Below are 115,343 nucleotides of genomic sequence, written 5' to 3' on the forward strand. Positions count from 1 at the left end.
ATCGGCACGCTGATCGGCCCCATCGTCGGTGCCGCCTTCGTCGTCGCCCTCCAGAACTATCTCGCAACATCCGACTTCCCAGTCACAATCGTCACAGGCCTCATCTTCATGGCATGTGTCATCCTCTTCCGTAAAGGTATCGTCGGAGAGTTCTATGCCTGGTTTGAACGGAGGAAGTGAGAATGAGCGGCCCTTTATTCATCTATAGAACGTCCGTCTCATCAAATTGGATCGACTATAACGGGCATATGGGGGACTATGCCTATGGCATTGTCTTTTCGGATGCCGCGACTGCCTATATGGATCGAATTGGCATCGACGCTACTTATCGCGAGGCAAATAATGCCACGCTGTATACGCTCGATAGCCGTATTGGTTATCTGAAAGAGTGTCATGTCGGTGAAGCGTTGAGTGTGGACTTGACTGTTCTGGATGCAGATCGCAAGCGTATGCACTTATTCATGCGTATACTGAATGAGGGCGGGCAGGACGTTGCTCTCTGCGAACAGGTGTTGATGCATGTCAGCCGCACGAGTGGAGCGCCGCGTGCATCCGATATGCCGGAACTGTCGCAAGAAAGGCTATTTGCCGACCTTGAACTTTCTCGAGCTGCCATAAAGCCAGATTGGCTGACGCGCCAGTTAGGCTTAAAAACAAAGTGATAGTTGGTCCACATACGGCATAATTTCATGCCGTATGTGGATATGCGGGTATAATATCAACTAGTGCCGTCTACCGGTTTATGGTTGTTTGGGCGCACCATCCTGCGGCATCGGGTAGTCGTCAGAATTGAGGACCCAGCCGGGCTTCAGCGAAAAATCCATGCGTGGCGGACAGAAAATATCTACGAGATCATTGCGATCTTCACTGGTTGCCCGTGTTGTGTGAATAACCGGCGGTGGAATGACGAGAGCTGATGGAGATTTGACCTCTATAGACTGATCAGGTTTCCAGTCACTCATATCCGTCGTCCAAGCCCAACGCAGATGGTGAGTAAAACTCCCAGCCAATGCCAGTGAACATTGTTCAAAATCATCATGATGATGTGGCGACATCTTGGCAGGGTCGCGCGGGCCATTTTGGGCCGGGAGAGCATTGATCATGAAGGTGGTGCAGCGGAAAATTCGGCCAAAGCGTCCCGGCTCGTCGGGAACCGCCAGCGAATAAGAGCGCACCTTCCACCCGCCAACGGGCTGGGGCCACGACTGGAAGGGCGGTATATGTTTGCGAGACTTGTCGTAGGCGTGGGCATTTGGCGCCATTTCTACGAGGTCTTTGGATGCGACTGTGAAGAGTCGGACTACGTTTGCGCCATTTGGAAAGGTAATAAGGCTGTCACCCGGCGGAATAAATGTGACCGAGTTGCCTGCTACCTCAGTTGTCACGCCGCCCCATTCGACCGTGGCGATGTGGTTCTGGTCTGCGAGATAAAGAACATATTCGTCGGCTTGGGTTTTGCGTTCCAATACCGTTCCCGGTTCAAGCTCCGAATAGGCGAGAATGAAATTGCATCCTCGCAAGAACCAAGTGCGCTCGCCGGGAGCCGTGTGATCAGGAGCTGAGGCATAAAACTCTGCCAGCTGTTCTTCGGCGATGAGACCCGTGGGGTTCGGCTTGGATGCGGCAGCAAAGAGGTCTGCTCGTGGATCCTTGTCCTTAAACATTGGGTTTCCTTTCATTCCCTGGCTGTTGCCAGCATTTGCGCTGCTGATTTGCGCAACAGCGCCTGATCTGATCCGCACACGAAGACGGTGACGCCAAGCTTGTGCCAGCGCGGAACATCAGCGGCATTACCGACAAATAGTCCGACAGCAACGCCGGCTTTCTTGCCAGCGTCGATAACCTTTTCGATGGCTGTATCAAGTTCCGTCGACGGAAAACCCACCCCCATGGATTGAGAGAGATCGGCTGGGCCGACGAAGAGCACGTCGACATCCGGTTCTTGTGCGATTTCATCCAGTCGAGCGAGCGCTGCTTGATCTTCGATTTGCGCCATCACTACGTTTTGCGCATCACAATGGGTTCGATATTCGGCAATGCCATAACTGCCGTAGTTGCCTGCGCGCGGCGAAGGAGAAAGGCCGCGTTTGCCCCGGGAAAAGCGGACAGCATCACAGACAGCGGCGGCCTGCGCCGCATCCATGACATGAGGAACCATGACACCTTCAAGACCGAGATCGAGTAGGGGGGCAATCCAGTCGGTGGAGTTACCCCACCGACGAGAGAGAAGCGGTAGACCTGCTGCACGTCCGGCTAACGCCAGAATATCCATCTGCGCAATGCTGATCGGGGCATGTTCCTGATCGACGACTGCAAAATCGAGGCCCGCAAAGCCGAGAATCTCAACGATATGCGGTGCGGGCGTCTTGATGAAACTGCCGATCAGCAGTTCACCGTTCCGGATACGGGACCGTAAGCTTGGTTGTGTTTTATCTGAAGGCTGTTTCACCTGACACATCCTCAAATTGTTTGTGTTCCGGAGGCGTCGCCGACAGTGCTGTCTTCTTTTCCAGCAATTGGCTGGTCATCCTCGAAGCTGAGATCGCGACCGTTGGTTTCGGGAAGAAGTGCAACGGCCACAAGGACGAAGATGTAGGCCAGCATGGCGCACAGAGCCATTGCATCGCGCAGCGGCAGGAAACTGCCGGTCGCCATCATGCCGACAATTGCGGGGCCGAAAGCACCCGCAGCGCGGCCAAAATTATAGCAGAATGCCTGACCGTTACCGCGGATCGTGTTGGGGAAAAGCTCCGTGAAGTAGGGTCCAAGAGCGGCATAGATTCCGAGCAGCGAGAAGCCGAGCATGAAGTTAATGACGAGGGAGAGTGCACCCATCGGCGGGGTATAAAGAAAGATCGGAATGATAATCCAGTTCAGCACTGTGAACAGGAAGAAATTGCGACGTCGTCCAATCAGATCGCAAAGATAGGCAGCAACGATATAGCCGACGAACGAGCCGAAGGTCATGACAAAGACGTAGTAACCAACAGTGACCGATGAAATCTGGTAATGCGACTTGAGGAAGGTTGGTAGCCAGATCAGGATTGAAAAACCTCCGCCCTGAATGCCAAGCGCCAGCAATGAACACAGGATTGTTGTCTTCAGATAGCGCGGGTGGAAAATCACAAAAGGACTGATCTTCTCTCCACGGTCAGCAAGCGCCTTGCGGGTCTTGAGAAAAACTTCGGGTTCCTCGACGCCACGCAATCCCCAGAACACCCAGAATGCCGGGAGCGCGCCGATCCAGAACATCCAGCGCCAGGCATTTTCAGGTGGCATGGTAGCAAACAGGACTGACGACAACAATGCGGCAAAGCCATAGCCCACAGCGTAGGCGCTTTGCACATTGCCAACCGCTTTGCCGCGATAGGCAGGTCGGATCACTTCGCCCATCAGTACCGCGCCAGCTGCCCACTCACCGCCGAAGCCAATGCCTGACAGAATGCGGGCGACAAGCAATTGTTCGTAGGAATTGGCGAAGCCACTGGCAATCGTAAAAACAGTGAACCAGGCAATAGCGATCTTCATGACGGTGACGCGGCCGATACGGTCGCACATGATACCGGCGATCCATCCACCGATTGACGAGGAAATCAGAGCCGATGTTCCAAGCCAGCCGGCTTCACTGTTGGTAATTGCCCATAAGGCTACCAGTGTCGGGATCAAGAAGCTGAAGAGCTGTGTGTCGAGCGCATCCGTTGCCCAGCCGACATAGCAAGCGTGAAAGGTCTTTCGTTCGGGAGCGTTGAGCTCGCGATACCATTGAAACATGTTGTCCTCCCAAAGTCGGGTCTCATTGCACCCGGCTGTTCCCAAAGGCGATTATTGTCCCTGATCCTCTTTGTCAGGGTGGGCCGGAGCAATCGATTGCTCAGCCGTTCAGTCCGAGAACATCGGCGGCGTTTTGCGCCACCATGTCGTGAATGTCTCCATCGCGGTAGCCAAGCTCAAGGCAGGTCGTGACGCCGCGACGGAAGCCTTCCAGGGGGCTATAGGTTCCAACCTGCCCAAGGTCCGAGCAAAGAATGGTGCGAGACGTACCGACGGCATCGATATGCGCCCGGAAATCCTGCCTATCGCGTGTCTGAAATTTCGAGCCGTCGAGGAAGAAGGCCAGAGAATGTTCGACATAGGCACCCATGTCGGCAATCTCGCGGGCATCCTCAGGTGTTGCGCCAACGATGTCTTCAGGATGGGTAAAGACCAGGCGTTTGACGCCACGCTTCAACGCTTCTGCGAAAACGGTTCTGGTTTCCGACACATGAATATGGCCGCTTGCAAGCACCATGTCGTTGGCCGCAATAACATCAAGGACATCGAGAAGTTCGGGAAGCATTCTACCGTCGGCATCGAAAAGCGGAACGGCCGTTGCCGGGCGCATTTTCTGGGTGGAGGCAGGGTGCGCCCAGCCGGATGTCTTTTCCCAGCGGAGATGATTTTCAGCGGCCAGCGTGGGAAGCCACACGATTTTCCCGCCTAGCGCTGCGGTATGCTCGACCGCATAGGGGTTAAGCCCGCCAACAACATTGTTGAGCACAATGCTCGAATAAATCTTCGTCGTGAGTTCCGGGTGGTGCTTTCGGATCAGCTGCGCCGCTACGACGCCGGAATAATCGTGATCCTTGGTGACAGCTGCTATGAAACCAGCCTCTGACAACTGGCGCGCCAGTTCGAGATGATCCAGAGCTCTTGGGGCAATTGACGGACCGCTATGGACATGCGGATCAACGCCGCCGCGCAGAATATCATTGATTTGATGATGAAGCTCATCGGCAGAAGTTGTGTCAGCGGTCGTCATTCCATCCTCCTCAATCACAATGTTCCGTTCAGCGGAACTTTGTTCTGATTTTTATCAAGCAATCGACTATCGGTGTCAAGTGGTATGATTGGGCGCTCGTTTCCTTGGCGGCGGAGGGGGAGGGTAAGACATTGAATGCGCGGGAGCGCTAAGGTTGCTTGGGTCGTCTGTCCGGTTGTTTTCATAGTGAGAATCGCTCTGTATAAACGTGCAAAGAATATCGATTGAGGATCTGGCATGGTCGATGACGATGAAAAAGACGGTGGCAGCCTTCAGTCTGTCGTTCTAACAATGCAGGTATTGGAACAGGTCGTGCGCACCGCAAAGGGCGTCGGCGTGACCAGCCTTGCTAAAGCATTAGGCACCAGCAAAAGCCGTATTCATCGACATCTGCAGACGCTCGTGCGCCAGGGCTATGTGTTTCAACACGAGGATTCCGAGCGCTACGAGGTCGGTCACAGGCTGGTTTCATTGGTGCAGTCGGTGTCTGACAATGCGGGCATGGTGCACGCCGCTTATGATCCGCTGCTTGCACTGCGGGATGCGCTTGGACATTCCGCTGTCGCTTCCCAGCTCACGCCGGACGGGATGCTTGTCATTGCGACGGTTCCCGGGCGCTCGCCAATTGAAATTGGCGTGCGCGTAGGGTCGCTTTTATCGTTTCATAGCTCTGCGCAGGGCAAGGTTGCCGCGGCGTTTTCGTCAGCAGGATTTCAATCCCGTGTGCTCACGGGGCAGCTCGAAGCCTTCACCCCCTCCACGATCATTGAACCCGCTGTGCTGGAGAAGGAGTTTGCCGAAATCAGACGACATGGCTGGGCGGTCGCGCCGCATGAGACGGCTCTCGGATTGAACACGCTTGCAAGCCCGGTATTCGACGCATCGGGGATGGTGTGCGGGGCGACAGGCATTGTCGACATGGTTCAATCGGTCGGTGAAGTGCCAACGGACGAACAGATCGCGCGCACCGTCGAAGCCGCACGCAAAATCTCGGAACGTCTCGGCTATAAGGCGTAGATGTCAGGAATTTTCGCCTGAAAGAGTGATTTTTCAAAGGCTTCGGGAGTGTTGTCGACGCACGCCACCCGGCGGCATACGAAGTATAGAATTGGCCGCTCTACAACGGTTGATAGCGACTATTCTTAAATGAGTAATAGCTTGAATAATAATCTTGCCAATGCGGTTTATCACAATTAAGCTGGTAATTATTATCGAACATAGTTTTTCCTGGCCGAGTCGTCAGGTCTCTATGGTCGATACTGGGGCATTCCAAGATCAGTTTCTAGTTTTCAGACATCGGACTGCGACTCTGCACGCGTGACCGCGGCGTGCGGAGGTTGAGGGGCAGCAGCGGGACCGGGTGGGACCGTCATGAAAAACAGGAAGCGTGCGCGTGGGCATCAGTCGTCGGCGGGTTTGCCGGTGCAGTTTGCGGTTATGGCAGGTATCTACCTCGCGGTTGGTAGTTCCACAGTTTTTGCTGCTGACCCGCCGCCTGCACCGTCGAAGACATCGGTGCCTGGTCAAACGGTAACAAATCCACTGACTGGGGAGGAGACCACCGTCACTGCATTGGTCGTTGACCCCGCGGGGACGGCGACAGCTGGAACGACTGCATTTGTTCAGACCCAGGATGGCTATACGTTCCTGGTAAAATCCGCTGGCGAAGTTTTCTATAACGGCGACGCGCCGCCTGTCGCTTTTGCGGTCGCCTCTATTACCGGCGGTCAGGCTGTGGTCACCAGTGCCACTGCATCTGGGAGTGTAGAGATCCCACTTGGTCAGGAGACCACAGATTTTGAAGCCAATTTCAGTGGTTCTGACACTCAAGGAACGCTCACTCCGCCGGTCGATGTGAATGGACCCAATGGCGTAAAGCAAGTCAACTACGGCAAAAATGGCAGCAATGGTCGGGCCGGGGCGCTGTTCGTTCCGCCATCCTCAGGTGGGGATGGCGCGACCGGACCAACCAACGAGAAAACCTTAGCGACAAATGTCAACGCGACTTCCAATGTGGGTTGGGAAATCGGCAGCGTCGGCGGAAATGGCGGTAAAGGCGGTAATTCTTATGCCAGTTTCTGGAGCGGTCGCGATGGTGGTGATGGCGGCGCTGGCGGAACTGTTCTTGCGACGCAGGCTGCATCAAGCACGATTCAGACAAGCGGCGATAATCATTATGGCATATTTGCTTATAGCCGGAGCGGCGAAGCCGGAGACGGCGGCAGTGGTTATGCTGCACCTGGCGGCGGCACTGGCGGTCATTCCTCCAATGGCGGGCAGGTTACGGTCAACCAATACGGTGCGATATCCACCAACGGAACGAATGCCCACGGCATCTATGCTCTGAGCGTCAGCAATAATGGCGGTCAAGGTGGCGATCAGTGGGGGCTTGTCGGTACTGCGGGCGACGGTGGTTATGGCGGGAATGGCGGGCAGGTTGACGTCAAAACCTTCGCCGGTGCGACCATCCTGACAGAGAAAGACTTCTCAAACGGCATCTTTGCACAATCCATCGGTGGTACCGGGGGATCTGCAGGGGCGAGTAGCAACCTGTTGGTTTCGCTCATAGGCAGTGCCGACAATGGCGGTAGCGGCGGCGAGGTTAACGTCACGAATGGCGGCACCATTGAAACGCATGGTTTGGCTTCACGCGGGATCATGGCGCAGTCGATTGGCGGTGGCGGCGGTGCTGGTGGTACGGCGGCAGGTCTGGTTGCGTTGGCACTTGGGGGCGTGGGCTCCAACGGCGGATCCGGTGGTGAAGTCAGTGTGACGAATGCGGGAACCGGATCGATCTATACGAAAGGCGATCTCGCCGATGGCATTATGGCACAATCCATTGGCGGCTCCGGCGGTCAGGGGACAAACGCCTACGGTCTGGTGAGCATTGGCGGAAACGGTTCGAAGGGCGGTAGCGGGTCGGCCGTTTCTGTTAGCAATCTTGGTCGTATCGTTACCGAAGGTGACGGCGCTCGCGGGATTATCGCGCAGTCGATTGGCGGCGGTGGTGGTGATGGTGGTTCGACCGGAGGTATGGTCGCGGTTGGCGGCAGCGGCAGCGGCGGCGGGGACGGGGCAGCGGTTAGCGTGACCAATGACGGCGTCATCACGACCGGCGGCCAGGATGCAATGGGCATCCTAGCCCAATCGATTGGCGGCGGCGGCGGTAATGGCGGCTCGTCTGGTGCAGTAGGGGCCTTTGTTGGCGTTGCGGTCGGCGGCGCAGGCGGTACGGGTGGTGCTGGCGGTCAGGTCAATGTGACGCTTTCCGACACAGATGCCAGCCAGCCTTCCCGGATTGTAACGACCGGAGACCGGTCAACCGGCGTATTCGCGCAGTCCATTGGCGGCGGTGGCGGTAATGGCGGCGGCGCTGTCAGCGTGGCAGTCGGTGCTTTCGGTGCTGCTTCTGTTTCCGTGGGCGGATCGGGTGGTGTCGGTGGCGACGGCGGAACTGCTATATTGGCCGGTAGTGGTGATGCCGCTATCCAGACCGGTGGTGCGGATGCGGCAGGCATCATACTGCAATCCGTCGGCGGCGGCGGCGGTAATGGCGGTTACGCGGTTTCAGTCGCAGCGGCTGGGGGCCCGGTTTCGGGTTCTTTGGCTGTCGGCGTTGGCGGATCAGGCGCCGCAGGTGGTAAGGGCGGTGAAGTCCTTGTCGGCACCGTCGATGGAAGCGGCAATCTGGTCGCGCCGGGCTTCTCCGGTAGTGTTGTGACCACGGGCGAGCGCTCCGCCGGTATGATTTTTCAATCGGTTGGTGGTGGCGGCGGTAACGGTGGTCTCGCGGTGGCTGCAACGGGCGGCGGGTCTCTCCTCTTTTCCGGTAATCTGTCCGTAGGCATTGGTGGCTCAGCAGGCGCTGGCGGCAGTGGCGGATTGGTGCGTGTTTACACGGATTCCGATATTACGACACGCGGCAACAGCTCGTCTGCTCTGATTGCTCAATCGATTGGCGGCGGCGGCGGTAACGGCGGCGGTAGCATTGCAGCCGGTGTTGCGGGCAGCGCAGGCGTTGCGGCAAATATTAGTGTCGGCGTAGGTGGAAGTGGTGCGGGCGGCGGTACCGGTGGCGCGGTCGACCTTATCGCCGGTGGCGACCTGATCCGCACGACCGGTCAGTTTTCGACTGCGGTTGTTGCCCAGTCAATCGGCGGTGGTGGCGGTAACGGTGGTTATTCAATCGCAGCGGGGCTTGCGGGTGGTGGCGCCGGTGCCGGGACAGTCAGCGTTGGCGTTGGCGGTTCGGCTGATGGCGGTGGCAACGGCGGCGCGGTGAATGCTCAGGTGGATGCCGTTGTTACGACGGAGGCAGACGACTCCGGCGCAATTTTGATCCAGTCGATTGGCGGCGGCGGCGGCAATGGCGGGTTCTCTGTTGCAGCTGGTGGTGCTGGCGCGGGTGCCGGTGCAGGCGCGGTGTCCGTTGGACTTGGTGGTTCAGCTGGTGCTGGCGGTAAGGGCGGCGCGGTGACCGCCCATATCAATAACGATGTTGGAACTGAAGGCGAACGCGCCGCGGGCGTCGTGATGCAATCGATCGGCGGCGGTGGTGGTAATGGAGGTTTCTCCGTATCGGGAACCTTGTCTGGAGCGGGTGCTGGAAGCGGTTCGGTTTCGGTCGGACTTGGCGGTTCGGGCGGTAGCGGCGGCGACGGTTCCACGGTCACGGCAACGGTCGACGGAAACGTAACGACGGAAGGTAAAGACTCCACCGCCATTCTGGCGCAATCTGTCGGCGGCGGTGGCGGCAATGGCGGGTTTAATGTTTCCGGTGCTGTGAGCGGATCGGGTGTCGGCAGCGGTGCGGTCAGCGTCGGATTGGGCGGTAGTGGTGGCACGGGCGCTAAGGGCGATACAGTCACGCTTACCAGCAACGGCTATGTCTGGACGCAAGGGGATCGTTCGTCAGGCGTTGTCGCGCAGTCCATCGGCGGCGGCGGCGGTAACGGTGGTTTCGATGTCTCCGGATCGATTGCCGGTGCCGGAACTGGAACCGGAACGGTCAGCGTGGGCCTCGGTGGCCATGGTGCGGGTGGCGGCAACGGTGGCGCGGTCAACGCGACATCGAACGGAGAGATTCTGACGGAGGGCTTTGCGTCATCTGGCTTCGTTGCACAGTCAATTGGCGGCGGCGGTGGCAATGGTGGCTTCAATGTCAGTGCCGGGCTGTCCGTTGCAGGTGTTGGTGCAGGTTCGGTCGGCGTCGGACTTGGTGGTAGTGGTTCTGGCGGCGGTAATGGTTCAACGGTAACCGCCCACACGACGGCGAATATTGAAACGCGCGGCAATGCTTCAACAGGTGTCCTGGCGCAGTCGGTTGGCGGCGGTGGCGGTAATGGCGGTTTCAATATCACGCCAACGGTATCCGGTGCAGGTACGGGAGCAGGTGCGATCTCGGTCGGTCTAGGCGGTAGCGGCGCTGGCGGCGGTAACGGTGGCACGGTCAACCTGACGGTTGAAAATGATGTGCTGACTCATGGTGCCCAATCGTCGGCTGTTGTCGCACAATCGATTGGCGGCGGCGGTGGTAATGGCGGCTTCAATGTCTCGGCAGCCGGTACCGGTGCGGGAACCGGATCGGGTGCAGTCGGTGTCGGTCTCGGCGGTAGCGCGGGAGCAGGCGGCACAGGTGGTACAGTTGGCAGCAAGGTCACAGGCAATCTCACCACAATCGGCGACAACTCGACGGCCCTGCTCGTTCAGTCACTTGGTGGCGGCGGCGGTAATGGCGGCATGAATGTTTCGGCGACGGTTGCAGTCGCAGGAACCGGGGCCGGCGGTGCGTCTGTCGGCATCGGCGGTTCAGGTGGCGCTGGCGGCGCTTCGGGCAATGCCACATCGGTTCTCACCGGCGATGTTATTACGGAAGGTAACGGCTCTGGCGGCGTGGTCGTCCAGTCACTTGGCGGCGGCGGCGGCAACGGCGGTCTCAATGTATCGGGAACAGTGACAGCAGCCGGTACAGGCGCTGGCGGTGTTGCCGTTGGACTGGGTGGCAGTGGTGGCGATGGCGGCAACGCCGCCGCAGCAGACAGCACGATCAACGGCAATGTCCAAACGTCGGGCGATGATGCGAGCGGTGTGGTCGTCCAGTCCGCCGGTGGCGGTGGTGGCAATGGCGCAATCAATATCGCCGGTGTCGTCAGCCTTTCAGGCAATGGATCGGGTGCGGCCAGCATCGGCATTGGCGGCTCGGGCGGTGGTGGCGGCGATGCTGGGACCGCTGCTGGAAAAATGACCGGAAATGTCGTCACCCAGGGGGATCGTTCCGCTGGTGTAGTGGTGCAATCGCTTGGCGGCGGCGGCGGTAATGGCGGGATCAATGTTTCCGGTGCCGTTAGTCTGGCTGCGCAGAACAGCGGTGCTGTCGGCATTGGCATCGGAGGCTTTGGCGGTGACGGTGGTCACGCAGATACCGCGACCAATGATTTTACCGGTGATGTGGTCACGCTTGGCGTGGATTCGACCGGCGTGCTGGTTCAGTCTGTTGGTGGTGGCGGTGGCAATGGCGGTATCAACATTAGCGGTGCGGTCAGTATTGCGGGCAACGGTTCAGGTGTTGCAGCTGTCGGTATTGGCGGTTTCGGCGGTTCTGGCGGCTATGCTGGCGATGTCACCGGCAGCTATTCAGGCAATGTCTTCACGTTCGGCGACCGTTCGTCGGGTATCGTCGCACAAAGCCTTGGCGGCGGCGGCGGTAATGGTGGCATCAATATCTCCGGCGGTCTTTCGGTCGCGCCGCAATTTTCCGGATCTCTTGGATTGGGTATCGGCGGCTTTGGCGGCGATGGCGGTGTTGCAGGGTCCGTTGATCAGACGGTTATCGGCTACGTTCAAACACTGGGCGACGACTCTATCGGTATTCTCAGCCAAAGCCTCGGCGGCGGCGGTGGCAATGGCGGTCTCAATGTCAGTGGAGCCGTATCTTTGTCGCGTCAGACAAGTGCGGCTGTCGGGCTTGGTCTGGGTGGATTTGGTGGTGCGGGTGCTGATGCAGGGGCTCTGACGGCGTCGGATGTGACCGGCGGCGTCCTCACCATCGGCGACAGAAGCTCGGCCATTGTGACGCAAAGCCTTGGCGGCGGCGGCGGCAATGGGGGGATGAATGTCTCCGGCACGGTCAACCTCACGCAACAAAGTGGCGGCGCAGCATCACTCGGCTTGGGCGGTTTCGGCGGCGGTGGCGGCAATGCGGGCGACGTAACAAGTAAAGTCCGTGTAACGGCTGACCATGACAACATCACCACCATTGGTGATCAGAGCATAGGCGTGATGGCACAGTCGGTTGGCGGTGGTGGCGGTACGGGCGGCCTGAATGTTTCAGGCGCAGTCAGCGTCACGGGTCAATCGGGCGCGGCGGTATCGCTTGGTCTGGGCGGGTTTGGCGGCGCGGGTGGCAATGCCGGGTCTGTTGATCTCGATGTGATCGGAACAGTCAATACATTCGGCGACCGTTCTACCGGTCTGATGGCTCAAAGCCTTGGCGGCGGTGGCGGTGTCGGCGGTACCAATATTTCAGGTTCTTTGGCTTTGACTAAGCCATCCGGATCAAGCACGATCTTTTCCGTTTCCGCTGGTGTCGGCGGCTTTGGCGGCGGTGGCGGCGATGCAGGAGCTGTCAGCCTTTCCTATACAGGCGCGCTGACCGCGCTGCCACGCACCATCAACAGCGATGGCAGCGTCACGCTCAATGAAACGCAAGGCGCGGATGGTCTGGTTGCGCAATCCATCGGCGGCGGCGGCGGTGATGGCGGCCTGAATGTCAGCGGTGGCGTCGCAATCAGCAGCAAGCCCGGTGAAGGCCAATCCGATAACAGCAAGTCCTACGGCGTGCTGATCGGCGTTGGTGGCTTTGGCGGTGTCGGTGGCGATGCGGGTACGGTCGATGTTAATGTCGGGGATGGTAGCACCATCCTTGCCCATGGTACGGGACGTTCGGGCATCCTCGCACAGTCCATTGGCGGCGGTGGCGGCAATGGTGGCATGAATGTTTCTGGCGGGATCGTTTCGGATACATCGCTGATCGTCGGTGTTGGCGGTATGGGCGGCAATGCGGGCCGCGCGGACAATGTCACCGTTACTGCGCGCGCCGACATTCAGGTCACGACGGATCCCAGCGATTTCGGAAAACCGACCGACCAGAGCTTTGAAACAAAACTGCGCGATGTGTTGGGTAACTCGGTGGTCGACACCACAACAGGATTGGTCGATTCATTCGGTCTCAAGTCGCTCTTCGTCGACCTCGGATTGTTTAATAGCGATGACAAACTACCTGACACAGAAGGTTCGGCTGGTATTCTGGCGCAATCCATCGGCGGTGGCGGTGGCAATGGTGGGCTGAACGTCTCAGGCGGTATAGCCCTCAGCAAAGACGGCAAGATCCCATCAGTTACATTTGGTGTTGGCGGCTCGGGCGGTGCAGGCAACGTATCGGGCGATGTCAGCGTTGACCACGAAGGCACCATTGCGGTCGAGGGTAACTGGAAGCACGGCATTCTGGCGCAATCTATCGGTGGCGGCGGCGGTAATGGCGCGCTCAATGTCAGCGGACAGTTGAACTGGGGCAGTTCCAACAGTTCCGGCGGTGCAACCGATCTCAGTATCGTTGCAGGGCTTGGTGGCTATGGCGGTGTGGGTGCCGATGCTGGCAACGTCGATGTTGTTTCAAACGGTGACATCTCAACGAACGGCTATCACTCCCGCGGTATCCTTGCGCAGTCGGTCGGCGGTGGCGGCGGTACTGGTGGTATCAATGTAACAGCAGTCGCGACCAAGGACAGCACGCCGGTCGGTATCGGCATTGGTGGTACAGGCACCAGCGGCGGCAATGCAGGCAATGTCACTGTCACACGAGGAACTTCGCTTCAGTCGGCGGGACTGATCCTGACCGACGGCGTTGGTGCGCATGGTATCGAAGCAAGCAGTATTGGCGGTGGCGGTGGTGATGCCGGGATCAACGCAGTTCTCGGTATAAGCAAAACCACTGGCTCCGGTAGCGATAGCGGTTCTGCTGGCGACCGCAAGGAAACCGTCAATAACGGTGTGGATTCGTCAGCGGTTACCGGCATTACGGACACGCTTGATAAGGCCGAAACCTCGACCGGTGGGGGCGGCAGCGGGAGCAATAAAACTGTCAATTCCGCAATCATCGCGGTCGGTGGTTCTGCGGGCAATGCGGGCAATGGCGGTCAGGTGGATATCAGCCATTTTGGCGATATTGTTACCCTTCAGGACGGAAGCTACGGCGTCTTCGCACAATCGCTTGGCGGCGGCGGCGGTAACGCTGCATTTAATGCCGGGCTGGTCTTTGAAACGGGAGATGCTTCCAAGAACAAGGGTTTCGGCATGGCTATCGGCGGCGGTACGGGCGCTGGCGGCACAGGAGGTAATGTCACGGTTGATAATACCGGCATCGTTGATACGTTTGGTGATGACGCGCACGGCATTTTCGCGCAATCGGTTGGCGGCGGCGGCGGTAATGCCGGCTATAACGTGCTCTCCACAGGTGGCGAAGATGGCAATATCGGCATCACCATTGGCCGTGTTGGCGGTACTGGCGGTTCCGCTGGCGACGTCACGGTGAGAAGCGACAGTCTGATACGTACACAAGGCGACCGATCGCATGCTCTGTTTGCGCAGTCGATCGGCAACGGTGGCGGCAATTCCTCGGCAACATCAGTCTCCTTGACGACACCGAAAGATGGCGACAAGACCGGCAGCAGTTTCTCGGTCAGCGTTGGTCTGGAAGGCGGTCAAGGCGGCACTTCAGGCAATGTGTCGGTCGAAGCCGATGGCTTGTTGTATACGCTTGGCGACGACTCGCATGGCATCTTCGCGCAATCTGTTGGCGGCGGCGGCGGCAATGGCGGCGGTGCAACCGGCTCGGCCGGGAAGGCGACGTCCTATTCGTTGAATATTGGCGGCACGGGCGGAAGTGGTGGCACGTCAGGCGATGTCGATGTGGCGAGCACTGCGCGCATTGCAACTGAGGGCAGCGGCTCGATTGGTATTCTGGCCCAGTCCGTTGGTGGTGCCGGTGGTACAGGTGGCTATGCAAAAGCGGGTACATCTCCGCTTGGTATTATCAAGAACCTGGTTAAAGGCACCGAAATCGGCACAACGACTTCGATTAATATCGGCGGGTCTGGCGGCGATGGCATGTCTTCCGGAGATGTCACCGTCGCAAATGGCGGCGTTCTCACCACCCTTGGAGATGGCGCTCATGGCATCATGGCGCAATCTGTTGGCGGCGGCGGCGGCAAAGGCGGCTTGGTCGAGAATACGATTGTCAATCTTCGCTCGACCATTGCCAGCACGTCGACGCTTGCAATTGGCGGCACAGGGGGCACGGGTGCTGTTTCCGGCAATGTCAGCGTGACGAACACTAGCGATATCGGTACGCAGGGCAAGCAGGCGGCAGGCATTTTTGCCCAGGCTGTTGGCGGCGGCGGGGGTGACGCTCAGCATGTTCGCAACATCATTGCTGGTAGTGATGCCGATAACAGCACACGCAATGCGCTGTTGATCGGTGGGGCTGGTGGTACTGGCGGTGCCGGTGGCACTGTGGACGTTTTCAACGCCTTTGACGCTAGAATTATAACCGATGGCGACGAAGGCCACGGTATCTTCGCCCAATCAATTGGCGGCGGCGGCGGTAATGGCGGTGAGGTTCTTTCCGTTACGGTCACCAAACCTGCCAGCACGGCCAATACGGAGCAGGGCTTGCAGCTCGGTATCGGCGGGGCTGGTGGCACGGGCGGTACCGGCGGTGCGGTCAATGTCGTCAATGACGGCCTCATTGTTACCCGTGGCGACAAGGCGCATGGTATCCTGGCTCAGTCCATTGGCGGCGGCGGCGGCAATGGTGGTTACTCGATAACCGGTAGTCTGGCCCTGCAGAAGGGAACGGAAGCCAATCCGACCATGGCGCTGAATATCGGCGGTTCCGGTGGCAGCGGTAATGCGGCTGGCGATGTCACAGTTACCAACACTGGCGAAATCAGCGTATCGGGTGCACAGTCTTATGGCGTGCTGGCCCAATCCATTGGCGGTGGCGGCGGCAATGGCGGCATGGCGGTTGCATTGTCGTTGAATGATCTGGTCAATCAGGCGAGAGGCCAATCCTACTCCAAGATCGCTATTGGCGGCGCAGGCGGCGATGGCGCAGACGGTGGGAATGTCACGGTCAACCACAGTGGCACGATCCGTGTCAGCGGCGAGAACAGCTATGGCATTTTCGCGCAGTCGGTCGGTGGTGGCGGCGGCAATGCTGCGCTTTCAATCTCCACTCCGGCCGTCGTGGCGGCAGATTACGTCATCTCGACAGTGCTTGGCGCACGCCTTGGAACACAAGGCACCGCAGGCATAGTCACGGTCAACAGTACGGGCGACATCATTGTCACCGGTGCAGGCAGTCAGGCCATATTCAGCCAGTCGGTGAATGGCGGCGGCGGCAATGTGGATACATTCCTCGATTTCGCGGCAGCTTCGGAAGAAGGCGCGGGCGGCGCATCAGTTGCGTCCTTGAGCAGCTCGTTGTCGCTGGGCGGCAATGACGTGGATGGAAATGCAGGAGCATCGGTGAACCAGACGCACAACGGTGATATCGTCACTACGTCAGATCGTTCGGCGGGCATGTTGCTCCAGAGCATCGGCGGCGGCGGCGGTATGTCGACGACGACACTCGGCGCGCTCAGCAATGGTGATATCGCCCTGAGCGCGATGCTGGGCGCAATCAACACAGATGATGCTTCAGGCGGTGATCTGACTGCCAATCGTGTTGGAGATGTCACGACACTCGGCAATCTTTCCAGCGGCGGTCTCGCGCAATCTATCGGCGGCGGCGGTGGGCGCATGATCATTGCAGGTGCATCGGGTAGCGGAAGCTCCGGTCAGCGCAACGCAGTGGTTACGCTCGGCGCAGATCCTTCCTTCCGCAACAATGGCGGCGATATCACCCTAAACCTGAGCGGCACAGTCAGCACGCTAGGCGATAATGCCAGCGGTCAGATCGTTCAGTCCATCGGTGCAGGTGGCGGTGAAGTCTATCTGACCAGCCTCGATCAGGCCACGATTACTCTTGGCGCAAGCGATGGCTCAACCGGCGATGGTGGAGCCATCACCCTCCAGAATAGCGGCGATATCACGACAACAGGTGACCGCTCCCACGGCTTTGTTCTGCAAAGTATTGGCGGCGGCGGTGGTCTGGTTGGAACGGATCTGGCGCCATCGGCTGTCAATCTGCTGCTGTCGGATAGTAATGGCGGTAGTGGCGGTGCAATCGATTTCACCAATAACGGCAACGTCATGGTGATGGGTAAGGACTCGATCGGCGTATTGGCACAAAGCCTCGGTGGCGGTGGCGGCAGTGTCGACGGTTTGTTCCATGGTAGCGCTGGCGGCGCAGGCAGTGGCGGAAGCCTTGCGCTTGATCTGACAGGAAATATTCTGTCGCTTGGTGAACGCGGCATTGCCGTATTGGCGCAATCTGAAGGCAACGACGGCGCAGGCGATATCGATATTGCACTGAACGGCGTTATAGTCGGTGGCAGCGACGGACGTTCTGCCGACAGCATCGCCTCCAAAACAGCCGCCATCATGATAGATGGCGGGATGGCCAATACGCTGTCTCTTTATTCCGACAGTTTCCTGATGGCGCTCAATAATCGTATCATCAGTGGAGGAAGCGGTTCCGAACAAGTGACGCTGAATGGCCGCGCGGTTGGTAACATCGATCTCGGTGGCGGCACCAACAGCGTAACGGTTCAGCAAGGTGCAACCTTCTACGCCCAGGATGAAGTTAATCTTGGCGCGTCGGGTCAATTGACTATCGACGGCAATCTGTCTCTGGGCGGCGTCGCTTATTATGTGCCAAATACAGCCCTGAGCGCCCGTATGGCTGCTTCGGATCTGCAGGTGACCGAAAATGTCAGCCAGACGACCGCAGTCAACGGTTCTTTGACATTCGGCAGCACGGCGGCCTACACGGCAGATGTCTATTTCCGTCAGGATACAGCCGCTGGCGGCGCGAGTGATCTGATCAATGTCACCGGCAATGCCACCATTGCCGGCACAGTGAATCCGGTGCTCCATCAGTTGGACCGTTTACGTCCGCTGGTGCTCATCAATGCAGGCGGAACAACCGCCAATGCCGGTACGACGGTGCTTGGTACTGCCGTGATGAGCTATGAAATCGGGTTGAATGGACCGACTGGTGACGGTAGCACTATCGACCTGATCCCACATGCCGATTTCCATATGCCCGGCATGAACCGCAATCAGACCAATACCGCAGAACATATCGCACGGGTGCTGTCGGGACAGGGTTCAACCAGTATGGGACCGATGTTCGCACTGATTGCCAACATGCAGACCAGTGCCGAAGTCCTCAATGCGGTCGACAATCTTGGCTCGGAGGACTATGCCACGACGCAGGTTGACGCCTTGCAGTCCGGTTATCGCTTTGCGCGAACGATGGCTGATTGCGGCTACGACAATTTCGCAGCCCGTATGGGAGATGATCATAGTTGTTACTGGTTCACAGGCAGTGCCAGCACGTTGGATCGCAACTCCTCGTTTCAGTATAGAAGCTTCGATACGCAGACCGCCGGCCTATATGCCGGTGTTCGTATGCCTCTCAAGGAGGATCTCTATCTGGGCTTCGGAACGGGCTTTGAAGATTTCAGTCTGACGAGCGGCGACCGCTTTTCGGCAGACGGCCAGCGGGCAATGCTGGGTGTATCTCTGTCGAAGTATAAGGGTCCGTGGGAGCTTTACGGAATTCTCAATGGCGCGACAGCGCAATATGACAGCACACGTCTGATCGATATTTATGGCGCTTTGCCCGGTGGGGATCTCGTGATCGGGGGAACGGCGACCGCGAAACAACGGATTAGCCAGGCCAATTTCAGGCTAGGATCCGCCTATCACTATCGACCCGATGGTGGTGCCGTCTATCTGCGACCTGCGCTCGATTTCGATGCCAGCTATATCTATTCGGGCAGCGCTTCGGAAAACAACACCAATTACGGGTTGGAGCTGGACAGCACGGGTCAATGGGTGTTGGCGGCAACGCCATCGCTTGAAGTGGGCGTCGAGACACAGATCACCAGCACATTGTGGATGCAGGCTTATCTGCGTGGCGAGGTCAGCTTTGCCAATAAGAATGACGTCTTCATCAACGCAACCTTCGCTGGTGCGAGCAGTGCGGACGGTACATTCCGCAATTATAGCCAGACTGGCGACCTGACCGGGCGTGTGGACACTGGTCTGACATTCTACGATGCCAAGAACACCACACGTTTGACCTTTGGTTATCAAGGCCAATGGAGCGACGACACGGTTGGTCACACGGCCACTGTGAATCTGGGCCTGCGTTTCTAGAATATTCGTTAGAGAAGAGAGACCATGAACCGACTGACTGCAACGATGATCGCTATGACTGCAATGATGAGCTGCGGTTCTGCTGCTGCCTTGGCGCAGGTTCCGCCAGCTGCGGCGAGCGATACGCAACAAGCCGACCAAAACGCCGCTCCGGCGGCACCGCTCTGGCTGATGACATGCTCCAATCAGTTGCAGCCGGAACAGCTGCTATGTGAAGTTTCGCAGAGCATCGTGATGCGACAAGGCAATCAGAGCCAGCGTGTGGCGACAGCATCGTTTACCCGTGTTGCCGGCAAGCCTGAAACCGCAGCTGCATTCACTTTGCCCTATGGGGTAAGCCTGACCGATCCTGTCAAAATTCTGATCGATGAAAAGCAGGTGGGCTCGCTCACATGGCAAAGCTGCGATGCGGGTGGCTGCTATGCTGATGCGAAGGTCGATGCCCAATGGCTGAAAGCGCTGCGTGGCGGAAAGACCATGACAACGGCGCTCAAGTCACGAGATGGGCGAGATCTGGCATTTTCATTCCAGCTCAACGGCATTTCAAAAGCCGAAGCCATGTTGCCGTAGGTGCGGTTTAGCCATAACCCGGTTTTCAGTGGTTGCCAGCATGTCATGATCCGCATTTTCTGACGTTACAACACCAGTCAGTCGCAATAAGCCAATCTACGTTACGCGGTAGGTTGGCTTATTGTTTATCTGCGAACTTAAATAAAAGGGATTGCTGTTAAGTTTTAAATGTAGTTATATTCAAATAATCCATAGCAAAGTGGAGGGTCACAGATGTATGCAATTGCTCCTGCATCGAAAGCCGTAATCCTTCTGGCAGCGTTATCTACGCTTTTTTTCTCCATTGACGCAAACGCGCGTCCTATGCACAGAAGCGTCGTTGTTGGTACGGAATTGAACAACGGTCGATCTTTAACCTGTAGAGAAGCCTCCCGGCGTCTTGCAATGCGCGGTTTGACGAATGTTCGTGAAATCGACTGCCGCAGACCACACTATGTCATCCGCGGCACGCGCAATCAGCAGGCATTACGAGTTGAGGTTAGAGCGCGTGATGGGCGCGTCGTGCGCGTTGATCGGTGGCATCGGCCCGGCCGTAGATAAGTCCCTACACGGTCTGTTCTAAAAATCGAAGTAAGTTCAATACTCTGCAACTCTAGGTCGACTGGATGAAGTGCCAAAGCAGCATATGTTTTGGTGACATGCAGATATTTTCTATTCTGACTAACCTGGAATTAATTCTGACGCTCACTGCCTTGGAGGGAGGATGTCATGAACAGATACATGTTCAGCGTGTTGGTTGTTACCGCTGTCGGTTTTGCCGCGAGTGCTTGTACGTCTTCGGAGCAGAGAACCGCTGGATATGGCGTCGGCGGTGCTGCAATCGGTGGTCTCGCTGGTGCCGCGATTGGCGGCAATACGCGCAGTGCGCTTACCGGTGCTGCGATTGGCGCTGCAGCAGGAACGCTGGTCGGGGTCGCGCAGACCCGAAATGGCGTTCAGTACTGCCGTTATCGGGATCAACATGGCCGCATATTTGAAGCGCCTTGTCGATAAGGGCCTTCGTAAAGTACATCTCTCGACGAGGATTTGGAGAGGAGGGGAGAATGTTTCGATCCATTGCCGCCATTCTCGCATTGTTTGCATTAACCGTCGCGGGTACGGTGGCCGAACCCGTTCAGGCGTTCAGCCAGAACCAGGCCGCCCTGGTTGGTACAAGGCTGAATAGCGGTCACAGAATTCGCTGTTCCGAAGGGACCAGAATCCTGAGAACACGCGGTTTCCGAAATGTTCGTGCAATTGACTGTAGAGGCAGTCACTTTCTCTATCGTGGGGATCGTTTCAGGCGCACCTACGATGTGACGGTTCGTGCACGCGATGGACGCATAACCAATGTTCGCACTGTAAGGTGGCGCCGCTGACGGGCGCCATATTCTTCTTAGTCTCTCGTTCAGTAGAGGGTGCGCTTAGATCATGATCGTGGCTGAAAGGGCTTATGCATGGAAGTTCACGATTTACCACATCTGGAGCGCAAGACGATTGAGCAGAAGAAATGGAAGGGTTTTCTTGGCATCGGCGTCTTATTGTTAGCGGGTGGTGCCCTCTCTCTGTTTCTGCCGGTTTTCTCAGAGTTTGCAGCAAGTACCATCTTCGGTGTGGTTCTCATGGCAATCGGCATTGTCAAGATTGTCCAGTCGCTCAAAGTTAAAAGCTGGGCTGGTTTTGTCTGGCAAGAGCTGGCAGGTGTGGTGGAACTGGTCGGTGGAATTATGATCTATCTCAATCCACTCAAAGGTGTACTCGCGATAACTTTGCTGATTGCGATTGTCGTTTTCGTACATGGATTTCTTCAGATCGCATTAGCGATCAAGATTCATCCAACCAAAGGCTGGTACTGGTTTGCAGTTTCCGGGCTTATCGCCTGGATGGCCAGTGCAGCTCTCTTTTTGAAATGGCCGTTGACACGCGAACTCGCATCCGGGTCGATCGCGGGAATTGCCTTGCTGATAGCCGGTTTGGCCTATGTGGGAATAGCCTTTAGCACACGAAATGCATGAATGATCGGTCAATGTCTGGCCGCAGGAGGACGCACAGTTGATGAAGACCCTCGGTTTTGTCTCCTTGAACTTTGCCCTTTCCGGGGTGCTTTCACTCATGTTCATGCATCCGGTTCTGGCCCAGCAATCGCCAGCTGCACAGCCTGCACCATCAGTGGTTGTCAGGAAGGTTGGCTCCGCGCCTTCCACCGCACCACTTCAATTCAACGGGCAGGTCGAAGCGATAGAAGCCGTTGATATTCAGGCCCGGATCACCGGATTTCTCAAAGGTAAGAGCTTCGAACAGGGCAGCGCCGTAAAAGCGGGCGATCTCCTTTTCGAAATTGAGCCGGATCAGATGCAGGCGGCAGCAGCGTCCGCTGAAGCGCAGGTTGCGCGCGCGCAAGCGTCCCAGAATGCCGCCAGACAGACCCTGACGCGAACGCGAACACTGGCCAATCGCAATACCGCTTCTCAGGCGTCTCTGGATGATGCTCAGGCCGCGTTCGATATTGCGTCGGCGGATGTTCAAAGCGCCGAGGCTGCGCTCAATACGGCCAAGCTCAATCTTTCCTACACACAGATCCGTTCCCCGATCAACGGCACCATTGGCAGATCGCTTTTTACCGTTGGCAATCTCGTTGGCCCTGGTGCCGGACCGCTGGCGCGCATTGTCCAGCTCGATCCTGTTCGGGTTGTCTTCTCCATTACAGACCGGACGCTCATCGCTATTCGCCAAAAAGAGGCGCGCGGTGGGACAGTCGATCTGAATAGTTTCCAGCCCACACTCACGCTCGCCAATGGCAAGCGCTATGAGCCTGCCGGAACCATCCAGTTCATCGATAACGAGGTCAATGCGCAGACGGGCACAATTGCGGTGCGCGCCCTGTTTGCAAACCCGGACCACATTCTGCTCCCAGGCCAGACTGTTGCCGTCAGTCTGATGGATGAAGCGGCCAAGATATTGCCGATTGTTCCCATGGCCTCCGTTCTGCAGGACCGCGAAGGCAAGTTCGTCTTTGTTCTGAACGATAATAACACGGTCACCCGGCGTCAGATTGTGACCGGCGTTCGTATTGGCAATGACTGGTCCGTTAAAGAGGGGATCAATGAGGGTGAGACGATAGTCGTCGAAGGCTTGCAAAGAATTGCGGACGGACAGTCGGTTTCGCCACAGGAAGCGTCGCCGGAAGAACCGGGGGCCGCTCAATGATTTCTGAAACTTTCATACGGCGAACGCGTCTCGCAATCGTTATCTCCCTTCTCATTTCCATTGCTGGTGCAATTGCCGTCTTCTCTTTGCCTATCCAGCAATATCCGCAGATTACGCCACCAACAGTCACTGTGTCGGCAACATATCCGGGCGCCAGTGCGGAAGTCATTGCCGACGTGGTCGGTGGTCCGCTAGAAACAGCCATCAATGGCGTGGATGATATGATGTATATGTCATCCACGAGCTCCAATGCCGGACAGTACTCGCTGTCCGTCACATTTGAAGTGGGCACTGACCCGGAGCTTGCGCAGATCAATGTGCAAAATCGTGCGCAACTGGCAATTTCTCGATTGCCTGCCGCCGTCGCACAGCAGGGCGTTTCTGTCCGATCACGCTCGCCCGATTTTGTGCTGGGCATAGCTTTTTACTCTCCTGACGATAGCCTGAGCGCGCTGGAGATCACCAACTTTACCACGACGACGATTGTCGATGCGATTTCGCGTGTGGCCGGTGTCGGTGAGGCGAGCGTTACCGGCGCGTCTGAATATTCGATGCGTGTCTGGCTCAATCCGCAGAGAATGGATGCTCTTGGAATAACCGTTGATGAGGTTTCAGCCGCCATCCAGCGGCAGAATATTCAGGCTACACTGGGGCAGTCAGGTGCGCCTCCCATGGAGGTGGGAACGGAGCTTCAGTATACGCTGGTCGCGCAGGGGCGACTGCGTGATGCGGACGAATTTGGAGCTATCGTCATCCGCACCGGAGCCGATGGTGCCAAGGTATTTCTTCGGGATATAGCACGTCTCGAACTTGGTGCACGCAATTATGCCTCACGAGCTAGTTTTGCCGGTCATGAATCTGCGATGTTGCAGATCAACCAATCGCCCGGCGCCAATGCGATACAGACCGCGACAGCCGTTCAGGCTGAACTCAAGCGGTTGTCTTCGCGGTTTCCTGCAGGGCTGCAATATCACGTTGTTTATGATGCAACGCGGTTTGTCGATGCCAGCCTGCAATTGACCACGCGGACATTGTTTGAAGCATTCGTCATCGTGCTGGCGGTAACATTCATCTTCCTGCAGGACTGGCGGGCGACGCTGATTTCCGCCCTTGCCATACCGGTCTCCATGCTTGGTGCGGTCGCTGTCCTGCTGGCGGTTGGCTATTCGCTGAATATGATATCGTTGCTGGCTCTCGTTCTCGCCATTGGCCTCGTTGTTGATGACGCCATTCTTGTCGTCGAAAACGTCAAGCATGTGCTGGATGATACACCTGATATCACCGTCGTTGAAGCAACGCGCAAGGCGATGCATCAGATCACTGGGCCGATCATCTCAACAACGCTGGTGCTTCTCGCTGTCGTCACACCAACAGCGTTTCTGGCGGGCATTGGGGGGCAGCTTTATCGCCAGTTCGCGGTCACGATCTCGTCGGCTCTCGTCATATCCTCATTCGTTGGTTTAACGCTCAGCCCGGCTTTGGCGACGCTGCTGCTCAGGCGGAGACAGAGCGGCTTTCGACGAGGTCCTCTGGCCTGGTTTTCAAGTTTCATGGAACGCACCCGCAATGCCTATGGCAGGTGTGTCGGTGTTCTCGTCAAATATTGGTATGTTCCACTTGCGGCCATTGCGGCTTGCTTTGCCGGTGCGTATCTCATTTTTGTCAATCTACCCGCCACGTTTCTTCCTGATGAAGATCAGGGAGCGTTGTTCGTTGATATCCAGTTGCCAAGTGCAGCTTCACTCGACCGCACCAATCGCATCGTTGAGAATGTCAGAAAGGTTCTCACCGAGACGCCCGGGGTTCAGGACGTTATAACGGTCGCGGGCTTCAGTATTCTGCAAGCGACCAGCACACCAAACGGGGCCATGGCGGTCGCAGCACTCCTGCCGTGGGAGGACCGCGAGAAGGAAGAACTGCGGCTGAATAACATTATCGGCTCTCTGCGTTCGCAATTCGCTCAGATCCCCGGTGCAATTGTATCGGTATTTGCGCCACCAGCGATTGCTGGTATCGGATCTGTCGGCGGGCTCGACTTCCGTCTACAGGCCTTGCAGGGGCAGTCGACCGAGGAAATTGCGCAGGTGACAAACGCGCTTTTGGGCTATTTCAATCAAAGTAAGGAAATCGGCGGCGCAGCGACGACATTCAATGCGAACGTGCCGCAAATTTATGTCGATGTGGACCGCTCCCGCGCCGAAGCGCTCGGGCTCAGTGTCTCGGATATTTACTCCGTCATCGGTGCTAATTTTGGTTCGCGCTATGTCAACGACTTTACCCTTAACGGGCGTGTTTTTCAGGTCAATCTGCAAGCGGATTCCGATTTTCGCGCCCATAGCGAAGACATTTTGAAACTCCATGTGAGAAACCGCAACGGAACCATGGTTCCGTTACGCAGTGTGGTGTCCTTGACCACCGTTCTCGCGCCCTTTGTGATCACGCGCTACAACCTCTCTGTTTCCGCGCAAGTCAATGCGGTTCCGGCTCCGGGCGCAAGTAGCGGTCAGGCCATGGCAGCGATGGAGACGGTAGCATCGCAAAAGCTGCCTGATGGTTACGGTTATGAATGGTCGGGTCTGTCTTTCCAGGAAAGCAGAAGCAGCGGTCAGGAAGGACTGGTCTTTGCCCTTGCATTCCTCTTCGCCTATCTCTTCCTGGTTGCGCAATATGAAAGCTGGGCCTTGCCAGCGGTGGTCATCGTTTCTTTGGGTGCGGCTTTGCTCGGTGCGGTGGCTGCCCTGAAGGCCTTCGGACTTCAAAATAGTCTCTATGTTCAAATCGCGATGGTGTTGCTGATCGGCCTTGCCGCAAAAAATGCAATTTTGATTGTGGAGTTCGCTAAGGAACAGCGAGAAGCGGGATTAACTGCAGCTGAAGCGGCGAGAGCCGGAGCCGAGCAACGTTTCCGAGCCGTGATGATGACAGCCGTGTCGTTCATTCTGGGTATTTTGCCCTTGATCCTGTCCTCGGGGGCTGGTGCTGGCGCGCGTCGGGCGGTCGGTGTGACGATCTTTGGCGGTATGGTAGCGGCAACGACGATCGGCTTACTGCTGACGCCCGGTTTGTATTTCATTGTACAGCGGATAACCGAGCGTTTGGCAAAACGCCGTGATCAATGATTTGCTCTGCGTCAGCCATATACCTTGGTATATCTCAAGTACCATAATGCACCTTGGACAAGGCATGCATTATGGTAGCTCATGACAGAGGCATCTGTTATTGAAATGCTGTCGGAGCGAAAGAATTCAGCTCCTTAACACAGGAAACCACAATGCCCAGCGACAGTAGTCGAAAGCTGTCGCCACTGGGGTTGTTCGGAGTGAGCTGACTTCATGCTCTTGCCCGGACGCTTGCAGTGGCGCGTCATGAGGTAAGAGATGAATTTTGCAGCAGCAATCGCCAATTTTGGCGCGCATATGCGTACCGCCAACTACGCCACCGCTTCCAGTGGGCAAACCACGTATCGTCATCATTACGAAGCTGAAGCCAGCGGCGACAAGACCGTTGGAACTGCTTCCCGGCTGATGACCATCTGGTACGTGAACCCGGAGAACGGACGCGTGGAATGCCGGTGGACCAAGGATCCCGATGAAATCGCCCAGTACCGGTCTTTGCCGGTGTTGGAGCGTTTCGGGCTGCTCCTTGCAGCAGGTCAGCAGAACCGGACATCAACCTGGGCGCATTGATGAGCAATCTTGCTCTATCAGGTGCGATTGACGACGAGGAAATCAACCATGGACGATGACCCTAGTAGGTCCGCTCGGATTCAGCCTTTGGCGCGATCCGGGCGGGCGTCTCAGGATTTCAACGGACACATAAACCGGGCGTCGCTTCGACGGTGCGGCATGGCTCTGCACATCCTTTAGCAGGATGGGCATGTCTGTGCTCGTGCCGGTTATCGCGGCATGAGGATAAAGACATGAATGCCATCGTAAAACAGCCTGTGGCAACGACCGCACGCAAGGACGACAGGAAGCTGTCGATGCGTGCGGTGCGTGAAGCACAAAACAGCGTCGACACGACGCTTGCCAATTTCAAAACAAACCTCAACGGACTGACTGAGGCCGAAGCCAGGGAGCGCCTCGTCAAAGACGGCCCCAACCATGTGGCGCATGAAAAGCGCCCGCATGCCTTAGTGCAGTTCCTGCTCGCCTTCAAGAACCCGTTCATTGCGGTGCTGGTTGCGCTGGCAGCTATATCATCCGTTACAGATATAATCTTGCCGCTGCGCAATGGCGAGGAGCCGGAATATACCGGGGTGACGATCATTCTCACGATGGTGTTGCTAAGTGCCCTGTTGCGTTTCTGGCAAGAGTTTCGCTCCGGAAATGCTGCGGAAGCGCTTAAGGCAATGGTACGCACCACGGCAACGGTATTGCGTCGTCAGGACCGTGGGGCAGGCCAAAGCTCGCAATCAAAGCTGGCTGAAGTTCCGATGGCGGACCTCGTCGCTGGCGATATCGTCAAGCTTTCTGCTGGTGATATGATCCCGGCCGACGTGCGCCTCCTTGAATCGCGCGATCTCTTCGTCAGTCAGGCGGCTTTGACGGGCGAGGCTCTGCCGGTTGAAAAATACGATACGCTGGGTGCTATCGCGGAAAAATCCGCAAATGCGACGGCAATGTCGGGCGATCAGGTGGACATGCTTGACCTGCCGACAGTCTGTTTCATGGGCACGAATGTCGTTAGTGGTACGGCGACTGCCGTGGTGGTCGCCACGGGTGCGCGGACATATTTTGGTTCGCTCGCCAAGGCCATCGTCGGCTCGCGTGCCGAAACAGCCTTTGATCGCGGCGTCAACAGCGTGAGCTGGTTGCTGATCCGCTTCATGCTGGTGATGGTGCCTGTGGTCCTGCTGATCAACGGGTTCACCAAGGGAGACTGGCCGGACGCATTCATGTTTGCGCTTGCGGTGGCGGTAGGTCTGACGCCCGAAATGCTGCCGATGATCGTTTCGTCAAATCTCGCCAAGGGCGCTGTTGCTATGGCGCGCCGCAAGGTGGTGGTGAAGCGTCTCAATGCTATCCAGAATTTCGGTGCAATGGATGTGCTTTGCACGGATAAGACCGGTACGCTGACTCAGGACAAGATCATTCTTGAACATCACCTTGACATTCATGGTCAGGCTGATCCCAGCGTGTTGCGTCTGGCCTGGCTCAACAGCTCCCATCAAAGTGGTGTGAAGAACCTTATGGATCAGGCGGTTATCCGCTTTTCCGAAGATTTGCCTTCACTGACTGCATCCGCCCGGATTTACAACAAGGTGGATGAACTGCCCTTCGACTTCGTGCGCCGTCGCTTGTCGGTCGTGGTTGAGGGGCTTGGGGGCGAACACCTGTTGGTCTGCAAGGGTGCGGTCGAAGAAATGCTGGCAATCTCAACCGCAATTCGCGATGGCGAAGAAATCAAGCCGCTGGACGATGTTCGCCGGAACGCTCTTGTCGAACTGGCACGTGATTACAATCGCGATGGCTTCCGTGTGCTTGTGGTTGCCACGCGCGAGATCGCCCCAGACATGACACGGACACGCTATGGTATCTCCGACGAAAAGGAGCTGGTTGTACAGGGCTTCCTGACCTTCCTTGATCCACCAAAGGAAACCGCTCGTCCTGCGATTGCCGCCCTGGCCGATCATGGTGTTGCGGTCAAAGTTCTGACCGGTGACAATGAGGTTGTTACCACCAAGATCTGCCGCGAGGTGGGGCTTGCGCCCGGCACGCCAATTCTTGGACGCGAAATTGAGAAGATGAGCGATGAGACCCTGCGCGTCATTGTTGAGCAGACAACGGTTTTTGCAAAGCTAACACCTTTGCAAAAGTCCCGGGTACTCAAGGCATTGCAGGCAAATGGCCACACGGTTGGTTTTCTTGGCGATGGCATCAACGATGCCCCGGCTTTGCGGGATGCGGATGTGGGCATTTCAGTTGATAGCGGGACTGATATTGCGAAGGAATCCGCCGATATCATTCTCCTCGAAAAGAGCCTGATGGTGCTGGAAGAGGGTGTGATCAAGGGGCGCGAAACTTTCGGTAATATCATCAAGTATCTCAACATGACTGCCAGCTCGAACTTCGGCAACGTGTTCTCGGTTCTGGTGGCAAGCGCCTTCATTCCGTTCCTGCCGATGCTGGCGATCCATCTGCTGATCCAGAACCTGATGTACGATATTTCCCAGCTCTCGCTTCCATGGGATCGGATGGATAAGGAGTTTCTCGCGAAGCCCCGTAAATGGGACGCCAGAAATATTGGCCGCTTCATGCTCTGGATTGGCCCGACGTCATCGATCTTCGACATCACGACCTTTGCCCTGATGTGGTATGTCTTTGCCGCCAACACGCCAGAAATGCAGTCGCTGTTCCAGTCTGGCTGGTTCATTGAAGGCCTGCTGTCGCAGACACTCGTCGTGCATATGCTTCGCACACAAAAAATACCGTTCATCCAAAGCACGGCGGCTTTGCCGGTGATGCTGATGACGGGCCTGATCATGGCTCTTGGGATCTCCATTCCATTTTCTCCGCTGGGGGCAATGGTCGGCTTGCAGCCGCTACCATGGGCGTATTTCCCGTGGCTTGTCGCGACGTTGTTTGCTTACTGTGTCGTCGCCCAGACCATGAAGACCTTCTACATTCGCCGTTTTGGCCAATGGTTCTGATGTGACGCTGTCGGTGCCTCGCAGCGCCACATCGAAGGAAGTGACCAGCAGTTCGGCTGCTGGTCACTTTTTTACCCCTGTTTGAAACGGCTGTTTGGAGAAACAAACATGACCGCTGAACACCTATATGCATTTACTCCGCCATCGAACGGCAAGCCCGATCATCGCCGAAGCGGCCCTGGAGGGCCAAAGCATGTTCGTCAAAGCGCCCCATTGCGCCCACGCCAGAAAGGCTTTTGGACGAGGATCAGAAATCTGGGGCAGCGGCTTTGTTGCTGGATACTGGCTACTGCTGCTATCGGTTTGGCGCAGGCAACTTATAGTCTATCCCGTGCTGGCTTGCTCAATCAGCAGCAGACATGCTGGCTGCTGCGCCAGTCGACTCGTATTCACGCGAAATCCGTTCGGTTACTTGTCGGTGGATCATGGTAGATCAAGCGCAAGGATTGGAGCTATAAGGTTGCAAGAGCCGATGAGCGGCAGACCAGAAGGGAGACATAGGATGCGAATGAAAGGCTTTCGCCGCATGTCTCCTCGGGACGTTGCAACATCTCTGGGGCTGGCACTTATCAGTGCGGCTATTTTCGTGTTCGATACGGTCACCGACTACGCAATTGCGGCGGCTGTGTTCTATACCGCGGTCGTGCTGGTTTCGGCCAGAATGTTCACCCACCGCACCGTCATTGGCGTTGCGGCAGGTTGCATTGCCTTGACCGTCGTGAGCTTCGGGTTGACACGCTCAGGTGCGTATAATGTCGGTTTCATCAACACATTGATCAGCATTCTCGCTATCGCATGCACCGCCTATCTGGGCCTGAAGTTGGTCGATGCTGAAGCCGAAGCGCATGAGACGCGCGAGCGTTTGCTGCGTCTTGCGCGCCTGACCACCCTTGGCCAATTGACCGGTTCTATCACTCATGAAGTCAGTCAGCCTCTGGTGGCAATTGAGACGAGTGCCGGGGCAGGGCGTCGCTGGCTCTTGCAGGATCCACCAAACACCGCGCGCGCCCTATCGGCATTCGAAAGAATATCTGCGGATTCTCATCGCGCAAGTGAGATACTTGATCGTGTTCGTCGGCTGTCTAAGGGCGAAAAGCCGAAGGTGGGCAGTTTCGACTTCAATATGGCGATCCGCGAAATGGTTGATCTCGCATCCGCAGAACTTTATCGCAACGACGTCCATTTTGAACTCGACTTGGCCACGGAACTCCCACCCGCTTGGGCAGACCGGGTTCAGATACAGCAGGTCTTTGGCAACCTGATCCTCAATGGCGTGGAAGCCATGTCACAGATCGAGAATGGGGAGCGCTATGTCTTGATCACGTCCTCATTGGGTGAAAACGCCAGTTTGCGATTTGCAATAGCTGACACCGGACCGGGATTGACCAATACTGCCAGAGAACGACTTTTCGATGCGTTCTGGACAACGAAAGAAGGTGGCTTTGGACTCGGTCTGACCATCAGTCGCACTATCATAGAGGCCAATGGTGGTCGCATCTGGACCGATGCCCAAGGCGCTTTGGGAACCGGATCAAGTGGGGTGACCTTTGTTTTGGAAGTGCCAGCAGTCAGGGTGGGGGAGCATGACAGCAACACATGAAAATGCTTCAGTCGTCTATATTATTGACGACGACCTCTCTGTCCGGCAGGCTCTGGAAGATCTGTTCGCCTCCATCGACATGAAGGCGATCAGCTTTGCATCTGTGCGTGCGTTTCTCGACTTTGAACGTCAACCCGGCCCCTGTTGTCTCATACTGGACGTCCGGATGCCGGAGCAGACAGGCACGGATTTCTTCGCCCAGATGGCTGGGCTCGGTATTGTTATCCCGGTTATTTTCATCACAGGGCACGGCGATATTGCCATGGGCGTAAGGGCTATCAAGAATGGTGCGGTCGATTTTCTGCCGAAACCATTTCGGGATCACGACCTGTTGGATGCGGTGTACCGGGCGATTGACGCCGAGAAGAAGCGCTTGCAGGATGAAAAGGCCCGTTCGGATATCCATGACCGTTGGCTAAGTCTGACCACCGGCGAACGCGATGTGTTCGCGCTCGTTGTGGAAGGTCTCTTGAACAAGCAGATCGCGGCGAAACTCGATGTGAAGGAAATCACGGTGAAGGTGCGCCGTGCACATGTGATGCAGAAGATGCAGGCAGGGTCGCTGGCTGATCTGGTGCGGATGTCGGCAGTGATCGGGACCTGACTGTGTCTGTCGATGATAATCAATCTGCATCCGCCGCACACTTAAAAACACTCTGTTTGTTACTGTAACGAACTTCATTCTCAGCGTGTTTTCGATACCATTTCACCTGCATAACTGTGGGGAAATCGGTATGTCGGTATTCATTCGCATAAGTCGTGGCGTGTTAGTGTCGCTTGCGATGACGGGTGCGGCGGGAGCACAGGAGCATCAGGCGGTCAATGATGCCAATAATCCCCTGACGCCGAAGATTACGGTCAACTTCCATAATTACTATTCGCCAGAAATTTACGGACTGCCCGACCGTCGATCCAACCAGTTTCTCCTGCGCGGTCTGATACCTGCAGAAATAGCCGGTCTGCCGCAATTGTTACGTTACACGCTGCCCATCGCCACTGCGCCTGAGTTTCCCGACGGTTACGTAACGGGGCTGGGCGATCTGACGCTGATGGATATTTTCATCCTCCCCAAGCATGGCGACATCACATTCGGTGGCGGACCGATACTGGTCATACCAACTGCGACCGACGACGCACTTGGTAGCGGCAAATGGCAAATTGGCGTTTCAGGGGTAGTTGTTGCTCCGCAAAGCTGGGGCCTATTGGGCGGTTTGGTGACGTATCAAACGTCGTTCGCAGGTCACGGTGACAGAGACAATGTCAGTTTGGCGACGGTGGAGCCGATCATCAACTACAATTTGAAGGATGGATGGTATCTGCGCTCGACAGCAACATGGACTTTCAATCTCGAAGACAATGAAGGCTATATTCCGGTTGGTTTCGGTATTGGTAAGGTCTTTGAGCTGGATAAAGGCATCACTATGAATGCCTTTATCGAACCACAATACACAGTTTGGCATCAAGGTGACGGCCAACCGAAGTGGCAGATATTCGCGGGTGTCAATTTTCAGTTCCCGGTCAAGAAATAACACAGTGCAGCTGAAAAGCGGTCTTAACGGCTAATAGCCTGGAGATTGGTATGCTCACAATAGAGAGAACTGGTCATTCTTATAAAGCCAGTTAAGGCGTAGAGCGGCTTCGATACAAGGAGAATATCGATGTACAATCCGCCCGCGTTTCAAGTGAACGATCTCGCCAAGCTGCACGGCATGATGCGCGAATGCCGCACGGCCAATTTTGTGACGGCGACAGTCGATGGACCAATGGTGACGCTGCTGCCTATGTTCCTGGACGAGAACGAGGGGGAATATGGCACGCTATACGGTCATCTCGCGCGAGCCAATACGCAATGGAAAGCGCCGGTTCTGGGGCAGGGTCTTGCGGTTTTCACGGGGCCTGAGGCCTATATCACACCGTCGTGGTACGCGACCAAAGTGGAGCATGGAAAGGTAGTGCCAACCTGGAACTACACTGCCGTTCATGTGGCTGGTCCTGTGGAATTCTTCGAAGAGCCGGAACGACTGCTTGATGTCGTCAACCGGCTCACCGGTCTCCATGAGAAGGATCGGAGTCATCCATGGGCTGTCAGCGATGCGCCGGAAGCTTATATCATCGGCCAGTTGCGCGGCATTGTTGGCTTGCGCATGCCAATCCAAAGGATTGAAGGCAAGTGCAAGATGAGCCAGAACCGGTCAATGGCAGATCGCATCGGCGTTCGAGACGGGCTTGCAGAAAGTGTGAATCCTGAAGACAGGTTCGTTGCGTCAATGATTGTGGAGTAGCGCGCCGGACTGCAATGCAGGGCCAAGCCATCTCTAAGATGGACCTGACTAGAACCTGTTTGAGGCAAATTGCTGTTTCAGCCATTTGGCGGCGGGGCCATGCGGACGGTGCTTGTTCCAGACGAGTTCAAGCGCCACTGGATGCGCCCCACCATCAAACTGCAATTGCGGAATGACCAGTTCGTCCGCCAAAGGCGAACCCCGCAAGATATGTTCCGGGATATAAGCCCAGCCGATACCCTGTTTCAGAATCTGCAAAATGACCCAGTGGCTTTCCACCCACCAGACTTCTGCGGCAACTCTCAGCCTGTGTTTTTCATCCTCGTCGCTGCGCTTGCGAACCATGATCTGCCGATGAGTCCTCAGATCCTCCCAGCTTACGGATGTCCTGGCAAGCGGGTGGTTTCGCCCGCATACGAGCACGAGAGGCACCCAGCCGATTGTCTGGAACCCAAGTTCAGGTTGTATCTGGTCGAGACGCCACATGACGCCAAGGTCAACTTTACCGTCTTTCAAGAGCCCGGCGATCACAGAGGAATGAGGAAACTGGAGTTCGAGTTCAACGTGCGGAAAGTGCTGCGCAAAGGTGGCGAAAAGTGCAGCGACTGCTGGCTCGGGATAAAGTTCGTCGAGAGCGACCACTAGTCTGGATTCTACAAGCTCATCAAAGTTACGGGCGATGGAGATCAGATGTTCACGCCGATCCAGCATGAGACGCGCCTCCGGCAACAACCTTGTCCCTGCCTCGGTGAGTGCTGGACTGCGTGTCGCCCTGCTGAAAAGTTTGACATTGAGATCGTCTTCAAGAGACGAAATTAACACACTGACCGCTGATTGTGCTTTGCGCAAATGACGGGCTGCAGCCGAAAACGAGCCTTGTTCTGCGGCGGCGACAAATGCTTCCAGTTGGTCCAGATCGACATTCATCTATCTAAAATCCAGATAGTATCTAACTTTTCAAATCCATATTATTAGATAGAAAGGCCGCACCAATATCAAGGAATAAATCAAAGTGCGTAGCTTTATGGATCGTGTTCGCCACGCGGCGATGTTTGAAATTATTGGACTGGCAATCTTCATTCCGGCCTCGGCTATTCTTTTTAACAAGCCGGTGGAAGCGATGGGCGTGATCGGGATCATATCCGCGACAACTGCAACAATATGGAATTTTCTCTTCAATCTTGGATTTGACCGAGCCTTGTTGGGGCTCAGAGGAACAGTGCAGAAAGCCATGGCTCTGCGCGTTGTTCATGCCGTCCTGTTTGAAGCAGGACTTGTTGTGCTGCTGATACCGTTTATCGCCTGGTATCTGGGCATTTCGATTATCGCGGCGCTGATGATGGACGTGGTAATTGTGCTTTTCTACCTGGCCTATGCGTTTCTTTTCAATATCGCATATGACTGGTTGTTCCCAATCTCAGCTCAGACGCCTGTGAAAAGCGCGGCCTGAACATCTTCGGTGAGGCCATTTCAGCCTCACCGAAAAAATCAGCACATCAAACAGTCAGGGCTTGAGACCCATTATACGGGCAGTCTTTGACGAACCAGCGTTGTCCAATAAGAACATCCCCAGGCAATGACATCATCGTTGAAGTCATATTTTGGGTGATGCAGATTGGCGCTTGAACCATTGCCGATATTGATCATCGCGCCCGGAACTTCATTCAGCATGAACGCGAAATCCTCACCGCCCAGCGTTGCAGGCATGTCGCGCGTGACACGCTCGGAACCTGAGACCGCCTCGGCAGCGATGGCCGCGAGTTCGGTTTCCTGCTCGTGATTGACGGTCACGGGATAGTTGCGCTGATAATCGAGTGTCGCCTTGGCTTCAAATGCGTCGGCGATGCCTTGTACTGCACGGGCAAGCTTCTTCTCGATGTGATCGCGTACTTCCTCACGAAGCGTGCGAACCGTGCCGGTCATCCGGATTTTCTGCGGAATAACATTGAAAGCATCACCGCCCTGAATGGTCGTAATCGAAATTACGGCCGAGTCCAGCGGGTCGAGCGTGCGGGCAGTCAGTGTCTGAATAGCCTGAATGAGTGCCGCCGTTACCGGAATGGGATCGATGGTCTGGTGCGGCGAGGCCGCATGTCCACCAACGCCTTCAATGGTGATGTCGAGCACATCGACCGAGCCCATGATCGGGCCGGAATTGATGGTGAAATGTCCGACCTCGAGGTTCGGACGGTTGTGCATGCCATAGACCTCGTTGACGGGCCAGCGCTTGAAAAGGCCGTCGTCGATCATCGCCTTGGCGCCAGCGCCACCTTCTTCGGCAGGCTGGAAGATCACGATTACCGTGCCGTCAAAAGCCCGGCTTTGCGCCAGTTCACGGGCTGCGCCCAGAAGCATCGTCGTATGGCCATCATGCCCGCAGGCATGCATCTTGCCCGGCACTTTTGACGACCATTCTGCGCCGGTTTCTTCCAAAATTGGCAGGGCATCCATGTCGGCGCGCAAGGCAACAGTGCGACCGGAATTGTTGGTCTGGCCACGAATGACACCGACAACACCGGTGCGCCCGATTCCGGTTGCCACTTCATCAAGACCAGCTGCGCGAAGCGCTTCGGCAACCTTGTCCGCTGTCCGGTTTACATCGTAAAGCAGCTCTGGATTTTCATGCAGGTCGCGACGGAATGCGACGAGTTCATCCAGTTGGTTCGACGTCCAGTTTTCAACCGGCATATCAGGCTTCCTTCGTATTTTCTTCGGTGACGTCGAGGGTATAACGGAAATCGCAGTGGCTTGCGCCCTTCATGATGGTCTGCGTGCGCTCCAGCTTCATGGCAGGATTATAGCCAATGCAGAAATCGCCATCGCGATTGCAGGAAAGCAGGTGCCCGATATGGCCGAGACCCATCTCGCGATACATTTCCGAATAGCGGCAGCGCGTAACATTGAAATCGAAATGATTTTCGTCTCGCGAAATCACGTCGATTTCGAGTGCGTTTTCCTTTGTCCAGAGCGGCTGAATATCGGCAAAATCCTGAAGCGTCGGCGTGCGGCCCAGCTCATCGGCAAAGATCTTGCCCTGTTCTATTGCTGAACGGCTGACAGCTTCGCCCACCACGGCTTGCGCTTCTTCTTCGCCGGAACGTTCGCGCAGAACATCATAGATGTTCTTGATAACCATCGCCTCAATGCGGCGGCGTTCGAGAATTGGCAATTGATTCATGGATCTGACCTTTCACATGAACGTTGAATGAGCTGGCTTAGAGATTAGGCTCGGAAAGATCCTTGCGTCGAAGCCAGGCGAGATAGAAGGGCGCGATCTTCCGCGCGACTTTATGAAAGGGTAGCGGAGCTGGCTCCGAAACGGGCAAGGCGAGTTCCTGCACCGGCTCTCCGTCAAGCGCGCGTGCGAATTCGCGACCAAGCGATGTGCCGAGTGCGACCCCGCGCCCGTTACAGCCGATCCATGCCCAGCCATTGGCGCCAAGCTGATGAACGCGCGGAAAGCGATCCCATGTCATGCCGATATAGCCGCTCCACACATGGGTGATTTCTGGTTCGCCCAATGCCGGGAAAGATTCAGCCATATTACGCGCGGTCTTGTGTTTCACGCGTTCGGCGATGTTGAAATTCCCCATCACCACGCCGCCGGTGATCAGCCGGTTGCGTGCGTCATAGCGGAAGAAACGCAGATCGCCGCGTGTATCGGATACGGCTTGTCGTCCAGGCAGAATTGTTGCACGCAGATTGTCGCTCACGGGCGCGGTCGCCATCTGCCATGAGAGTACCGGTACGATCGTGCGGGCAAGACGAGGGGCAAGCCTTTCGCGCAGCTCGCCGGTATAGGCATTTGTAGCGAGCAAAAAACCCTTGGCGCGTACGGTAGCGTTGTCGGTGCGTACTTCCCAGTGATCACCGATCCGTCGATAGGAGGTGACAGGGCTTTGCTCGTGTATGATTGCGCCATGACGTTCCGCCGCGGCGGCAAGGCCGCGCGCGAAGGCCAGCGGATTAATATGGCCGCCGGTCGGGTTGAACATGCCGCCATACCAGAAATCAGTGCCGAGCAGTTGCGATGTCGCCGCCCGGTCAAGAAACTCTGCTGGAAAGCCGAACCGTTTCCATGCGTCCACGCGCGATTGTGAAAGCTTCACGCGGCCCGGTGAATGGGCAGGCTGAAACCAGCCGGTCTGTTCGGCTTCAGCTTCGATATTTTCGTCGCGCACGATGGAAAACAGAATATCCGCGCTGTTGCCGATCAGTTTGGCGAAACGTTCGCCCGAAGCACCGTAGCGCTTGGCGATGGCATCTGGTTCGGCGGATGTCATCGTCGGGATGACCTGACCGTTATTGCGCCCCGATGCGCCCCAGCCGACAGCATTGCCCTCCAGCAGGATGACACGCTTGCCGCGTTTTGCCAGATGCAGTGCGGCCGACAGACCCGTGAAACCGCCGCCGACAATCACGACATCGGCTTCTGCGTCACTGTTCAGCGGCTTGGCCGGTGTGCGGGGAGGCGCAGTGGCCGCCCAGATGGAGGGTGGGAATTCTACTTTTTGCATGGCTTCACGCATTCTCAAAACGAGGTGGCGTCCAGTTCTTGCCGGGGATGGAGGCAAGCAGGCGCTGTGTGTATTCGTGGCGAGGATTGGCGAAAACTTCTGCCGTTGGGCCGGTTTCGGCGATTTCGCCCTTGGACATGACGATGATGCGGTCGCAAAGCTGAGCGGCAACGCGCAGATCATGCGTGACGAAGAGCAGCGACAGGTTCAGCCTTTCGCGCAGATCGGCCAGAAGCCGCAGAACCTGCGCCTGCACCGAAACATCGAGCGCGGAGACCGGTTCGTCCGCGACGATGATCCGTGGTTCAAGCGCCAGGGCGCGTGCAATGCCGATACGCTGGCGCTGCCCGCCTGAAAACTCGTGGGGGAAACGATCAGCGGCAGCGGGCGAAAGCTCAACCAGTTCCAGCAATTCCAGTGCTTTCGCGTGGGCCTGTGCTTTTGGCACGCCATGGACGATAGGACCTTGCGCAATCAGGTCCACGACGCGTCGGCGCGGATTGAGCGAGGCCATCGGGTCCTGAAAGACCATCTGGATATCCTTGCGCATGGCGCGCACTTCACGCGGGCTTGCGCCCAGAAAATCCTTGCCGTTGATGTCGACCATGCCGCTATCTGCTTCCAGCAGACGCGTGACGATGCGCGAAACTGTTGTCTTGCCCGAACCGCTTTCGCCCACGACACCGAGTGTTTCTCCCTGCCGTAGCTCGAACGAAAGATCCTTGACGGCCGGTACGGCGCTGCGTTTGCCGCTAAGCAATCCGCCACGCGCCTTGAAGGTTTTGCGTAAAGCGCTCGCCTTGAGAATGATCGGTTGGGCTTCAACTGACGGCTTCGGTTCGGGCGGGGTGAGTGCGGGAACCGATGCGATCAGCGCCTTCGTGTAAGCGTGCTGGGGATGGTTCAGCACTTCATTTGCCGGGCCTTGCTCCACCAGTTCGCCAAGTCGCAACACGGCGACGCGGTCGGCGATTTCCGCCACGACGCCGAAATCATGCGTGATGAAGAGAATGCCCGTGTCATGCTCGCGTTGCAGATCGCGGATCAGTTTCAGGATTTGCGCCTGCGTCGTGACATCAAGCGCTGTGGTCGGCTCATCGGCAATGATGAGGCGCGGCTTCAGGATCAGTGCCATGGCGATCATCACACGCTGGCGCTGTCCGCCGGAAATCTGGTGCGGATAGGCGTTATAAGCGGATTCCGGGTCCGGTATCTTCACCTCTGCCAGCATATCGAGCACGGCAGCGCGGCGTTCCTTGCGGCCAAGTTTGGTGTGCAGGCGCAACACTTCGTCGATCTGCCAGCCAACCGTCTTCTGCGGGTTGAGCGCGGTCATCGGCTCCTGAAAGATCATACCGATGCGGTTGCCGCGCAGCTTTTTCATGTCGGCTTCGCTAAGCGAATAAAGATCGGTGCCTTCAAGCTTGATCGAGCCGTGCGTTACACGCACATGCGGTTCCGGCAGAAGGCGCATGATCGCACCTGCCGAAAGCGATTTGCCGGAGCCGCTTTCACCAACGAGGCAGACGATTTCACCGGGATTGATGGTCAGTGTCAGATCCTGCAAGGCAAAAGGACGGTCGCCGCCCTTCGGCAGCGCGATTTGCAGGTTGCTGATTTCAAGAACGGGTGCGGCGGTCATTATTTTTTCTGCCTTGGATTAAGCGCGTCGTTCAGGCCTTCGCCGAGCAAGCTGAAGGAAAGAACGGTGAGCAGAATGGCAATGCCCGGAATGACTGAGCAGAACCAGTCGGTGCGCAGCACGGCGCGGCCCTGACCGATCATGTTGCCCCAGCTTGCATAGTTGGGATCGCCGAGACCGAGAAATGCAAGCGCGCTTTCCATCAGGATGGACGTGGCCATAACAACGGAGGCGAACACGATCACCGGCGGCAAAGCGTTTGGCAGGATTTCGCGGAAGATGATCGACATGTTGCCGACGCCCAGATTGCGCGCCGCGTCGATGAATTCACGCTTGCGCAGCGCCAGAAATTCGGCACGTACCATACGGGCAGGCGCTGTCCATGACACGATGCCGATACAGATTATGATGTTCTCGATGGAAGAGCCGAAAATGGCAACCAGCGTCAAAAGCAGAACGAAGCTGGGTACGGTCTGAAACGCTTCGGTGATGCGCATCAGAACATCGTCCACCCAGCCGCCATAATAACCGGCGAGTGCGCCAATGACGATGCCGATGATGATCGAGATCAGGGTTGCGACGACGCCGATCAGCAACGAGATGCGTGCACCATGGAAAATGCCGGCCATGATATCGCGGCCAAGCTGGTCGGTGCCGAGAGGCGTTGCGCCATTGATGAATGGCCAGACAAGCGGATCCCCAGCGCGGCGCAGCGGGTCGCCGGGAACAATGAGATCGGCAAGAAGCGCAATTAGGACCACGGCGATGAAAAGGACGAGGCCCAGCACGGCAGCACGGTTGCGACTAAAGCGCTGCCACAGAATTTTCGTGCGGGAAACCTGAGGGCGGGTGAGGGAGAGGTCCTGGGATGTCATGACAGTTCGATCCTGGAATCAAGCCGCGCATAGATGAGATCGGTTATGAAGTTCACGATAACCACCAGCACCGAGCACAGGAAGATGATACCCATCAGTGTGTTGAGGTCGCGCTTGATCACCGAGGTATAGGCAAGCTGGCCAAGGCCGGGCAGCGAGAAGATTGTTTCGATCACAACCGAGCCGCCAAGCACGGTGGAAAACTGGAGGCCCAGCAGCGTCACGACGGGCAGGAAAGCGTTGCGCATGATGTGATGAAACATCAGCCTTGCGCCGCTGGCGCCCTTGGCGCGGGCGGTACGAACATAATCGAGGTCGGCTACTTCCAGCACGCTTGTGCGCATCAGGCGCATGTAGAAAGCGAGATAGATCAGCGAAAGCGCCGTTGTCGGCATGACGAGGTGAACCGCAATATCCCAGACGTTCTTCCAGCCGGTATAAAACCCTCCAAGCGTCTTGTAACCGCCAACGGGCAGCCAGCCCAGCTTGACGGAAAAGATGAACATCAGGATGAGGCTGAGGAAGAAACTCGGCATGGCGTAGAAGACAAGGCCAAGTGTTGAAATGACATTGTCGGTCAGCGAATAGGCCTTGCGCGCCGCAAAAGCGCCGAGCGCGATCCCGAAAATGAAGGCGACCGACAGGGAAGAGAGCATGAGCAGGAGCGTTGGCACGAGACGTGCTTTCAGCACGTCGAGTACAGGCAGTTCATAGACATAGGACCAGCCGAAGTCGAACCGCGCCAGCTTGGTCATGTAAATCCACAGCTGCACCCAGACAGGCTGGTCGAGGCCATATTCGGTGCGCAGATTGGCAACAAATTGCGGATCAGCGCCGCCCATGTCGCCAACAAGCGCGTCAACCGTGTCACCGGGCGCAAGCTTGATGAGCAGAAATGCCCCGATCATGATGAGGAGAATGACGGGGATTGCCTGCAAGATACGGCGCAGCGCAAAAGTCAGAATTGGGGGCAGGGACATTGCGGATTATCCTGCAAGATATTCATAGTCAGCATTCATAAAACTGGGGAACCGCTGCCGGTTTCCGGCAGCGGTTGTCTATAGCTTATTGGTCGATCCAGAGGTCGTACCAGCTTGAAGAATCCCACCGCGGTGTATTGTGGTGGTTCTTGAGAACCTTGTTGGTCACACCGACGAACGGATGTTCGATGGCGAAGATGACCGGCAGGTCCTTCATCTCAAGCTGCTGGATCTGATGGTAGAGATCGGCGCGCTTGGCCGGATCGAGCTCGCTTGCGGCCTTGTCGATCAGGCTGTCCATTTCGTCAGACTTGTAGTCGAACTGGTTGGACCATGCCGTGCCGACCGGAGCGCCGGAACGCAGCCAGACAGTGGTCGAGACTGCCGGGTCAGAACGGAACTGGTGCCAGCCGCTTGCCGTGTCGAAGTCGTGATCGCGATAGACACCGTTCAGGAAACCCGGCGCATCATTGGTCAGGATTTCGACGTCAATGCCGACTTCCTTCATGGCCTGCGCATAATATTCAGCCCAAAGCTGCGTATATTCGCCCCATGGCGCCGGACGATGGCGCAGCTTGAAGCGGATGCCATCGGGACCTGCCGGGTAGCCGGCTTCGTCGAGCAGCTTCTTGGCTTTTTCCACGTCATACGGATAGGTCTGGACCTGATCGGTATAATTTGCGCCACCCGTGCTCGGGATCGGACCACGGCCCGGCTTTGCGTAGCCGCGCATGATCGTCTTGATCGCAAAATCAATATCGAGCGCGTGATAGATCGCCTGACGAACCTTCAGATTGGCAAGGATCGGATTGCGCAGGTTGAACTCGATGGTCGAGTGGGCGACGTTGTTTTCGAAGCCCTTGGTGCCGGTGTCGAAACGGCCATCCTTCTGGAGGCGCTCGGTATCCGACATGGAAATGCCGTTGAAGGCGGTTTCCATCATCTCACCGGCTTCAAGTGCTGCGGCAGCTGCTGCCTTGTCCGGCATGAAACGCCAGATGATGCGGTCGAGGTAAGGATATTCCTTGCCACGCCAGTAATCGTCATTGCGTTCGGCAATGATGTGCTGGCCGCGCTCATATTCGACGAACTTGAACGGACCTGTGCCGACCGGCGCGGAATTGTACTTGTTCTTCAGAATATCGGTGCCTTCATAAAGATGCTTCGGCACCGGATGACCGAGATCCGGCATAGCTGCGACCAGCAATTCCAGCGGCATCGGCTTGGAATAGCGGAACACGGCGGTGTGCGGGTCGGTGCAGTCGACAGCTTCAAGATTGGCCTGAAGCGTCGTCGAATAGTTAAGCAGCTTCTTCCAGAGGTTCATCGCGCTGAACGAAACGTCATCGCAGGTGAACGGCTGGCCGTCGTGCCAGCGCACATTCTCGCGCAGCTTGAAGGTGATGGCCTTGCCGTCTTCTGACGAAGACCAGCTCGTTGCCAAAACCGGCACATAGCCCTCATAGGTGCGGTCGATCAGCGGCTCCATGATGCGGCCGGTGATCTGATAAACGCCGGTGGAGGCGCGAAGCGCAGGGTTGAGGACGCCCTGCTCGGTGTTCATATGGACAATGACTGTGCCGCCGCGCTTTACTTCTTCGGCGTGGGACGACGCTGTCGCAAGCGAAAAGGCCGCGAGAAACAGGCCAAGGCCAGCTTTTCTGATATGCATTCTTTGTTCCCCTGAAGGACGTTGAGGAGGGCTTTCAGGCCTCTTTTCCCGCACGTCCCGATATTGTTCAACCCCCTGAAAACGCTCTTTAAAGCAGTCTTCAAGGGCCTTTTTCTTATGCAAGCACGGTTATGCTAGAATCCGCTATGATTTTGTCAAGATAAACTAATTTGAACGATAAAATTAGTATAATTTCTCGACAACCATGCGTTAATAAATGTCGATTTTCTATATTGGAGTTTGTTGATGAGCCAGATTTCTCCCGAACAGAGCGAAAATGCGGGCAAAGCTAAGCCAGGTGCAGTCTGGATCACCGGTGCCGGGTCGGGCATCGGCGCTGCCATGGCGCGACGGTTTGCGAGCCACGGCTGGCCCGTGGCTCTGACGGGCCGGAAAGCCGACGCGTTGGCATCTGTCGCGGATGAAATAGCATCAGCTGGCGGCGAGGCCCGAACATTCCCGGCTGATGTGCTTGACCGCAAGGCGATGACGGATACGGCCCATGCCATCGTCAATTGGGCTGGGCGTCTCGATATACTCTGCAACAATGCCGGTCTTAATATTCCGCGTCGCAGCTGGGCGGATATCGATTTCGATTCATGGGAAGATGTTATCGACATCAATATCAAGGGGGCGATCAATGTGATTGCTGCCGCACTGACCCCGATGCGCAAGCAGGGTGCTGGCCTGATGATCCATACATCTTCGTGGGCGGGACGTTTTTCATCACCGGCTGGCGGCGTGCCCTATGGCGCATCCAAGCATGCGCTCAATGATTTGAGCGCCAGCCTGAACGCGCAGGAGGGGCAAAACGGTATTCGCTCCACGGTTCTTTGCCCGGGCGAGGTGGCTACACCGCTTCTGGCACGTCGCCCGGGTTTCGACCCCGCGCGCATGGATGACGTCATCCAGCCTGAAGACATGGCCGAAACCGCCCTCTATGTTGCCAATATGAATCCGCGCGTCACCATCCATGAGATTGTATTGGCGCCGACAAAGAAATAAGCCTCAACTCCAAGCATCTGTTTTTATGAAAAAAGGAAACTCCACATGTCTCATCCGGTAAAAGGCGTCGATCACGTTTTTCTGCTGGTTAACGATCTGGAGAAAAGTGCCGAGCAATATCGCCGCTTTGGTTTCACGCTGAGCCCACGCGGGCTGCACAGCAAGGAGAAAGGCACCGGCAACTACACGATCATGTTCCCGGATGATTATTTCGAGCTTCTGGGGATTGTTGCCGAAACGCCGGGTAATCTGCACCAGCGAGAGAAACTGGCTGCGCAAGGGGAAGGGCTTCATGCTATTGCCTGCCGGATCGACAGCGCATGCGAGGCAAAGGCGGAGCTTGCAGCGCTCGGCATAACGACGGGCGAAGTCGGTGCTTTCCAGCGCCCTGTGCAATTGCCGAGCGGTGGTGAAGGCGTTGCAGCGTTCGAAACTGTATCCTTCGCAAATAGCGAAGTTCCGCAGGGCATGGTGTTCATGTGCCAGCACAAGACGCGTGAGACGGTCTGGCTGCCGGAACTGATCGAACACGAAAATGGAGCGATTGGACTATCTGCCATCGTAGCCATTTCGAATGAACCCGCACAGGCTGCAAAAGGATTTGCTCGTCTTTACAAGGCCGGGGAAGCGGTGGAGCACGACGGTGGCTGGAAAGTTCTGACCGGTCCAAACTCGGCCGATCTACTGGTCGTCGACCGTGAGCGGGCCGCATCGCTTTATCCGGAAGTCGATCTGAGCAAGACGCCTGCCAGCGCCTTTGCAGTGCTACGCATTCGGGTCCGTTCGTTGGATAAAGCGCGCGATGCGCTGTCCGCACATGGCGTTTCGTTTGTGCAAACGTCCGCAGGTGTGGCTGTGCAACCTCAAAGCACCAGCGGTACATTGCTGGAGTTTTCAGAACACTAGTACCTACTGGCCGCTGAATAGAGAAGAGGCGCGGTTTGAAAGCCGCGCCTTTATCGGGTTCTCAGGCCACTGTTCAAGCGAGGTTGCCTGAACGGAACGTTCTGCATGCATCCACCTACACTGTGGTGTGATCAACGCGCCCGCAATGTTAAACGGTTGCCGGAGATACCACCCATATAACCTCGCAGGTATTGTCGCCCACCGTCCAGAATCGCACCATAGATCGGGCCGGAAAGGCGAAACTGTCGCCTGTATTGATGATGAACTGCCGTGCGTCGAGTTCAAGGCCAAGCGTTCCTTGCAGAACCAATCCGCATTTGCCGCCATCCGTGTTGGAATAGGGTTCGCCCGAATCTGCGCCGGGTTCCATCAGAAAGCGAAGCATCTGAATTTGCGGTTGGGTGTCAGGCGTCAGCAATTCCTTGATCAGCGCGCCGTCATTATAGGTCAGGGAGCGCCTGCAATTGCGCTGCACTATAAATTCGTTGGCCTGATTTTCCGGGTCCGTGTCGCGGTGGAAGAGCCAGTTGACGGGCATATCCATAGCGGAACAAATGGCCCGGAGCGTCTTGATTGACGGGGCTGCCAGCCCACGTTCCACCTGGCTCAACATACCGACGGATATTCCTGCCGGTTCCGCGACCTGCTTAAGCGACATGCCGCGCATTTGACGGCGCAGGCGCAACGTCTCACCAACCTGAACAGCATCGCTTTGCGGATCAAGGACATTCAGTTCCGTCGACATTCGCCACCCTCGCTTAGACTCAACTTGAACGATTATAAATAATGATCAACAATTTAATAGCATTAAAAATATTTGACAAAAATTTTAATGCAGTCATAATTTTAGCACAACACGTACAGATCGCAAACAAGAACAGGCCTATCAGTGCCGATCAAACGTGGGGAATAATATCTCGGGATTTTGGGAGGAATCATCATGAGAGCTATGAAAATTGCAGCAATCTGCGCTGTTATGACGTCCGTTTCCGCTGTTGCGATGGCCAGAGATTTTACCGTTGCGGGTTGGGGCGGCAATTATCAGGACGCCCAGCGCGAAGCCTATTTCAAGCCCATCGCAGAAAAACTAGGTGTCAACATTGTCGAAACGACGTATCTGGGCGGTTTGGCCGAAATCAAGGCCATGGTCGATACCGGCAATGTCACGTGGGATTTTCTCATCATGGGCGGTTCGGAGCTTCAGCTCGCTTGCGATGAGGGCCTGCTGGAACAGCTCGACTGGAAGGCGATTGGCGAGGATAATCTGTTGCCGGGCGCAGCGACCCCATGCGGTGTCGGCAATGTGGTGATTGGCAATGGTTATGCCTATAACTCCAAAACCTTTCCGCAGCCCCCACAGGACTGGAAAGACTTTTTCGACCGTGAAAAATTTCCTGGCAAGCGCGGCATTCGTAATAGTCCGAGCATGAACCTCGAATATGCACTCATGGCCGATGGTGTGGCGCCAGATAAAGTCTATGAAGTGTTGGCGACGCCTGAAGGCGTGGACAGGGCCTTTGCCCAATTCGACAAGATCAAGGATCTGCTGCAATTCTGGGAATCCGGTGCCCAGCCTATCGAATGGCTCGCCTCCAACAATGTCGCCATGTCGACCGGCTATAATGGTCGCGCAGTTATGGCCAAGCGTGAAGGCAAGCCTATCGAGTTTGTCTGGAAAAACCATCTTGTAAACATGGATGGTTGGGCAATGGTCAAAGGTTCGCCTTACAAGGACAAGATCAATGATCTGTTCAAGATCGTCAACGATCCGCAGAATCAGGCCAAATTTTCGTCACTGATGCCCTATGGCCCATCCAACACCAAGGCAGCGGAATCCCTGACGCCTGAAATGCTGAAAGAACTGCCTGCCGCAGACAATATCAAGGATGCAGCCTTCTATTCAGACTCTTTCTGGGTGGAACATCTGGACGACTTGACCGAGCGCTGGAACCGTTGGGCAACCCAGTAAAGTCTCGTCTATCGATAATTCCATGTTGAGTTCCTCCGGCGGTTGGTCCGCCGGAGCAAAAGTCCCAAAAAGGTTAGCAGAATGATTGCAGCGTCCCGCAAGCCGGGCGGCAGCGGACTGGCAGCACTTGTCTGCCTGGCCGTGCCGCTAGTCATATACGTGTTTCTCTATCTCGTGCCGATAGGCTCGGTTATTTCGCTCAGTCTCGACAATCGGGAACTATCGGGCAGCTTGGTGAATTTCAGGGGTGCTGACAGTCTGGACCGAAATGCACAGGCGGCCGCTCTTGTTGCGGATATGCGGGCCATGGATGGCGGTCAGCAGGCGGCGGTTGCTCGTGAGCTCAATCAGGAATTAAGCGGCTTTCGAACACTCTTCCTCAAGACGGCCCGCGCCGCCGATACGATTGAGCCTGATCTCGGTGGACTGACAGGCTTTGATCCGCGCTGGAACGAACAAAAATACTGGACGGTTATCGCACAGAATTCCGACCGGATCAGCTTCCGCCACTTCGAACGGGCCACGGGTTTCAAGGTGAACGAGGAAGGCAAGCTTACGACTGGCGGCGACGACATATATCTTCAGATCATGTGGCGCACGCTGGCCATCGCGATCCAGGTCACTCTCGTCACCTTGCTGATCAGCTATCCTCTTGCCTACGCCGCCTTGCATGCTCCGCGCAAAATGGCAGCTTTCATTCTGGTTGCCGTGCTGATGAGTTTCTGGACCTCCATCCTCGTGCGTACGACCGCATGGGTGATCCTGCTTCAGACTTCTGGTGTCTTGAATACATTTCTGCTCTGGACTGGCTTGATAAATGAACCGCTGCAATTGATCTTCAATCGCTTCGGCGTCATCGTTGCAATGACACATGTACTGCTGCCATTTGCCATTATTCCTATGATGAATGTGATGCGGACGATCCCGCAGTCGCAGGTTGATGCATCTCGCAGTCTCGGCGCAGGTCCGGTGGAATCTTTCCTGCGTGTCTATTTCCCGCAGAGCTTGCGCGGCGTTGGTGTTGCAGCAGGAACGGTGTTCATTCTGGCCCTTGGTTTCTACATCACACCCGCACTTACGGGCGGTCCGAAAGACCAGATGCTATCTTTCTATATTGCTGACTTCGTCAAGCGCGCGCTCAACTGGGGGATGGCCTCGGCTCTCTCAGTGCTGCTTCTGTCTATCGTTGTGATGCTGGTTTCTCTTTTCGGCGCGCTTCGCTGGCTTGCAAATCGCAGAGGAGGGGTTGCCTGATGTCCCGTATCATCTTCTGGGCTTCGACCCTGTTTGCGCTAGCATTTCTGATTGTTCCACTGGTGCTCATCATGCCATTGGCTTTCAATGAGAGTTCTTTCCTGACGTATCCGATGGAAGGCTTCTCGCTGAAATGGTTCCACGAGGTTTTTGCGCAAGAGCAATGGGTCCGCTCATTCTTCAACAGTTTGAAAGTTGCAATCGGTACGACAGTGGTTGCGCTTTTGGTGGGCGGTCTGGCCGCGACGGGCGTCATGCTCCTTAACCGCTGGCTGCAAACTATTCTAACCGCACTGTTTGTATCGCCGATGGTTGTTCCCAGTATCGTCATTGGTGTGGCTTTTGCCTATTCATTCGGTCGTATGGGACTATCCGGCAGCTATATGGGGCTAGTGCTCGCCCACTCCATTCTCGCCGCGCCTCTGGTCTTCCTTTCGGTGATGACATCTTTGCGTGGGCTCGACCCGGACCTTGATCGCGCCGCTGCTTCACTGGGAGCATCGCGTCGTCACCGCTTCTTGACCGTTACCCTGCCGCTTGCCGCGCCCGGCTTTATGGCTGGCGCACTCTTCGCCTTCACGACGTCGTTTGATGAAGTGGTGGCGGCGCTTTTCCTTGCCTCGCCGGAATCGACAACCCTGCCAGTCATGCTGTTTTCAGGATTACGGGATCGCTTGCAGCCAACGCTGGTCGTTGTGGCGCTGCTGCTATCGCTCATCAGCTTCGCATTGCTGTCCTTGATGCACTGGTTACAGCAACTCGGCAAACCGGCAAAACTCTGAAATTCCGATAAAGCGGAGCACTACCATGGCGTTTATCGATATTCGCGACATCAACAAATTCTACGGAACCATGCAGGCCCTGCACAATGTATCATTGAGCATCACCAAGGGCAGTTTCGTGACCTTGCTCGGGCCGTCCGGCTCAGGGAAAACCACATTACTGAAAATTCTGGCCGGGTTCGAAGATGTGTCGAGCGGCGATATCCGGCTGGAAGGTCGAGACATCACTGCCCTCAAGCCGGAAAAGCGAAATTTTGGCCTCGTTTTTCAAGGCTATGCGTTGTTTCCGCATATGAGTGTCTTTGACAATATTGCCTATCCGCTCAAAGTTCGCCGCAAGAACCGCGATCAGATTTCCAGTCAGGTTAACGCCATGCTTGAACTGGTCCAGCTAAATAAGTTTGCACGGCGGAAACCACACGAACTGTCAGGCGGGCAGCAGCAGCGTGTGGCGCTTGCGCGGGCATTGGTGTTCGAACCTGATCTCCTGTTGCTCGACGAACCCATGTCGGCGCTCGACAAAAAGCTGCGCATCGACTTGCAGGATCAATTGCGAGACATCCATCATCGGCTTGGGACCACCTTCATCAATGTGACCCATGATCAGGAAGAGGCCATGCATATGTCCGATGGCATTGCGGTCATGAACCATGGGCGGATCGAACAATATGACAGCGGTCATCACCTCTATCGCAAGCCGGGTTCGCGTTTCGTGGCCGACTTCATCGGAAAGTCGAACATATTTGAAGGCGCACTTACCCACACGGCATCGGGGCCGCAATTCGCCGCTGCTGAATTCAAGCTCGTGGGCGTAGATCTCAACGCAGGTGCTGACCGCATCGGAAAGGCGGAACTGGTGGTGCGTCCGGAAGATATTCGGCTCGGCGCATCATCCGGGAATGCAAACGCAGTTGGCGACATCATGCTTTCCGGCGTGGTGGCCACGTCAACCTATTCTGGTGATCGGGTGCTTTACACGGTCTCACTGCCGAACGGTCGCACAATTACAACTTATGGCAGCGCGCGCGACGGGGCGCTCTTGACAGATGCTCCCGTACAGATCGCTTTCGATGCAAAAGACTGCATTTTGCTCAATTAAATGGGGAATGAATTCGTGGATAAACTCAAATCGGCAGCAACCGGGAATCTAGGGTCCGGTGAGGCTAGCTATCCCAATCCCGCTCTTGTGCTTGAAGGTGCTCCGGAGTTTCGGTCCTGGCCTTTGCTCGACGGACAGATAGCCAGTGGGGTCTGGTCGGCAACGACGGGCCATCATCGTGTGGTGCGCGACACAAGCACACTTGAAACCTTCTATATTCTCGAAGGCCAGATCACGTTGTTCCAGGATGGTATTGAGCAACCCAAACATTTTGGCCCGGGCGATCTTGTTGTGCTTGAACCGGGATTTACTGGCAGCTGGAAGACCACCAGTACAGTCAAGAAAATCTATTTCACAACAACCAGTGACGGATCAGCTTTGGACAGCCGCGTTTGAGCGGCTTGTGCTGTCTGAATGAATGTCAGGTTATGACGGAGGGGATACTATGAAGACGACGCCTTTCTGGTGGGAAGCGGCCGACCCGCAACATGGCGAGCGAGTGTTCGACAAGACGTCGTGCAGCGTGTTGATCATCGGCTCTGGCTATACGGGCCTTTCGGCGGCCATTACTTTGGCGGAAGCCGGGCAGACCGACATCATGGTTGTGGATGCCATGCGCATAGGTGAAGGGGCCAGTTCGCGTAATGGTGGGCAGATTGGCAATGCGCCGAAGTTCACGCTTGCTCAGGCAACTGCGCGTTTTGGGGGAAAGCGCGCGCGGGAAATCATGGATGATTATGGTTCATCCATGAATTTCATGGTCAAGCGCGCGCAGTCTCTGCAGGACCCGATTGATCTGAACCTTGCCGGAAGTGTTGCTGCTGCCCATTCACGCAAGGATCTGGCCAAACTGCGCGCATTTCGTGATGGTCTTGCCCCACAGGACCGGGAGAAATACGAAATCCTTGATGAGACACAGATCCATAGCGTGCTCAAGACGGATATTTACCGCGGCGCGATGGTTCGTCACGATCAGGGAACCATCCATCCGGCGAAATATGTGCGCGCTTTGGCCAACCGTGCCCGGGCGTTGGGTGTGCGTATTTTCACCGGCTGGCGGTATAAGGGTGCCCGCAAAAGCGCCGAGGGGCATGTGGCGTTCTTGGAAAACGTCCAGAACAAGACCTCTGTCGAAATCCGTGCGGAAAAGATCTTGTTGGGTTTGAACGGCTATGTGGGGCCGGAAGTGAAGTGGCTTCGTCAGCGAACCATTCCAGTGCAAAGCTATATGATCGCTACGGAGGAAATGTCCTTCGACTTGTTGGAGCGGTTGATTCCCAACAACCGGGCGGTGGGCGATACCAAACATATTCTCTATTACTTCCGTCGCTCTCCAGACGGCAAGCGTATCCTTTTCGGAGGTCGAGCGCGGTTTCGCAATTCCACGGAAGAACAGGGTGCCGCCGGATTGCGCGCGTTCATGGAACATACTTTTCCCGAAACACGCGGCATAAAATTGAGCCATGGCTGGCTTGGCAATGTCTGCTTTGCCTATGACTTCTGCTCGCATGGCGGACGAATGGAAGACGGTATCTATTATCTGTCCTGCTGTAATGGCGGTGGTATTTCCAATCAGACCTATCTTGGTCACCGAATGGCTGAATATATGCTGGGCGTTCCAAATTCTGACCGCGGCACGATCGGGAGCCATTTCCCGCGTCTCTATTTCTACAACGGCAATCCCTGGTTCCTGCCCATGGTGGGAACGTGGTATCGCTTTCAGGACAGGGCAGCACGCTGGTTCGAGTGATGAGCGGCAATCTTCTTTGCCGGGCAAAATGAGAGCAAGTGGCGGGCAGGGTGTTTTCGAGGGCCTGATATCAACAGCCTATCGAAAACCTCCGCGAGGGGTAGGTAACATCATGTCGTCGGATGCGGTGATCACGCATCGGAGCAATACGAACGGATCCGGCATTCTTATGATGGTGCTGGCGATGACGCTTGTTCCGATGATTGATGTGCAAGCGAAGTATCTGGTGACCAGCCAGATACCAGCCATGCAGGTCGTCTTCCTGCGCATGCTGCTCGGCACATTGTTTCTGATGCCTCTTATGATTGTAAGCCGTCAGCCCGTTCTTCCACCACAGCAGGGCTGGCGCAATGCTTTCGCATTGGGCTTCTTCAGCATTCTGGCAGGCGTCTGCTTCTTCAGTTCCCTGAAGTTTCTGTCAATCGCGGATGCGGTGGCGATCAGCTTTGTTCAGCCATTGTTTGTGACCTTGTTTTCAGGCCTGTTTCTAAAGGAAAGGGTGCGCCTCGCCCGATGGGTCGCGCTTCTTATTGGTTTTGCCGCCACTTTGATCATCATTCGGCCCACGCACCACGCACTGGAAATGGGTAGCCTGCTTGCTCTGGCCTCAGGCGCGGCGATGGCCGGATATGTCATTGCGATAAAAAAGGGCTCAAGCGGCGTGCGACGTGTGCCGCCGATTGCTTTGACCTTCCAGACACATTTCTCGGCGCTCATCGTGGCAGCACCTTTGATGTTCATCTTCTGGCAGGGGCTTGACCTGTTTCAATGGACGATGGCGGTCGGCATGACGCTTGTCGGCCTTGCTGGCCAGTATCTGATCATTAGAGCCTATCATTATGGCGAGGCGTCATTGGTTGCGCCTTTTGCTTATATTGAAATAATTACCTCGACATTCTTCAGCTGGCTATTCTTTGCCCAAGTACCAGACAATATTACATTTTTAGGCGTCGTGATCTTGATCAGCAGTTCGCTATACGTTGCGTGGCGGCGCTAGTTCGGAATGGTCGTGCTTTAAAAATGGGCGTCTGCGCGTTTTTTGCAAAACTAATGCTTAATACTTATTCAAATTGGTCAAATTTTATTCTAGAGAGTGATCATTATGAGATTACATACCGACTCTGGAGATGAAATTTTGGTCAACGTCCATGAAAAGCTCGAGCCTATTCTCGAAGATGTCCTCCACCGCAACGCCGGTGAAATCGAATTTCATCAGGCTGTTCGAGAGGTGCTGGAAAGCGTTGGGCGCGTCATCGCGAAACGACCATATTATGCCGACAATGCCTTGATTGAACGTATCTGTGAGCCAGAACGTCAGATCATTTTCCGCGTACCGTGGGTCGATGATCAGGGGCGTGTACAGATTAATCGTGGCTTCCGTGTACAGTTCAATTCGGCGCTCGGACCCTACAAGGGCGGCATTCGCTTTCATCCGTCAGTCAATGTCGGGATCATCAAGTTCCTCGGTTTCGAGCAGACTTTTAAAAATGCACTGACCGGCATGCCGATCGGCGGCGGCAAGGGCGGTTCGGATTTTAATCCGCGCGGTCGTTCCGATGCTGAAATCATGCGTTTTTGCCAGTCCTTCATGACCGAGCTTCACCGCCATATCGGTGAATATGTCGACGTGCCTGCAGGCGATATCGGCGTCGGTGGACGCGAGATCGGCTATATGTTCGGCCAGTACAAGCGTCTGACCAATCGCTACGAAGCAGGTGTGCTGACGGGCAAGGCGCTGTTCTACGGCGGCTCGAGAGCGCGTAAAGAAGCAACCGGTTATGGTGCGACTTATTTCGTGCAGCGCATGCTTCAGGCGCGCAAGCAGGATTTCGATGGCAAGCGCGTCGTCGTTTCCGGTTCAGGCAATGTCGCTATTTACACGATGGAAAAGGTGATCGAGTTCGGCGGCAAGATCGTCGCCTGCTCGGATTCCAACGGCTACATCGTTGACGAGAATGGTATCGACCTCGATCTCGTCAAGGAAATCAAGGAAGTGCGCAGAGAGCGCATTTCGGAATATGCGCGCCAGAAGGGCCAGTCTGTCCATTACATCGAGGGTGGTTCGATCTGGGATGTGCCTTGCGACGTCGCCATGCCTTCGGCAACGCAGAACGAACTGACGGGCAAAGACGCCAAGACGCTGGTAAAGAATGGCGTTATCGCCGTTGGCGAGGGTGCAAACATGCCATCCACACCGGAAGCCGTGAAGATATTCCAGGACGCGAAGGTGCTTTTCGCTCCCGGCAAGGCTGCCAATGCTGGCGGTGTGGCGACCTCGGCTCTCGAAATGCAGCAGAACGCATCGCGTGACAGCTGGACTTTCGAACAGACTGAGGCGCGTCTCGCTGAAATCATGCGCAATATCCACGATCTTTGCGCTGAAACGGCCGAAGAATATGGCACGCCGGGCGATTATGTTCTTGGCGCCAATGTTGCCGGTTTCGTCCGGGTGGCAGAAGCCATGGATGCGCTTGGCATCATCTGATCAAAGAAAAAGGAAGGCGGGGCCATGCGGCCCCGCCTCCAGTTTTTTAGTGCTTCTTATATTCCTTGGCCGCTACTGCTGTTGAAATGCAGCTCGTTGTTCCCGTTCAAATTGTAAGTTTCTATTAGCCAGCTATCAATCCTGCTGGGCTGGACAATTGCGTTTGCAAGCGGTTTCGGCAAACCGTCGACGAATTCGTCAATCTGCTCAAGTTGCTCCTAAAAAATTTGTCAAATCCACGGCTTGAACGGTTGATACATCAGTGGAACTCTGCTCAATAGTTCTATGAAAGCGGTAACTTAGGGAGGGGATCGCTGAATGTCTGTAATGCCCGAAATGCGTGCTGATACCATAATTTATAACGGCACGATCTGGTGTGGATACGAAGAGGGCACGGTCGAAGCCCTGGCAATCTGGCAAGGCAAGGTGCTTGCCACTGGTACCAAAGATCAGGTCTGGGGCCTTAAGGGCGACAAGACACAGCTGATCGATCTGAAAGGTCGTTTCGCTACACCGGGACTGAACGATTCTCATCTTCACCTGATATCGGTCGGGCTTACGCTTAAATGGCTTGACGCGACGGCTCATGCAGCCCCTACGCTTGAAAGCCTGCTTGGTGCAATCCGCGAAAAGGCGGCGACGGTCCCTCCGGGCACCTGGATCAAGGCGCGTGGTTACGATCAGACCAAGCTTGATGTTGGTCGCCATCCCCATAAATCGGAACTCGATGCGGTCGCGCCAGACCATCCTGTCATGCTGGTGCGTGCCTGCGGTCACGTGTCGATCTTCAATTCGAAGGCCTTTGAGCTGGCCGGTATTGATGAAAAATCGCCCGTGCCGGACGGCGGTCTGATTGAGCAGCACAATGGCGTTCTGACCGGTATGGTTGCCGAGAATGCGCAAGGCGCGGTTCGCAAAGCGATCCCGACAGCGACCACCGAAGAAATGATCGAAGCCATTGAGGCTGCGGGCAATCTGCTGCTTTCCTATGGCATTACAAGCGTCATGGATGCGGCGGTCGGTCAGGTTGCAGGATTCGACGAAATTCGCGCCTACAATATTGCCAAGTTGCAGAAGCGGCTGCCGGTGCGCACGTGGCTTGTTCTGCTGGGCGATCCTGGCCCTTCAATCGTTGAAAAATGCTACGAAGCCGGACTGGTCTCAGGTGTTGGCGACGACATGCTGACGGTTGGCGCGGTCAAGATATTCCTTGATGGTTCTGCTGGCGGTCGCACCGCCTGGATGAGCAAGCCCTATCTCGGCGACGATAACAATATTGGTGTGCAGATATTGCCGGATGCCGAGCTGGAAGCACTGGTGCTGGATACCCATAAGAAGGGATATCAGCTGGCCTGCCACGCCATCGGCGATGCGGCCATTGGGCAGCTCATTACCGCTTATGAGAAGGCGCTTGCAGCCTATCCGGATCCGAACCGCCGTCATCGCATTGAGCATTGCGGATTCTCCACGCCGGAACAGCATGAGCGCATGAAGAAGGCGGGCATTTATCCTTGCCCGCAGCAAGTCTTCATCTATGATTTTGGTGATGCCTATATTTCCGTTCTGGGTGAGAAGAGGGCGCTTTCAAGCTACCCGCTCAAGACGTGGAAAGACCTTGGCTTCAAGCCTGCGACCGGAAGCGATGCGCCGGTCTGTCATCCGAATCCGTATCCCAACATCTATTCGATGCTGACGCGCGAAACGGGTAAGGGCACGGTCATGGATGCACGCGAACGCGTGACCATTGAAGAGGCTCTTCAGGTCTACACTGAATATGGTGCTTTTTCGCAGAAGCTTGAAAACGTCAAAGGCAAGCTGGTCGCGGGACAGGCGGCTGATATTGCGGTTTTCTCGCGCAATATGCTCACGGCGAAGCCGGAGGAAATTCTCAACGATACGCATTGCATGCTCACCATTCGCGAAGGCGAAGTGGTGTTCGAACGTTCGTAGGGAGAACAGGCAGCGAAGCCATAGCTTCGCTGCCTGATTACGTTCATTCATCGGATCTACAAAAATCAAAAGGGGAAGATCATGAGGAAATTTGCATTGCTTGCAGCAATCTCCGTCGCGTTGATGGCAGGAACTGCGGCTTTTGCCGATGACGCGCCGCGCTCCGGCGGTGTCATCAATTTTGTCGCGCCTTATGGCGACAGTTTCTCGACGCTGGATATTCAGTCCTCGCCTGCAACACAGGATGAATTTTACGCCAAGGCTATCCATCGTTCGCTTTATGATTGGGATGCAAATCAGAACAAACCCGTATTGGGCCTGGCAACGGATGTGAGCGTTTCGGACGACAAGCTCGTCTATACCTACAAGCTGCGTCAGGATGCATTCTTCCATGACGGCAAGCCGCTGACGGCAGACGATATCATCTGGAGCTATACCCGGATGATGGACCCGAAGAAGGCCATGCCTCCAGCGCGTTACATTGCTGAAATCAAGGGCGCGGACGAATATGCGCAGGGCAAGGCCAAGGAAATCTCCGGCCTGAAGAAGATCGACGATCATACGCTGGAAATCACACTCAAGCAGCCAATCGATCCCGGTTATCAGTTTATGTACAACAACACGGCGATTTATCCGGCCGGGCAGGGCGATAGTGAGGAATTTCAGCGTCACCCGATTGGGCTTGGACCTTACAAGTTTGCCGAATATGTCCCCGGCTCCCGTCTGACGGTTGAGAAGTGGGATAAGTATTACGACAAGGGCAAGCCTTACGCTGACAAGATCAATATTATGATCATGGGCGATGCCGCTGCACGTGATGTTGCCTTCCGCAACAAGGAAATCGACGTAGCGGTGCTTGGACCAGCACAATACAGCACCTATCGCGCAGATCCGGAACTTGCGAAAAACATGCTTGAAGTTGCCGAGGCCTACACGCGCGCGGTTGGCTTCAATCCCGATTTCAAGCCGTTTCAGGACAAGCGTGTTCGCCAGGCGATCAATTACGCCATCGATAGCGATCTGATCATCAAGCGTCTCGTCAAGGACAAGGCTTACCGTGCGGTTGGCTGGCTCCCGAACTCGTCGCCTGCATTTGACAAGGATGCGAAGCCCTATCCTTATGACCCTGAAAAAGCCAAGGCCCTGCTCGCAGAGGCCGGTTATCCGGATGGTTTTGAGTTCGAGCTGACTGCAACGCAGAATGAAAGCTGGGGCTTGACCATTGTTCAGGCGATCATTCCGATGCTGGCAAAAGTCGGCATCAAGGTGAAGGCAAAGCCTGTCGAGGCGTCAGTTCTTGCTGATGTCGTCCCGGCTGGTAATTTCCAGGCCTATATGTGGTCACTGGAAAGCGGCCCGGATGCACTGACCGCGATGCAGTGCTTCTATTCGACCACGCCGCAATCGGCCTGTAACTATCAGAAGTTCTCCAATCCGGAATTCGACAAGATTGTCGATGCTGCAAAGGCTGCCAAGACCGACGAAGAGAAGAATGAACTTCTGAAGAAGGCCAATAATCTGTTGCAGGAAGAGGCGCCAGTCTGGTTCTTCAACTACAACAAAGCCGTGCTGGCGCATCAGCCGTGGTTGCATGGTTTGCAACCGAATGCGGCCGAAATTGCTGTTCAGTCCTATGAAAAGCTGTGGGTCGACGACACGGTTCCGTCCGGTCGTTAATCCTGGTTTACATGGATCGGTCCGCTCGTTCGCGAGCGGACCACATATCCCCTTTGCTCCAGCGCTTCGTCGCTGATCCGAAAGGAGGACTGCGTGCTCTATTTCATTGTCCGTCGCGTCTTGCAGATGATCCCGACTGTTCTTGCGGTGTCGTTGCTGGTCTTCGTCATCTTCAGCGTTGTTCCGGGCAGCATCGCTACAGGTCTTGTTGCCAGCGGCAAAGGCATGAGCGACCCGAAACTGGTCGAAAAAATCACGCAGGAATTCGGCCTCGACAAACCCGTTCACGTGCGTTTCGGCAACTATCTCGTTCAGCTGGCCAAATTCGATCTCGGTACGTCCTATCGTTCAAGACAGCCGGTCGTTACGCTCATTCAAGAGCGCATGTGGCCGACGTTGAAGCTCGCTTTTGCGGCAATGGGATTTGCGATTTTGATCGGCGTGCCGCTGGGGTTTCTGGCGGCGCTCAAGCCCGGGAGCATTCTTGACAGCACGACGATGATCGGTGCAGTTTCCGGCCTTTCAATGCCGCAATTCTGGCTTGGCCTATTGGCTATGTATCTTTTTGCGCTGACACTCGGCTGGCTGCCAAGTTTCGGTTATGGTGACGGCGGTATACGCAACATCATTCTACCCGCGCTGACTTTGGGTGTAGCACCCTTGGCTTTGCTGGCGCGAACAACGCGCGCCGCAGTGCTGGAAGTGATGGGCGCTGACTTCATCCGCACGGCACGCTCGAAGGGCATGAACAGCTTCAGGCTCGTAAAATGGCACGTCATGCGCAACGCGCTTGTGCTGATCATAACGACAATCGGCCTGCAATTCGGATCGATGATGGGGCAGGCTGTCGTCGTGGAAAAGCTCTTCTCGTGGCCGGGCCTTGGCTCTTTGCTGATCGACAGCGTATCACTGCGTGATATTCCCGTTGTGCAAGGCGCAATTCTCGTGATCGTTTTATGGTTCCTCGTCATCAACACGATCGTTGACATTCTTTACGCGGTCATCGACCCGCGCATCAGCCACGAGTAAGCCAATGAAGCTGCGTTTTAATCTCGTATTCGGCGGGCTCGTATGCATCATCATTCTGATAGCGGCAGTCTTTGCGCCATTGCTGGCTCATTATCATCCGGTTCTTGATGCCGATCTTATGAATGCCGAATTGCCGCCCGACGCCCAGTTCTGGTTCGGGACTGATGCACAGGGCCGCGACGTTTACTCGCGTATCCTCTATGGAGCGCAGATATCGTTGACGGTTGGCATTGTCTCGCAATGCATCAACACGGTGATCGGTCTCGGCTTCGGTATATCGGCGGGCTATTTCGGCGGTTGGTGGGACGATTTCGTCAATGGGTTGACCAATCTGATGCTGGCAATCCCGTCGCTGATTTTTGCATTGGCCATCATGGCGGTGCTCGGCCCCGGCCTTCCCAGCCTGTTGCTGGCGCTTGGTCTGACGAACTGGTCCTGGACATGCCGCATCGCCCGCAGCTCAACGCTCTCACTCAAGAAGCAGGGTTATGTGCAGGCTGCGAAAATGCTGGGCTATAGCGATATTCGCATCATGATCACGCAGATCGTGCTCAATATGATCGGCCCGATCCTTGTCATTGGTACGCTTGGCATGGGTGACGCCATTCTCGCCGAGGCCGCGCTTTCCTATCTCGGGCTTGGTATCAGCCCGCCTGATCCAAGCTGGGGTAATATGCTGACCGACGCGCGCGAACTCATCGTCAACGCGCCTTGGGCCGCCATTTTCCCCGGCGTGGCGATCTTCCTCACCGTGCTTGGTCTCAATCTCTTTGGCGATGGCCTGCGCGACTGGCTCGACCCGCATATGAGGACACGCAAGGTATGAGCGAAAAAGCACTTCTGGAGGTGGAAAACCTTCGCATCGATATCGTGTCCGGCTCTACCAGGCACAATGTGGTTGAAGATGTATCCTTCACCATTGGCGCGGGAGAGACCTTCGGTCTCGTGGGTGAATCCGGTTGCGGCAAGAGCATAACGGCATTGTCGATGATCGGCTTGCTGCGCAAACCCCTGTCGGTCACCGGTGGCGCTATTCGCTTCAACGGACAGGATTTGAACAGTCTTTCGTCGCGCGAAATGCGCAAACTGCGCGGCAGTCGCATCGCGATGATTTTTCAGGAGCCAATGACCGCGCTCAATCCTCTGTCGCCTGTTGGCCGGCAGATAGCGGAAATGTTTGTGCTGCATCAAGGCGCGACCTGGCATGAAGCCGAGCGCAAGGCGGTTGAAGCGCTTGCAAATGTGCAGGTTCCGGCGCCCGATCAACGGGTGAAGAACTATCCGCACCAGATGTCGGGCGGCATGCGCCAGCGCGTCATGATTGCGATTGCTCTGGCTTGCGATCCCGATCTTCTGATTGCAGACGAACCAACCACAGCGCTCGATGTTACCGTGCAGGCCGAAATCCTGCGTCTGATGCAGGAACTTTGTGCTGAACGTGGCACGTCCGTGTTGATGATCAGTCATGATCTCGGTGTCATTGCCAAGATGTGCCGCCGCGTCGGCGTCATGTATGCAGGACATCTGGTTGAAGAGCGCATAACGGCTGGTCTGTTCCAGCATCCGTCGCACCCTTATGCCCATGGTCTTCTGGCATCGCTGCCCAAGCTTGGTTCGCGTCAAAAGGAAGGACAGCGGCAGCTGCAGGAAATTGAAGGCGTAGTGCCCTCCATTTCCGCTTTTCCAAAAGGGTGCCGGTTTGAACCGCGCTGCACGCGCGCAACTGAAATATGTCGCGCGGAAAAGCCGGGATGGACGCCGCTTCAAGATGCGGGTGTGGTGAGGTGTTTCCATCATGAATGACATGCATTCAACCCGAACAACGCAACCGCTCGTCACCATTGACGATATCTGCGTCTATTTTCCCGTCTCTGGTGGAGTCTTCAGCCGTTCCAGACAGTTGCTGCGTGCAGTCAACAATCTCAGCCTGACGCTCAACAAGGGCGAGTGCCTGTCAATTGTGGGTGAATCCGGCTGCGGTAAATCCACCCTCGCGCTTTCGATTGTGGGATTGCAGAAACCGACAAGCGGCGAGATTTACTTTGAAGGACGCCCGATCACCGGCAGACACGAACCATCGCGGCTTGAACGCGCACAAATGGCGCAGATGGTGTTTCAGGATCCGTTTGCCTCGCTCAATCCGCGCCAGACGGTTTATACCTCACTTGCCGCCCCGTTGCGGCTTCATGGAGTGGTATCGCGCAGCGAGGTGGATGGGCGGATCGAGGAGATCTTGCGCCTCGTCGGTTTGAAGCCTGAGCATGCGAAACGTTTTCCGCATGAATTCTCCGGAGGCCAGCGTCAACGCATCGGGATTGCGCGGGCGCTCTTGCTCAATCCGAAGGTAATTGTTCTCGATGAACCTGTCTCTGCGCTCGACGTCTCCATTCGTGCACAGATCATCAATCTATTGCTGGAGTTAAAGGAGAGGCTGGGCCTGTCCTATATCATGATCAGCCATGATCTGAGCGTCGTGGAACATATGAGCGACCGTGTGGCTGTCATGTATTTCGGGCAGATTGTCGAAAGCGGCCCTTGGGATCGAATTTTCTCAAATCCGACCCATCCTTACACAAGGCAGTTGATCTCGGCCATTCCAGATCCCATGATGGAGCTTTCCGGGAGACGTCTTCTCGACGACAAAGCCGCCCCGGAAGCGCCGGAGGGCTACGCTTTCTATCCGCAGAATTTCGGCAAGCATGATGTTCATCAGGTACCACCGCCCACGCAACTCATCGATATTGGTAGTGGACAGCATATTCGCGTGATTGAGAAGGGATAAGCAAAGGACTGCGCTCTGATTCATAATGCAGCGCTAATGACTGTCGTAAAATTGCCGGAATGGCCGGGCTAAGAATTCAAATTCTTCATGGCTGAAGGTTAGAAAATTGCGCGTCTTACTTGTTGAAGATGATATTATATTAGGGCGTTCTCTCTCTCAGGTCCTTGAGAAGCATGCTTATGGCGTTGATTGGGTGCAGGACGGCGAGGCCGCGGTCGAGGCGTTGGCAACGCTCGAATATAGCATCGTCGTGCTTGATGTTAATCTGCCGAAACTGAGTGGCATAGACGTTCTGCGCAGAGCCAGACAATCAGGTAACAGCATACCTATTCTCCTGTTGACGGCGCGCGATCTGCCGCAACAACGGGTCGAGGGGCTGGACAGTGGTGCCGACGACTATCTGACTAAACCATTCGATCTGGAAGAACTGCTCGCCCGTTTGCGCGCTGTGTTGCGGCGGCGAGACGGACGTGCAGATAGCATTTTAAAAAGCGGCCCGATTGAAGTTGATCCGGCGGCAATGGTTGTGCGCGGAAGCGACGGCCCAATTGCCGTTACTGCGAAAGAGTTTCAACTGCTGAAGCTTTTGATGGAACGCGCAGGCAAATATGTGACCAAGCGCGATATCGAATATGCGCTCTACAGCACGGAAAGCGCCATTGAAAGCAACACCACTGAGGTGATTATCTACAATCTGCGCAAAAAGCTGGGAGCGGATTTCATCACCTCGATGCGCGGTGTCGGATATATGGTTGAACGATGAAACAGCCCACTTTGACGTGGAGTCTGTTCATCCGCGTCGCTCCGACAATTCTCATCGCACTGGTTATTATCGGCGTGTTCGCTTTCCAGAGTGCGCTGCGCGAAATCAATCATATCTATGATGCGCAACTGATCAACGATGCCAATGTGCTATGGAACCTGCTGCAAAAGCCGCTGCAAAAGCACAATTTCAATGAGGCTCGCCAGTTCAAGGATCTGGACTTCGCCATGGGGGACCAGCTGGCGCTGAATGAAGACGTCGACGATTACGCCGATGCGCATATGTTTCGCGTCTGGAAAAACGGAGGGATAGCTGTCTATTCCACGACCGCCTTTCGTCCGGAACAGCCCTTGTCGGGAAGCGGTCTGTCTGATGTCGTCTATGACGGGGAACTCTGGCGGATTTACACGCTCCAGATACCAGGCGACCAGTTTGTTGTGGAGGTCGGCGAGAAAACCGAACTGCGCAATACTCTGGTCTCCAACATTCTGCTCAATCTGGTCATCCCGCTTCTGATCCTCATTCCCTTGATCGGATTGCTGATGTGGTTCGGCATCCGGCGGGGCTTGCGGACGATTCACGGGCTGATCAACCAGATACGCAGCCGTTCATCGGATGATCTCTCATTTATCCCGACAGATGGATTGCCCCGCGATCTCACGCCTCTTGGGCGCTCCGTCAACCAGTTGATGAGCAAGCTTGATCGCTCGCTCACGGCCGAACGGCGGTTCGCTGATCACGCTGCACATCAGTTGCGCACGCCTCATGCTGGTTTGAAGCTGTTGCTCCAGATGTTGCAACAATCGGATAATGAAGATGAGCGGAAGGCCATCGTCGCCAGTCTCGTGCAAAGCAACGAGAAGGCTCTGCGTTTGATTGAACAGCTCTTGCAGGCGGGACGCGTCAGCTACCAGCAGGTCCAATATAGCCAGTTCAATCTCTATGATATGGCGGCGTCCGTTCTGGCTGAACTGGGCCCGGTCATTCGGCAGAAGCGTCTGGATATCACCTTGGATGGCGTTGAAGATGCCTGGGTCGATACCGACGAGCCTTTGCTACGCCTGCTTGTTGAGAACCTGATCGAAAACGCTACCAAATATACCCCGGAGGGGGGCGACATTCACGTTTCGCTCCATGATGAAAACGAAACGGAATGGCTGTTGACGATCTGCGATACCGGTCCGGGTATACCCTCGGAACAACGCGAAGCCGTGTTCCAGCGGTTTTATCGTGTTGGCTCGCCGCGGGAAGAAGGGACTGGATTGGGTCTTGCCATCGTTGCGGATATTGCGACCCGTCTTTCGGTAAAAGTGTCATTGGACGTGCCTGATAACGGCCGGGGTTTGCGCGTCGACCTTGTTATTGGTAAGGCGGTTGCGGCCCCGTCTCGGCGCTGACTCTATTTGCAAAAAATGCAGATTCTTTCAAAAAACTGTCCAGATTTCAGTTTCGCCTCAGTTTCCCATCATCATCGCCTCAGTTAGGGTTGCTAAAAGCTCAGCCAATTACCAAGGGCTGATGAAATGCATATTTACTGTGACTTTGATGGAACGATCTCGACGCATGATGCAACAGATTATGTTCTGTCTCGTCTTGCCGATCCATCATGGGAAGAAATCGAGGCGCAATGGGCCGCGGGCGAGATCGACTCCGGCGCCTGCATGCGTCAGCAGATCGCCTTGATAAATGCGCGTCCTGATGAACTTGACAGGGTGCTTGATGAAATCGAGATCGATCCCGGCTTCATTGCATTCGTCGCCTTCTGCCAGTCGGAAAACCTAGCCGTTACGATTGTCAGCGATGGTGTGGACTATTTTATCCGTCGCATTCTTTCGCGATTTGATCTCGGCTCGTTGCCGGTGGTCGCCAACCGTTTTCTTGTAACCGAACATGCCGGGCGCGATCGCTACGCACTCCTTTCTCCTTACGCCGACAGTGGATGTCGGGCTGCATCAGGCGTCTGCAAATGCAGGGTTCTCGATGTTGCCGTCCCTCGCGTCTACGTTGGCGATGGTCGGTCGGACTTCTGCGTGTCCGACCGACCAGAACTCATCTTCGCCAAGAAATCTCTGGCGGATCATTGCCGAAGCCGGAATATCCCATTCATAGCCTATGACGGCTTCCACGATATCACACGAAGTCTGCGTGCCTTGTTACCCGCGTTGCGGGAAGAGGCGCTTCCACAGAGCTTCGCTGCTGCTTGAGTAATCACCTGTCTCGCTGAGTTCCAAGAGCTGTAAGTCCCAACCTTTGTAACGGCTAATCCGCCCAAAAGTGGCCAGCCGACGCTCGAAATGCGCCTGTTGCAAAGACAACTATCATAACTCTCAGAAAGCACATCCATGAACAAGACTGTGACTTCCAATTCGTCCCAACCCTATTCGGTCGTTGCTGAAACCGAAAGCGATCTGCGTCTTCTTGAAGAGCTTTATTGCTCGCATGGTGACACTGTCCATTACTCGGAAAATCCGGCCTTTTTCACCGGTTGCGAAGGATCGTTCCTGTTCAACGAGCAGGAGACGCCGTTTCTCGATCTGCAGATGTGGTATTCGGCCGTCAATTTCGGCTATCGCAATCCGCGTTTGAATGCGGCTGCGCATCGCCAGCTTGATACGCTGCCACAGGTTGCCTCGCAGTATCTCCATCGCGAGAAGGTGGAACTTGCAGCTTTGATTGCGCAGGACGCGCAACGCAAGTTCGGAACAAAAGGTCGGGTACATTTCAACGTTGGCGGATCGCAGGCGGTTGAAGATTCACTCAAGCTGGTGCGCAACTTCAGTGGTGGCAAGAGTCTGATGTTTGCCTTTGAAGGCGGCTATCACGGACGTACGCTGGGCGCATCTTCGATTACATCGAGCTATCGTTATCGCCGTCGTTACGGGCATTTCTCAGATCGCGCGCAGTTCATTGAATTTCCTTATCATTTCCGTGGCCCAAAGGGCATGAGCAAGGAAGAATACGGCCACTATTGCGTGCAGAAATTCGCTCGCTTGTTTGAAAGTGAATATAACGGCGTATGGGATCCGAAAGCCGGCAAGTCCGAATTCGCGGCCTTCTATGTGGAGCCGATTCAGGGCACGGGTGGTTATGTTATTCCGCCGATGAATTTCTTCAAAGAACTGAAGAAGGTTCTAGATGAACACGGCATTTTGCTGGTCGTCGACGAAATTCAGATGGGAGTTTATCGCACCGGAAAGCTCTGGTCGATTGAGCATTTTGGCGTCAACCCGGATGTGTTGGTGTTCGGCAAGGCAATCACCAATGGTCTCAACCCGCTTTCGGGTATCTGGGCGCGTGAAGACATGATCCATCCGGGCGTTTTCCCTCCCGGCTCGACCCATTCCACATTTGCAAGCAACCCCATGGGTACCGCTGTTGCCCTTGAGACCCTGCGGATGCTGGAAGAAGAGGAAGACTACGGCGCCTCTATCATGGAGAAGGGCGCTTACTTCCTCGATGGTCTGAAGCAGCTGCAGGCAAAGCACAAGACAATCGGCGAAGTTGACGGTCTTGGCCTCGCGCTCCGGTTAGAGGTTTGTCAGGAAGACAGCTATACGCCGGACAAGGCGACGCTTGACTGGATGTGCGATGAGGGCATGAAGGGCGATCTTGCTGTCAATGGCAAGAACTATGGTCTCGTGCTCGACGTTGGCGGCTACCACAAGAATGTCATCACGCTGGCTCCCAACCTGATGATTTCCCGCGAGGAGATCGATCTTGCGCTGACGCTGCTTGACCAACTCTTCGTGCGCGCAGCAAAGCGATAACAAAAATGCAGCTCCATCTACTTCATCTCGATGACGCGCTGGAGCTGCAATCCGACTTCATGAAGACGTGCCGCGATGCCGGCGCATCCGAAACCATGGTGAAGGCTGAAGGCGACTTGCTTCGTCTTTGGGCTCGTCCGGATGAACTGACCAAGCTAAAAGAGCGGCTGTCCGTGGTCTATACCAGGGCTGGTGGAACGGCTCCCTTGTGCTTCATGGGATCGGGTGATTTTCACCACGTCACTTCTCTGTTGCTGGAGTTGGCGCTGGAGCAGTCATCCCAACCAGTTACCCTTATCCATTTCGATAATCATCCTGACTGGGTTCATTTTAAGAATGGTGTGCATTGCGGGTCCTGGGTCAATCGCGCTACCTCAAATCCTCTGGTAAAGAAGATCATCACCATTGGTGTTTGCAGCAGCGACCTGAATTTTCCGGAATGGAAGGGCGCTAATCTGTCCCTTCTGCGCGACGAGCGGCTTGAACTTTATCCTTATAACCATGCGCCAAGTCGTGTCTGGCGCAACTATGGTTCCGGAGCAAGCCATTCCCACCGACGGGGCTATATCGACTGGCGGACAATTGCCGAATGTGGAGAGGCGAATTTCATATCACGCTTGACCTCCCGCATTGGCACAGAGGCTGCTTACATCACCATCGACAAGGATGTTCTGGCCCGCGACGAAGTCATCACCAACTGGGATCAGGGTCAGATGCGGTTGCCATTTCTATTGGAGGCATTACGCGCGATCAGCGGACGTCACCGCATTATCGGGGCTGATGTGATCGGTGATTATTCGCGACCCATTTATCGTGGACCGTTCACCCGCCGGATCGCGAAAAATATCGAGATCATGCTTGATCAGCCTGCTGGACCTGATGCCATTGAGCGCGCAATTGCGGTCAACAGCGCGCTCAATCATCAGCTTTTGCATGCATTGAGCGGGATGATGGCGCAATGACCGGAACGCTTTCCTTGTCGATGCTGGCTTTGGTTATTTTCTGCATCCTTACGGAAGTGGGACGCGAAGTCTGTTTTAAGTTTGCGGCGGACCGTGCGCCGGATATGTGGCGAACGCTTTTGCTGCCGGTCACATGGCTGGGTGTGATCTTCTGGGCGGTGGAACTGTTCTGCTGGATGTTGGTGTTGGAACAGGTTCCGCTATCGATCGCCTTTCCTTTGATGGCGTTGAGCTATGCAGCAATGGTTGTCGCTGGGGCATTATTCTTCTCTGAGAAGATCAATCAACGTCACGCCTTTGGTGTTTCTCTGATCACAATCGGCGTCGTTTGCGTCGGCCTGACAGGGCTTTGAGAAAGCAAAATTCATGAATCTCTCCGATCCATTTTCATTCTTCATGCCGGGAACGAACGGACAGGCCGTGTTACTGGTTCACGGTATGACTGGCGCTCCTGCAGAGATGCGTCTGGTCGGACGACTTCTCAATCGACGTGGTTTTACGGTCTATGCCCCTCTTCTTGCTGGACATGGAGAAAGCGAAGCGTCATTTCGCAAGAGCCATTGGCGCGATTGGCTTGATAGTGTCGATGAGGCGGCGGAGAAGCTGAAAGCTTATTCCGAAACGACCTATGCGGCTGGCATTTGTGTTGGCGGAAAGCTTGCGCTTTTGTCAGCGCATAGAAATCCGGGTTCCATAAAGGCCGTCGCACTTTATTCGCCGTGCTTTCATTACGATGGCTGGGGGGTACCCTTCTTCTATCCGTTCTTGTCACGGCAGATCGGCTGGTTGGCCCACGTTCCTTTTCTCAATCGTCTCAATTTTTCCGAAACGCCAGCGATGGGTATCAAAGATGACCGGTTGCGCCGCCTCATGACAGGCATGTCGGCAGAGGGTGTGCTTGAACATTTCCCCGGAACCGGGATCATTGAAATGTACCGTCTGGGGCGGACATTTCGACAGCAGCTTCCCGCTATTCGCACCCCGACACTTATCCTCCATGCGCGCGAAGACGATCTGAGCAATCCGCGACAGGCGGAATATATCGCCCGACATCTGGGCGCGCCCAATAGCCTGCACTGGATTGAGGATAGCTATCACATGATCCATGTCGATCGGCAGCATCGTTCGGTCGCGGATTTCACCGCCAGCTATTTCGAGGGGCAGAATGCTTGCGAGCTTGTTTGACGGATTGCCAGCATGCACCCCGGTTTTGATCGGCAAGACGGCGCTCGCCGAAACGCGGGTCGTCGCCTCCATTGCGCATATCGGCCGCGAGGCCTGGAACGACTGCTTTCCCAATGAAATCGAGAACTACGATTATCTGCTCGCGGTTGAGCAGGCAGGGATCGAGGGTTTTCACTGGCGCTATGTCACGATTGTACAAAACGAGCGCGTTGTTGCTGCAATGCCCGCTTTTCTGACGGAGTATCAACTTGATACGACATTGGAGGAGGGGCGTGTGCGCCGGATGGTGCGTGGCGTCCGGCGCTATTGGTCGAGTTTTCTCACTCTGCGCCTTGCCTGTCTTGGCTCGCCCTGCACTGAAAATGGCGTGCCGGGATTTCATTCGTCTGTAACGCCTGAGATGCAGCCGGTTTTGCTCAAGCAACTGCTTGATGGCTTCAGCCGAATGGCCGATGCGGAAGGTTGCGCCCTTCGGGGCATCAAAGATGTGCCGGAGACGCTTCCCGCTGTCTTGCAAACTGTGTTTGCAAGTGGCGGCTATGCCGTCATACCCGGACTGGCAACCGCTTGGCTGGACATCGATTTTGCATCGATAGACGACTATATGGCGCGTTTGTCACCGGGAACACGTAAGGATATGCGCCGCAAATTGCGCAGTCGCGATGCCGTAACTGTCGAGTATCACGCGGACATTGCTGATTTTTTGCCGCGCTTCGTGGAACTTTATAACGACACGCGCGACCGCAGCGAGTGGCAGTTTGAAGCGCTCACCAGCGCCTATTTCACTGGCATATTGAGGCAGATGCGGGGTCGCGCATTTTGCACCGTCTATAAAGTGGAAGATCAAATTCTCGCGGCAAACGTCTTCGTCTGTGACGAAAAGGTACTGGTGGACAAGTTCTTTTGCATGGATGCGGAGGCCGGGCGTAAGTACAATCTCTATTATCTGAGCTGGTTCAACAATCTCGAATATTGTCTCAAGAACGGTATGCACCGCTATCAAAGCGGACAGGCCTATTATGAGAACAAGGTAAGGCTTGGCAGCCGCCTGACGCGCAACACGATGTTCTTCAGGCACCGCAATCCGATAATACAGGCCCTGTTGAAACTCGTTTCACCCATGTTTGCCATCGATGAAACACCGGAGGCGAAGTCGTGAAAAGTCACGTTTCTCTTTGGATTGCTATTCCAGTCTTCAACACATTGGCGCAGATCTTCGTGAAGTTCGCAGCCGAACATCTGGATCAGATCACCGCGACAGGCTTTGGCTGGGTAATCGCAGCGGCGACTTCGCAATGGATGCTGGCTGCCGTAGCGGTGGAGATTGCGTGCTTTTTCTTCTGGATGAAAGTGCTTGCCGATTTTGATCTCAGCAAGGCTTTTCCGATATCCGCTATCAGCTATGTGGCAGTATTGGCCGCAAGCTGGCTTTGGTTTCAGGAACCGACCAATCTCTTGCAGATCGCCGGGAGCATTTTCATCCTGTCGGGTGTCTGGCTGGTATCCACGACCGAACAGGTTGAAGAGGAACTATCAGAACCTGAACTCGAATGATCGGCTCAAGATGATGCCGATAGAATTCTGATTGGGCGATCCACCTTGCGTGACAATCGGACTGTCGGCGGCGTCACCAACCAGTCGTTCAAACTTGTCATAGGCTTGAATGCTCATTGTATCGGTTAGCTGGTAAGTAACGCTCGCCACGACACCAACCGATTTTACGCCGCCGCGTGCATCATAGGCTGGCAAAACAGCCCCATTCGCCACTTCACCGGCGCTGACGCCGAAACTGTTTTGCATATAGGTTGCGTTGGCGAAGGACAGACGAGGACCGACAGAGAAAATCAGATCCTTGCCCGCACGCTGAAACCAGTCGGCACCGAGATCCGCGACAAAGCCATCGTCACGCCGAAAGCCTTGTCGGGCTTCGACACGAAAGCGCAGCTTGTCCTGAATAACCCAATATTGTGCAAAGGCACCTGCATCGACGCTCCAGCGGATTTCGTGCAGTCCTTGTAAGCTTGGATCATCGGAGGGTTTGCGATTGCCACGAATGCTCGCGACAGGACCGATCTCAACGCCACCCAGTTCAAACAGCGAATAATCGATATTGTCGTCGGGAGCGCTGAGGTCCGCTGCTTCACCAAGGCGACGAATATCGAAGGAGGGTACAAAGCTGAAAGATTTGTCGTGGGCGCCTTCGTAGGACGGGCCATATTCAGTTCCGGCACCGAGCGTGATGATCCAGCCGCGCTGTTCCTGCGGAGCGGAAGTGGTCGATTGATCGGCAGCCATAACATTGGAGGCTACAAACAGGCAGGCAAAGGCTGCCCCTCTGTATACGCAACGACTGATCTGCATCATCGGCCTGAAACTCCTTACGCCAAGCCGTCACAAATCTGCATCGGACTTATACTTTCTGTAATCTAGCATAAATGGATGCGCAATCCATGCAGAGTTTGCAGTCAGATTGCCTTTCCACATCTCTGACGAACAGTCTTTCCAATGTTAGTAGCTTACCCGCTTCGTCTGTCACGCCGAAGCGGGTAAGCGCCTGTCGCATTACTTCGGCGGAGCCACCGCGACATAGACGACGCTATGTCCGTTATATTTCGGCTCGAACCAGTTTCCGTTGCAATCCTTGTAGTTTATGCCGTTGACGACAACATTGGTGCAGTCTGGTGGAACATTGGCGATAACCGTACCAATGGCCACAGCTGCGGCGGTGCCAATGATGGCTGCTGCTGCCGGATCCCAGCCGCCATTCCAATAGCCCGGCCAATATGGCCCCGGCGGCGGCGGAGGAGGGGGCGGCAAAGGATGAGGTCCCGGTCCGGGTGGAACTGGCCCGGGACCCGGATGTGGAGCAGGGCCCGGCCCGGGGTGGGGCGTCGGCGCTGGATGCGGAGCCGGGTGTGGTTTCGGGTTGGGACCGGGATGAGGACCCGGTGCAGGATGATGCGCTGGATGCAGGCCCGGCGCCGTTCTGGCATGCGGAACATTGCCGCCGCGAGGACGCGGCATCGATGGATTAAAGCGTGGTTCGAAATGCGCCGGGCCGTTAAAGCCGCCCATTCGGGGACCATGAAAGCCACCGCCGCCACCGAAGCCATGCATTCCGCCGCCGCCTAAATTCATACGTGGCATGCGCCCGCCAAAGGCTCCGCGAGCCTCGGCAATCTGGGGAGCAATCATGGCTGTGGCGAGCAAAAGTCCTACCGTGATACGAAAGAGTTTCATTGCGGATTCCCCTCTTCCAGGAAGCGGAGCTTTTGTGCGTTGGGCGCTGGCGTGAATTCGAATGCGCTCGCCTGAATGTCAGGTGTTTCGTTCCAGTTAAGAACGGCTGTCATGCGCGGGCGCGTTTGATCGTCACGATCCACAAGTGAGACCTTGAGGGGCAAGGGCGGACCGTCCGATGCGATCCAGACTTCAAAATCCTGATCCCCGGTGCGGTAAGCCCAATGATCTGTCGGCTTGCCATTCACCATCGCATTACCAGCGTGGAAACCTTCGACAATTTCTTTAATGGGTGCGTCTGGAGTGCCCCAGGCGAATAAATCGGCCAATGGGAATGTCAGATGATATTTCTGGGCGGCTTCTTCCAGCGTTTCCTTGATTGTCGCAGGGGCTGGCGCCTGAGCGTAAGTATTGCTGTTTGGCGAGACATAGGTAAAGGTCGTTCCGTTATAAATGAACTCGCCCTGTACAACATCGGTTTTCAGATCGATGCGGAGTTTGTTGGGCCTCTCGACCTCATAGGAAATTTCGCCGCCGATCTCCAGTTTCTGGTCGGTATCCAGAACGGCGTCCACACTGGTTTGAGATTCAAGGGAAAATTTCTGCAAAGACTGCAGATGTTTACCCATATTTTCTAACGCTTGAATTGAAGCGGGTTCGATCCTGTCAGAAGCCGCCTTGCCGTCTTGCGCAGCAGAAATCGTAATCATACCGAGCAGGAATAGTCCGCTCGCTGTACATCGGAGAATGCGCCTGTGGATCGGCATTGGAGTCCTCCTTGAGTGTTTATGGTCCACGAATGATGACGTGTGGGATGAGCGGACTATTCGAAGGCATAGACCTTCTTCCAATCGTTCTTCATGTCGACGACGACCCAATTTCTTTCCGGAGCTTCGGCCAGAGCCTTGTCCAGTTTGCCGAATGAAGATTGGCGATCATAGGCATATTCCCGTTCCGCATCGGTGTGATGGATGATGATGCCAAGGCTGGTGGGAGAGGCGGTGCCCCAGCGCAGCATTTCATAGTCACCATCCGAGTTGCCAGCGATGAAAATCGGTCTTTTGCCGATGACCCGGTTAATGCCCACCGGTTTGCCGGGACCATCGTCGATGAAGTCGATCTCCGGCAGACGTTTCAGGACGGGCTGGTCATTTTCAAGGGCATATTGCGTTTTGATGCTACTGCCAATGACCTGTTCCGAAGGGATGCCATAAGCATTCTCGGTCATGGGACGCATGAACTCTACACCGCCGCCCGAAACAATGAATGTCTTGAAGTCATGAGCTCGCAGATAATCGAGCAGTTCACGCATGGGCAGGAATGTCATTTCCGCAAATGGCTTGCCCGTTTTTGGGTGCTTCGCCGTTGCATACCAATCCGTGGCGATCTTGTTGAATTCGTCCGTTGTCATGCCGGCATGGGTCACCATGCCAAGCTCCACAACACCCTTTTCACCGCTTTTCGCGATGCCGGCCAAATCCCCCGCCAGGATTGACTTGAACGGCTCTGTTGTCTTCCATTCCGGATGATCGGGAGCCAATGCCTTGACGCGGTCCAGAATGAAGGCCAGTTGAAAATAATAGGGTTGCTCTGTCCAGAGCGTGCCGTCATTATCGAACACTGCGATCCGGTCGGCAGGCGCGACGTAATCCTTGCTGCCTTCCTTCGTTACCTTCTCGACAAAATCGACGATCTGCTGTCTGGACTTGCCGTCATTCCAGGAGGCAAGGTCTGTAGCCCATGCAGATGTTGAAATCTGGAAAGTAACGATCAGCACAATCCGTGCAAGCAAGTGCATGAACTCCCCCTTAGTTCACTGGCCGTTTCACACACCGAAATCCGACATGACTTGTGGATGTGTCCTCAGGTTCCGCATGGCGCGCAGCCGGACGATAGCGGCGGCAGTAATCGGGCGAGCAGAGATGGGAACCGCCTTTAAGTACACGTCTGGCGATGCGGATATCAGGCTGCTGCGGGTCTAAACTGGCCGATGCCTCGCCGCCACGCGGATTGCGCGGTATGCAGCAGGGACTGGCCGCCGGTTCCGAATGTTTGGTCGACCAGTAATCATTGGTCCATTCCCAGACATTGCCGATCATGTCATAAACGCCATAACCGTTGGCGGGAAATGACCGCACCGGCGATGTTCGCTCGCGACCGGCCGGTTTCGTGCTTTTTACGGGGAACACGCCCTGCCACGTGTTGGCCATGGCGATACCGCCCGGCATCAGCTCGTCGCCCCAGGCATATTCCAGATCCTCAAGCCCGCCCTTGGCGGCGAACTCGAATTCGGCTTCAGTCGGTAAATCGAGACCTGCCCACTGAGCATAGGCAAGTGCATCGCAGTGGGCTACATGAACAACGGGATGATCGAGCTTGCCGCGTAAATCGCTCAGCCCGCCCAATGGCTTGCGCCAATTAGCTCCGAATTTGAATTTCCACCACTGGCCTATATCGCGGCCTTCGACCCTTTTCGGCGGCGTGAACACAAGCGAACCTGCGCGCAGCATTTCGGGCAGAGCGCCGGGATAATCTCGCGGGTCGGGTGCTTTTTCCGCCATCGTGACATAGCCCGTCTCTTCAACAAAACGGGAAAACTGCCGGTTGGTGACAGGTGTTGTGCTGATCCAGAACCCATCCACCTTTACCGGATGCTGCGGGGCTTCTTCAGGATAATGGTTATCCGACCCCATCTGAAACGCGCCTCCCGGTATCCAGGCCATTTCGTCTGAAGCCTGCTCGGAATAACGTTTGCTCGAAGCGTTCATACCCATCGTCATCCTCCGCGAAATTATAAAAAGGTTGCCTTTGTGCCTGTTCGGCTGGAAGTACGTTACGGTAAATCAGAGGGGCATGTCAGGGATTCAGCTCAACAAGCGCAGGCGGCTTTGTGGCGCTTTTATGCGAAATGCGGTTCTCAACCCCGCGAACAAGAACACGGCGATCGATCCCTTCTGCGCTGCCGTTTCCATATAGCTGCCGCTGCAGGATATCGATCTGTGTGATGAGAGACTTGTCCTTCGCTACTTCAGCCCAATCCTTAAGGGCGGAGTATCCGTTGCGACGCGACCAGACTTCCAGAGCAGCATTGATTTGTGTGTTATCACCCGTTTTTATAATGCGAATTGTCTGCCGTTTCTGCATGCCAGCAGAGTTCCGGCGCCGCTCATCCCAGTCGTGCAGAAGCTTCAAAAGTCGCGCCCGATACCGCATGGCGACAGCAAGAGCTGCTGCGATGAGAAGCACGGCTATCGCCACTATCCAAACGAGTTGCCGACTTGCAAACTTGTGGCCAATTGGCTCAACGGGGGGCGATGGCTTCGCCAATCCCGGAGCGACCGTTACAGTTGTCGCGGTCAGAGTTGCGTTTTGAAGCTGTTGCGACTTTATGTCAAACCAGCGATACGAAATCGCGGGCAGCGAAAAAATACCGGGCTTCGATGCGGTGTAGACAATGGTTTCGACGCGACGGCTTGCAGTCATTCGTCCAACGGGGACATTGTCCATTACGGTCGCTGGCTTCACATACTGGTCTAGCCCCTGAGATGTTCCAACATTGATGGGCGGAATGGTGATCGCTACCGTATCGGTAGCGGTAACGGTCAGTGTTCTGACCAGAGCGTCTCCTGTCTGCAATTTGTCTGGTGCCCGGTCGAAATTTTGCGTCAGGTCCAGGGAACTGGCGGCAAATTCCGGTTGTCCCGCCTGCTGAGCAGCGCCGACTGTAAAAGACAGGGGTGGGCTCGTCACGGTGGTTTGCTTGGGGTTGCCATCATCAAGATAATCGAACGAAATCTGGATTGCCGGAATAGCGTAGTTGCCGCTCACTTGCGGTATGATGGAGTAGCGCTTTTGAATGCCGCTGAACTGAACGCCATTTATAGTGTCGGTGACGTTTTGGGATCTTTCGTCAGGCAGAGTCACCAGAGCGTGGGGAAGCGCGAACAATGGAAATTGGGGTGGCGAGGTAAAGAAACCCGGAGCAAGCACATTGAACACGAGATGCACTTGTTGCCCGGGCACGATTGCGCCGGTTTCTTCGATCTTGGCGCGCATGATGGGTTCCTGCGCTGCGGCATTGTTGACGAATAACTTGGTCGTCAGAAGCAAGGTGAAAATGACGAGGCGAAACAGGATGTTCATTTGGCGCCGCCTTCCGCTTCAATCGAAAAGCGGCGCGCCAACATGGCTGCGGGACTTACGGCAATGTTTTTGATCCACATCTGGGACGTTTGTTCTGACACGGCAATTTCGGCATCTTTGCCCTGTTTGCCTTTATCATCAAACTGGACACTGTCGGGCTTCAGACCCGGATCTTCCGCCTGATCCTGTTCTTCTTTCTGCTGCGCTTGCAGAAGGCGTCTTGCTGTCGCGAGATTGGCTTGAATATCTTCCGATGCAGGATTTGCCTGAAGCGCCTTTTCATAGGCTGAAACAGCCTCCGTAAACTTCTTCAGATGCATGAACGCATTGCCTTGATTGTACCAGCTATCCGGACTGTCGATGGTGGCGAAGGCATTGATCGCATCCTGATAGCTCCCCGCTCGATATGCGGCCACACCACGCCACATGGGGTTTCGAAACAATTTAGCAGCTTTGGAAAAGTCATTATTTTGAATAGCAATTCGCCCCTGTTGATCCTGCGTTAGCCACATATCTTCGAACGTACCAGCGCTTGCCGGATCGTTTCCGATCAGATGAAACGCAATGATCACACTCCCCAGCCGGACAACCCAGCCGCGCCTGAAGGTGAGGGCGAACAGCAACGCGGCTGGTATGAGAAACCACCATCCGCTGTCGCGCCATCGGCTATCCTTGTCCGATTGCTGCTGCGCAAAGTTTCCTTGTATCTGTGCGGTAATCCATCGAACATCGGCGTCGTCGTCAGTGACTGTTGTAACTGCGACGTTGTTGGAGGAACGCAGTTGTTCCAGGCTATCAGAATCGAGTTTGGCAACGAGACGAGCACCATTGTCCGATGAAAGAAAGCCACCATCTCCGGTCTTGATCGGTCCACCGTCTGTCGTGCCAATGACCAATACGACAATGCCATTATCCCGTTCATCGCTCAGTGATTTAATGGCGGGAGCTTCCACCCCATCAGTCATAAACAATATCGTTCCGGAAGAACCGTCTTCTTTTAAAAGGTCAGTGGCACGGGTAAGTGCGGCATTCGTATCCTTGCCGGGACGCGGCATGATGCCCGTCGAAAGCGCATCGGTATAGGATTTAATCAGATCGGCATCGTCGGTAAGCGGCAAAACCAGATGCGCGGTCCCGGCATAAGCGATCACTGCCGTTCTGGCCCCAGCGCGGCTTGCCAGAATATCGTGGATTTTCAGCTTTGCTCGTTCGATGCGGCTTGGGCTGATGTCAATGGCATCCATCGTCTGGGAAAGATCGACAGCGATCACCAGCGAAGCCGTATCATGCACGAATGGCGGTGTTTCCTTATTCCAGCTAGGACCGGCGATTGCGAGGATCATGATGGCCATGATGAGCGCCAGAAGCGTGGCAGGTTGAAAACGCCGTTTGCTATCCCCTTCGATAACCAGCCGTTCAAGCAGATGTGGAGCGATCATATTTTTCCACTTCTGCCTGACATTCGACGATCGCGCGGCAAGCCAGACCAGAATGAGCGGCGCTACCAGTAAAATCAGCCAAACGGGGCGAAGGAAGTGAAAGTCGGAGATCATGCTGCTGCTCTCCGCGACATTCGTGCCTGTGCAACACTAAGACAGAGAGAAAAGATCAATATCATCAGCGATAGTGCAGCCGGATACTGGAAGAGCTCCCGTCGTGGTTGCCATGACAGTTCCTTCTGTTGCTGTGGCGTTATACGGTCCAACATATCGTAGATGGCGGCGAGACTGGCCTGATCCTGACCGAAGGAATAGCGCCCACCCGTTTGCGTGGCGATGGCCTGCAATGTTTGTGTGTCGACCTTATCCTCGCCCGTCGCGGATGGGTCGCCAATCGCGACGGTGTGAATGACGATGTGGTCGTCTTTGGCAATCTCGGCGGCTTTCAAAGGTGGCATCTTGCTGGCCGTGTCATTGCCATCAGAAAGCAGGATGAGAACCTTTTCAGGCACGTTCGATTTTTCGAACATGCGAATGGCGAGGCCGATGGAGTCGCCCATTGCCGTTCTGGGACCGGCTTCGCCCGGCACGAGTGAGCCAATCATTGTCCGGATTAAATCGTGGTCTATCGTGAAAGGCGCTAGCGGATAAGGGGCGTCGCCAAAGGCAATCAACCCCAGCCTGTCGTTTGTCCGCCTTGCAACAAAGTCGGCTACCACTGTTTTGACTGCGTTGATCCGCGTGTCCAAAGCTCCGCTTGGTGTTGCAAAATCGCGCGTGTCCATCGATTGCGAAAGGTCGAGAGCCAGCAGAATATCACGCTGTGGTATTGTTTTGAAAATCGGTGGTTCGATCAGTTGCGGTCGAGCCAACGCCAGAACCATGAAGCCCCAGGCGAGCAGATCGAGGGCGATTTGCCACCAGCTTCGCCGTGGAATGATCGATCCTACCGTTGGCTCAACGCCAGCTGCGCGCGCGACATCTTTGAAGAAGGGTAGCCTGATTGAAGCGGTCGACACCCGATGGCTTGGCAGGAGCCACCAGAACAGCACCGGTACTGGCAACAGAAGCAAGAGCCACGGATGATCGAGTTCATACATGATGCCTCTCGATCCACAGACGCGCCTGGCCGACGATCACAGGCAAGTCTTTTGTCGGTCCCTGTTCATATTCCTGAACCGTTAGGAGCGCCTTCAGGTTGATTCCGAGCGGTTCTGGACTGTGCTGCTCAAGGAAACTAACCCATTGGCGACCGGATAGGGTTGCGACATCGATGCGCGGCCAAGCGGATAGCGCGGTGCGCTTTATCAGCTCGGCGATTTTAGTTCCAGATGATTGCGTCATTGGTGCATTGTTGGAAATTGCTTCCAGAACGCGGAGCGCCTCACGTCGATAGGCATTGCGACGATAGCGGATTGCCCATCGGACAATGAGGACGGCAATTCCCAACAGAAGCAAGGCTGCCAGCAACCCCCATCCCCAGGTTTGCGGCATCCATGAAACAGGCGGCGGAATGGCAATGTCGTGGAGCGACCGTAGGGCGGTTTCTGTTGCTTGATCCACTACCGTCTCCTTTGGCGCCACATGGACTTTTCAAGGAGATTGCGTAATTGCGGCGCGGTTTCTTCTGCTGTCGAAATTGGCAGCATGGGGAGCCCAAGTTCCCGTTGCCAGGAACGAAACTCGCGCCCGCGATTGCGCGCGAAACTATCGATTGAATTGCGCATCGTGCCCTTGCCGAAGGTCAATTCGGCCTGCGTAGTGCCACCGCTGACCACGAGTTCACCGGTCTTTGGGAGATCGAGCAGAAAGGGGTCGTAGACCAGAAGGCAGATCACGTCGTTGCGGCTTGATATCTGCAACAAGTAATCGCGGGTCGTATCGTCATGGCCATCGAAGTCGCTGACGACGATCACAAGATAGTCGTGATAGGCGATGGCGCTGACGTGATGCAAACTATCATTCAACATCGATGGCGCGGGATCATGCGCATAACTGGCATTCAGCGCGGCGTTTTTCTCCGCGATCTGGCTTGCCAATCCGATCACCGCATTGCGGCTGCGTTGCGGCTTGATCTGTGCGGTATCTGTATCGCCGAACACGATACCCCCGACACGATCACCGGATCCTAAAATGCGCCAGGCACACAGCATCGCACACTCGGCGGCAGTGACAGATTTCATAGCGCGTTTGCTGCCGAAAAACATGTTGATGCGCTGATCGACGATTAGGAGAGCAGGGCGTTCCTTCTCTTCGCTATAAACCCGCACAACCGGCTTCATCGTGCGCGCGGTGACACGCCAGTCGATGGAACGGATATCATCCCCGGGGAGATATTCCCGCAGTTCTTCGAAAGAGAGACCGCGGCCACGCACAGCCGAGCGCATCCGTCCGGCGAGCTGGCGGTGGCTGGGGGATTTCTGCACAAAGCTCAGATCACGCGCTTGCGCCTCAAGAGCAACGAGTGCGGATGTATCTACATAGACGCCGTTTTCCACGCTCGCACCTGCACTCATGACACGGCTACCAGCTCTGTGATGCGGTCTATGATTTGATCGGGCGTTGTGTTTGATGCATGTGCTTCATAGGACAATAGCAGCCTGTGCCGGAAGACATCGTGCACAATCGCCTTGACGTCATCTGGCGTGACAAAATCACGGCCTTTCAACCATGCATAGGAGCGCGACATCCGGTCAAGACCGATCACACCGCGCGGGCTTACGCCCACCTGTAAAAGCTTGGCGAGGTCAGCATTATAGCGATCTGGATAACGTGTCGCGAAGACGAGCGCGACCATGTATTTTTCGACCGGCTCGGAAACTGTGATTGTCCCGATTTCCTTGCGTGCATCAAAGATGCTCTGCGCCGATAGGCGGGTAGTTTTTTCTTTTGCGGGAGCTTTATCGTGGGCTTCCTGCTCCTCGCTTCTGTTAAGGCGCATGATCGCAGCTTCTGATTGTTCATCGGGATAATCGACCCGGATGTGCAACAAAAAGCGATCCAGTTGCGCTTCGGGCAGAGGGTAGGTGCCTTCCTGTTCGATCGGATTTTGCGTTGCCATGACCATGAACAGGTCCGGCAACTGATAGCTCTTTCCACCCACGGTTACCTGCCGTTCTTCCATCGCTTCTAGCAAAGCCGATTGAACCTTGGCGGGCGCGCGGTTGATTTCGTCGGCAAGAATGAGATTGGCGAAGATCGGTCCCTGCTGAAACTGGAAGGCGCTCTTTGAGCCGTCCGAAATGTAGATTTCAGAGCCGGTGACATCGGCTGGCAGCAGATCTGGCGTGAACTGGATACGTGAAAGTTCGGATTCGAGATTTTTCGCAAGGCTTTTGATTGCACGGGTTTTGGCCAGTCCCGGAAGCCCCTCGACCAGTATATGGCCATTTGAAATGACACCCAGCAATAAGCGCTCGACCATTTGCTTCTGTCCGATGACAGATTGGCCCACACGGTCGCCGAGTTTCAGAATATCATCGCGTGCAGTCATGCTTTGCTCCTGTCGACGAAGAAACGACACGCGCCGAAGCGCGTGCCGTTATTTCGAATGTCAGTTCGCTTTGGCCTTTGCAGCGTTCTCTTTAATCTTGGCCTCGACATCGCGAGATATCTGATCAATCGAGAAGCTTGCTGGTTCCTGACTTGGCGGATATTCGATAAAGGTCTGCAGGAATTCCGCTGCATGCATGGTCATCTGAGCGAGCTTGAAGTCGTTTCTCACCAACCAATCAAAGTACTGATCGGAGACGATATCGGCGCGTTCATACGGGTCCATACGCAGGTTGTAGAGCTTGGGGACACGCAGTGGCGTGAAGGGCTGCTGCCAAACGGCGAAGCCACCGGGGTGCTGCATCTCTACGAATACCGCCTTCCAATCGCCAAGACGATAGGCAACCAGAACGCCGTCATCGTTGAAGTAAGGGAAGTCATTGCGTGCGCTCTTGGTTTCCTGACCCGTGAGGTATGGCAGCTGATTATAACCGTCCAGATGCACCTTGAACTGCTTTCCGCCAATGCTCGTGCCCTTCAAAAGGCGGTCCTTGATATCCGTATCGCCAGCAGCTGCCAGCAAAGTCGGGAACCAGTCCATGCCGGAGAACATGTCATTGGCTACTTGTCCCGGCTTGATATGGCCCGGCCAGCGGACAATAGCGGGCACGCGGAAGGCGCCTTCGAAATTGGAGTCCTTTTCATTACGGAACGGCGAGTTCGCCGCGTCCGGCCAAGTGAAACGGTTTGGTCCATTATCGGTCGTGTAGACGACGATTGTATTGTCTGCGACACCAAGATCATCCAGTGTCTTCAAGAGCTTGCCGACATCGCCGTCATGCTCGATCATACCGTCGGCATATTCATTGCCGGTCATGCCGCTTTGACCGACCATTGAAGGACGGACATGGGTGAACAGATGCATGCGTGTCGTGTTCATCCAGGTAAAGAACGGCTTCTTCTGGTCGACCTGACGTTTTATGAAGTCGATTGCAGCATCGGTCGTTTCATCATCGATGGTTTCCATGCGCTTCTTTGTCAGAGCACCGGTGTCCTCGATTTTTCCGTCAGCGCTTGCCTTGAGGACGCCGCGCGGCGTGCTCATTTTGGTAAAGGCTTCATCATCCTTCGGCCAGTTCGGGTTTTCGGGTTCCTCTTCGGCGTTGAGATGGTAAAGGTTGCCATAAAACTCGTCAAAGCCATGATTGGTCGGCAAGTACTCGTCGCGGTCGCCTAAGTGGTTCTTACCGAACTGGCCGGTTGCATAGCCAAGAGGCTTCAGCGCCTGAGCGATGGTGACGTCGCGCGGCTGTAGGCCGACCGTTGCGCCCGGTACGCCAACTTTCGACAAGCCAGTTCGTTTTGGTGTCTGACCGGTGATGAAGGATGAACGACCTGCGGTACAACTGTTCTCGGCATAGTAGTCGGTGAACATCAGACCTTCATGCGCAATCCGGTCGATATTCGGAGTGCGATAGCCCATGACACCGAACGAGTATGCACTGATATTCGTCTGGCCGATGTCGTCACCGAAGATGACGAGGATGTTCGGCTTCGCCGCGGGTTCAGCGGGCGCATTCTGCTGCGCGTAAGTGGGTGTGGCAACCGTCGCAGAGGTCACTGTCATGACCAATGCGGCGGTTGCTGAAAGTAGCCTGCGGATGACGGGTTTCCTCATAGCGGCCTCCTCAAAATGGATGTATTCAACATTCCGTGCTCCTGTTCGCGAGGCAAATTGGGATGTCGTCGATGCTCATATCGATGGCAACTTTGGGAGGCTCGAATAATTCGGAAGCGACAGTAAGTACGTTACTGTAAATGGGCGACGATATACGTGTTGCGCCATTGACTCCGATTCATAAGGGCGGATCGTGAACGCTGAGGTCACCATACAGACCCATCGCATTTACCGTAACGTACTGCCACCCGCACAAATTGATGTCATTCTTTGAATACGAAGATCCGTTGAGGGGAGATCCGTGGACAGTGAACCAGGATGAGCCAGTCCGCCGCAACGCGAGCTCTGCGTCGAGAAGCGGACTCAGTAAACTCATGTTAAAGCTTCCATCTGTGCGCTCGGAGCTGAAACAATTCTCCGTGGAGCCGCTGATAGGTCTTTTCGAGGCTTATGATGAAGCTAGCAATATGTTGGATAAGTTGAGGCGGGATGAAGTTGAAATTACCCCGCTTTCCTTGGAGTATGAGACAATATGTAAGGAAATCGAGGAGGATGTCTTGCAATATTGCTTATCACATCGCTAAGTGGCGTCCCAAAATGAAACACTGTTCTTTAATTATCCGCGAATATTGACAATAGTCGTGCGGGGCTTATTTTAATCTCAAACAGCTAATTTATTCACATGTCGGGTCCGCGAGGGGTGGTATGGCACGGAATAGTAATGCGTTTGATGACCAAGAAATCTCAGATGAGGAAATTAAATCTGCGCTGGCTGATCTGACTGCGGATAAGCGTTTTCGTGCGACTGATCGGGGCAAAGCCATACTCAATTACATTGCGGGTCTACACTTTGCCGGTTGTGACGACGGCGTAAAAGGGTATTCAATTGCGATTGATGTCCTCGGTCGGCCAGACAGTTTTGATCCTTCTACCGATCCAATTGTACGTATAGAAGTCAGCCGTCTCCGCGCTGCTCTTGTGCAATATTATGAAGCTTTCGGCAGGGAAAAGCCGATTGAGATAGAGCTGCCAAAAGGTAAGTATGCGCTGGCGTTCAGTCGTCACACCACTGCTGAGACGCTCACTGCAGATGCTCTTGTCGGGCAGGAGCCAATTCCGCCTCCGTCATTGCCGCCCTTAACATTAAGGCGTCGTCTCAAGTACATGGATCTGGCCGTTGCCAGTTTCGCATTGCTGATCTCTTTAGCACTTGTCTATTTTCTCACCAATCGCTCTACAGACACTGTCAAACCGACAGTTGCAATTGACTTTAGCCCTGAGAACCCTGTCTTTAATCTAGAGGCTGAAAATGTTCGCGATTCATTGCTGATCGCACTTGGCAATTTTCACACACTAGCACTTCGTTCCAACGCTAGCGGGTCTATTGATCCCCAGATGCGGCTCCCCGCCTATACGGTGCGCATGCGGTATCGGGTTGAAGACCAGACCAGAAGCATCTGGTGGCAGGTAACGGACGAGGTCAAGAACGTGATTGTGAGTTCAGGCGTCGAAGAGGTGTCTGGATCGGGGCAAGCCGCAGAGCAGGTGCGTGCGGCCCTGTCATCCGCTCTTTCACAAAAGCTGGCTGCTGCGAACGGCGTAATTAATAGCCGGATCGCGACGGATGTGAAGAGCCAGTTCTTTGGGAATGTCTGTGTTCTTAAAGCAGAAATAGAGTTGGCGAAAGGTCAGGTACAGTCAGTCAGCCGGAATTGTCTTGAACGGACGCTGAAATATGATCCGCGACAGACAGATGCAATGGCTGCTCTTTCCCGTGTTCTTGTCAACTCCAGCGGACCGATCGTCACCAAAGATGCGCTCGATCGCAGTCTGGAACTTGCACAGGATGCTGTCTCTATCGCGCCGTGGTCTGATCGAGCCGAGTTTGCCTTGATGGACGCCAATTTTCGTAAAGGCAGGATTGAAGATGCGCTAGAGGCTGGTAAGCGCGCTGTGGCTCTCAATCCCAATAATCTGGAGATCAAAGCGACCTTGGCTCTGGTCCTGTTTGCTAACCAAAGCTGGGATCAAGCCATTGCCTTGATTAACGAAAGTGAACAGCAGAAGCGCAACATGGCTTTAAAAGCGCGCACGGTCCTCGCACTCGATGCTGCCCGGCGGGGTGACTGGCACGATGTATTGTCATTTGCCAATCAATTACCTCCGCAGAATGACTTGGCGGTTGGATTTCGCTTGGCGGCGCTAGTTCAACTGAAACCGACCGAAGCCACTGCAGAGTTGAAAGATGTGACGCAATCCAATCCCGGCCTGCATCAAGCAGTCGGTAACGAACTGGAAGGAATGAGCGTTCCACCTGTGGTCGCGAATGTCATCATGGATCAAATCCAGATTGGACAGACGCGGGCAGAGCTTCCCAAACCGACCGTACGGAATTGATTACATGGTACGTTCAGACGATTGGATGATCGTCGCATAAAACTGTCGTTTTTAAAGTCGAAGTGCGAAGTCCTTTGTCGGTGAGGATTTACCGTAACGTACTCATTAGACATTGCGCAAAATACGAAAAGAAACGAGTATCAGGAAAATAAGTATTCATAGATTCGAAAGAATACTGAGCAGTTTGCTCGTGGTCGAGGGGATGTCATGGGTCGATTTTCGCTGCATATGCTGGCACTGGGGTCACTTGCAGGATCGTTGCTTGTTCCATCGGTTGCGATGAGCGCGGAAGGAGGAGCGGGTTTCTACCTGTTGGGATCGAAGGGGCCTGCTGCGGGTATAACGCCCCCTCCCGGCGTCTATTTTCAGAACGATTTTTACTATTATCGCGGGGATCTTGGCGGAAATAAAAGCCTTCCGACAGGTGGCAAGCTGGCCGTTGGTGTGACGGGAACAGCGGCCATAGAGGTTCCGACCGTAATGTGGGTCTTGCCAGAGAGCATTGCCGGAGGTTCACTCGGTTTGGGCGCATCGCTGCCATTTGGGTGGAAGAAGACCGAAGCCGATGTCGTTTTGAATGGTCCGCGCGTCGGCGAGGTTTCGAGGGGCGTTCGGGATACGGTGTTTACCATTGGTGACCCCATCGTCAGTGGGTTTCTTGGTTGGCAGACTGGCAATTTCCATTACCAGGTCGGCACAATGATCAATGTGCCAATTGGCGATTATCAGGATGGAGAGATTTCCAATATCGCGTTTCACCATTGGGGTGCAGACATATATGCCGCCGGAACCTGGCTGGACCCTGCAATCGGCTGGGATCTCTCTGGTGTGGTCGGTATGACATTCAATGCGGAGAACCCGGCTACCGATTATAGAACAGGTAACGAGTTCCATTTTGAATGGGCAGCCGTAAAACACATTAATGCCAAGTTCGATGCGGGTTTGGTTGGCTATTACTATCAGCAGCTTTCAGGCGATAGTGGAGATGGAGCCGCAGCCCCTTTCAAGGGCCGTGTGGCTGCCATTGGTGCGACAGCGGGCTGGAACTTTGAGCTGGGTGAAACGCCACTTTCCGCCCGTGTTAAATATTTTCATGAATTCGCGGCGGAAAACCGGGCAGAAGGCGATGCAGTTATTCTGACATTGTCTATGCCTCTTTCGATGAGCAAACCGGTGGCTTCGGCAGACTAGGACCTATGGGGCAGATGTGTGCCCTCGTCCAGGACAGCATGTACATGACAGTTTCCAATATCGCTTGATGAGGGAGAAGGGCATGAATATCGGATCAGGTAAGATGGCCGGATTTTCGGTCGTGGTTGGAACGATATTTACAGTCTCTGTGCACTCCCCGGCGCAGGCAGATAATGACAAGCTCAGCGGCTTTCCAGCGATGGTTCTGAGTGGTGAGACGGCTACGGCCACGGTTGTTCAATTCAGCGTTCCTTTTGATAATCTGATCAGGCTGGCTGACAAGGACGTATCGCTCGGGAAAACCTCCCTGGAGGAAATTCAGTCGGTGGCGGGCGGTACCGTTCATAGCCATACCGTGTCATCAGTTGAGACCGCTTGGCTTTGCTATGAGATAAAGGGGGATAATTTGCCCCGGCGGATCTGGTTCATATCGGACGGTTTGAACAAGAAAAAGGGTCAGGGCGCCGTTCTTAATCTGGTCTCGGCAGAACTCGCGACTGATAAGGCTGTAAAATGTGATCAGCCGCGTATTGATCTAACCAGTCTCAAACTACCCATTCCGGCTCTGAGAGATGACAAACATGCTCTGGAGGAACGTTTGGGGAAGGTGAAGGCCAAGCAATTTGCACGCTATGCAAATGAGCGAAAAGTTTTAGGCGAGACGGTAGAGCAATCGCTTGTCTACCGTCTCGATGGTGACCGCATCACCGGCGTCGCGTTCTCCCAGGCGACGGCAAAATAGCGCTCTGCGCGTATCGCATATGAGGTCAAAGCCAGACCTCAATGTAAAGGCTGCACATATGGGAATTCGCCTGAATGATAGGTTTTTTGCGATTGAGGCACCGTGCACGAACCGGGCCACTTATCGTAGGCGCGATGATCTCGCTTCTGACGACGGCGGTATCATCGCTCGCTCAATCTGCAAATGATGATGTTGACGAGCTTGCGCGTAAAGTCTCTAATCCTGCCTCGTTTATGATCAGCGTGCCCGTTCATTCAGACCTCGATTTCGGGCGCGGAAGCGGGAAGGTGCGGGGTTTTTCTCTCGATGTCGAGCCTGTCATTCCGATGCAGTTCAATGACCGATGGAATGTCATTTCCCATACGGATATTCCGTTGGTCTACACCAACCCATTTGGCGAGGTAGGCAGCACCTTCGGGCTTGGCGATATCACGCAGACATTCTCTTTCACCCCGGCAGCTCACGGTCCTCTGATCTGGGCGCTCGGACCGCAGTTTTCTTTTCCGACGGCAACAGATGATCTGCTTGGCTCCGGAAAATTTTCACTCGGGCCGTCGGGTTTGCTGCTCTATCAGACAAAGTCGGTCACGACCGGCATGTCGGCAAACCATATCTGGTCAGTGCTCGGTGCCGGTAGCAGACCGGACGTGAACCAGACAGAACTTCAACCGTTCATCGCGTGGCATATCGGCAAAGGCAGGACCATATCGGCCAATCTTGATGCCGATTATGACTGGACAGCCGATCAATGGACTGTGCCTGTTTCTGGCTCGTTCTCGCAGATCGTAAAGGTTGGCGATCAGACGATGAGCCTCTCGCTTGGCGCGAAATACTGGCTGGAAGGACCAGAGGAAGGCCCCAAATGGGGGATCAAGGCAGGCGTTACTTTCCTCTTCCCCCAAACCGTAAAATAGTATCAGTGACGCCAGAACAATGTGCATATCGGGCTCCAATTGCGAAGTCGATATACGCGCGCACTAGAGAAACATGCTCAGAGGCTGGCAACTCTTTTCAGATCATCGATGGCTCCGGGGGCTGCGGCAAATACGTGGCTGCCTTTAACAATGTTTTCTCCATCAACAGGGAAAGGGTAGGTATATCCGCCCGCTTCGCGAACGAGGCAAAAGCCCGCCATGCAGTCCCAGGCATGCATGTATGGTTCATAGTAACCCACGAGCCTGCCTGCTGCGACATAGGCAATCATCAAAGCGCCAGAACCGTTGCGAATGAAAGTACCGCCGGCCTCCAGAAGATTTTCGACGATCTTGGCCACAGTCTGTGGCGTGACATAGTTATTGGCACCGATGCCGGTGACAGCGTTCTGGATGGTCTTGGTTGAATCGAGCTTCAATGTCTTACCATTGAGTGTCGCGCCAAGACCTCTTGCAGCGGCATAAAGCTCGCCGAAACACGGAGCCTTGATAACACCAATGACAGGTTCGCCATCCTTCAAAACAGCAATCGAAACGCACCAGTTCGGCATGCCATTAACGAATGGGCTGGTCCCATCGATAGGGTCCACGACCCAGGTATAGCCGGACGATCCCTCATCCAGTCCGTATTCCTCGCCGAGAAAGCCGTCGTCGGAGAACTTTTCCGAAACAAGCGTGCGAATAAGCTGCTCAACATCACGGTCAGCGATGGAGACCACATCCTGCGGGTCGCGCTTGATTTCAATGGTCAGTGCTTCACGATTGTTGAAATAATCGAGCGCCTTAGCACCGGCAGCTAATGCAATATCTTTGGCAAGAGCCAGTCGCGCTTCTAGGTCCGGATTAATATGGTTCGTCATTTCCAGCTTTCATTGGGAGTTGTGGCAGGCACCAAGGTGGCTGTTTTGGTCTATTGATTGATAAGTGCGAGCCCGCGCGTCTTGAAGTGTATCGAGACGTCGGTGAGTGGCGCCAGAGCCTGATCCGCTTCAGGATCTACTATGAAGAGTTTGCCATGCTCCGTCTCGATCTCATATTCAATGTGATCTCCAAGATAGGCGGCATGTGCAATACGGCCAGGAAAATCACCGCCAGCAACTGGTTGCAGACTGACGGCATTCGGGCGGATCGCCAGTTGTGCCGAGCCCATTCTGGCATTGCGCGCAGCGACACGGTGCGTCAGCGCGCCAATCCGTATCACAGCCTCATTGTTTTCGGCCGCGATCACTTCGCAGGGCACGACATTGGCCTCGCCCATAAAGTCCGCGATAAAGGCCGAAGCAGGGGACTCATAGAGGTCACGTGGACTGCCCTTTTGGGCAATATTGCCTTCCTTCATCACGATGATGGTGTCTGACACAGCCAGCGCTTCGTCCTGATCATGGGTGACATAAACCGCCGTAAAACCAAGGCGTTGTTGCAGTTCACGAATTTCCGTTCGGACCCGTCGGCGAAGCCGCGCGTCCAGATTGGAAAGCGGCTCGTCCAAAAGCAGAACCTGCGGTTCCAGTACCAAAGCACGCGCCACCGCGACACGTTGTTGTTGCCCGCCTGAGAGCTCAGCGGGCAGGCGATGGCCCATACCCGCCAGACCGACGAGCTTTAAACCTTCTTCCGCGCGTTCTCGCGCCTCTGCTTTCTTTAGGCCGGAAGATTCAAGACCGTAGGCAACGTTATCGAGCGAGGTCATGTGCGGAAACAAAGCATAAGACTGGAACACCATCGAAACATCACGCTCATTGGCCGGTAGATTTGTGACGTCTTTTCCGCCAATCAGAATGCGTCCCGACGTCGGGTGTTCCAGCCCAGCGAGCAGACGCAGCGTGGTCGTCTTGCCGCAACCGGATGGACCCAACAAGGTGACGAGCGTTCCGGGTTCGACAGTCAGAGACAGGCCGGGCAGGGCGGTGAAGCTTCCAAATTTTTTGGAGACGTTTTCGAAAGTCACGGAGCCGGGACGGATCGTCGTCATGCTACTTTCTCCTGATTGACGGTTTTGATGGGCGTGACTGCGGCAACACGATTTTCTCGTCTGAGTTTGCGCTCACCGACAAGCATCTGGAACCCAGTGATGATGACGATCATCACTACAATCAGCATCGAGGAGTAAGCGATGGCGACCCCGAATTCGCCGTTTTCGACGAGGCCAACGATGTAAGATGTTGCCATATTGTATTGAGCAGAGACCAGAAAGATGACCGCGCTGATTGACGTGATAGCGCGCACGAATGAATAGACCAGCGCGGCGGTGATGGCAGGGCGCAATAGCGGCAGAATGACTTTGCGAATGGTTCTGAAACTGTTTGCGCGCAAAGTCAGCGAAGCTTCGTCGAGGCTCTTGTCGAGTTGGCTCATCGCTGCGACGCCGCCGCGAACACCAACCGGCATATTGCGGAAGACGAAGCAGGCGATGAGGATTGCCGCAGTGCCTGTCATTTCGAGTGGCGGCAGATTGAACGCCATAATATAGCTGACGCCGATCACAGTGCCTGGAATGGCAAAGCTCAGCATCAGCGCAAATTCGAACACATTACGCCCGACGAACTTTTGTCGAACAATCAGATAGGCCGTGAGCAGACCAACGGCGGCAGTCAGCGGGGCCGATAGCAGGGAAATCTCCATCGTGGTCCAGAATGAGTTCCAAGCGACGCCGGTCCAGGCAATACCATTCTCAGTCCATGCAACGGAAAACGCGCGGGTATAATGCTCTAGGGTCAATGTATTATCGAGACCCCACTGTCGCACAAAGCCACCAACGAGGATCATCAGATAGACGACGATGGTAAACATCATCCACGGAATGACGAGTGCGTAGACGCCGATTTTCAACCCGCGTGGTAGTCCGGCATGCATGCCGGAGTCGCCTTTGCCGGTAACGGTCGCAAAATTCTTGCCCGCCAGCCAAAGGCGCTGAATAAGAAAGGCGCTGAGCGTGAAGCATAAAAGCACCATGGCCAGTACGGCAGCGCGCGAGGGGTCGTTTTGCGCGCCGACTACCGCAAAGAAGATTTCGGTCGACAACACCCCATTGCTGCCACCCAGAACCATGGGATTGCCGAAGTCGGCCATGCTTTCGATGAAGGCGATGAGGAAGGCGTTGGCAAGGCCCGGCGCCATAAGTGGCAACGAAACCCTGCGGAATGTGCGCCAACGGTCGGCGCGCAAGGTTTGCGATGCCTCTTCCATGGATGGTGATACGCCTTCAACAACGCCAATGAGAACCAGAAAGGAAATTGGCGTGAAGGACAGAACCTGCGCAATCCAGATGCCGGTGAGACCGTAAAGCCAACGGCCCGGCTCTACGCCGAATATGTTGGATATCTGTTCTGTGACGACACCTGCGCGTCCAAACAGCAAGGTCAGTGCAAGACCGACAACGAATGGCGGCGTGATGATCGGAAGGATGGTTAGAAGCCGAAGCCCTTTCTTGAAGGGGAAGCCGGTCCGGGTGGCGACCAGTGCGAAAGCGAGCCCTAGAATCGTGGAACCGGATGCCGTCATGAGGGCAAGCCACAATGTGCGCCACGCGACACCGCAGCGACCTTCTCCAATCACGCAGGCGAAGCTCCAGATCGAGGAATCTTGTATGTTGCCGATGAATCCTGCGGGATTGAACGAACCGTCAAAATCCTGAATTGAACCGGCAAACATACTGAGCACCGGATAGAATACAAACACACCTACAAGCGCGACAAGCAAGGTGATGGAAGACACGACAAATGCATCGCCTTTCATGACTCCGCGTTCGGCGAGGCCAAACGAGAAAATCAGTAGAAAGCAAAGGCAGATCAGAAGAGCACCGGCACCGAAGGCCGGTTGGCCATCAGCGAGCGCACCAAAAAGGTTTTCGCTGATGGTCCAGTTCCAGCCGGAAAAGCCGATTGCCAGCCCCTGAATAACGAGGAACAGAAGACCAAGTAGGCTTGCCCAGATCAGAAGAGGGCTGCGGCCACCAACAGGCAAGGCTATGCGCGCAAATGCACAAACCAGCATCAAGGCGGCGGGCACGGCGAGCCAAAGGCGAGAAAAGGCAAAGATCTGCAAAATGCCAGGTGCGGTTGCACCTTCGCTGAACAGACCTGCTAGCCAGCCGAAGCTCAGAAAGCCATCCTCTATGCGATACCATGGCAATAGAGCGAAGGCGACCAGCGCGAGCGCCAGAACAATATCCAGTCTGCGGTTTTGCTGAACCATAGGGGTGCCCGCTTCCCTTCGTGTCTCGGATTGGCGGCGATGAACGTTTCAGACGTTCGCCGTAAAACAATTCAGGGCAGGCGCGTTGCCAGCAGCGGCAACGCGTCCAAACGACGATAGAAAATTCAAAACCGGATCAATTGGCGTGTGCGCCGATTTCCTTGTCCCACCGCTCCAGAAGCTCTTTGCGCTTGGCGGGATCACCATAGGTCTTGAAGTCATAGTCGATGAGTTTGATATCCTCAAAGCGCGGCGATTCTTTTGGAACTTCAGCAGACTTGTTCGATGGAAGCTGGAAGGATTTGGCGTCCTTCATATGAGATTGAACATCTGCCGTGAGCGCCCAGTCATACCATTTCTTGGCATTGTCGAGGTTCTTGGCGCCCTTGACGATCGACATGGAGCCGATTTCGTAACCCGTGCCCTCACACGGAGCGATCGACTTGACCGGAAAACCTTCAGCCGTCATGGACACTGCGTCATGCATAAAAACAATGCCAATGCCGGTCTCGCCGCGCGCAGCCGACTTCACCGGCGCTGAACCGGATTTGGTATACTGGGAAACGTTCTCGTTGAGCTTCTTCAGATAATCATAGGCCTTGTCCTCACCCATGATCTGCACAAGCGTTGCAAGCGCAGTATAGGCCGTCCCCGAGGAGTTCGGGTTGGCCATCTGAATTTCGCCCTTGTAAGATGCATCAAGCAAATCGGCCCAGCATTTGGGTTCTTTCAGCTGCTTCTTGGCCAGAATATCGGTGTTGTAACCCCATCCGAGCGCACCTGCATAAACGCCAACTGTGCGATAGTTTGCACTTTCCGCCTGCTTCTTGGCCCAGTCCTGCAACTGATCGAGCATCGGAGATTTATATTCCAGCGTCAGCCCTTCGGAGGCTGCCTGCAAATGTGGGTCACCGGTACCAGCCCACCAGATATCGGTCTTTGGGTTGCGTGCCTCGGCTCTGATCTTGGCATAGGTTTCGCCGGAAGAAAGCCGAACCATGTTCACTTTGATACCGCTATCTTTTTCGAACATGTTTTTCATCTGCTCGCAGATCACGACGTCAGCGGAACAGATCAAATTGAGATTGCCAGCGGCATGTGCCGCGAAAGTTATTGACGATATACCAGCGGCAAGCGCCGCAACCAAAAATGTCGAACGCATTGTTTTCCCTCCCAATGTCCGGCGCCTCCACGCCAACGTTTTTGCAAACGTGTGCATAATCTTTGCTTTTTGCGCAGAGCTGTCAACGTATTTGTAAAATTCATTCCGAATTTTTGTTAAATGGTTCAATTGTTCTGTTTTGAATAGAAATGTGCACAGCCGTGCAGATGAGCGATCATAGATGGTGCACGAGGGTTTTCCGCAGGTTGCTTATCATATATGAAACGTATATGATTCATATATCTCAATGGAGCATGGAGGCATCGATGGGTATCGTGAAAATCGGTGACGACCTGCATGAAGAATTACGCAAGGCGAGCGACGTCATGTGCCGTTCTATCAATGCGCAGGCTGAATACTGGATGAAGATCGGAATGCTGGCGCAGGCCAACCCCGATATGTCGTTCAACGAAATTGTGCAGATGCAGCTGCGCGCGGCACAAGTGGAAACCCCCGTTATGGTCGTTCGGCCATCATGACGAAAACGCCTGCCGAAATTGAGCAGATGGCGATATCTGGAGCATTGCTGGCTTCTGTGTTTTCGCTTCTGGATCGCACGCCGTTTGCTGGGATGACAACGATGCAGGTCAATGATCTGGTCGAGGAGTTCGTTACTGGGGAATTGCAGGCGCGGCCTGCCAGTAAAGGGCAATATGACTATCCCTTCGTGCTGAACGCCTCAAAAGACGATGTTGTATGCCACGGCATGCCGTCCAATGATGATGTCATTGCCAATGGTGAGATCATTAATTTCGACATCACCCTTGAAAAGGGTGGCTATATTGCGGATTCCAGCAAGACCTACATGATCGGCGAAGTGGCCCCGTTTGCATCCCGTCTGGTACGCGTGACCTATGAGGCCTTATGGAAAGGCATTGCGGCGGTACGCCCCGGCGCGACGCTGGGCGATATTGGCTATGCCATAGAGCGCCATGCCAAGCGGCATGACTACAGCGTTGTACGTGAATATTGCGGTCACGGTATCGGCACGCAAATGCATGAGGAACCGCAGGTTCTGCACTTCGGTAAACCGGGTGCCGGTGCGCGTTTGCGCGAAGGCATGGTTTTCACCATTGAACCAATGCTCAATCAGGGGACGGCCAAGGTGAAAACCGAAAAGGATGGCTGGACCGTCGTCACCCGCGACGGGAAGCTGTCGGCACAGTTCGAGCATACGGTTGCAGTCACCAGCAATGGCGTACGTGTTCTGACCCTGCGGCCGGACGAAGCGAAAATGCTGGCAACAGTAAAACACGCGGTTTGAGCGACAGATTGTTGCCAGTCGGGTCTGACATGTCGTTCAAGAGCGCTGATCTGCCTATCGATTATGGTCGCGCCGCCATGTCTGGAATTTCTTTTCGAATTCCTCTTTGGTGCAGGGGTAGAGCCCGATTATAGCTTCACCGTTGTTGACCTGTTCCAGCACGAAATCTTCGTAGGTTTCCATGCCGATACATTCCTCGGCAATCTCCTCACAGAGATGCGCGGGAATAACCATGACGCCATCGGCATCGCCCACCAATACGTCACCGGGGAACACTGCCGCGTCACCGCAGGAAATCGGCACATTGATGTCGATGGCTTCGTGCAAGGTCAGATTGGTCGGCGCTGACGCTTTCGCGCAATAAGCGGGCATGGGCAATTCACCAATTCCCGTTACGTCGCGAAAGCCGCCGTCCGAGACAATCCCTGCTGCACCGCGCAATGCAAGTCGGGTCACCAATATCGACCCTGCTGTTGCCGCGCGCGCATCCTTTCGCGCATCCATAACCAGGACCCAGCCGGGCGGGCAGGTTTCGATAGCAACGCGCTGCTTGTGATCCGGGTTGCGGAAAACTGTAATCGGGTTTCGGTCTTCACGCGCAGGGATATAACGCAAGGTAAAGGCTTGCCCGACCATGTTTTCGGGCTTGCGTGCCACCTGATACGAGCCTTGAATGAATTGATTGCGCAGGCCGCGTTTGTAAAGCGCTGTCGCCACCGAGGCCGTGGAGACCTTCTTCAGCTTCGCGCGGGTTTCGTCCGAGAGAACATAATCGCTCATCGTCTGCCTCTTAATAGATCACCGGCTCATCAACCGGACGGCCAAAGTCAGTTTTCAGAAAGTCGAAGTCGCAGCCCTTGTCTGCCTGCTCGACATGTTTGGAAAAGACAAAGCCATAGCCGCGTTCATATTTGGGCTCTGGTGTTTTCCAAGCCGCGCGGCGCTCAGCCAGTTCCTCGTCTGGAACAAGCATGTTGAGGCTGCGGGCGGGGATATCCAGTTCCACGATGTCGCCCGTTTTCAGCAGGGCGAGCGGTCCTCCGATAAAGGATTCCGGGGCTACATGCAGAACACAGGCGCCAAAGCTCGTTCCCGACATGCGGGCATCGGAAATGCGCACCATATCCCGCAGGCCGAGTTTCAACAGCGCCTTCGGCATCGGGATCATGCCCCATTCCGGCATGCCCGGGCCACCCTGCGGTCCAGCGTTCCGCAGTACAAGCACAGTATCCGGTGTCAGCGGATAGTCGGGGTCGTCGATGATCTTTTTCAGCTCGGGGTAGCTGTCTGCAACCAATGCCGGGCCTTTATGGCGATGGAATTTCGGATCGCAAGCGGCGGGCTTGATGACGGCACCATCGGGGCACAGGTTGCCTTTCAAAACAGCCAGTGAACCCTCGTGGTAGACAGGATTGGACAGCGGACGGATAACATCATCATTCCAGACCTGCACCTTATCCAGCCCTTCTACGAGTGCTTCACCTGTAACGGTTATCGCGGTTGGGTCGAGCTTGTCGGCGAGTTGCTTCATCAATGCGCGAATGCCGCCAGCATAATAAAAATCTTCCATCAGATATGTAGATCCCGATGGCCGGATATTGGCGATAACAGGCGTCGTGCGCCCGATACGGTCAAGATCGTCAAGCTCCAATGGAATGCCAGCGCGGCGCGCCATAGCAATCAGGTGAATGATCGCATTGGTCGAACATCCAGTCGCCATGGCAACAACGACGGTATTTTTCACAGCAGCAGCAGTTATAATCTGGTCGGGCTTCAGATCATCCCAGACCATGTCGACAATGCGACGTCCGCATTGGGTGGACATGCGTTGATGGTTGGCATCAGCCGCTGGAATGGAAGATGCGCCGGGAAGCGAGAGCCCCATTGCTTCGGCGATCACGGTCATCGTTGAGGCCGTGCCCATCGTCATGCAGTGTCCGTAGCTTCGGGCGATGCCACCTTCTATGCCTTGCCATTCTTCCTTGCCAATGGTGCCAGCGCGGCGCTCGTCCCAGAATTTGAACATGTCGGTGCCCGAGCCGAGCGTTTTCCCGGCATAATTGCCGCGAAGCATCGGTCCTGCGGGCAGAAAAATGAAAGGGAGGCCAGCGCTTGTAGCCCCCATGATGAGTGCCGGTGTGGTCTTGTCGCACCCGCCCATCAAAACTGCGCCATCAACCGGATGAGAGCGCAGCAACTCTTCAGTCTCCATCGCGAGCATGTTGCGATACAGCATTGTTGTGGGTTTGACATAGCTTTCCGAAAGGGACAGTGCGGGTAGTTCGAGAGGGAAGCCGCCAGCCTGCAAGATGCCACGCTTGACCCATTCGACCCTGTCCTTGAAATGGGCGTGGCAAGGCTGCGCATCCGACCATGTATTGATGATCGCGATAATGGGCTTGCCCTCCCAGTCCACCGGATCATAGCCCATCTGCATGGTTCTGGAACGATGGCCCGAAGAGCGCTGATCATCCGGCAACATCCAGCGCGCAGAACGCAGATCGCCATATTGCTTCCTGGGCATTTTAACTTCTCCCCGAAAAATGTCTGGCTCGGTTGATGATCAGCGAGCGCGCTTTAACTGAAATTGTGACGCTATGGGTTGACCCATGGAAGCTAGTCATCACGTGTATAATCTTGAGCTGTGAAACTGCCGCCCTGATAGCGACGCGTGATCGGATCGCCTGCTTCAGCGAGATTGCTGAAACTAGAGGCGTCGTCCTGCGGCACATATCCGATGCGGCTCGCATCGTCTTTTTCCCACCACCGACCGGGATTGGCGGAAATCCCCCAAACCACTGCAAAGCCGGTTTCCTCCGCCTCGACCGCGCCGATCAACAAGCGCACCAGATCATCCTGTGAAAGCCAGGTGGCAAGGTGGCGCGCTTCAGTCGGCTCGGGGAGGCAGGAGCCGATCCGCACATGAATGCTTTCGACGCCATGCTTTTCGAACATCATCCGTCCGAGCAATTCACCATAAGCTTTGGACAGCCCGTAATAACCATCCGGCTTGAATGGATCGTCGCTGTTCAGAACCACGTCGCGCTCATAAAAGCCAATCGTGTGGTTGGAGCTGGCGAAAATCACCCGCTGTTTTTCGGCGCGCGCGGCCTCGAAAATATGGGTGACGCCGAGAATATTGGCTCTGGCGATCAGATCATAGGGTTTTTCGATACTGATGCCGCCGAAATGCAATATCGCATCGGCGCCGCGAACGAGATCGGCAACAGCTTCGGCATCGCTCAAATCCGCCTGGATGAATTCTGCGCCTTCGGGCAATGCGTCGGGAAAGGGCTCAATATCGGACAGACGCAGGCGGTATCCGGCTTTTGACAGTTTTCGGGTTAACATGCGGCCAAGATTACCGGAGGCACCGGTCAAAAGGAGGTGTTTCATTCCATCAAATTCCCTTCATGCGCGCCACTTTTGCCCCGGCAACGGTACTGGTTGCCAGATGCACGCTGCCGGATTGCGGGGCGGAAGCCAGTTTATCGGCCGATCCAAGGCGGTGCGACGTCAGCGCGATTTGTTTCAGATCGGGACCACAGAAACATGGCATTGTCGGTGCCGAGACCGGAACTGTAAAGCTGGCGAGTAAGGTTCCATCAGCGTCGAAGCGATTCAGGACACCAGCCGATACGCCTGCACTCCAGTAAGCGCCTTCGGCATCGCAAGCACCGCCGTCAGGCCTGCCGGTTTCTTCGTCTAGATCGCGGATGCGTTTGCGGTCGCCTATATGGCCCGTAGCGGGATTGAACTCATAGCGGTCGATCCATGGACCACGGGAATCTGTATGGAACATTGTGGTTCCATCGGGTGTCCAGGCGAGGCCATTCGATACCTCAAAACCTTGCGCTATGATCTCCGCATGCCCGTCCGCCGTGATACGGTAGAGCTTCGCGATAGGCTCGCGTGCAGGACGGCAATCCATACTGCCGATCCACAACGCACCATCGGGCCCGATCTTACCGTCATTAAGGCGCGATGTTTCCGGCTCGTCATAGCTGTTCCAGAGTGTCTGTCTGTCACCGCTATCTGGATCGAACACAATGACTTCTCGTGCGAGCGCCACGATCAGTTTTCCGCTTTCGGCAAGCCCTACACAGGGAACCTCGGCTTCAAACGTCCAGTCGCGTACAGGACCGTGCTCGAGGTCAATTTCGTAAACCTTGCGCCCATTGATATCGCACGCAAAGAGCGTTGCCCTTCGCTCGTCCCAGACGGGACTTTCCATCAATTCGCCGCGCAGATCGGCAATGCAGTGAAACGGTCCAATCATAATGCGTTCGTCTTTCTGCGGATAACGTCAGGGTGTTCGAGGACAAAGTCAGAGAGTGAGAGGCCAAGCCCGGCACCTTCAAAAGGATAAATCAGACCGTTTTCAATATGCGGCATCACTGTAACCAGATCGCGATACCATGAGGTGTAATAGGCCCGGACCGACTCCTGATAAATGGCGTTCGGCGCATTGAGTGACAGGTGAATGGAGGCTGCGAACACGACCGGTCCCGTGCAATCATGCGGTGCAATAGGCCGCTGGAAGGCCTCGGCCATGGTGGCGATTTTCTTCGCTTCGGAAAGTCCGCCGCACCATGAAATATCCAGCATCACATAATCGGATGCATCAGCGCGCAGGACATCGAGGAATTGCGAACGGGTTGCCATTGTTTCGCTGGCGCAAACCGCAATACCGGATTTCTGCGCATAGATGGCAAGCGCTTGCGGGTTCATCATCTTGATCGGGTCTTCCGACCAGAATGGACGGAACGCCTTTAACTCTCGTGCAATCGTCAGCGCTGATGTCAGGTCCCACATGGAGTGGAACTCGACCATGATCTCCATCTGGTCGCCGACAGCATCGCGTATTTGTCGAAATGGTAGGAGGGCCTTGTCGAGATCCTGCGCATGAATAAAGTTACCTCCCGACGCCACGGCGAATGGATCGAACGGCCAGATTTTCATGGCCGTTATACCTTCGGAGAGAAGGCTTTCGGCAAGCGCTCCCGCGTCGCGGTGAAAGGCAAGCTGGTCTTCATAAGGCCCTTCCTTGCCTTCATCCGTATCACCTATGTAGCGTCGTGCACCGCTCTTGTTATAGGTGTAGCCCGCACAGGTATTATAAGTGCGGATAGATTGCCGTGACAGCCCGCCCAGCAACTGGTGGATCGGTTGTCCGGTGACCTTGCCGAAGATATCCCAAAGCGCGATGTCGATGGCGGAAGCAGCGCGAATTTCCACACCGGAAGACCGAAAGCCGACATAAGGTTCCAGCAGGAGTTTCGATATCCGGTCGATCTCAAGCGGTTCCTGCCCGATCAATTGTGGCGCGATATCACTATGAATATAGGCGGCCACAGCATTCGCGCCGCGAAATGTCTCACCCAGCCCCATGATTCCTTCATCGGTGTGGATTTGAACCCACAAGATGTTGTTCAGGTGCGGCAACTGCACCGTTTCGACAGCCGTGATCTTCATCATAGGCTCCTGTTCAGTCTTGCACGCTAATGCGCGGATGGTTGACGGTTGCGCGCAACAATTTGCGTGGGATTGACGAAGCGCAGAGCCAGAAGCAGCCAGACCAACGATGTCACCATGTAGATCACGGCCATGGCGTCGATGGATTGGACGGAACGAACACCGGCTGCGAACACCGAATAGTAAAGTGCCACCACAAGTGTCTGCGATGTTGGGCCTGCTGTCAGGAAGGTCAGTTCAAACATGGCCACAGTTCGCACCAGAACCAGAAGCATGGCCGCAAGAACACCCGGCAGTAGTATGGGCAAGAGTACATGAATGAAAAGTTTGAATGTACCAGCGCCGAAGACACGCGCCGCTGCTTCGACCTTGGGGTCGATCTGCTCAATGAACGGGATCATGACGAGAATGACAAAAGGGACGGTCGGTACGAGATTGGCAAGAACCACACCCCAGAATGTTCCGCCAACGCCGAATTTGTAGAGCACGGTTGCAAGCGGAATACCGAACGTTATCGGTGGTACGAGCAGGGGCAAAAGGAAGATCAGCAACACAAATTTCTTACCGGGAAAATCGCGTCGAGCCATGGCGTAGGCAGCAGTCACGCCGAGAATGCCGGACAGGATGACAACCGCAAAGACCACCTGGAACGTGACGAGCAAAACCTGATCCAGCTGGAATTCAGCCCAGGCCGCTGCATACCAACGCGTGGTGAAAGCGTCCGGAAGCCAGGTACCCAGCCAGCGCGTGCCGAAGCTCGATACGACGACAGCCGTGATGACCGCCAGAACATTGAGGACGAAGAAGCCGGTCAGAAGCCAGACAACCGTGATCCAGAGTTTGGAGAGAAGGGATGTATCGCGAACCATGATTTATCCTTTCCCGCCGGCTGTCGAGCCACGATAGAAAAGTGAGCGGACGCCAAGAAGCGCACCGACGACGAGCAATTGTACGGCTGCCATGATCATGGCGATTGAAGATGCCATGGAGTCGTCATACTGCTCGAATGCCGCTTGTGCTGCAGCAATGGATATGACGCGTGTGGGGCCTGATGGTGCACCCAAAAGCACGGCGGAAGGGAAGACGGCGAAAGCCTGAACGAAGGTAAGGCAAGCCGCGACGACCAGTCCGGGTACCAGCAAGGGCAACATGACATACCAAAAACGCTGCCAACTATTGGCTCCGTGTGTGGCCGCCGCCCGTTCCAATGCAGGGTCAATGCCGGTGATGTAGGAAAGTGTCAGCAGAAACGTGAAAGGAAAGACGGTTATGACGAGCGAGGCAAAGACACCCCAGTAATTATTGGTCAGCTTCAACGGACTATCGATCAGGCCGATGAATATCAGCGTGCGGCTGAACCAGCCTTGTGGGCCGAGATAGTTGAGGAGGCCTTCTGCAATCAACACTGTGCCGAGCGTAATGGGCAGGACCAGTATGGTAGTCAGCAGCCTCTGACGACGCATCAATCGAACCCGCAAAGCAATAGGTACTGCAAACATCACGCTGATAATCGTAACCGGAACGGCAAGCCAGAGGGTTGCGCCGATGGTTTTGTAAAGAAATGGATCGGAGAAGAATTTGGCGTAATTGGCGAATGCGCCACCGCCGTCCAACGGATTGAACGACAGAACCAGTCCGTAGAGAAACGGGTAAATGAAGACGCCGATCACAAACAGCAGCGCGGGCAGGATGAGCAACGTCACGCCGTCAAAGCCGCGATTGGCCAGCCGTTGTCGAAGGCTGGGTGTCAACGGAGCCTCGGCATATCTCTCTTGAGCTATATCGGCCATGTCTCAGCCCTCCGCCGGAAAGACAAGCGCATTGGCGTCATCGATACCGAGTGCAATCTGACTGCCGGGTTCAACGCCTTTGGGGCCGTGAAAGATAAGTTCCAGACCCGTCTGCGTGCGTGCTGTGCCCACATATTCACGACCGCGATATTCGATGGTCTCGACCGTTGCCTGCAAGACATTTTGATGATTGGAGCCTGAAACGACATCGTCGCCGCGAGCCATCAACACGGCTTCATCGCCCACCTTCATTGTATCAGCCGCACGCCCGGTCAGTTCACTGTCAGCAACGGCAATCGTCGCCTGTCCGTTTTCGATGCGGGTGATCTTGCCGGGCAACGCGTTTCGAAACCCCATGAATGCAGCAACATCTCTATAGAGCGGCGCTTCATAAAGCTCGTTAGGCTTGCCAACCTGACGGATCTCGCCGTCGCGCAACACTACGATGCGATCTGCAAGCGACAAGGCTTCGTCCTGATCGTGCGTAACGTAGATTGTGGTCGAGCCAAGCTGATTATGGATGCGGCGGATTTCAGCGCGCATCTCAAGGCGCAGCTTGGCGTCGAGGTTGGAAAGCGGCTCATCCATCAAAACTAGCGGGGGCTCGATCACAATCGCGCGGGCGATAGCCACGCGCTGTTGTTGGCCGCCAGAGAGTTGTCCGGGGAGTTTTTCTTCCTGTCCCTGCAAGCGCACCAAAGCCAATGCAGCGCGTGAGCGCTTTTCAATTTCACTTTTGGCTAGCCCGCGCATTTTAAGGCCGAAGCCGACATTCTGCAGAACGTTCATATGCGGAAACAGCGCATAGTTCTGGAAAACCATACCAAAGCCGCGATCCTCCGGCTTCAGCTGGTCGACACGATGGTTATCGATATAGATGCCGCCGCCCGTCGTGCCGAGAAGACCGGCAATGCAATTGAGAGCTGTCGACTTTCCGCAGCCGGAAGGACCGAGAAGTGCGATGAATTCGCCTTTCTGGATGGTGAGGTTAATCTCCCTCAGCGCATTGAAGGTTCCGAATGATCGGCTCATCCGGTCTAGCCGGAGTTCTTGAAAGGACATTGACGCAAACACCATGATTGGTTTGTCGATCATAGGCGTTTCTGGACGAGCCGGTGTGGCTCGCCCGGAAATACCCGCTTAAAAGCCTTAACTGGCCGCGACCTCTTCATCCCAACGCCGGAAGGCAGCGACAAGCGCCTCCGGTTCAAGAGGCAGCTCAATCGGATTGTTGGCGATCCACTCGGCATATTCGGGCCGACCGAATTCAGCGATGATGTTCTGGCTCTCCTTCGGCGCCATCTCGATCGTAACGTCCTTGACTGCCGGGCCCGGATAGAAATAGCCGGCATCGTAAGAATAAGCCTGCTGATCCGGCTTCAAGGCGAATTTGATGAACTCCATCAAAACGGCGATCTTTTCTTCCGAAACGCCCTTTGGAATTGCGAAATAATGCGCATCGCAAACCCAATGGAAACCTTCAAGCTTGCTGACGCCCATTTCCTTCGGCACGACGCCGAGCGCACGCGGATTAATGTCCCAGCCCGTGGTGGTCACGGTCATATCGCGGGTGCCTTCGCCCAGTTCCTTCATCAGGGCGCCGGTACCTGCCGGGTAGTATTCGATGTTCTTGTGCAATTCCTTCAGATAGGCCCAGGTCTTCTCCCAGCCATTGATAGGGTCTTTTGGATTGCTGTCGCCGAGAAGATAGGGCAGGCCCATCAGGAACGTGCGGCCCGGGCCGGAATTGGCTGGACGGGCGTAGATGAACTTATTGGGGTTCTCCTTTGTCCAGGCCAGAAGTTCCTCCGCGTTCTTAGGCGCGGTCTTGACCTTGTCCGGGTGGAATTCAAGAAGCGGGCCCGACGGATAATAGGAGACCACGACGCCTTTGCCCTTGGACATTTCCTGCATGCGCCATGCTGGCTCAAGATAAATGTCCTGCAGCTTGGGCAGGCCGTTTTCCGGCAAGGCGATGATATCCGTCCAGATATCGTCTGCAAGACCTGCAGATAGCGCATCAGGGCCGACAATGACCAGATCGATGTCGATGCGGTTGGCGCGCTGCTGAGCCTTGATCTTACCGGGCAGTTCAGGGGCTGGCGCTTTATTGAATGTAAAGCGTGAAACGAGCGCCTTTTGTTCGGATGCAAAATTATCAAATATCGGTTGGGTCAAGGCGAGATTGCCAGCAGCATCAATAACGTTCAATGCTACGGGTGATGACGGCAGTTTTGCCGACTGTGCCCAAACACCTTTCGGCAGCATGATGCCCATGCCTGTTGCAAGCCCGGCCCCCGCCATGAATGTACGGCGCGAAATTCCCTTATTCATGTTCTCCTCCATTTTTGGTTCTGCGGTGCGCCCGTCTTCTCCCTGTCAGGACGCCCTGATTTCATTTGTCAGACTAAGCCATCTGTCTCCCAACCCGCGACGATCTGCTGAAGCGCTTCGCGGTCATGCTTTTCAAGTTGCGGCAGCCCCGGAAGCCGGACTTTGCCAATGGCTAGCCCCTGGATTTGCAAGGCTTCCTTTACGACCGTCACATTGGCGCCATTGCGGTATTTTGTGCGCATGGTTTCGAATTCGGCGATGCTCTCAACAAGCGAACGCGCGCGGTTGTAATCGCCGGCTTCCAGTGCACTCCACACCGCGAGCGAACGCTTGGGCGCAACATTGACCAGCCCGGATGTGAAACCGCGTCCGCCGAGCGCATAGAAGGGGAGGGCCCAGCTTTCCGCGAGGCCACAAATCCAGGTCGCATCCATCCCTTTTGTTGCCCGGCAGCATTCAAAGAACAGCATCGTGTTCTGGGATGCGAACTTTACCCCGGCAACTTTTGGATGGGTGGCAAGCCTGACCATTTCATCAAGCGGGATCAGATCAGAGCGGATATAGGCGACGATGGGCAGATCGATCGCTTCAGCAATTGCGATAAAGTAATCCACCTGAGCATGAGGCGCCGCAAAGGGGTCCAGCGGGTGATGAATCATCACACCGTCCGCACCGGCCGCGCTTGCCGCTTTTGCCACTTTTATGGCTTCACGCACCGAACGTCCTGCGGCGGCTGTAACTGCGGCTTTTCCAGCGGCAGCCTCAATTGCCAGTGACTGCAAACGAATGACTTCGTCTTCGGTCAGGCTGTAGAACTCTCCAGTATTGCCGCCGCTGACGATATTATGCACGCCCGCATCTGCAATGCGCGAGACGATTTTTGCCGTCAGCACAGGGTCGATTTCGCCCTGTGCGTCATAAGCGGTTGCATGCACGCCCGAAATGCCACGAAGCACCCGGCGGTAGCCTGCTAAATCCATTGTTTCCTCCCAATAGGCTGATCAGAAGACCAGTTCGATATGCGTCTCCCCTGCCTTTACGATGTGCTCACGCATCAACCGTTCGGCCAAATCCCCGTTTCTTTTGGTTATCGCCAACATGATGGCCTCGTGCTCGCCGAAAGACTGGCGGCGAACAACGTCTTGTGACAGCACCGTTACGCGTGCAGCGTGGTCATACATGCGCTGAGCGTTTTGCAACCGGCGCAGATATTCGCAGCCGGATGCTTCATGTATCCCATCGTGAAATTTTTCGTTCAGTTCAATCAATTCATCGACGTCGCCGGTTTCCACCGCCGCACGCATTTCCTCAATGGTGGCGCGAAGGAATTCAAAGGCTTCCTCGCTCCCGTGTTTTGCAGCCTGACGCGCGATGATGCTTTCTAAGGCGGCGCGTGCGAGCATCATTTCTTCGGCCTGACGTTCGTTGAAGCACACAAATGTGCCACGACGTGATTCCGTTCTGACCAGACCTTCACCCTCAAGCTGCCTCAGCGCTTCCTTGAGCGGGCTGGTGCTGATGCCAAGATCGGCTGCGAGCTGACGCTCATTCAGTTTTTCACCGGATTTCAGGCGACCGGAAATAATCGCTTCCCGCAAACTGTCATGCACATGATCTCTGAGATTTCTCAGCTTAATCGGCTTGAGAGCTAACGCCTGCGAATCCAAAGTTCAAATCTCCCTAAAACTCCCTGTTGAAAGAAATAGCCGTCTATTTTGTGATATGTCAATATCTGATGTATCAGATTTTAAATGGCAGTGAGCGATTGTGTTCGGGGGGTCCCAAGTGCCTCACGCTGCGCATCGAAATCGATGAGGGCTTGTGAAGCTGAAAACAAAAATGGCGCCGCAGCGCCATTCTTTAAAAGTCCGTCAAAAGACGATGTGCTGTTGATTATTCCGTCAGAGCCAGACGACGGCGAAGCCGCGCGGCCCTTCCGCCATTGACGTTTGCCGACAGCTTCTGAAATGCGTCGAGATAATTATCCTTGGTGCGAAGAATATGCGCTGTCAGTATCGTTGAGAGCTGGTCGCGCTTGTTCTCGGCCAAAAGGCTGATCATATGCGTATGATCTTTATAGGACCGATCCGGTTCACCTTCTGCGCGAATGGCCAGATGTGTTCTTAGAGATGCGACACGACCGAGAATAAGGTCATAGGCATTTTTTAGATAGCGGTTGCCGCAATGATGGAAGAAGGCGAGGTGAAATGCCGTATCAGCGCGCCCATAAGCCTGCATGTCGCCGCTTTCAACGGCCTCGGTCATGGCTTTCAATTGTTTCTGCAGTTCACTGACTGCTAGAGGCAGTGATTTTTGCGGGGTCAGCGCAATCGCCTGCTTTTCCAGTCCAACGCGATAGTCGCAAAGTTCAGCAATGTCTTCGAGCGTTGGCGTGAAGACATAGGTGCCGGATTTCGGGACGATGATCACCAGCCCTTCCATCTGCAACAGATTGAGCGCTTCGCGAACAGGCGTTCGGCTGACTTCAAATGCCGAGGCCAAAGTGTCTTCGGAGAGGTTTTCCCCGAAATCAAGCTCGGCGTCGACAATGGCCGCACGAATTTTATCAGCGATCGTCGGGACAAGACTCTTGCGGGGGGGCGTTTTCGGCTTTGTCATGCCAGTACACGGTCTCCTCAAAGAATTTCCGGCAGCGCGTTCAAGATCGCTGCCGGTAATGTGGTCTAGTCGCGTTTCGCTTTCAAGCTCATGCAGAGGAAGAAGCTAATGATCGGAAATATTGCAAGTACCAGAAGCGAGATCGAAAAACTATCGGTCGTCGTTTTGACCCAGCCCACAATATAGGGGCCAGTAAAGCCGCCGATCTGCGCAAAGCCGTTGATTGCAGCCAGACCGCCAGCGGCTGCCGCTCCGGTAAGGAACTGCGTTGGCAAGGTCCAGAATACGCCAAGGTATGACCAGAGGAAAAAAGCGCAGATGCAGAGAAGCAGCAGGCCCAGATAAGGGTTGGGCGCAAGTGCGCTTGCTGCCAGGAAGAGGCCGCCGAACAGGCCGGAGATAGCCGTGTGAATCTTGCGTTCACCCGTGCGGTCGGAACTGCGCGAAATGAAGACGAGCCCGAATGCTGCGAAAATGAACGGTATGGCCGAGACAAAGCCGGACTGCAGGGTCGTCAGACCGAAGGTCTTCACGATCTGCGGCAGCCACATGATCACGCCATAAACTGCGATGCCATTGAACATGTAAACCAGCGTGAGAAGCCATACCCGGAAATCGCCGAAGATTTCGCGCAGGCTGTGATGCGTGTCGGGCTGGGTGTTCTTTTCGTCTTCGGCAAGCTGTTCAAGGAGCCAGGCACGCTCGTCCGCCGCCAGCCATTTGCTGTCCTTTTGCGGTGAATCGACGAGATAGAAGAAGGTGATAACACCGAGAACGATGGCAGGAAGTCCTTCAAGAATGAACATTGCCTGCCAGCCATGCAAGCCAAACAGACCTTCGCCTGCATCGATCAACCAGCCGGAAATCGGAGCTCCGATGACAATCGACAACACGGTTGCGGCCATGAAGAGGGCCGTCGCGCGGCCACGTTCTTTGGCAGGAAACCAGTAGGTCAGATAGAGGAGGACGCCCGGCGCAAAACCCGCTTCGGCAACGCCGAGCAGAAAGCGAAGGATGTAAAAGGACGTAGGTCCCTGCACGAAGGCCATCGCACAGGAGACGATGCCCCAGGTGACCATGATACGGGCGATCCAGATCCGCGGGCCGACTTTGTGCAGGATCATGTTGCTCGGGATTTCAAAAGCCAGATAGCCGATGAAGAAAATTCCCGCACCAAGACCGAACATGTAAGGGGTCAGGCCGATGTCATCATTCATGTGCAGCGCGGCGAAGCCGATATTCACGCGATCCAGATAGTTCACGATGAAGCAGATGAAGCAGAACAGGACGATGCGCATGTTGAGTTTGCGGATCGTTCGGTCGCGTAGACTTGTATTCAAATGAGCGCCGTCAGCACGGATAGCATCCGCCATGACATTCCTCCCTAAGCTTGATGCCGCCCTCCGCGACACCTTTCGTCGGGCACCTATAGACCGGAAAGGAAGTACGCACAAGTGGCATACATTAACTAGAACCCTAGTTGACAATCTGGCTGTTCTGGTCATTCTTGCCGCCGACTGAAACAGGACGCCATTTGTGGCGGGAGGATTAAAGTGCAGCAATCTCAATCGGCAATCGCCAGCTCGGGCTATTTCGTTGACCGGACGGTTCTCGTCACTGGCGGCGCGTCGGGAATCGGCCGTGCCGTTACCGACAAGCTGGTAGGGCTTGGCGCGAAAGTTGCGGTGTGGGACATCAATGCTGAGCGGCTCGCCGAATGTCAGGCCGTTCACGGCGATCGCGTGTTGACCGCAACTGTCAATGTTGCCGAACAGTCGTCGGTTGAAGCTGCCATGGAAGCACTTGTGCAGTCGTTTCGCGGCATTGATCACCTCTTGAACAATGCCGGTATCATCGGACAGCGCATGACTGTTGAAGATATGAACGAGCCGGAGCTTGATCGTGTTCTGGGCGTCAATTTGAAGAGCGCCTTTTATGTTTCCAGCGCGTTCATCCGCGCTCCTTCCAGTCGTGATGACCGCTCCGTTGTCAATTTGTCTTCGATTGCGGCCCGCACCGGCGGCATGGTTGGCAATATTGTTTACGCAACAACCAAGGGCGCAATCGCGTCCTTCACAGTTGCGCTTGCCAAGGAACTTGCTCCGAAGGCACGTGTCAATGCGTTGGCTCCCGGCGTCATCAACACGGAAATTCAGCAGGATGTTTTCGCAGATCCGGCCAATATCGAAGCGATGGCCAATATGATCCCGCTCAAAAGGCTTGGCACTGCGGCTGAAGTTGCTGATGCTGCGGTATGGCTCCTCTCTGGAGAGGCGTCCTATATCACCGGTGTCGTTGTGGATGTGTCTGGCGGTCGCTGAACAGGGAGAGCATGATGAAGAACACAGCTGAAAAACTGAGAGCCAGCATTGAATCCGGCCGTCTCCTTCAAGCGCCCGGTGCAGCCGATGCATTGACGGCACGACTGGTCGAGATGGCGCAATTTCCAGCCATTTACATGACCGGCTTTGGTGCAACGGCCTCGCGGTTGGGCTTGCCGGATATTGGTCTGCTGTCGCAAACAGAGATGACAACACACGCGCGCGACATGGTGCGGGCGGTCGATATTCCGGTCATTGCCGACGCTGATACCGGTTATGGTGGTCCTGCCAATATCTGGCGCACGGTCGAGGAATATATCCAGGCTGGCGTTGCCGCCATTCATCTTGAAGACCAGCAATTGCCAAAGCGATGCGGCCAACGCTCGGGCGTCCGTGTCATTCCGGCTGAGGAAAACATTCGCCGTCTGCGCTGCGCTGTCGAAGCGCGTGGTCAGCACCCAATGCTGTTGATTGCACGGACGGATGCGATCCAGAGCGAAGGCATTGATGAAGCCATTCGCCGTGCTAAGCTCTATCAGGATGCGGGCGCCGACTTGGTTTTTGTCGATGGCATCAAGAAGATCGCCGACGTCGAGGCAGTTTCCAAGGGTGTACAGGGTCCGAAAGTCGTCAGCATCGTCGACGGCAACGAGACCACCGCACTGACGGCAAAGGACCTGGAAGAGCTTGGCTTCAACATCGCTTTCTATGCGCTTTCTGCTCTTTTCTCAGCGGTGAAGGCTGTTCGGGACACTCTTGATGTGCTGAAGGCGGAAGGCACTCCGCATAGCCGTGCAGATGCCATGGTGACATATGCTGAGTTCAGCGCCGTAACTGGACTCGCCGGCTACGATGCGCTGGACGACCGCTACGGCTGGCCCGAACACAAATAACTGGCTCACCGAATACCGATAAGAACGCCGGTCGCAACAAGAGCGATCGGCGGTGAAAGGACGTGCTGAAAAAAGAACACGACTGACGGATTAAAATGCGGGATCGAGTGTTGATGCTATAATGCAACAGACATGGGAGGTCGTCATGATCCGCGCACTCTCGATTTTAATGCTACTCTTTTTTTCGCCAGCGTCGTCATTGGCCGATAGTCTGGAAGCCGTCAACGGACATTATACGATCCAGCGCTCATCAATGATCAGCTTTCGTGTTGGTCAGGTTGGTGGCGGCGGTGTGGCGGGTTCGTTTGCTGAATTTGCGGGCGATTTTAATCTCAACGCTCAAAATCTGGCAAAGTCGTCGGTGTCCTTTACGCTGAAGCCAGCGAGCGTCGACGCAAGACAGACGCGCATCAGTGACTTTCTCAAATCGTCAGCCGTCTTTGATATTGAGCACTATCCGGTTCTCGCATTTCGCTCGACAAAGATCACGCAGACGGGACCTCTGAATGCCCGGATCGACGGCGTTCTGACTGCCCGCGGCAAGACGCATGGTGAAACATTCTTCGCGTCCATGGTTGGCCATGACGAGAAGACCGTTACGTTTCATGTAACCGGCGAGGTTTTGCGTTCGCCCTATGGTATGGATGTCGGTACGCCGATCTATTCCAATGTTGTTGATTTCGACATGGAGCTACTGGGCGAAAAATAATGTTAGATGATCGGGATTAAATGCATTCCTGCGGTGTTCTTCAAGACGGAGACTAAGACCAACCCGTAGAGGAGGACTATCATGATTAAAGTGACAGCGTTTTTGGCGACAGCCGCCCTCGTCGTTAGCATGCCACTGGCCGCACATAGTGAAGATTATGCGTCTGGCGCCGTCAAGACGATGAAAACGGCGAAGGGTGAAGTTCTGACCGACGCAAAGGGCATGACCCTCTATGTATTCGACAAGGACAGCAAGGGAACATCCAACTGTTATGATGATTGCGCGAAGAAGTGGCCGCCTTTGACGGCTTCCAAGGGTGCAAAAATGGATTCTGAGTTCACTCTCGTCACACGCAAGGATGGCACGAAGCAGTGGGCACATGAAGAACAGCCGCTATATCTCTGGCAAGGCGATAAAAAACCCGGTGACGTGTCAGGCGACGGGGTCGGCGGTGTCTGGCATATAGCCAAGGATTGAGTGCAGGACCGGTTCGAGAATGTCGCGCTTTTTGGAAGAAATGGAGGAATGTGTTCCCGCGCTCAGGCGTTACGCCCGAGCGCTGACACATGACATCGATTGGGCGGACGATCTCGTGCAGGATTGTCTGGAGCGCGCAATTCGCAAAAGCAGTTTATGGAAACCATCTGGTCCATTGCGTGCCTGGCTTTTCCGCATCCTCGTTAACCTGTGGCGCAATGAGTTGCGCCACAGACGCCGGGCTCCGGACAGTGCGCCACTGTCGAGCGTTATGGTTGAACCACAGGTGCCAAGCGCGTCGCCGTCCAGACTTGCTTTCGCCGAGACGGCGCGGGCAATACAAACATTGCCTTCGGAGCAACGCGAAGCGCTTCTGCTGGTCGCAGTTGAAGGTATGGGCTACACAGAGGCGGCTTCCGTGCTTGAGGTTCCACTTGGTACATTGATGTCACGTCTGGGACGAGCTCGCGCAACATTGCGCAGTCTTACAGAGGAGAACGGTTCGCATTTGAGGGCCTTGAGATGAAAAACAGGTTGATCAGTGACGCTGAATTGCAAGCTTATGTGGATGGGCTGCTTCCTGATGAGTGTCGTCAGGTGATCGAGGCAGAACTGTCCGCCAATCCTCAACTGGCCTCAGAGATTGCTGTCTGGCATCGACAGAATGAAACTTTGCAGGCACTCTATTCGCATGTCGCGCAGGAGCCTGTACCTGCACGGTTGAGCCCGGGTGCCATCAGAGACGAAATTCGATCCACGCGGCAGGGTTCCTGGCGCATGGCAGCTGCTGCTGTAGTGTTGGTCGCTGTAGGGGCAGGGGCTGGATGGTTTGGTCGTGATGCTGTCGAGGCCACGCCACCATCATCAATGCCGCTCGTAAGCGAAGCGATGGCCGCCCATAGTCTTTATACAAGTGAAATTGTGCACCCGGTTGAGGTGAAAGCAGAGCAGGAGCAACATCTGTCTGCTTGGCTTTCCAAGCGACTGGAGCGGACCCTCGTCATACCTGACCTGCGGACAGAAGGGCTCTTTTTGGTTGGCGGTCGTCTTTTGCCAGCCAATGGTGGGCCAGCGGCCCAATTAATGTATGAGGACACGAGCGGCAAACGCGTGACGCTTTTTATTGTTCCTTCTGACGATAACAAGGAAACATCATTGCGTTATCTGACACAGGGCAATCTGGAGGCGCTCATCTGGAGCGATAATACGCTCAATTGCGCGCTTGTCGGTGACTTGCCGCGCCCGCGCCTTCAGCAAATTGCCATGAGCGCCTACAAGCAGTTCGAATAGGGTGTAGGTTGGTTTCGGGAGGGTGTCATGTGGCGTAACACACGAGCCGCTTACAGCTGCCTCACACAAATACTGCACTGGTCGATTGCTCTGTTGATCGTCGTGCAGATTGGTCTCGGATTTCTCACTCAGGAAACAGCGAATAAACCGGCGCTCCAGTTTTCGCTTTACCAATGGCATAAATCGCTTGGCTTTTTGATCCTTGCACTCGCTTTGGTCCGATTGTTCTGGTTCGTTGTAAACACCCGCCCCTCGTCGAGTGCCGGGATCAGTCCATTGGAACGGCGTCTTGCACGCATTGTTCACAAGCTACTGCTGGCATTGACAATCGTGTTACCAGTTACCGGCTGGGCAATTGTGTCGACTTCGCCGCTTGGCATTCCAAGCTATGTCTTTGACCTCTTTGTCATGCCGAATATGCCGCTACCAGTTTCAGATGCCGATGAAGCATTCTGGTCGTGGCTACATGCAATATTTGTGTATGGCACTATGGGACTGGTTGCGCTGCATGCAGGGGCAGCCTTGTATCACCATTTCTTCCGGCAAGATGACACTCTGCGGAGAATGATCACATGTCGGCACGACTTGAAGAAGGTTGATTGAACGCAGTTCGTAGCAGCGGAAAGAAAACGGACAATCCTCCAAAACGAAAACAGGTGCCCGGCTTTTAGCGGGGCACCTGTTTGGCGTCTTTTGGTTCAGCGTTTTGAATGCTGTTGGTTATGCCTTGCCAAGACGCTTGCGCAGTTCGGTGTTCTCGGAGCGAAGCTTCGCAGCCAGTTCCTTGCGCAGCTTGATGTTTTCGGCTTCCAGTGCCACAAGCGCCTTCAGATCGTCGCTCGTCGAAGATGCCTTTGCGGCAGCTGCCGGTGCTGCGGTCTTTCCAGCAGCGTTCTTCCAGTTGTAATAGGTCTGTTCGCTGACTTCAGCCTGCTGCAGTGCAGCCTTCAATGTGATCTTGCCGCCCTTGGTGGCTTTCTCGACAGATGCAAGAATGGAAGCACGTTCTGCAGGCGTATATCGCTTTACCTGACGACCAGCCGGAGCAACAACAGCTGCTGTGCTAGCCTTGACGGCCTTGGGAGCAGCCTTTGCAGCTTTAGGAGCCTTCGCCGCTTTTGCAGCTGGCTTTGCGGCAGCAGCTTTGGGCTCAGCCTTCTTGCGCGGTGCGCGGGTTTTCGGCTTGGCGCTTGCTGGCTCAGCTGCAGCGGTCTGGTTTGCTTCTACAATGGTTTCATCAGCCATGGTCAGGTTCTCCTGGATTGATACTCGGGTAAGCTTTCCGGTCGCCGAATATATGGGACAATGCTTAATGCAACTATAAGTGCCATTACTTTGACACTTTGTGAAGAGATGCCCTCAAATGAGCATGGTGAGCTGATCTATTATATGTCTCGATTGTTTGTTGAAAACCGAGGATGAAATCTATAGGTAGAGCGTAGTACCTGCCGGGGAACCTCCATAGAAATTGATTAAGAAAGCTATTTTCGGATGAAGAATCCAATCCGCAATGTTGTCGTTGAATATAAGAACCGACGTGCACGTAAGGGCGGCAACTCGCTTTGGGGCAATCTCGATCTGAAGTCGATTGCACGGGACGTGGAAGAGGACAGCAAGGCACCAGCACCTGTCGAACCAACGCAGCCCGCGATTTCCGAAACCAGCAGTCAGCCTGCAGCAAAAATCCTTGAGCCAACGCCTCAGGTGGAGGCAGTTGTCGAGCCGAAGATTGTTGTTGCAGACACACCGGAAACCATCGCGGCTGAAACAGAAGTCGCTCCGCAGGAAACCCAAAAGCCCGCCGCTGCCAAAGCGACGACTTCTTCTGCCCGCACCAGGAAAAAGCTCAACGCTCCCCGTCGCTTGCAGACGCTTGCTGACAAGCCGGTGAAGGTCAAGCCGGTACCTAAGGCCACAGTTGACATTCTGGATGAACTGGCTGCGCTAGAAGCAGAGAATGTCGCGCTAAAGCGGCAGCTAGCCGAGAAGCTCAGCATAGAAAATAAACGCATGCGGAAAATGCTTCTCCGCATAGAGACCCAGGTTAAGCTTTAACAGAAAGCTCGTCTCGCTATGCGGCTATCTGGTGGCCGCTGCCGCTTGGGATACGTTCTCAAGTCGGTCAGCTTTCCTCAAGACGCCAGCCGTCGTAGCCATAAAGGCGATGATGAGACCATAGACCAATAATGTTGTTTGCAGGCCAAGATATGGCATCGCGATCCCTGCGAGGACAACTGGGACGCCAAAGGCAAGATAGCTGATCGTGAAGATTGAGGCGAAGACCTCTCCGCGTTCGCTGGCGGGCGTTAAAGGAACTATGCTTCGCAAGCTCGCATAAAAGCAGGTTCCAAATCCTGTTCCAGCAATAAAAAGCGCGGCCAGATAGATTGCGATATTGGATGAAAGAATGCCAATGAGCGTAAATACAGTTCCGATGGCGAGACTGGTCGCGCCATAGAGCATGATGTGCCGGGGAGCGAACTTGCGCGCGACATAGCTTGCAATTGCTCCGCCAAAGGACAGCAGCGTGATGACGCTTGCCTGAGCAAAATAATCATGAAAGTCAAATATGCGCGCCATGATGAGAGGGCCAAGCGCGAGGTAAAAGCCGCCTGTGGCCCAAGCGGCAATAATCGCCGGTGCGCACTTCCAGAAAATGCTTCTCACATTCGTTGGTAGTCCCAGCCGGGGCTGTAGCGAGGTGAGGAAGCCGCGATGGCGCGGTGAACTTTCAGGCAATATCCATATGATGGCCGCGAGTATCAGGCTGATAGCAATGAGGCCGCCAAAGGCATAGTTTCTTGGCTGATCGAAAACGTCCATGATGATGCCCGCGATCAGAGCGCCAGCTGCCAACCCAAGAAGCGGAACGACCGAGTTACAGACAGCGGCGATACCCGGAAATCTGCGGAGTTCAAAGTCCACAACAGTCGCCGAGGAAGCGGTGATCAATAACCCGCAGGCAATGCCTTGAACACATCGCGCCACCATCAATCCTGTCAGGCTTGCGGCTGTCATGAAGTCAAATGCGGAT

98 protein-coding genes and 1 pseudogene (1 of these 99 running past the window's edge) are annotated in these 115,343 nt (G+C 55.2%); 55 read left to right on the forward strand and 44 right to left on the reverse strand.

Annotated elements, in window-relative coordinates; translation table 11 throughout:
• Together QBD01_RS15670 and QBD01_RS15675 are read left to right on the forward strand one after the other, a co-directional pair.
• Positions 1-180, forward strand: a pseudogene (locus QBD01_RS15670) (branched-chain amino acid ABC transporter permease); the annotation flags it as partial.
• A 2-nt stretch (positions 181-182) separates the two neighbouring features.
• Entirely contained in the window at positions 183-662 is a 480-nt protein-coding gene (locus QBD01_RS15675) for a thioesterase family protein (RefSeq protein ID WP_182522050.1), read from the forward strand.
• A gap of 78 nt (positions 663-740) precedes the next feature.
• Here QBD01_RS15675 and QBD01_RS15680 read toward each other — a convergent pair whose 3' ends face one another.
• The 4 genes from QBD01_RS15680 to QBD01_RS15695 form a co-directional block, all read right to left on the reverse strand.
• Positions 741-1,664 carry a hypothetical protein gene (locus tag QBD01_RS15680; protein ID WP_182522063.1) on the reverse strand — a complete coding sequence of 308 codons (924 nt, stop codon included), beginning with the start codon at positions 1,662-1,664 and terminating at the stop codon, positions 741-743.
• Positions 1,665-1,675: 11 nt separating this feature from the next.
• Positions 1,676-2,449, reverse strand: a complete 774-nt coding sequence (locus QBD01_RS15685) for an aldolase/citrate lyase family protein (RefSeq protein ID WP_210277333.1) — start codon at positions 2,447-2,449, stop codon at positions 1,676-1,678.
• A gap of 11 nt (positions 2,450-2,460) precedes the next feature.
• Entirely contained in the window at positions 2,461-3,771 is a 1,311-nt protein-coding gene (locus QBD01_RS15690) for an MFS transporter (RefSeq protein WP_182522048.1), read from the reverse strand.
• 100 nt (positions 3,772-3,871) lie between these two features.
• The gene (locus QBD01_RS15695; protein ID WP_182522047.1) at positions 3,872-4,798 is read right to left on the reverse strand and encodes a DUF6282 family protein; all 927 of its coding nucleotides are present in this window, start codon (positions 4,796-4,798) and stop codon (positions 3,872-3,874) included.
• A gap of 237 nt (positions 4,799-5,035) precedes the next feature.
• Here QBD01_RS15695 and QBD01_RS15700 point away from each other — a divergent pair, with 237 nt between their 5' ends.
• The 13 genes from QBD01_RS15700 (at position 5,036) to QBD01_RS15760 (ending at position 33,476) form a co-directional block, all read left to right on the forward strand.
• Positions 5,036-5,815: an IclR family transcriptional regulator gene (locus QBD01_RS15700; protein WP_182522046.1), complete on the forward strand. Its 780-nt coding sequence runs from the start codon at positions 5,036-5,038 to the stop codon at positions 5,813-5,815.
• Positions 5,816-6,169: 354 nt separating this feature from the next.
• Entirely contained in the window at positions 6,170-19,186 is a 13,017-nt protein-coding gene (locus QBD01_RS15705) for an autotransporter outer membrane beta-barrel domain-containing protein (RefSeq protein WP_182522065.1), read from the forward strand.
• A 24-nt stretch (positions 19,187-19,210) separates the two neighbouring features.
• Positions 19,211-19,756, forward strand: coding sequence for an invasion associated locus B family protein (locus tag QBD01_RS15710; RefSeq protein ID WP_182522045.1), 546 nt, complete (start codon positions 19,211-19,213; stop codon positions 19,754-19,756).
• A 708-nt stretch (positions 19,757-20,464) separates the two neighbouring features.
• Entirely contained in the window at positions 20,465-20,749 is a 285-nt protein-coding gene (locus QBD01_RS15715) for a glycine zipper 2TM domain-containing protein (protein WP_182522044.1), read from the forward strand.
• Positions 20,750-21,192: 443 nt separating this feature from the next.
• On the forward strand, positions 21,193-21,750 hold the full coding sequence (locus tag QBD01_RS15720; protein WP_182522043.1) for an HdeD family acid-resistance protein: 558 nt from the start codon (positions 21,193-21,195) through the stop codon (positions 21,748-21,750).
• A gap of 40 nt (positions 21,751-21,790) precedes the next feature.
• Positions 21,791-22,942 carry an efflux RND transporter periplasmic adaptor subunit gene (locus tag QBD01_RS15725; protein ID WP_280993843.1) on the forward strand — a complete coding sequence of 384 codons (1,152 nt, stop codon included), beginning with the start codon at positions 21,791-21,793 and terminating at the stop codon, positions 22,940-22,942.
• A complete protein-coding gene (locus QBD01_RS15730; RefSeq protein WP_280993589.1) occupies positions 22,939-26,061 on the forward strand; it encodes an efflux RND transporter permease subunit in 3,123 nt (1,040 codons plus the stop codon). Before QBD01_RS15725 ends, QBD01_RS15730 begins: the two co-directional genes overlap by 4 nt.
• Before the next feature lie 258 nt (positions 26,062-26,319).
• Positions 26,320-26,628, forward strand: a complete 309-nt coding sequence (locus QBD01_RS15735; protein ID WP_280993590.1) for a hypothetical protein — start codon at positions 26,320-26,322, stop codon at positions 26,626-26,628.
• Between the two features lie 233 nt (positions 26,629-26,861).
• On the forward strand, positions 26,862-29,594 hold the full coding sequence (mgtA, locus tag QBD01_RS15740) for a magnesium-translocating P-type ATPase (protein ID WP_280993591.1): 2,733 nt from the start codon (positions 26,862-26,864) through the stop codon (positions 29,592-29,594).
• A 502-nt stretch (positions 29,595-30,096) separates the two neighbouring features.
• Positions 30,097-31,194 (forward strand): ATP-binding protein, encoded by a 1,098-nt coding sequence (locus QBD01_RS15745; RefSeq protein ID WP_280993592.1) that lies wholly within the window; start codon positions 30,097-30,099, stop codon positions 31,192-31,194.
• Positions 31,178-31,798, forward strand: a complete 621-nt coding sequence (locus QBD01_RS15750) for a response regulator (protein ID WP_280993593.1) — start codon at positions 31,178-31,180, stop codon at positions 31,796-31,798. The genes QBD01_RS15745 and QBD01_RS15750 overlap by 17 nt, the downstream gene beginning before the upstream one ends.
• A gap of 130 nt (positions 31,799-31,928) precedes the next feature.
• Positions 31,929-32,723, forward strand: a complete 795-nt coding sequence (locus QBD01_RS15755) for a hypothetical protein (RefSeq protein WP_280993594.1) — start codon at positions 31,929-31,931, stop codon at positions 32,721-32,723.
• A gap of 129 nt (positions 32,724-32,852) precedes the next feature.
• Complete coding sequence (locus QBD01_RS15760) at positions 32,853-33,476, forward strand: FMN-binding negative transcriptional regulator (RefSeq protein ID WP_280993595.1); 624 nt, start codon at positions 32,853-32,855, stop codon at positions 33,474-33,476.
• Between the two features lie 48 nt (positions 33,477-33,524).
• On the opposite strand, the gene QBD01_RS15765 is transcribed toward QBD01_RS15760, so the two are convergent.
• Entirely contained in the window at positions 33,525-34,403 is an 879-nt protein-coding gene (locus tag QBD01_RS15765; RefSeq protein WP_280993596.1) for a LysR family transcriptional regulator, read from the reverse strand.
• 85 nt (positions 34,404-34,488) lie between these two features.
• On the opposite strand from QBD01_RS15765, the gene QBD01_RS15770 reads away from it, so the two are divergent.
• Complete coding sequence (locus QBD01_RS15770; protein WP_280993597.1) at positions 34,489-34,926, forward strand: PACE efflux transporter; 438 nt, start codon at positions 34,489-34,491, stop codon at positions 34,924-34,926.
• Positions 34,927-34,997: 71 nt separating this feature from the next.
• Here QBD01_RS15770 and QBD01_RS15775 read toward each other — a convergent pair whose 3' ends face one another.
• The 7 genes from QBD01_RS15775 to QBD01_RS15805 form a co-directional block, all read right to left on the reverse strand.
• Complete coding sequence (locus QBD01_RS15775; protein WP_280993598.1) at positions 34,998-36,164, reverse strand: M20 aminoacylase family protein; 1,167 nt, start codon at positions 36,162-36,164, stop codon at positions 34,998-35,000.
• 1 nt (position 36,165) lies between these two features.
• A complete protein-coding gene (locus QBD01_RS15780) occupies positions 36,166-36,654 on the reverse strand; it encodes an L-2-amino-thiazoline-4-carboxylic acid hydrolase (RefSeq protein WP_280993599.1) in 489 nt (162 codons plus the stop codon).
• Between the two features lie 37 nt (positions 36,655-36,691).
• Positions 36,692-37,993 carry an FAD-binding oxidoreductase gene (locus tag QBD01_RS15785; protein WP_280993600.1) on the reverse strand — a complete coding sequence of 434 codons (1,302 nt, stop codon included), beginning with the start codon at positions 37,991-37,993 and terminating at the stop codon, positions 36,692-36,694.
• A gap of 4 nt (positions 37,994-37,997) precedes the next feature.
• Complete coding sequence (locus QBD01_RS15790; RefSeq protein WP_280993601.1) at positions 37,998-39,635, reverse strand: ABC transporter ATP-binding protein; 1,638 nt, start codon at positions 39,633-39,635, stop codon at positions 37,998-38,000.
• On the reverse strand, positions 39,635-40,510 hold the full coding sequence (locus tag QBD01_RS15795) for an ABC transporter permease (protein ID WP_280993602.1): 876 nt from the start codon (positions 40,508-40,510) through the stop codon (positions 39,635-39,637). Before QBD01_RS15795 ends, QBD01_RS15790 begins: the two co-directional genes overlap by 1 nt.
• Positions 40,507-41,490, reverse strand: coding sequence for an ABC transporter permease (locus tag QBD01_RS15800; RefSeq protein WP_078340684.1), 984 nt, complete (start codon positions 41,488-41,490; stop codon positions 40,507-40,509). The genes QBD01_RS15795 and QBD01_RS15800 overlap by 4 nt, the downstream gene beginning before the upstream one ends.
• A gap of 85 nt (positions 41,491-41,575) precedes the next feature.
• Positions 41,576-43,162, reverse strand: coding sequence for an ABC transporter substrate-binding protein (locus QBD01_RS15805; RefSeq protein ID WP_113534856.1), 1,587 nt, complete (start codon positions 43,160-43,162; stop codon positions 41,576-41,578).
• Between the two features lie 246 nt (positions 43,163-43,408).
• Between QBD01_RS15805 and QBD01_RS15810 the strand changes: the two genes are divergently transcribed.
• Together QBD01_RS15810 and QBD01_RS15815 are read left to right on the forward strand one after the other, a co-directional pair.
• Positions 43,409-44,167, forward strand: coding sequence for an SDR family oxidoreductase (locus tag QBD01_RS15810; protein ID WP_280993603.1), 759 nt, complete (start codon positions 43,409-43,411; stop codon positions 44,165-44,167).
• Positions 44,168-44,212: 45 nt separating this feature from the next.
• Positions 44,213-45,073 (forward strand): VOC family protein, encoded by an 861-nt coding sequence (locus tag QBD01_RS15815; protein ID WP_280993604.1) that lies wholly within the window; start codon positions 44,213-44,215, stop codon positions 45,071-45,073.
• Between the two features lie 148 nt (positions 45,074-45,221).
• Here the strand turns inward: QBD01_RS15815 and QBD01_RS15820 are convergent, their stop codons facing one another.
• Positions 45,222-45,818 (reverse strand): XRE family transcriptional regulator, encoded by a 597-nt coding sequence (locus tag QBD01_RS15820; RefSeq protein WP_280993605.1) that lies wholly within the window; start codon positions 45,816-45,818, stop codon positions 45,222-45,224.
• A gap of 195 nt (positions 45,819-46,013) precedes the next feature.
• On the opposite strand from QBD01_RS15820, the gene QBD01_RS15825 reads away from it, so the two are divergent.
• The 23 genes from QBD01_RS15825 to QBD01_RS15935 all read left to right on the forward strand — a co-directional run bounded on the left by QBD01_RS15825 (position 46,014) and on the right by QBD01_RS15935 (position 70,081).
• Positions 46,014-47,042, forward strand: coding sequence for an ABC transporter substrate-binding protein (locus tag QBD01_RS15825; protein WP_280993606.1), 1,029 nt, complete (start codon positions 46,014-46,016; stop codon positions 47,040-47,042).
• A gap of 81 nt (positions 47,043-47,123) precedes the next feature.
• Complete coding sequence (locus QBD01_RS15830) at positions 47,124-48,296, forward strand: ABC transporter permease (protein WP_280993607.1); 1,173 nt, start codon at positions 47,124-47,126, stop codon at positions 48,294-48,296.
• Positions 48,296-49,078, forward strand: coding sequence for an ABC transporter permease (locus tag QBD01_RS15835; protein WP_280993608.1), 783 nt, complete (start codon positions 48,296-48,298; stop codon positions 49,076-49,078). The genes QBD01_RS15830 and QBD01_RS15835 overlap by 1 nt, the downstream gene beginning before the upstream one ends.
• Positions 49,079-49,103: 25 nt before the next feature.
• The gene (locus QBD01_RS15840; protein ID WP_280993609.1) at positions 49,104-50,177 is read left to right on the forward strand and encodes an ABC transporter ATP-binding protein; all 1,074 of its coding nucleotides are present in this window, start codon (positions 49,104-49,106) and stop codon (positions 50,175-50,177) included.
• 15 nt (positions 50,178-50,192) lie between these two features.
• Positions 50,193-50,573 (forward strand): cupin domain-containing protein, encoded by a 381-nt coding sequence (locus tag QBD01_RS15845; RefSeq protein ID WP_280993610.1) that lies wholly within the window; start codon positions 50,193-50,195, stop codon positions 50,571-50,573.
• A 49-nt stretch (positions 50,574-50,622) separates the two neighbouring features.
• Positions 50,623-51,927, forward strand: coding sequence for an FAD-binding oxidoreductase (locus tag QBD01_RS15850; RefSeq protein WP_280993611.1), 1,305 nt, complete (start codon positions 50,623-50,625; stop codon positions 51,925-51,927).
• 16 nt (positions 51,928-51,943) lie between these two features.
• Positions 51,944-52,924, forward strand: a complete 981-nt coding sequence (locus QBD01_RS15855; protein ID WP_280993612.1) for a DMT family transporter — start codon at positions 51,944-51,946, stop codon at positions 52,922-52,924.
• Positions 52,925-53,029: 105 nt separating this feature from the next.
• A complete protein-coding gene (gdhA, locus tag QBD01_RS15860) occupies positions 53,030-54,412 on the forward strand; it encodes an NADP-specific glutamate dehydrogenase (RefSeq protein WP_139364437.1) in 1,383 nt (460 codons plus the stop codon).
• Positions 54,413-54,739: 327 nt separating this feature from the next.
• A complete protein-coding gene (locus QBD01_RS15865; protein ID WP_392391430.1) occupies positions 54,740-56,362 on the forward strand; it encodes an amidohydrolase in 1,623 nt (540 codons plus the stop codon).
• Between the two features lie 81 nt (positions 56,363-56,443).
• Positions 56,444-58,039: an ABC transporter substrate-binding protein gene (locus QBD01_RS15870; protein ID WP_280993614.1), complete on the forward strand. Its 1,596-nt coding sequence runs from the start codon at positions 56,444-56,446 to the stop codon at positions 58,037-58,039.
• 93 nt (positions 58,040-58,132) lie between these two features.
• Positions 58,133-59,068, forward strand: a complete 936-nt coding sequence (locus tag QBD01_RS15875; protein WP_078340670.1) for an ABC transporter permease — start codon at positions 58,133-58,135, stop codon at positions 59,066-59,068.
• A 4-nt stretch (positions 59,069-59,072) separates the two neighbouring features.
• Positions 59,073-59,894 carry an ABC transporter permease gene (locus QBD01_RS15880; protein ID WP_280993615.1) on the forward strand — a complete coding sequence of 274 codons (822 nt, stop codon included), beginning with the start codon at positions 59,073-59,075 and terminating at the stop codon, positions 59,892-59,894.
• The gene (locus QBD01_RS15885) at positions 59,891-60,871 is read left to right on the forward strand and encodes an ABC transporter ATP-binding protein (RefSeq protein WP_280993616.1); all 981 of its coding nucleotides are present in this window, start codon (positions 59,891-59,893) and stop codon (positions 60,869-60,871) included. Before QBD01_RS15880 ends, QBD01_RS15885 begins: the two co-directional genes overlap by 4 nt.
• A complete protein-coding gene (locus QBD01_RS15890) occupies positions 60,864-61,850 on the forward strand; it encodes an ATP-binding cassette domain-containing protein (RefSeq protein WP_280993617.1) in 987 nt (328 codons plus the stop codon). The genes QBD01_RS15885 and QBD01_RS15890 overlap by 8 nt, the downstream gene beginning before the upstream one ends.
• 106 nt (positions 61,851-61,956) lie before the next feature.
• Positions 61,957-62,613 (forward strand): response regulator transcription factor, encoded by a 657-nt coding sequence (locus QBD01_RS15895; protein ID WP_280993618.1) that lies wholly within the window; start codon positions 61,957-61,959, stop codon positions 62,611-62,613.
• On the forward strand, positions 62,610-64,010 hold the full coding sequence (locus QBD01_RS15900) for an ATP-binding protein (protein ID WP_280993619.1): 1,401 nt from the start codon (positions 62,610-62,612) through the stop codon (positions 64,008-64,010). The genes QBD01_RS15895 and QBD01_RS15900 overlap by 4 nt, the downstream gene beginning before the upstream one ends.
• Positions 64,011-64,136: 126 nt before the next feature.
• Positions 64,137-64,817, forward strand: a complete 681-nt coding sequence (locus QBD01_RS15905) for an MtnX-like HAD-IB family phosphatase (protein WP_182522007.1) — start codon at positions 64,137-64,139, stop codon at positions 64,815-64,817.
• A 138-nt stretch (positions 64,818-64,955) separates the two neighbouring features.
• Positions 64,956-66,380 carry an aminotransferase class III-fold pyridoxal phosphate-dependent enzyme gene (locus tag QBD01_RS15910; protein ID WP_280993620.1) on the forward strand — a complete coding sequence of 475 codons (1,425 nt, stop codon included), beginning with the start codon at positions 64,956-64,958 and terminating at the stop codon, positions 66,378-66,380.
• 5 nt (positions 66,381-66,385) lie between these two features.
• Positions 66,386-67,342, forward strand: coding sequence for an arginase family protein (locus tag QBD01_RS15915; protein ID WP_280993621.1), 957 nt, complete (start codon positions 66,386-66,388; stop codon positions 67,340-67,342).
• The gene (locus tag QBD01_RS15920; protein WP_280993622.1) at positions 67,339-67,695 is read left to right on the forward strand and encodes an EamA family transporter; all 357 of its coding nucleotides are present in this window, start codon (positions 67,339-67,341) and stop codon (positions 67,693-67,695) included. The genes QBD01_RS15915 and QBD01_RS15920 overlap by 4 nt, the downstream gene beginning before the upstream one ends.
• A 13-nt stretch (positions 67,696-67,708) precedes the next feature.
• Positions 67,709-68,527 carry an alpha/beta fold hydrolase gene (locus QBD01_RS15925; protein WP_280993623.1) on the forward strand — a complete coding sequence of 273 codons (819 nt, stop codon included), beginning with the start codon at positions 67,709-67,711 and terminating at the stop codon, positions 68,525-68,527.
• Positions 68,508-69,686, forward strand: a complete 1,179-nt coding sequence (locus QBD01_RS15930; protein WP_280993624.1) for a GNAT family N-acetyltransferase — start codon at positions 68,508-68,510, stop codon at positions 69,684-69,686. Before QBD01_RS15925 ends, QBD01_RS15930 begins: the two co-directional genes overlap by 20 nt.
• On the forward strand, positions 69,683-70,081 hold the full coding sequence (locus QBD01_RS15935; RefSeq protein WP_280993625.1) for an EamA family transporter: 399 nt from the start codon (positions 69,683-69,685) through the stop codon (positions 70,079-70,081). Before QBD01_RS15930 ends, QBD01_RS15935 begins: the two co-directional genes overlap by 4 nt.
• On the opposite strand, the gene QBD01_RS15940 is transcribed toward QBD01_RS15935, so the two are convergent.
• The 12 genes from QBD01_RS15940 to QBD01_RS15995 form a co-directional block, all read right to left on the reverse strand.
• Positions 70,061-70,891, reverse strand: coding sequence for a MipA/OmpV family protein (locus tag QBD01_RS15940; protein ID WP_280993626.1), 831 nt, complete (start codon positions 70,889-70,891; stop codon positions 70,061-70,063). The genes QBD01_RS15935 and QBD01_RS15940 overlap by 21 nt on opposite strands.
• 198 nt (positions 70,892-71,089) lie before the next feature.
• Positions 71,090-71,767 carry a hypothetical protein gene (locus tag QBD01_RS15945; protein WP_280993627.1) on the reverse strand — a complete coding sequence of 226 codons (678 nt, stop codon included), beginning with the start codon at positions 71,765-71,767 and terminating at the stop codon, positions 71,090-71,092.
• Positions 71,764-72,564 (reverse strand): DUF2092 domain-containing protein, encoded by an 801-nt coding sequence (locus QBD01_RS15950; RefSeq protein ID WP_280993628.1) that lies wholly within the window; start codon positions 72,562-72,564, stop codon positions 71,764-71,766. Before QBD01_RS15950 ends, QBD01_RS15945 begins: the two co-directional genes overlap by 4 nt.
• Positions 72,565-72,590: 26 nt before the next feature.
• Positions 72,591-73,565: an HAD family hydrolase gene (locus QBD01_RS15955; RefSeq protein WP_280993629.1), complete on the reverse strand. Its 975-nt coding sequence runs from the start codon at positions 73,563-73,565 to the stop codon at positions 72,591-72,593.
• A gap of 10 nt (positions 73,566-73,575) precedes the next feature.
• Positions 73,576-74,541, reverse strand: a complete 966-nt coding sequence (locus QBD01_RS15960; RefSeq protein ID WP_280993630.1) for a formylglycine-generating enzyme family protein — start codon at positions 74,539-74,541, stop codon at positions 73,576-73,578.
• 82 nt (positions 74,542-74,623) lie between these two features.
• Entirely contained in the window at positions 74,624-75,910 is a 1,287-nt protein-coding gene (locus QBD01_RS15965; RefSeq protein ID WP_280993631.1) for a BatD family protein, read from the reverse strand.
• Complete coding sequence (locus QBD01_RS15970; RefSeq protein ID WP_280993632.1) at positions 75,907-77,463, reverse strand: VWA domain-containing protein; 1,557 nt, start codon at positions 77,461-77,463, stop codon at positions 75,907-75,909. Before QBD01_RS15970 ends, QBD01_RS15965 begins: the two co-directional genes overlap by 4 nt.
• On the reverse strand, positions 77,460-78,449 hold the full coding sequence (locus QBD01_RS15975; RefSeq protein WP_280993633.1) for a VWA domain-containing protein: 990 nt from the start codon (positions 78,447-78,449) through the stop codon (positions 77,460-77,462). The genes QBD01_RS15970 and QBD01_RS15975 overlap by 4 nt, the downstream gene beginning before the upstream one ends.
• On the reverse strand, positions 78,442-78,912 hold the full coding sequence (locus QBD01_RS15980) for a DUF4381 domain-containing protein (RefSeq protein WP_280993634.1): 471 nt from the start codon (positions 78,910-78,912) through the stop codon (positions 78,442-78,444). Before QBD01_RS15980 ends, QBD01_RS15975 begins: the two co-directional genes overlap by 8 nt.
• Positions 78,912-79,865 (reverse strand): DUF58 domain-containing protein, encoded by a 954-nt coding sequence (locus QBD01_RS15985; protein WP_280993635.1) that lies wholly within the window; start codon positions 79,863-79,865, stop codon positions 78,912-78,914. The genes QBD01_RS15980 and QBD01_RS15985 overlap by 1 nt, the downstream gene beginning before the upstream one ends.
• Positions 79,862-80,842, reverse strand: a complete 981-nt coding sequence (locus QBD01_RS15990; protein ID WP_280993636.1) for a MoxR family ATPase — start codon at positions 80,840-80,842, stop codon at positions 79,862-79,864. The genes QBD01_RS15985 and QBD01_RS15990 overlap by 4 nt, the downstream gene beginning before the upstream one ends.
• Positions 80,843-80,902: 60 nt before the next feature.
• Positions 80,903-82,519 (reverse strand): arylsulfatase, encoded by a 1,617-nt coding sequence (locus tag QBD01_RS15995; protein WP_280993637.1) that lies wholly within the window; start codon positions 82,517-82,519, stop codon positions 80,903-80,905.
• A 705-nt stretch (positions 82,520-83,224) separates the two neighbouring features.
• Here QBD01_RS15995 and QBD01_RS16000 point away from each other — a divergent pair.
• The 4 genes from QBD01_RS16000 to QBD01_RS16015 all read left to right on the forward strand — a co-directional run bounded on the left by QBD01_RS16000 (position 83,225) and on the right by QBD01_RS16015 (position 87,763).
• The gene (locus tag QBD01_RS16000) at positions 83,225-84,916 is read left to right on the forward strand and encodes a tetratricopeptide repeat protein (RefSeq protein WP_280993638.1); all 1,692 of its coding nucleotides are present in this window, start codon (positions 83,225-83,227) and stop codon (positions 84,914-84,916) included.
• A gap of 207 nt (positions 84,917-85,123) precedes the next feature.
• Positions 85,124-86,107 carry a transporter gene (locus tag QBD01_RS16005; RefSeq protein WP_280993639.1) on the forward strand — a complete coding sequence of 328 codons (984 nt, stop codon included), beginning with the start codon at positions 85,124-85,126 and terminating at the stop codon, positions 86,105-86,107.
• A gap of 82 nt (positions 86,108-86,189) precedes the next feature.
• Complete coding sequence (locus tag QBD01_RS16010; protein ID WP_280993640.1) at positions 86,190-86,849, forward strand: hypothetical protein; 660 nt, start codon at positions 86,190-86,192, stop codon at positions 86,847-86,849.
• Between the two features lie 287 nt (positions 86,850-87,136).
• On the forward strand, positions 87,137-87,763 hold the full coding sequence (locus tag QBD01_RS16015; protein WP_280993641.1) for a transporter: 627 nt from the start codon (positions 87,137-87,139) through the stop codon (positions 87,761-87,763).
• Between the two features lie 77 nt (positions 87,764-87,840).
• On the opposite strand, the gene QBD01_RS16020 is transcribed toward QBD01_RS16015, so the two are convergent.
• The 4 genes from QBD01_RS16020 to QBD01_RS16035 all read right to left on the reverse strand — a co-directional run bounded on the left by QBD01_RS16020 (position 87,841) and on the right by QBD01_RS16035 (position 93,137).
• Positions 87,841-88,641, reverse strand: coding sequence for an inositol monophosphatase family protein (locus QBD01_RS16020; RefSeq protein ID WP_280993642.1), 801 nt, complete (start codon positions 88,639-88,641; stop codon positions 87,841-87,843).
• Positions 88,642-88,691: 50 nt separating this feature from the next.
• Positions 88,692-89,753, reverse strand: coding sequence for an ABC transporter ATP-binding protein (locus tag QBD01_RS16025; RefSeq protein ID WP_280993643.1), 1,062 nt, complete (start codon positions 89,751-89,753; stop codon positions 88,692-88,694).
• Entirely contained in the window at positions 89,750-91,975 is a 2,226-nt protein-coding gene (locus tag QBD01_RS16030; RefSeq protein ID WP_280993644.1) for an iron ABC transporter permease, read from the reverse strand. Before QBD01_RS16030 ends, QBD01_RS16025 begins: the two co-directional genes overlap by 4 nt.
• Before the next feature lie 136 nt (positions 91,976-92,111).
• Entirely contained in the window at positions 92,112-93,137 is a 1,026-nt protein-coding gene (locus tag QBD01_RS16035) for an ABC transporter substrate-binding protein (protein ID WP_280993645.1), read from the reverse strand.
• A gap of 266 nt (positions 93,138-93,403) precedes the next feature.
• Here QBD01_RS16035 and QBD01_RS16040 point away from each other — a divergent pair, with 266 nt between their 5' ends.
• The gene (locus QBD01_RS16040; RefSeq protein WP_280993646.1) at positions 93,404-93,616 is read left to right on the forward strand and encodes a ParD-like family protein; all 213 of its coding nucleotides are present in this window, start codon (positions 93,404-93,406) and stop codon (positions 93,614-93,616) included.
• Complete coding sequence (map, locus tag QBD01_RS16045; RefSeq protein WP_280993647.1) at positions 93,613-94,401, forward strand: type I methionyl aminopeptidase; 789 nt, start codon at positions 93,613-93,615, stop codon at positions 94,399-94,401. The genes QBD01_RS16040 and map overlap by 4 nt, the downstream gene beginning before the upstream one ends.
• 54 nt (positions 94,402-94,455) lie before the next feature.
• Here the strand turns inward: map and QBD01_RS16050 are convergent, their stop codons facing one another.
• From QBD01_RS16050 to QBD01_RS16110, 13 genes are all read right to left on the reverse strand, one after another.
• Positions 94,456-95,181 carry a ribonuclease activity regulator RraA gene (locus tag QBD01_RS16050; protein ID WP_182521982.1) on the reverse strand — a complete coding sequence of 242 codons (726 nt, stop codon included), beginning with the start codon at positions 95,179-95,181 and terminating at the stop codon, positions 94,456-94,458.
• 10 nt (positions 95,182-95,191) lie between these two features.
• Positions 95,192-96,925, reverse strand: a complete 1,734-nt coding sequence (gene araD, locus QBD01_RS16055) for an L-arabinonate dehydratase (RefSeq protein ID WP_280993648.1) — start codon at positions 96,923-96,925, stop codon at positions 95,192-95,194.
• A gap of 92 nt (positions 96,926-97,017) precedes the next feature.
• Positions 97,018-97,797, reverse strand: coding sequence for an NAD(P)-dependent oxidoreductase (locus tag QBD01_RS16060; RefSeq protein WP_280993649.1), 780 nt, complete (start codon positions 97,795-97,797; stop codon positions 97,018-97,020).
• Positions 97,798-97,801: 4 nt separating this feature from the next.
• Entirely contained in the window at positions 97,802-98,680 is an 879-nt protein-coding gene (locus tag QBD01_RS16065) for an SMP-30/gluconolactonase/LRE family protein (RefSeq protein ID WP_280993650.1), read from the reverse strand.
• Positions 98,677-99,876: a mandelate racemase/muconate lactonizing enzyme family protein gene (locus QBD01_RS16070; RefSeq protein ID WP_280993844.1), complete on the reverse strand. Its 1,200-nt coding sequence runs from the start codon at positions 99,874-99,876 to the stop codon at positions 98,677-98,679. The genes QBD01_RS16065 and QBD01_RS16070 overlap by 4 nt, the downstream gene beginning before the upstream one ends.
• A gap of 26 nt (positions 99,877-99,902) precedes the next feature.
• Complete coding sequence (locus QBD01_RS16075; RefSeq protein WP_280993651.1) at positions 99,903-100,745, reverse strand: ABC transporter permease subunit; 843 nt, start codon at positions 100,743-100,745, stop codon at positions 99,903-99,905.
• A 3-nt stretch (positions 100,746-100,748) separates the two neighbouring features.
• On the reverse strand, positions 100,749-101,666 hold the full coding sequence (locus tag QBD01_RS16080; protein WP_280993652.1) for a sugar ABC transporter permease: 918 nt from the start codon (positions 101,664-101,666) through the stop codon (positions 100,749-100,751).
• 3 nt (positions 101,667-101,669) lie between these two features.
• The gene (locus tag QBD01_RS16085) at positions 101,670-102,743 is read right to left on the reverse strand and encodes an ABC transporter ATP-binding protein (protein WP_280993845.1); all 1,074 of its coding nucleotides are present in this window, start codon (positions 102,741-102,743) and stop codon (positions 101,670-101,672) included.
• Between the two features lie 72 nt (positions 102,744-102,815).
• Positions 102,816-103,970: an extracellular solute-binding protein gene (locus QBD01_RS16090; RefSeq protein ID WP_280993846.1), complete on the reverse strand. Its 1,155-nt coding sequence runs from the start codon at positions 103,968-103,970 to the stop codon at positions 102,816-102,818.
• A 98-nt stretch (positions 103,971-104,068) separates the two neighbouring features.
• Entirely contained in the window at positions 104,069-104,980 is a 912-nt protein-coding gene (locus QBD01_RS16095; RefSeq protein ID WP_182521975.1) for a dihydrodipicolinate synthase family protein, read from the reverse strand.
• Between the two features lie 21 nt (positions 104,981-105,001).
• On the reverse strand, positions 105,002-105,610 hold the full coding sequence (locus tag QBD01_RS16100) for a GntR family transcriptional regulator (protein WP_280993653.1): 609 nt from the start codon (positions 105,608-105,610) through the stop codon (positions 105,002-105,004).
• A gap of 283 nt (positions 105,611-105,893) precedes the next feature.
• Positions 105,894-106,619: a GntR family transcriptional regulator gene (locus tag QBD01_RS16105; RefSeq protein ID WP_182521973.1), complete on the reverse strand. Its 726-nt coding sequence runs from the start codon at positions 106,617-106,619 to the stop codon at positions 105,894-105,896.
• Between the two features lie 65 nt (positions 106,620-106,684).
• Positions 106,685-107,992: an MFS transporter gene (locus tag QBD01_RS16110; RefSeq protein WP_280993654.1), complete on the reverse strand. Its 1,308-nt coding sequence runs from the start codon at positions 107,990-107,992 to the stop codon at positions 106,685-106,687.
• Positions 107,993-108,172: 180 nt separating this feature from the next.
• Between QBD01_RS16110 and QBD01_RS16115 the strand changes: the two genes are divergently transcribed.
• From QBD01_RS16115 to QBD01_RS16145, 7 genes are all read left to right on the forward strand, one after another.
• Entirely contained in the window at positions 108,173-108,940 is a 768-nt protein-coding gene (locus QBD01_RS16115; protein ID WP_280993655.1) for an SDR family NAD(P)-dependent oxidoreductase, read from the forward strand.
• Positions 108,941-108,951: 11 nt separating this feature from the next.
• Positions 108,952-109,833: an isocitrate lyase/PEP mutase family protein gene (locus QBD01_RS16120; RefSeq protein WP_280993656.1), complete on the forward strand. Its 882-nt coding sequence runs from the start codon at positions 108,952-108,954 to the stop codon at positions 109,831-109,833.
• Between the two features lie 145 nt (positions 109,834-109,978).
• Positions 109,979-110,542 (forward strand): YceI family protein, encoded by a 564-nt coding sequence (locus QBD01_RS16125; protein WP_280993657.1) that lies wholly within the window; start codon positions 109,979-109,981, stop codon positions 110,540-110,542.
• An 84-nt stretch (positions 110,543-110,626) separates the two neighbouring features.
• The gene (locus QBD01_RS16130; RefSeq protein ID WP_377515212.1) at positions 110,627-111,019 is read left to right on the forward strand and encodes a hypothetical protein; all 393 of its coding nucleotides are present in this window, start codon (positions 110,627-110,629) and stop codon (positions 111,017-111,019) included.
• 19 nt (positions 111,020-111,038) lie between these two features.
• Complete coding sequence (locus QBD01_RS16135; protein WP_280993658.1) at positions 111,039-111,545, forward strand: sigma-70 family RNA polymerase sigma factor; 507 nt, start codon at positions 111,039-111,041, stop codon at positions 111,543-111,545.
• Positions 111,542-112,309 carry an anti-sigma factor gene (locus QBD01_RS16140; protein WP_280993659.1) on the forward strand — a complete coding sequence of 256 codons (768 nt, stop codon included), beginning with the start codon at positions 111,542-111,544 and terminating at the stop codon, positions 112,307-112,309. The genes QBD01_RS16135 and QBD01_RS16140 overlap by 4 nt, the downstream gene beginning before the upstream one ends.
• A 27-nt stretch (positions 112,310-112,336) precedes the next feature.
• Complete coding sequence (locus QBD01_RS16145; RefSeq protein WP_280993660.1) at positions 112,337-112,912, forward strand: cytochrome b; 576 nt, start codon at positions 112,337-112,339, stop codon at positions 112,910-112,912.
• 117 nt (positions 112,913-113,029) lie between these two features.
• On the opposite strand, the gene QBD01_RS16150 is transcribed toward QBD01_RS16145, so the two are convergent.
• The gene (locus QBD01_RS16150; protein ID WP_280993661.1) at positions 113,030-113,554 is read right to left on the reverse strand and encodes a transposase; all 525 of its coding nucleotides are present in this window, start codon (positions 113,552-113,554) and stop codon (positions 113,030-113,032) included.
• 246 nt (positions 113,555-113,800) lie between these two features.
• Between QBD01_RS16150 and QBD01_RS16155 the strand changes: the two genes are divergently transcribed.
• Complete coding sequence (locus tag QBD01_RS16155; RefSeq protein WP_280993662.1) at positions 113,801-114,364, forward strand: hypothetical protein; 564 nt, start codon at positions 113,801-113,803, stop codon at positions 114,362-114,364.
• Positions 114,365-114,388: 24 nt separating this feature from the next.
• Here QBD01_RS16155 and QBD01_RS16160 read toward each other — a convergent pair whose 3' ends face one another.
• Positions 114,389-115,343, reverse strand: the 3' portion of a protein-coding gene (locus tag QBD01_RS16160; protein ID WP_280993663.1) for an MFS transporter. It continues 272 nt past the right edge of the window; 955 of the gene's 1,227 nt are visible here — the last part of the coding sequence; the start codon falls outside the window, past its right edge — the gene reads right to left on this strand; it ends in the stop codon at positions 114,389-114,391.

Source organism: Ochrobactrum sp. 19YEA23, from assembly GCF_029909865.1.
Lineage (GTDB): Bacteria > Pseudomonadota > Alphaproteobacteria > Rhizobiales > Rhizobiaceae > Brucella > Brucella gambitense.

Coding starts and splice junctions, on each gene's coding strand:
- QBD01_RS15820 (WP_280993605.1), bottom strand. CDS start 45,818: ATGTCGACGGAACTGAATGTCCTTGATCCGCAAAGCGATGCTGTTCAG.
- map (WP_280993647.1), top strand. CDS start 93,613: ATGACGAAAACGCCTGCCGAAATTGAGCAGATGGCGATATCTGGAGCA.
- QBD01_RS15990 (WP_280993636.1), bottom strand. CDS start 80,842: ATGACTGCACGCGATGATATTCTGAAACTCGGCGACCGTGTGGGCCAA.
- QBD01_RS15975 (WP_280993633.1), bottom strand. CDS start 78,449: ATGTATGAACTCGATCATCCGTGGCTCTTGCTTCTGTTGCCAGTACCG.
- gdhA (WP_139364437.1), top strand. CDS start 53,030: ATGAGATTACATACCGACTCTGGAGATGAAATTTTGGTCAACGTCCAT.
- QBD01_RS15790 (WP_280993601.1), bottom strand. CDS start 39,635: ATGACCGCCGCACCCGTTCTTGAAATCAGCAACCTGCAAATCGCGCTG.
- QBD01_RS15825 (WP_280993606.1), top strand. CDS start 46,014: ATGAGAGCTATGAAAATTGCAGCAATCTGCGCTGTTATGACGTCCGTT.
- QBD01_RS16150 (WP_280993661.1), bottom strand. CDS start 113,554: ATGGCTGATGAAACCATTGTAGAAGCAAACCAGACCGCTGCAGCTGAG.
- QBD01_RS15715 (WP_182522044.1), top strand. CDS start 20,465: ATGAACAGATACATGTTCAGCGTGTTGGTTGTTACCGCTGTCGGTTTT.
- QBD01_RS15805 (WP_113534856.1), bottom strand. CDS start 43,162: ATGCATATCAGAAAAGCTGGCCTTGGCCTGTTTCTCGCGGCCTTTTCG.
- QBD01_RS16120 (WP_280993656.1), top strand. CDS start 108,952: ATGATGAAGAACACAGCTGAAAAACTGAGAGCCAGCATTGAATCCGGC.
- QBD01_RS15675 (WP_182522050.1), top strand. CDS start 183: ATGAGCGGCCCTTTATTCATCTATAGAACGTCCGTCTCATCAAATTGG.
- QBD01_RS15885 (WP_280993616.1), top strand. CDS start 59,891: ATGAGCGAAAAAGCACTTCTGGAGGTGGAAAACCTTCGCATCGATATC.
- QBD01_RS16035 (WP_280993645.1), bottom strand. CDS start 93,137: ATGCGTTCGACATTTTTGGTTGCGGCGCTTGCCGCTGGTATATCGTCA.
- QBD01_RS15745 (WP_280993592.1), top strand. CDS start 30,097: ATGCGAATGAAAGGCTTTCGCCGCATGTCTCCTCGGGACGTTGCAACA.
- QBD01_RS15920 (WP_280993622.1), top strand. CDS start 67,339: ATGACCGGAACGCTTTCCTTGTCGATGCTGGCTTTGGTTATTTTCTGC.
- QBD01_RS15765 (WP_280993596.1), bottom strand. CDS start 34,403: ATGAATGTCGATCTGGACCAACTGGAAGCATTTGTCGCCGCCGCAGAA.
- QBD01_RS16125 (WP_280993657.1), top strand. CDS start 109,979: ATGATCCGCGCACTCTCGATTTTAATGCTACTCTTTTTTTCGCCAGCG.
- QBD01_RS15830 (WP_280993607.1), top strand. CDS start 47,124: ATGATTGCAGCGTCCCGCAAGCCGGGCGGCAGCGGACTGGCAGCACTT.
- QBD01_RS15810 (WP_280993603.1), top strand. CDS start 43,409: ATGAGCCAGATTTCTCCCGAACAGAGCGAAAATGCGGGCAAAGCTAAG.
- QBD01_RS15960 (WP_280993630.1), bottom strand. CDS start 74,541: ATGGGTATGAACGCTTCGAGCAAACGTTATTCCGAGCAGGCTTCAGAC.
- QBD01_RS15965 (WP_280993631.1), bottom strand. CDS start 75,910: ATGAACATCCTGTTTCGCCTCGTCATTTTCACCTTGCTTCTGACGACC.
- QBD01_RS16105 (WP_182521973.1), bottom strand. CDS start 106,619: ATGACAAAGCCGAAAACGCCCCCCCGCAAGAGTCTTGTCCCGACGATC.
- QBD01_RS15945 (WP_280993627.1), bottom strand. CDS start 71,767: ATGAAACTCTTTCGTATCACGGTAGGACTTTTGCTCGCCACAGCCATG.
- QBD01_RS15725 (WP_280993843.1), top strand. CDS start 21,791: ATGAAGACCCTCGGTTTTGTCTCCTTGAACTTTGCCCTTTCCGGGGTG.
- QBD01_RS15750 (WP_280993593.1), top strand. CDS start 31,178: ATGACAGCAACACATGAAAATGCTTCAGTCGTCTATATTATTGACGAC.
- QBD01_RS16000 (WP_280993638.1), top strand. CDS start 83,225: ATGGCACGGAATAGTAATGCGTTTGATGACCAAGAAATCTCAGATGAG.
- QBD01_RS15995 (WP_280993637.1), bottom strand. CDS start 82,519: ATGAGGAAACCCGTCATCCGCAGGCTACTTTCAGCAACCGCCGCATTG.
- QBD01_RS16095 (WP_182521975.1), bottom strand. CDS start 104,980: ATGGATTTAGCAGGCTACCGCCGGGTGCTTCGTGGCATTTCGGGCGTG.
- QBD01_RS15910 (WP_280993620.1), top strand. CDS start 64,956: ATGAACAAGACTGTGACTTCCAATTCGTCCCAACCCTATTCGGTCGTT.
- QBD01_RS15915 (WP_280993621.1), top strand. CDS start 66,386: ATGCAGCTCCATCTACTTCATCTCGATGACGCGCTGGAGCTGCAATCC.
- QBD01_RS15870 (WP_280993614.1), top strand. CDS start 56,444: ATGAGGAAATTTGCATTGCTTGCAGCAATCTCCGTCGCGTTGATGGCA.
- QBD01_RS16110 (WP_280993654.1), bottom strand. CDS start 107,992: ATGGCGGATGCTATCCGTGCTGACGGCGCTCATTTGAATACAAGTCTA.
- QBD01_RS16080 (WP_280993652.1), bottom strand. CDS start 101,666: ATGGCCGATATAGCTCAAGAGAGATATGCCGAGGCTCCGTTGACACCC.
- QBD01_RS16090 (WP_280993846.1), bottom strand. CDS start 103,970: ATGGCGGGGGCCGGGCTTGCAACAGGCATGGGCATCATGCTGCCGAAA.
- mgtA (WP_280993591.1), top strand. CDS start 26,862: ATGAATGCCATCGTAAAACAGCCTGTGGCAACGACCGCACGCAAGGAC.
- QBD01_RS16040 (WP_280993646.1), top strand. CDS start 93,404: ATGGGTATCGTGAAAATCGGTGACGACCTGCATGAAGAATTACGCAAG.
- QBD01_RS16070 (WP_280993844.1), bottom strand. CDS start 99,876: ATGAAGATCACGGCTGTCGAAACGGTGCAGTTGCCGCACCTGAACAAC.
- QBD01_RS15890 (WP_280993617.1), top strand. CDS start 60,864: ATGAATGACATGCATTCAACCCGAACAACGCAACCGCTCGTCACCATT.
- QBD01_RS16155 (WP_280993662.1), top strand. CDS start 113,801: ATGAAGAATCCAATCCGCAATGTTGTCGTTGAATATAAGAACCGACGT.
- QBD01_RS15775 (WP_280993598.1), bottom strand. CDS start 36,164: ATGCCGGTTGAAAACTGGACGTCGAACCAACTGGATGAACTCGTCGCA.
- QBD01_RS15835 (WP_280993608.1), top strand. CDS start 48,296: ATGTCCCGTATCATCTTCTGGGCTTCGACCCTGTTTGCGCTAGCATTT.
- QBD01_RS15905 (WP_182522007.1), top strand. CDS start 64,137: ATGCATATTTACTGTGACTTTGATGGAACGATCTCGACGCATGATGCA.
- QBD01_RS15755 (WP_280993594.1), top strand. CDS start 31,929: ATGTCGGTATTCATTCGCATAAGTCGTGGCGTGTTAGTGTCGCTTGCG.
- QBD01_RS16025 (WP_280993643.1), bottom strand. CDS start 89,753: ATGACGACGATCCGTCCCGGCTCCGTGACTTTCGAAAACGTCTCCAAA.
- QBD01_RS15730 (WP_280993589.1), top strand. CDS start 22,939: ATGATTTCTGAAACTTTCATACGGCGAACGCGTCTCGCAATCGTTATC.
- QBD01_RS16065 (WP_280993650.1), bottom strand. CDS start 98,680: ATGATTGGACCGTTTCACTGCATTGCCGATCTGCGCGGCGAATTGATG.
- QBD01_RS15940 (WP_280993626.1), bottom strand. CDS start 70,891: ATGATGCAGATCAGTCGTTGCGTATACAGAGGGGCAGCCTTTGCCTGC.
- QBD01_RS15850 (WP_280993611.1), top strand. CDS start 50,623: ATGAAGACGACGCCTTTCTGGTGGGAAGCGGCCGACCCGCAACATGGC.
- QBD01_RS16060 (WP_280993649.1), bottom strand. CDS start 97,797: ATGAAACACCTCCTTTTGACCGGTGCCTCCGGTAATCTTGGCCGCATG.
- QBD01_RS15800 (WP_078340684.1), bottom strand. CDS start 41,490: ATGTCCCTGCCCCCAATTCTGACTTTTGCGCTGCGCCGTATCTTGCAG.
- QBD01_RS15900 (WP_280993619.1), top strand. CDS start 62,610: ATGAAACAGCCCACTTTGACGTGGAGTCTGTTCATCCGCGTCGCTCCG.
- QBD01_RS15710 (WP_182522045.1), top strand. CDS start 19,211: ATGAACCGACTGACTGCAACGATGATCGCTATGACTGCAATGATGAGC.
- QBD01_RS15815 (WP_280993604.1), top strand. CDS start 44,213: ATGTCTCATCCGGTAAAAGGCGTCGATCACGTTTTTCTGCTGGTTAAC.
- QBD01_RS15690 (WP_182522048.1), bottom strand. CDS start 3,771: ATGTTTCAATGGTATCGCGAGCTCAACGCTCCCGAACGAAAGACCTTT.
- QBD01_RS15930 (WP_280993624.1), top strand. CDS start 68,508: ATGCTTGCGAGCTTGTTTGACGGATTGCCAGCATGCACCCCGGTTTTG.
- QBD01_RS16135 (WP_280993658.1), top strand. CDS start 111,039: ATGTCGCGCTTTTTGGAAGAAATGGAGGAATGTGTTCCCGCGCTCAGG.
- QBD01_RS16010 (WP_280993640.1), top strand. CDS start 86,190: ATGAATATCGGATCAGGTAAGATGGCCGGATTTTCGGTCGTGGTTGGA.
- QBD01_RS16030 (WP_280993644.1), bottom strand. CDS start 91,975: ATGGTTCAGCAAAACCGCAGACTGGATATTGTTCTGGCGCTCGCGCTG.
- QBD01_RS15970 (WP_280993632.1), bottom strand. CDS start 77,463: ATGATCTCCGACTTTCACTTCCTTCGCCCCGTTTGGCTGATTTTACTG.
- QBD01_RS15925 (WP_280993623.1), top strand. CDS start 67,709: ATGAATCTCTCCGATCCATTTTCATTCTTCATGCCGGGAACGAACGGA.
- QBD01_RS15955 (WP_280993629.1), bottom strand. CDS start 73,565: ATGCACTTGCTTGCACGGATTGTGCTGATCGTTACTTTCCAGATTTCA.
- QBD01_RS15760 (WP_280993595.1), top strand. CDS start 32,853: ATGTACAATCCGCCCGCGTTTCAAGTGAACGATCTCGCCAAGCTGCAC.
- QBD01_RS16075 (WP_280993651.1), bottom strand. CDS start 100,745: ATGGTTCGCGATACATCCCTTCTCTCCAAACTCTGGATCACGGTTGTC.
- QBD01_RS15840 (WP_280993609.1), top strand. CDS start 49,104: ATGGCGTTTATCGATATTCGCGACATCAACAAATTCTACGGAACCATG.
- QBD01_RS15785 (WP_280993600.1), bottom strand. CDS start 37,993: ATGCAAAAAGTAGAATTCCCACCCTCCATCTGGGCGGCCACTGCGCCT.
- QBD01_RS16085 (WP_280993845.1), bottom strand. CDS start 102,743: ATGGTGTTTGCGTCAATGTCCTTTCAAGAACTCCGGCTAGACCGGATG.
- QBD01_RS16050 (WP_182521982.1), bottom strand. CDS start 95,181: ATGAGCGATTATGTTCTCTCGGACGAAACCCGCGCGAAGCTGAAGAAG.
- QBD01_RS15985 (WP_280993635.1), bottom strand. CDS start 79,865: ATGAGTGCAGGTGCGAGCGTGGAAAACGGCGTCTATGTAGATACATCC.
- QBD01_RS16020 (WP_280993642.1), bottom strand. CDS start 88,641: ATGACGAACCATATTAATCCGGACCTAGAAGCGCGACTGGCTCTTGCC.
- QBD01_RS15695 (WP_182522047.1), bottom strand. CDS start 4,798: ATGACGACCGCTGACACAACTTCTGCCGATGAGCTTCATCATCAAATC.
- QBD01_RS15880 (WP_280993615.1), top strand. CDS start 59,073: ATGAAGCTGCGTTTTAATCTCGTATTCGGCGGGCTCGTATGCATCATC.
- QBD01_RS15700 (WP_182522046.1), top strand. CDS start 5,036: ATGGTCGATGACGATGAAAAAGACGGTGGCAGCCTTCAGTCTGTCGTT.
- QBD01_RS15680 (WP_182522063.1), bottom strand. CDS start 1,664: ATGTTTAAGGACAAGGATCCACGAGCAGACCTCTTTGCTGCCGCATCC.
- QBD01_RS15705 (WP_182522065.1), top strand. CDS start 6,170: ATGAAAAACAGGAAGCGTGCGCGTGGGCATCAGTCGTCGGCGGGTTTG.
- QBD01_RS16140 (WP_280993659.1), top strand. CDS start 111,542: ATGAAAAACAGGTTGATCAGTGACGCTGAATTGCAAGCTTATGTGGAT.
- araD (WP_280993648.1), bottom strand. CDS start 96,925: ATGCCCAGGAAGCAATATGGCGATCTGCGTTCTGCGCGCTGGATGTTG.
- QBD01_RS15780 (WP_280993599.1), bottom strand. CDS start 36,654: ATGAATCAATTGCCAATTCTCGAACGCCGCCGCATTGAGGCGATGGTT.
- QBD01_RS15795 (WP_280993602.1), bottom strand. CDS start 40,510: ATGACATCCCAGGACCTCTCCCTCACCCGCCCTCAGGTTTCCCGCACG.
- QBD01_RS16145 (WP_280993660.1), top strand. CDS start 112,337: ATGTGGCGTAACACACGAGCCGCTTACAGCTGCCTCACACAAATACTG.
- QBD01_RS15735 (WP_280993590.1), top strand. CDS start 26,320: ATGAATTTTGCAGCAGCAATCGCCAATTTTGGCGCGCATATGCGTACC.
- QBD01_RS15720 (WP_182522043.1), top strand. CDS start 21,193: ATGGAAGTTCACGATTTACCACATCTGGAGCGCAAGACGATTGAGCAG.
- QBD01_RS16005 (WP_280993639.1), top strand. CDS start 85,124: ATGGGTCGATTTTCGCTGCATATGCTGGCACTGGGGTCACTTGCAGGA.
- QBD01_RS15865 (WP_392391430.1), top strand. CDS start 54,740: ATGCCCGAAATGCGTGCTGATACCATAATTTATAACGGCACGATCTGG.